This window comes from Parafrankia discariae (genome assembly GCF_000373365.1).
Lineage (GTDB): Bacteria > Actinomycetota > Actinomycetes > Frankiales > Frankiaceae > Parafrankia > Parafrankia discariae.
This window is the reverse complement of the sequence record NZ_KB891211.1, coordinates 1-94,794: the sequence shown is the minus strand read 5'-3', so window position 1 is coordinate 94,794 and position 94,794 is coordinate 1. Positions and strand designations below refer to the sequence as shown.

Here is a 94,794-nt window from a genome sequence, read left to right as displayed (position 1 = left end):
TGTGGATCACGTCGCGGACCCGGTCCTCGGACGTGAACGTCACCTCCGCGATCTTGCCTGGGGTCATGGCCTGCGCGGAGAGCAGGATCATCTGCGCCCGCCGCCACGTCACCACCGACCCCGACGAACGGCGCACGATCCGCAACAGCCGCTGCCCCTCGTCCGGATCGATCTCCCGGACCCGCACCCGTTCCGCCACACCACAGATCATCAGCCGGACAGCCAGGCCTCTGCGGGACCCGACCCGGCGCGCCCTCACAACGGGCAAACCTTCACGGATGCGGCACTAGCTGGCGTCCTTACCGATGTGGAGTTCCCGCCAGAGGACCTCGCCTCTCATGCGCCCGCCGTACCGGCCCCGTGGGGGCGAACACGGGACGGCCGGCGAGCGTGCGGCCTACTACCGTGCGCGTGCTGCTGAGGTGATGGCCCGTGCGCGTCGCTGTGTCGGGCGGCCGTGGACGTCCGATCCCGGGTTGCGGGTGCAGGTGGAGGCGATCCTCGCGCTGCCTCCCGAGGACAGGCTGCGGATGCTCGAATCCGAGGCCGGAGTGCTGTCCGATCTCTGTCCCGCGGCGCGGTAGCCGGCTGTGACCAGGTTCCATCTTCGCGATTTGCTGATCCGGATCGCGCAGTCAGGCCTGGTCCAGGCGAAGTGGACCAGTGAGATCCTCGACGAGATGCTCGCCGCGATCAGGCGAAACAGGCCGGAGATCTCGGCTGAGAAGTGTGACCGCCTCCGCAGCCTCATGAACGCTTCCGTTCGGGGACGTCCTGGTGTCCGGCTATGAGCCGCTGATCGACGGACTGAAGCTTCCCGACCCTGATGACCGGCACGTGCTGGCCGCCGCGATCAAGGCTGGCGCGCAGGTCGTCGTCACCCGGAACCTGAAGGATTTCCCGGCTGCCGATCTGGAACCGTGGGCCGTCGAGGCGCAGTCGCCCGATGCCTTCGTGCTGGACCAGCCGAGCATTCGAGGGCAGGCGGTGGTGGCGGCCGTCCAACAGATCGCGGATTCCCGCACGAAGCCGCCGGAGTCCGCCGACGACGTCCTGCGGCAGCTCGAACGTAGCGGACTCGTGGAGTCGATAGCGGCGCTTCGCGCTCTGTAGCCGCGCCAGGGCTGGTACCCGCGTGCTCCACCTGTGGATCGGCGCCGACGGGCAGGGGTCCGACTGTCCGCGGCGGCGCCGGGGAAGATCGACCACACCACGGTGAGCTGGGCCGGGGACGGCCACCGGATCACCGGTCGCGGACCAGCGGTCCCGTCCCGGCGTCCACGTAGAGCCAGCGGCCGTCGATCCGGGTGAACGTGCTGCGCTCGTGCTGCACGCGACGCTCGCCGCCCGCCGAGCGTGCGATCGCGCGGAATTCCACGACACCGGTGTCGTCGCCCGGGCCGCCGTTCACGGTGTCGACGATCTGCAGGGCACGCCAGGTCATACCGGCGTCCAGGTCCAGGCGCTTGGGGCGCGTCGAGGGATGCCAGGTGCGCAGCAGGTACGGCGTGAGGCCGCGGACGAAGGCGCTGTAGCGGGATCGCATGAGCGCCTCGGCGGTCGGCGCCGGGTTCCCGAGATGGAAAGGCTCGCAGCACTCCGCGTACTCCCGGTGGGAGCCGCATGGGCACTGGTCGACGACGCTCATGCGGTGCGGCGCGCCATCACGACAGAGCAGGTCAACTCCGCCTGCCGACCCTCAGGACCCATGCCGCTGACCGGTGGGCGGCCGAGAGCGGGTGACCGCGCGCATCCACCCGGGCGCCGTCATCTCGGTCATGGGGGACCTCCACGAGCGCACGGCGTGGGCTGAGCTGATGCCCGTCAGGGTATCGCGGCGGCGGTCTCGGCAGTCCACGACGCCCGGCGGGCGCGCGGCGAGACCTGCCGGCTGCTTCGGGGGGTTCACCCGGGCACGGAAGGTCTTTCTCGGCTACCGGCCAGCCCGGTACAGCTGGTCACCCGCCCGGGGTACCACCATCTTCCGTCCACCCGCGCCCGACGACTGCGCGGTGGCCCTGCGCGCGGATCGCTTCGACGGCCACCCGGGCGATGTCCGCCGAAACGGTGCGCACGCTGCCGAAGCCGGCGTACACCGGTGGTGTGCCGGCGTCGAGGAAGCCACCAGCCCGGGCGGGAGCGGGCGCTCGTCCGGTGGAATCCACTCAAGCGCGGCTACGACCCGGAGAACCGCTTCCGGCTCAACCCCAACATCCCGCCCGCGCAGAGCTGAGCCCGACGGGACGGCTGGGGACAGCCGACCTTCAAGTCGAGACTCGACCGGGCTGGTACCGCAGAGCGACCGCTCCCGACCGGAACTCCTGGCGCTCCACGAGCTTCAGCTCGAGCCGCTCGCTCAGGCCGGCGAACAAGGTCGGCCCGTGGCCCGCCAGGATGGGCTGCACGACAAACTCGTACTCATCGATCAATCCCAGATCCGCCAAGGCCAGCGGGAGGGTCATGCCTCCCACGAACAGGCCCCTTCCAGGCTCCTGCTTGAGCTGCTGAACGGCTTTCCCCAGGTCACCCCGCACGAGCTCCGCGTTCCAGTCGACCCGGTCCAGGGTGCCCGACACGACGTACTTCTTCGCCCCGTCGATCGTCCGGGCGAAGGGGACCATCCAGTCGGTCATCCAGCCAGGCCACGTTCCCGTCGCCGGCTGCCGCCATGCCGCCTCCATCATCTCGTAGGTCACCCGGCCGAAGAGCAGGGCATCGGCTCGTTCCAGACTGGCGGCCCAGTAGCGATGCGACTCGTCGTCCGCGATCATCACCCGGTGGTCGCAGCAGCCGTCGAGGGTGACGTTGATCGAGTATCGGAGCGGTCTCATGGTTGCTCTCCCTCACGGTGGTCGCAGGCACCCGGCTGACGGTGATCAGACCGGCGCCGCCGCCACTTCTCGTCGGTCCCCCGTTCGGCCCTGCCGGGAGGGCGCGAGGATCGCGCACCCGCGGCGTCGAACGACCGGCGCCCTGTCCCGCGAGTGCCGGTCGAGGGAAGCACCGGCGAGGCTGTCGCGTCCCCGGTGCCGGCACGCTACGTGACGAGATGGCCGGGGGCGGGCAGCGTCCGCCGGCCGCCGGTGGGCGGATCCCGACGGCCGCCCACAGCGGGCGCCCCGGTGGGCGGCCGCATCCGTCCAGCACCCGTCGGGCGACGAGCCGGGGTGAGCCGAGGGTGAGAACTGTCGACGGTCCAGGATGGGACGGGCGTGGACATCAGCCGGACGGCGAGCGGTGGCCGAGGAGGCCGAGGTGGCCGAGGAGGCGGTGGATCGGGCGGGCACGCCACTGGTCTGGTACGTCAGTTACGGGTCGAACCTGCGGTCGTCGCGGCTGGCCTACTACCTGGCCGGCGGGACGATGCCGGGCACGACCCACGTCTACCCGGGTTGCCGCGACCGTCGTCCGCCGCGTGCCACCGCGCCGCTCCTGCTGCCGGGATCGGTGTACTTCGCCCTGGAGTCGAAGGTCTGGGGCGGTGGGATGGCGTTCTACGACCCGGCGGTGCCCGGTCTGGCCGCGGCCCGCGCGTACCTGCTCAGCCGCCAGCAGTTCGTCGACGTCGCGGCGCAGGAGATGCACCGGGAACCCGGCGGTGACCTCGACCTGACCGCCCTGCTCGGCGCCGGCCGGGCCGTTCTCGGGCCCGGCCGGTACGAGACGGTGCTGCTCGTCGGTCACTGGGGCCCGGTGCCGTTGCTGACGTTCACCGCCCCGTGGGCGCTGGCCGACGTCGCTCTCACCGCTCCTTCCGGGGCCTACCTGGACACGCTGGCGGCCGGGTTGCGCGAGGCGAACGGCTGGCCGCCGGCGCGGATCGCCGCCTACCTGGCCGGGCTGCCCGGCGCCCACGGCGTCTGGCGGCCCGACGAGATCGCCGAACGTCTCACCGCCGCGGACGAGAGATCGACTACGTCCCAGTAGCCTGGCGCGGTCCCGTTCACGCCGAGTTCTGATCACCCCGCGGGCCCGTCCGCGCCGGTCTCGGGTGAGACGCCTGCTGGGCCACCGACCCTCCGAACGCAACACTGCCTTCGGAATCGGCTGTCATGGAGTGTGGGCGCCCTCGATCAGCATGCCGACCAGGAAGGTCGCGACCGCTTGTTCAAGTGTCTCGGCGAAGGGGACATGCATGAACGCCAGGCTCGGATCGGCGTCGTAGGCGGCGAGAACGGCGGGGGCGGGATGACTGCGGGTCCACAGGGCTCCCACGAGAATTATGATCATGCTGGCCGCGCGGGCGGAGTGTTCCTCCCTGAGTTCGGGGAGCAGGCGTTGGAGGAGCGCGGCGAGTCCGACCAGGCTGTCGCGTGCGCCCTGCTTGTACCGGGTCGCGACCTCGACGGAGACGTTGCGTTCCAGCACTCCGGCCTGTGCGCTGAGCAGTTCGCAGAGCATCGGGTGAGTCGCGAACGAGGTGGCGAGTGTGCTGGCCACGGACTGGGCGCGGCCGCGCGGCGGCGCGGACGGGTCGACGTCCGCCTGTAGCGCCTCGTCGATCTCCGCCAGGAACTCGGCGGCGGCGTGGTCGAGGAGGTCGAGGAGCACGGCCTCGCGCGACTCGAAGTAGCGCAGCACGTTGGACTTCGCCAGGCCGACGCGGCGGCTCAGCTCGTTCAGGCTCAGCGCCGCGACGGGCATCTCGTCGAGCATCGCGGCGGCGGTCTGGAGGATGCTCTGCCGCCGCGCGGTGCGCTGCTCCTCGCTCCTGGCGCGTTGGAAAGCTGTCACGCCGTCCATCCTAGAAGACCGCCGGTCTCTTGACTGGAGACCGCCGGTCTCTTATGGTAGAGACCGGCGGTCTGATAGATGCTGCCCGGTTGCCGGGGCGTCGGTCAGCACCTGTTCGGACAGCGCCCCGGCCTGGCCGGAGAGCGACACTGCGAAAGGAACTGACATGGCCAGGAAAGGAACTGACATGACCAAGAGGGTGGCTCTGGTCACCGGTGCCTCCTCCGGCATAGGCGAGGCCACCGCCCGGCAACTCCATGAGGCCGGCTTCATCGTTTACGGCGCCGCTCGCCGAGCCGACCGGATGACGGAGCTGGCGGCCTCGGGCGTACGTACGCTCTCGCTCGACGTCACCGATGAGACCTCGACCAGGAACGCGGTCGCCGAGATCCTCGCCGCCGAAGGCCGGATCGACGTCCTTGTCAACAACGCCGGGTACGGCTCGTACGGCGCGCTGGAGGACGTTCCGATGCGCGAGGCCCGCGCGCAGATCGAGGTCAACCTGTTCGGTCTGGCCCAGCTGACTCAGCTGGTGCTGCCGGCCATGCGTGCTCAGCGTAGTGGCACCATCATCAACATCAGCTCGATGGGTGGACGGTTCGCCACGCCCATGGGCGCGTGGTACCACGCCAGCAAGTACGCCGTCGAAGGGCTCAGCGACGCGTTGCGCCTGGAGCTCAAGCAGTTCGGCATCGCCGTCCTGCTCATCGAGCCGGGCTCGATCCGGACCGAGTGGGGCGCGATCGCCGCCGAGAAGCTGCGCACCACCTCCGGCCAGGGGGCGTACGCCGCGCAGGCGAACGCCATGGCCGCGTCGCTGGAGGCCAGCTCACGCCCTGACGCGCGGATGACCTCACCGGCCAGCGTCATCGCCGAAGCCGTCACCAGGGCAGCCACCGCCCGCCGGCCCCGCACCCGCTACCGCGTCGGCTTCGGCGCCCGCCCGCTCATCCTCCTCAGCAGGATCCTGCCCGACCGGACCTTCGACGCCCTGGTCAAGCGCTCCTCCGGCGTTCCGGCCTGAACCGCCACCGCGGCCACTCCCGACTGTCGAGCCCGGTTATCGCCCGGGGATGGACGGTGATCCTCATCGGGTTCGCCGCGCTGGCGTTCCCGGTCGCGGCCAGCTACGCCGACCGGGTGAGCTTCCTGGTGGACGGTTCGTTCGTCGAGGAACTGGTCGCGCCGACCACCGAGGGCGTCCTCGGCCAGATGAAGAAGCTGAATGCCTGATCATGCTGACCGTCGCCTGAAGGGCCTGCTCGCGCACAAGCTGCGACTGGCCCTGACCGCGCTGTCCAACGACAGGTACGCGTACTGGACGGCGAGGACTTCGCCGCGCTCGGCCGGAAAAGGAAAGACGCGTGGAACACTCTGAGCCGCCAGGAACAGCGGCACCTGACTGGGCGGCGCCGCAAGCTGGTTCAGCACGTCTCCAGCGGCGACGCGAAGGGCCAGGCATGACCCCCGGTGTCTCGGAGCTGGCCGACCGTGCCGAGATCACCGGTCTCGTCAGTCGTTACTTCGGCGCGATCGACGACAGGCGTCTCGACTGGGCGACCGCCGAGGCGGTGTTAACCGCCAGTGGCCGCCTGACGCGACCGACGGCGCGTCACTTGTAGGACCTGAGGCCATCGCCGCCGGGCAGAGCGAGAGCCTCGCCCGTTTCCGGGCGACCCACCATGTCAGCTCCGACCACGTCATCGACCTCGAGGGGGACAGTGCCCCGCTCCGGGCCAACCTGATCGCCATGCACCTGTGGGTCGACCAGGAACGAGATCCCAACACGCCGCAGACGCACTTCGTCGCCGGTGGGGTGCTCCGCGCTCTCGTGGTGCGCACCGGTCGGGTGCGGCGCCTCAGCGACCTGTCGCCGCGCAACACCTGGCGAACCGGGAGCGGGTACGCCGCGATGCTCGCGACCGGGAGACAGCGGGGCCGACGGTTGTCGCTATCGGCGCTCGTCGACGATGTAGGTGCGCATGGATGAGCGGTCAAGGAATTGGGCCTCGTCCTCGGCGATGAGCCGCCCGACCTCTTTTCCGGTGAGGGCGTCGACCATTTTGCGGTACATTTCCTCGCTCTCGTAGGTCAGCTCGGTCATGACGTCGAACAGCCGCTCCGTGACGCGACCCGCAGCCATGTGGCCGGTTCGGTGCTCGGCTCCCTCGACCGCGAAGTTGCGCCGGTAGTCGGAATGAAAGGGCAGGACCCCCTGCTCACCAGGGGAACATGTCTCTCCTCGTAGTAGGTGATGAATTCGTCCATCGTGAGGCCCGGCTTGCGGTTCATGAGACACACGATCTTGATCACACGCTCTCCCTGGAGATCGACGGTTCGAACGCGACCGCGGGCGCCCCTGTGGATCGCCCGGGAATCATATGGCGGGTGGTGCGCGGGTGGGCCACTAAGCCACCGTGTACGACACCGGACCCCCGTGTGGCACTTTCCCGAGAAATGACCCCCGAGGGCCCTGTAAGGAGTCGGAATTCGTGGCTGCCCGGTCACGGCCGGTCTCCGGCGGAGGGCCCGACCGGCGGTCCATCGGGCCGTCCGGCGGCCGGCTCGTGACCGGGCAGGAGATCGCCCCGGGCTGATCGCGCACCGCCGACGCCCGGGATGCCTGATCAGTACCACTGGCGATTCCGTGGCCTTCGGTTATCGGCCGGCCGGGGTCGTCGAAACGCGGATCTCCGGTCTGGCGGGTGCTCGCGATCCTGTCGGGCCCGCCGTCGATGACGGTCGGGGACATCTCGAACGCAACGGACTCCTGTTGTCCGTAGTGGAAATCCGTGCGGCCGCGGCTGCTTTCGGCGGGTGGAGCGTGCGATGAAGGGCCGGTTGTCCCTGGTCGTCGATGTCCTCCGGGCTGGCCGGTCGGGTAATCCGGAGTCTCTGGATGGTTGTCGATTCGTTGTGCGGTAGTATCGGGTGTTGGGGAAAGGTTTGGTCGGAAGTGTCAACCTGACTGCCTCAAGGTGGCTCTTAGAAGGTGGAAAACACTTGTGTGGCAGCTGAGCTGTCTCGGTGTATGGCGCCACCGCGGCCAGTGCCGACCAGAGCAGGAGGCGTTGATGACGGATTGTTCCGACGGCCCGCCCACCATTCTTTCCGGGCGGACGGCCCCCGCGGACGACGCGAGGCGACGGACCCGCCAGGGCGGATGTGACGGCACTCGGCGGCGGCCTGCCCGTCGGCTGCCCCGCGGCCTCAGCAGGCTGACGGCGCTGGCCCTGACCGGGCTCGTGACCGTGGCGGTCGCCGGCCCGGCGGCGGCCACCGGCCCGGGCGGGGGGCCGGGAGGCGGTGGCGACGGGAAGCCGGCTCCGAGCGTGGACGGGGTGAAGGTCGGCTGGCTGCCCGGCGGCATCAGCTTCACCGGCGCGGTGCCGAGCACCCGACTCTCCAGCAAGGTCATCATCGGCACGTTCGAGGGCGGTGACACCCACGTTCAGCTGACAGTCCAGCGGGATACCCCCGACGTGACGCTCGATGACGTCGCCGACGCCTACGCGCAGTACTACCCCGGCAGCCAGGCTGGACGGATCGCGCTGCGGGACACCGAGGCCGTGGCCCTGCGGACCGGCAACGCCGGCATCAGCGAGGTGACCTGGGTGGAGGGCGACCCGTCCGTCGTGCTGACCGTGGCCGGTCAGGTCGGAGGGAACGGCACCACCCCACCGGGCCGGCTGCCCGAGGCGGATCTGCTCCGGATCGCCGAGTCGCTCACCGTCGGCCCGGCACCGACGCCGACGGTCTGGCAGAAGCTGGCGGAGCCGCTGATCGGCTTCGCGTTCGCGGTCGGTCTCAACAGCTCCGAGGCACCGGCGCGGGTGCCGCTGGCAGCCGTGGAGAACGGCCAGCGCCTGGTCAGCCTGCTGGAGGAGTTCCGCGCCACCTACCCGGGTTTGACCGCCCGGGTCACCATGGGCCAGATCTACTTCTGGGCCCAGGACCATGCCTCGGTCTCGTTCACCATCGCCTACGCCTACCAGGGCCGCTCCGGTTCCATCGGCAGCACCGGCCAGGCGGTCTTCACCCACGGCGCGTGGAAGGTCTCGGAGCAGACCTACCGCAGTGCGCTGGGGCTGGCGTCGATGCTCGGCGGCGCTCCCGCGTAGTCCGTCGACCGGTGGCTCCCTGGAAGCCGCGCGGCCAGGGGCGCCGCGCCGCCGGAGCCAGTGCGTGCCAGCCGGCCGAAGGCGGCGCGAGGGGAACCAACGCGCCGCCGAGGCCGACAGTCGGCTCGGCGCGCCCAGCGGGGCGGCGGTTCGCGTCACGGCGAGCCGCCGCCTCATCCGCGTGTACGCAGCGGCGCTGGGCGGCGCGGGTCAATCGATGGGGGCATTCGATGGACGAGGCGTCCCACCAGTCGTTCGAGGATTTCGTCACCGCCTCGGCCGACCGTCTGATGAGGACGGCCTTTCTGCTGACCGGTAACCGCCACGCGGCCGAGGACCTGTTGCAGGGTGCCCTGGAACGCACCTACCAGCGCTGGAGCAGCGGACAGATACTCAGCCCGGAGGCCTATGTCCGCCGGGCGCTGGTGAACGCGGCCTCGAGCCGGTGGCGGTCGCGGCAGTTCCGGGAGGAGCCGCTGGACACCGTGGCCGAAAGGGCCGGTGTGGACGGCATGCCGGACCTGGCGACGCGGGACCAGGTGGTCAGGGCACTGCGGGAGCTGACGAAACGGCAACGCTGCGTGGTGGTGCTGCGTTACTTCGACGACCTGCCGGAAGCCGCGGTGGCCGAGATCCTCGGCTGCAGCGTCGGCTCGGTGAAAACCCACGCGTCACGGGGCCTGGCCCGGCTGCGTGTGAGCCAGCATCTGGGGGATGTCCGTGTCCGAAGTGAGAGGAGGCGTTGATGCCCGCCGACAACGCTTACCCCGGCCCCGGCCCCGGCCCCGGCTCGCGGTCCGGGTCCGGGCCTGATCCGGCCTTCGAGCAGACACTGCGCGAACTGTTCCACCAGGCCACCAGGTCCGTGACGGCACCGGCCGACCTGACCGCCAGGGTGTGCGCGCCGGGGCCGTCGCGCCAGGGTGGGCGGCGCAGGGCGCTCGTGCTCGCGGCGGCGGCGCTGGCCACGAGTTCGGTGATCCTCGGCGGCCTGGCCGTCGAACGGCACCTCCCCTCCGACCGCGAGCTGAACGTGATCATGCCGGCGGACGGGCGGCCACTGTCCAGACCGGGCACGGGCGCGGCCGCGCCGACGGGTGCTGCGTCCATGGACAGCGCCCCTGCGAGTAGCGCGCCGACCGGCGGGGTGGCCGTCCCGCCAACCGCCGCCCAGGTGCCGCCGGACCGGGCCACCGTCGAGGAGATCACGAGGGCGTTCACCGAGGCGTTCGACGCGGACGACAGCGTCGACGACGGGTTGGCCTACGTCCAGGACGGCGAGCGGTATCACGACATCACGCGGCGTTTCGCCGAGCGTTACCCGGGTGTCACCGGGAATCTCAGGGTGCGGCTCGAGAACATCACGCTGACCGCCGGCGATACGGCCAGCGCGACGATCGTCATCACCCACAGCGATCCCAAACTCGGCGCGCAATGGGGGTACAGGATCACCCGAGAGGTGCAGGCCGTCCGCGTCGACAGTCGCTGGCTGGTGAGTTCCAGCACGTACGCGTTCCTCGTCGGATCATCCTGATCCGCGTCGGAGGACGAGGCGGCTGGTGGGTGGCCGGCCAGGTGCCGCGAGCGGTGTCGGTGGTCTCAGCGGTGTCCTGCTCCGGGCGACCCCGTTTCCTGCCGGCTCGCCGTGTCGTCGCGCGGTGGGAGACCGCCTGATTCCCGCAGATCTCGGTCACAGCCGTCTGATAAACAGCCTCGAACTACTCGTTCTCCGTGACAACGCCGGGTCGACCTTCGGCGGTTGTCGTGCTTCCGGGGTGTCAGAACCCGACACGGAGCGGACCGGTGTCGGCATTCAATCGCCGGTATTTGGTTGTCGGTTGTGGTATGTCGGGGGAGGGGCGGATCGGGGTGCCGGGGCTGTGGATCGCCGACATGCGCCGATACGGGCCATGTCGACCCGGCGGTGGCGTCGGCGAGAACTAACGGTCTGACCTCGGAATTCACACTGGGAGCACGAGAAAACCGGCAAGATATGTGATCGGGAGTCGGGTCGCGTTGTAAGATTCGGCAACCAGTGGGGGCGATCTAATGCTGCTGTCGCGATACCGCGGCCGCCGCTGAGGGGGCGCGTATGTCGGCACGTAGTGCACTCATTTCCATTGGCGACCTGGATGCCGCTCCTCGCCCGCCCGCTCCTCGCCCGCCCGCTCCTCGTCCGCCCACGTCCGCTCCGTGCTTCGACCGGGAGATGCGCGGGTCGAAGCCGGTGCCGGCGGCGGGCGGGCTGTCCGCGAGTGGTCGTCCCGAGTATCGGCTCCGGCCGCCGCCGTGGTGACGGCCACGCGGGAACACGGATTCGTCAGGGTGCTGACGGCCCTTCGGCTGCCGCTCTGCGTCGCCGCCGGCTATGTGCCCGCCAGGCTCATCGGCTCCGGGGGGGTAGCCGACTCCGCCGGCTACGGGTACGCCACCGCCGCATTGTTGGGTGTGGGCCTCTACGGTGCCACGTCCGCGATTCCCCGGCAGGCACGCCGTGACGGGCGCACGATCGTTTCCGTCGTCACCGTTGGTGTCCTTCTCAAGATTCTGTTGATCGGCGGCTCGTTGTCGCTGGTTTTCTACGACCCGGTCTTCTTCGTTCTCGCCGCCGCCGTGGCCCAGATCGATCCGCTCTCCGTCGCCTCGCTGATGCGCGACTCGCCCATGTCGCGGCGGGCGAAGTCGTTGCTGATGGCCTGGTCCAGCTTCGACGACCCGATCACCGTCGTGGTCACCCTGCTCCTGCTGGCCACGTTGCCGGCCACGGTCGTCGGCGAGTCGAGTCACACCGGGCCGCTGATGGGCGGCGGTGGGTTCACCGCGGCGGCCACCGGCCTTTTCCTCAGCACCCTGCTCGCGGTCGCCGCCTGGCGGATCGCCCGCTTCGCCCGGAGTCGGCCGAACCCGGTCCATGACCGACTCGTCATCGGTGCGGTCGTGGTCGCCTACGTCCTGGCGGTCGCGCGCCTCCTGATGATCGGGCTGGCCACCGCGGGGCTTTTCCTCCGGCCCCGGTCACCCCGCTGGGCGGCCGGGGCCGAACAGGCCGTCCAGGTGGCGCTGCTGACCGCGGCGGCCATGCTCGGTGTTCTCCTGGCCTCGGCCCACGTCGACGTCCCCGCCGGTGTTGCGCTGGGCGTCGCGGCGTTCCTGGCGCAGATCGCCGTGAGCCTGCTCCTGACACGGCACTTCAACCCGGTCGACCGGGCCTACCTGGCCATCTCGCAGCAGAACGGAATCACCAGCATTGTGCTCGCGCTGGCACTCGAGCCCTTTGTGCCCGCCGTGGTCGGCGTGATCGGCGTCGCCGTCGCGACCATCAACCTCCTGCACCTGGCCTGCAACCATGCCGTTCGGCGATCTCCCCGCCTCCTGGGCGGTGTCGTGGCTCGGGTCGGCGGATCGGAAGAGCCGGAAGAGCCGGAAGAGCCGGAAGAGCTGTCGAAGGATCCCGCCAGCAGCCCGCCGCGGACCAGGCGGGAGCCGGCGGACCCGCCCAGCGCCATTCCGGGAGTGGCTGTTCAACGAGCGGCCCGGCCCCCTGGGTCGGCGAGCCAGGCCGCGAGCACATCCGGATCCGGCGCCTCGCCGGCGCGCGCCCGGACGGCCAGCCACAGCGCCCGGACGATCTCGGGCCGGTCCAGGTAGCCGCGCTCGGCCGGTCCGCCGGTCCCGCGCCGGCTCAGGGCCAGCCCCGCCCAGGCCATGAGGGTGTCGCCGCCGCGGCTCACCCGGGTCCGGTACTCGGCGGCGGCCTCCTCGGCCCGGCCGGTCAGCAGCAGGAAGTCGGCGCGTTCGGGTCCGACCCGGCCGGCCGCCCCGGCCCTGTCAGGCGCGTTTGTGGCATCGCCGGCGAGCAGGCGCCGGGTCAGGTCCACCCGGTCGGCTTCGGAGTCCGCGGCGGCTCCGGCCCGAACCTCGCTGGTGGGCAGACCGTGGACCGGCCGGTCCGCCCCGGTCAGCCAGGCACGCGCACAGGCCGCGATCAGCTCCGGGCGCGGCACCAGGTTCCGTAACCGCCAGCGAAGCCGGCAGTCGGTCGCCTGAAGCCGCCCGAGCCACGCGGCCGGCTCCGGGACGGCGACGTCCTGCCACTGCCGGAGCTGACGGACGATACCGGCGGCCAGCCGCCGGCCGGCGACGGTGAGCACGTCGCTGGCCTCCAGGGTGGTCACCGCCTGCCGGACGGACTCCCGGCACCACACGAACTCGTGCGCCGCCAGGAGCGCGCCACGGCCACTGCCGAGCTGGAACCGTTCGTACCAGTGCGCCGCGACCGCCACGAAGGCGTAGGCGCCGTGCAGGAGGCCCTCCAGCGGGCGTGGATCCAGCCGCCACGGCGAGTAGTGCACGGCCGGTGACCGCCGGGTGGTCAACGGTGTGATGTCGTCGAGGGCCGCCAGCTTCGAGTGCTGGACCTCGTGGATGAGCGAGACCAGCAGGCCGGCGCCGTCCGCCGGGGTGGACAGGAGCACCGAGCCGAACGCCTGGAGCGAGCTGGCGCTGACGGCGCCCCGCTCGGTCGAGCTCGCGAGTGGAACCAGCCCGCGCAGCACGGCCGCGACCGCGTGCACCCGGTGCGGGTGGTCGCGGGCGAGCCGGCCCCACGCCTCCTCGAACAGCACGCGCCACCGGCCGAACTCCGCCGCGGTCAGCCGCGGCGCCGGCTCCAGGGCTCCGGCGGTCCGGAACGGGTCGACGTCCTCGAGCAGTACGGGCGGCTGGCCGGCGGTCACGCCCGCCCGCAGCACCCGCACCGGCCGCCACCGGTCGTCGGGTCGATCTTCGGGCCAGGCCTGGTCCCGCGAGCCTTCCCGACTCGGGGAGGCGGGCGCCGGCGGCGGCCCCAGACGTAACTTCACATGATCGAACGCGGTGTCGACCGTCAGGGTGGCGGCCGGCCCCGAGCGGAGCCGGGCCCAGCCCCGCGGCGCGTCCAGGCGGACCTGGCCGTAGGTCGGAACCGTGACGAGGCCGGCGCGGACGCGGGTCGAGACGTCGACGACGGCCCCGGCACGCAGCCCCATCGCGGCCACGACCCCGCCCAGGTAACCGAGGTCGTCCTCGATCGGCCGCGTGCCGCCGGCAGGCCGCGGGCGCAGCCGGCGAAGGCAGTGGTGCAGCCAGATCCCCACTGGCGGATGGAGCAGGACCGCCTCGGTCTCCTCGGGATGCTCCCGCCGCAGCGCGACGACCGCGTCGAAACAGTTCTCGACGGATTTCCGGGCCGGTGCCGCCGATTCGTTCTCCCGGACCTCCGTGACAAGCGCCCACAGTAACAGAAGTCGTTTACTGGCCTGGGCTGTCCGCAGTGCCGAGAATGCCCGCTGGCTGCCGGTGCCGTTCGCGATCTCGTCGAAATCGGACCAGGCGATCTGATGTCGACGCGGCCCCGGCAGGCCCCGCGGTGCGTCGGTTCCGGCGCTGTTCCGCGGGATGGCCGGCGATGAAGGGCTCGACCCGTGGCCGGCCCGGCCCGGTGTCTCCGGTCGGCCGCCGGCCGGAGCCGGGACCGGGAATGTGGACATCACATGCTCCGGACACGAGCCCCGTGAAGATTCGGTCCGCCGCCACTCCTCTGCGCTGGACGAAAGGTCGGATGCCCAGCGAAGCTCGCCATGGATCCATCGCCTTCCCGCACGCCCCGCAGGGCGTGTTGGAGCGACCGCGCCAGCGAGTCGGCCGGGAGCCCGCCCAGATCGTTGAGATCGATCTCGGTCAGGTCCAACAGCGGAGACTCGATCAGCGGAGACTCGATGCAGCCGGTATCAACCCGCATCAAGCAACCTCCTCGAGACAACCGTGCCAGGACAATGTATCGCCTTGGTCTCGGACATACCACGGCGAGCGGCGACGGAGGTCGCTTTCATCGGCAGATCCCGTAGAACAGTGGATTTTCTCGCTCGGGACCGACCGGTGGTGAAACGTCGCCTGCCGGGCCCCGCCACACGCTCAATCGTGTGCCGACCGGCAGTGGTGAGGCGCCGGCCGGGCGGCGGTGGGGACACGTCCGGTCACGAGGTATCCAGAAACCGGTCGGCAAGATCCCGGAATCTCTTTTCCGTCACTCCGACCTGTTGCTGGTCGAGAGTGACCCCCAGCAGGTACTCGCCGTGGCCCGCGTCATGGACGCAGAGCGCGCCGGCCTCGACGTCGAGGACGAGCCGGACCGGCGCGGCCCCCATCGCGGCTCGGGCGGCGCGGGCGAAGCCCGCGGTCATCACCGGCAGGTCGCGGCAGAGAGCGGCGTAAAGGTCACGATGGCGACTGGTGCTCACCGTGAAGAAGAACGAATGCAGCTCGGGGGCGTCGAAGACATCCACGGCTATGTTCACGGCGCCCTCGTGGCAGCGGGCGACATAGTGCAGATCGTCGGGTCGGACGGCCTCCCGGGCCAGTTCTGCGAACCGGTGGTCCGCGGGGCTCACCGGCGCGGGGCGGTCGCTGACGTGCGATGCGACGCGGCTGGCCGGCCGAGGCCGGCTCGGCCGTTTCTCCGTCCCGCCGGGATTCTGGCTGGAGAGGCCGAGTAACGCCCTGCATCTGGTGGCCAGCGTGGACATGGCGACGTCGGCCTTGTCGAAGGCCCCGGCGTGGACGGTGGCACCGACCAGGTACTGGCGTGAGTTGATGCGGCCGTAAAGCAGGCCGCCGCGTCCCGAGTCGAAAACCACCCGGATGAGGGTTCCGGTGTCCAGCGGGTCCAGCACCCTGTTCAGCTCCACTATCGCGCGGTTGATCTGTCGGCCGAAGCTCTCAAGATCGCGGCGGCGCCGTTCGGGCCGCCCCGAGCGGCCCGGGCGGGTGAGTAGATCTGTCCGCTCGAGGACGTCGAAGGAAAGCCCGAGAATCCCGTCCATGTAATAGCTGACATGCTGCAGCCCCTCGACGTCCAGCACACCCAGGCAGAGCTCCTCGATGTTCGCGAATATCTCGGCGTCGACGTAGGGGGCGCGATAGACGTAGGGGTTGAGCGCCGACAGGACCTCGTTGGCCATGGTTGACTCGCTCTCGTGACCGTCAGCTGACCGTGATGTCGATGTCGACGCTCAGCCGCCGTGACAGCACACCCGGACCCGCGGCCAGGCCCAGCGTCGCGAGGTCGTCCGGCGCCTCGCCGTCATGGTGGAAGCGGCTGAGCCGGGTGTACGGATGGTCGGCGGTGAGCGAGGAGAGGCATTCCCGGTAGGTCTCCTCGTCGAGCTTCGCCGCGTCCTGCGGCTGGCCCGCGGCGAGCAGGCAGTTCGCGTGGTTGATCGCCGCCGCGAGCACGGCCGGGTGGTATTCGTACAGTTCCTGGCGCAGGAGGTCGTGGGCCTCCTGGCTCAGCCGGAGCGCCTCGTCCACCTGGCCGTTGCCGAGCAGGCAGACCGCGACGTCGGTCCGGCAGATGCCCATGATCGGGTGCCCGTCGTCGCCGTACACCCGCGCGTGCGCGGCGAGGCTGCGCTCCGCGAGCGCCGCGGCATCGCCGTGGCTGGCCACCGCGTGCAGATCGAGCGCCAGGTTCAGCTGGCAGGCGATCCGCCCGAGGTTGTCCTCCGGGTACCGGCGCTGGTAGTGGTCGAGCGTCTCGTTCGTCAGCACCCTGGCCGCTCGCGGATCGTCGCGCCGGCGCAACGTCACGGCCAGCTGTTTGCTCGCGAACAGGCTGCGCGTCGAGGTCGGACCCTCGATGTCGTGGAGCCGCTCGCGGGCCTCGCCTATCTGCCGCCAGGCCTCGTCGGGGTTCCCGAGATCCCGGAGGCAGATACCGAGCAGGAGCTGCGACCACCAGGTGTCGGCGTTGTCCGTGCCGAGCGAGTCGAGCCGGTCCTTGAGGACCCCTCGGGCGGTGCGCAGCGCGGCGGGGACGTCACCGTCGAGGTACTGGGCCAGTGCCAGGTTGTCGCCGGCGTCCAGCGCGGAGCGCTCGCTGGGGCCGAAGGCCTGGCAGTAGATGTCATAGGTGGTCTGGTCCTCGGCGCGCGCGTCGTTGTACCAGCCGAGTTTGCGTTTGTCCGCGCCGAATCCGCTCGCGGTCAGCAGGGTGCGGCGGTCGTCGAAGCCGAACAGCTGACGTTGCAGTGCGAGCGTCTGCTCATCGAGGTCGAACGCCTCGACGAATCGGCTGGCCGAGCGCAGAACGGTGGCGCGCCACGTGCACATCTGCAGGGTGATCGCGTCATGCGGGCCGAGCGGCTGCCAGTTCTTGAGGCACTCGTCCGCCAGGTCGAGCGCGTCGGTGAGCTCGCCGACCCGCCACCGTCGGTAGACCTCGTAGATCATCCAGCGCCGGACGGCCGCCTCGAACGACGCCGTCGCCCCGGAGGGCCGGATGTGCCTGCGCAGCTCGGCGAACATGTCCCGGCCGGTGGCATGGTCCAGCGCACCGACCGACGCGTGGGCGGTCAGCACCCGCCAGACATCCGCGCGGATCCGGGCCCGCTCCTGCTCCGAGAGCCGCTCGCGGACGTAGAGCTGAGAGCGGCCGTGGACGGTCAACCTGTCCCGGGCCGGGTTCATGGTGGCGAGGTTGAGGCGTTCGACCAGCTGGATGACGTAGTCCACATCCAGTCCCGCGGTGTCCGTGTTCTCCGACCGGGCGCCGCGCAGCCGCTCGGCCATGGCCTCGGAACGCAGCAACGAGAGCGCGATGCCGTCCTCCGCGAGGAAGGAACACATCTCCAGCAGCAGGGCGCTCGCCCGGAAGTGGGGATCGTCGCTGGCTCTGAGCTCGTTGTACTCCATCGCCCAGGCGTTGCCGTCGGCTCGGCTGCCGCGGTCGTGGAGCCGGGTGAGGTAGTCGCTGACCGCGTCCGCCGGCGCGGCCACACCGCGGTTGCGGTCCAGCGAGTTCGCCGCCTGGTTGACGTCGAACGGGAAGTCGTCGACCGCGTCCGCGATGCGGGCGAGATCCTCGTCGTCGGCGGCGGGCAACCCGAGCCGTAGCAGCGCGATGCTCTCGGCCCGTTCGAAGTCCTGCACCGGCAGTGCTGAACGGTCGGCCCACTCCGAGTGGTACGACGTGATCAGCACGTGCCCGAACGGCGTGCACTCCGGAGTCAGCGCGCCGACGACATCCGGGCGGCCCGCGTTGTCGTAGACCAGCAACCAGCGGCGGTGGGGCTCGCCTCTGCGCAGCGCCTCCAGAGTGAGGTTCGCGAGCTCGGGCAGATTCTCCGTGGCCACCTCGTCGCTCGGCTCACCCGCGCCGTCCAGGCGCAGCCGGGCCGCGAGGGCGGCGAGGCCACGCCGGATCGAGACGGCGTCCGCGGCGTTGATCCACCAGACGGCGTCGTAGTCGGCGCTGAACCGGTGGGCGTACTCGGCGGCGATCATGCTTTTCCCTGCGCCGCGCGGGCCCTCCAGGATTCTGGGCCCGGTGACCGTCACCCCCGGCGTCAGGTCGTCGCGCAGCCGCTGCAGGATCTCGTCCCGGCCGACGAACCACTTGTACCGCCGTGGCACCCGGCCCCAGGCCGTGGGCCTGAGCTCGGGGAACCGGGGGCCGTCCGCGTCGACCTCCGGTGCCGGGACGTCGACGAAGCCCAGATGGCCGAGCAGTCGCTCCCGGGCCGCCGCCGCGCTCAGGCCGCTGATGTTGACGCTTTCCACCTCGGCTTCCCGGTCGATCCAGTCGGTCGCCCCGCGCGCCACCTGGACCACGGTGATCCGGTGATCGGCGCTGGCGCTCTCCTCGATCAGCTCGACCAGCCGGCTCCTGAGCGCGCCCCCCTCGGCGGCCTCGACGGCCAGCGCGGGCGAGGCGATCAGGAGCAGGCCCTCGACGGCGGGCAGCTCGTCGAACGAGCAGATCGGACCGGCCGTCGGCATCCGGATGCCGAAGCGCCGCAGCTGGGCCACGACCCAGTCACCCCAGGCCCGGTCCGCGGGCAGCGCGAGGACGGCGGCCGAACGCAGTGCCGGGGTGTCCGCGAGCTCGAACTGACGCGCGACCCGCTGGCGCTGGGCGTACGGGATCGTCGCCGCCGCGGGCAGCGGCCTGCCGTGAATCGTCGCGGCCAGTGCCTCGTACGCGTGCAGCAGGCTTGTCGGGACGCCAGGAGTGTCGCCGAACGAGGCGAGCAGTTCCTCGTAGGCGTAGAACCGCTTGTACGGGATCTCCAGTTCGGCGAGCCGCCGGACCTGCTGATCCGAATCGGGGGCCAGCTCCGCGAGAACGTCGTTGAACCGGTAGGCGGCGAAGATGCGCCGCCTGTCCAGCCTGCGCTGCTCGCCGTCCTCCACCCGCATCGGGACGGGAATCACCCGGACCGACCGGAGGGCCTGGGACTGAATGAGGCGGGCCACCCAGGCCGCGCCGATTATCGACTGGTTGTTCATGGCGAATCCGACGACGACGACGTCGGGCAGCAGCATGGTGCAGATCCCGGACGCGTCCGACACGCCCGTGCGGCTGTCGATGAGCACGTAGTCGTAGCCCGCGGAGAGCATGTTCTCCCGCAGCCGGCTGATGAAAGCGGTCTCGTCCGGGCCGTCGAACAGCTGGCTCCACGGGAAGGTGGACACGCTGATCTCGTACAGAGACTGGTAGTCGGCCTGATTGTCGCGCGGCTCCTGCCGGCCCGGGCCGAGGAAGTCCAGCCGGCCGCCGCGTGGAAAATGCTGCCACCGGAGGGTCTCGACATGGTTGGTGAAGTCCGCGTGTCGGAACGGATCTGACGCGCGGGCGTCGTCGCCGACACGTTCCGTCACGAACTTGACGAGCATGTCGATGACGCCGTCGCTGTCGGTCAGATCCCGATCGGTGAGGAACGGCCGGAAATACCGGTGCAGGCCGGGGGACTCGAGATCCCAGTCGACGACGAGCACCTTCATGCCGGCATTCGCGAGAACGAAGGCGACGTTGGCCATCGCCATGGTACGCCCGGTGCCGCCCTTGTACGAGTAGAACGTGACGATCCGGGTTCTCGACGGCTGTCGGGATTCGGTCGCGCCCACGACGGACTCTTCGGTCATGCTGGTTCCACCCCCGCGCCGAGCGACCGATGGGACGCCTGCCGAGTGACATCGGCTGCATTCGACATCCACATGCGATGGTACGGCCTGGACCAGGACGATATGCCGCCGGCGGAGCGCCCGGGGCCGGAACTCGCGATCGGTTCTCCGGACATCAGGGCGACCCGCCGACTTTCCGCGAGCAGACCGTGGCGTGCCCGCACCACAAGTGGTCGCACCGAGGATGCGAGCAGGCCGGCGTCACTGATTGCCGGCAGCCAGGTCCGTGACCGGAACAAACCGCGGTCTTCTTTCAGTAAATGCCGCAGTCGGGTCGTCAGGCGCGGGGCGGCGGCCTGCGTTTCCGGGTCGTCCCGGCCGGTGATCAGGGACACGCCGACGGCCGTGCCGCGGCGCCGGCGCCATTCGGCGAGACCGCGCATGGCCTCGTCGGCCTGCCCGGTCGCCGCGATCCAGGGGTCCACCAGGACGATGACCACGCGATCCTCGCCGATCTCGGCGGCCAGGGTCGCGAACGGCTGGTCGGTGAGCCCGTGGCACACCGTGTCGTAGATGGCGAGGTCCTCCAGGGTCACCCGAACCACATCGGCGGCGGACACCGCGGCGTGTGGCAGGAACGGCCGCCAGCGCTGCGCCGTGCTCCCGTAGTACCGGCGGTCACCGCGCTCCGGCGGCAGCTCGTCGGCCGGTGGGACCGCCAGAATGATCGCCGCGCGCCCCCGGCCCGTGCCCGCGCCCGGCCGAACCGGACGGGCGGGAGGTCCGAGCGGCGCGGCCCCGTCGGACGGCTGCCCGCCGCCGAGGCGGTGCGCGGGGGGCGGGGAACCCAGGATGTAGTGGACGTCCTCCGGGCGCATCACCGGGACGGGGTCGAGCGCGGCCGCCCGCACCAGGCCGGCGATCCGGGCGACGAGGCGCTGGTACTCCGCGGAGGCGGGCGCGGTCCGCAGCAGCCGGAGCGCCCCGGCCGCGCCGTACGCCGGCCCGTAGTCCCCGTCGACGAGGGCGTCGGCGGGCGTCGGCTCCGGGCCGCCCGGGTCGGTGAGCCAGCGGACGCCCACATGCGCTGTCGAGATCCTGCCGGTGAACTGCTGGTGCCAGCGCAGGCGTTCCCGGAAGAGCAGACGTTCCCGCATTCGCCGCTGATCGGACAGGTAGTCGTCCGTATTAAGCGATATCAGGGCGACGCAGTCGAGGACCGCCGGATCGACCGACGTCTCATCGGCCGGCAGGACGTCGAAGAGGTGTGGTGTGGACCGGACGAGCCGGCCACGGATCGGGTCGGTGTGAGCGTCGTTCCCGTCGGCCGCCCGGTCGATCTCCGCCTGGATGTCATCCAGGAATCGCTCGGCATAGCGGGCCTCACCGGTCGCGCCGGTGTGATGCAGTACAAAGTGTTTGCTCACAGCCCGCTCCCCACTGCCCGGCCACCGGAAGCCCGCGAGGACGAAACCCGGCCTGACCGACACCCGCTACAGGCCACACCCTCGATATGCGCCGGCTCCGCCGATTTCGCCGATCCGCCTCTGGACTTCATATTCGCCCACACCACCGACCCATGATCCCGCATTTTTACACCGTCAGAAAGGGGATGGGATGGCAAGACACCGAGGGACACCCGGAACGGGCCAGTCCCCGCGCTGTTTCCGGACCTCTGCCCCGAGCCGGCGGTGCCATCCGACACGCCGTTCATCCGGACGGCTCCCCGAACAGTGGCGCTATCTGCCCGGTCTCGTCCCGGGGGAGCGGCGGCAGCGCCGATGCGGTGATTTTCATCATTCGTTCAACCAGCAGTCGCATGAGCCGCCGGACGAGTGCGTCGTCCTCCTGTATGAGATCCATAACCGGTAGATCTTCCGTGGTTATGGCGTGGAGAGGCATCATCTGCACGTCACGGACCGGCTTGGGACGCTCCCGGGTGAGGGGTAGCCAGGGGAGGGGTATTATGGCCGCCGGTGGCACGCCGCCGGATGGTGTGGCCCGGTTGATCCGCTCCTGGAACACCGCCCACTCCCGCCCGCACCAGTCGCTGGTGAAATAGTCGTCCGAGCAGAGCGCTATCATCACGGAGCTGCTGCGGGCGGCCTCACGCAGTTCCGCCCGCCAGTGCGCACCGCCCTCAAGGCTGAGCCGGTCGAGGAATCCACTGCTGTTGACCTCCCGGCTGATTCTTCTGCCGATCTCGACCTCAAGTCGTCGGTGGAAGAACTCCACCAGGTCGCGGTCGGGGCGCCGGGCATAACTGAGGAAGAAGTACGGCGGCCGCTCGTCCGGCCTGCCCACGCCCACCTCGGCGTTCTGCTCGACGAGAAACCTGCTGTCGATCCGCCCGCCGCCGGCCGACCGACCCCACCGTGGTCGCGCGTTCTCGACGTTCCAGCGGAACTGCCGGACCGACGGGTCGCCGGGGTCCTGCGCCTCCAGCGCCTGCAGCATGGTGTCCAACGTCCCCGGGCCCGGCTGGGCCAGGGCGTGCCGGACCAGCGCCATCACCCGTACCGCCAGCGGCTCGGCGGCGGGGAGCAGGACCGTGCGGCCGAGCCGCCGCGACACCTCGGCCACCCAGGCGTCGAAGGTGTCCGGCTGTTGCAGGTCCCAGACGTGACTGAGCGCCGCGTAGATCCTGAGCTGGTCCCGTTCCGGCAGGAGCAGGTCGGTCTCCGGCGCCGGAAACGTCAGCGGGACGTCGCGCTCTCCGAGGTACCCGACCGGGGCGCGGTCCGGCCAGCTGTCGGTCAGGTCGATACCCGCCGGCGAGGCGGGCGGCCCGCTGAACCCGGGTGGCTCACCGGACGCGGGCGGTGCGAGGGAGTCGGAGGATCCGGGAAGCTCCGGAGGATCGGCGGGTTCGGACCGCTCCGGGCGCGTGGCCTGGCCGTTGGCGGGAACACGGCTGTCCGGCAGGACCGTCGCGCTCGACGGCACCTCGCGACCCGCGGGTTTCCCGATGGACATGGTCAACAGTCGGAGGTACAGACTCAGCGGCAGCTCGTCGTGCCGCCGGGACGTCGTGAGCAGCGCGAGGCAGCTCGCCAGCGAGGCGTCGCGGCGGACGAGATACCCGGCGACCTCCGCGATGAGGCCCGGGCGGTCCCCCAGCAGTTCCGCGAGCTGGCTCGCCTCACTCGGGTTGACCATCGTCGTCTCGGTGAGGAGGAGGATCGACTCGGCCCGGCTCAGGCTTCTTATAGGTACGGTCCACCGATCCCAGGAGCCGGCCGTTCCGGCCACCACGACCACGTGAGTGTCATCGTCCGGCAGATGCTCCTTGACGTCGTCCGGATTCCCGGCCCCGACGAACACCAGAAGCCGCCGGGACCCGCGCCGATTCGACTCGGACCGCGGCGGCTCGGGTTGCGGCCGGGCGTCAAGATCACTCAACTGGCCGGGGATGTCGTCATCCGGCCGGCAGGAAATCCACCAGATCAGGTCGTATCGCATCCGGAACCGGTACGAGTACTCGACCGCGACCTCCGACTCACCCATGTCCGGCCGGGCACCTTCCGCGACGAGCACCGCGCGGCCGTCACGGTCGAGAAACTCGGCTATTCGGTCGAGATCGTCGTCCCGTCCGATGAAGAAATCATTTTCCACCGGGGCCTTGATGGCTGGTGGCAGTGAGTCCGGGCTGCGCGTGGGAAGTGAATGAGCATCGCCCGGCCGGCCGCCGCGTGGCGCACCGATCCGAGTGAGCAGTTCGGCCACCGCGGTGGCCGAACCAGCCCGGAGATCGACGAAGGGCATCGAACGCAGCGGTTCCGGCAACGGCTCCCGATCGATGACGACGCGCTGGATCCGGCTGCCGGACGGCGCCCCGTCGCCGAGCAGCTCCCACCGCTCCAGCTCGGTCACTTCCGCCCCCGGGTCGGACCGGGTGACGCAGTACTCCCGGGACAGCACACAGATCAGGTGCTCCGCGCCCGACCGCAGCGCCTTCTCCAGGGTCGCCGAGAGACGCTCGCCGCCCAGCGCGTTCCAGCGGATCAGATCGACACGATGGCCACGCGAGACGAGGATCTGCCTGATCCAGTCGGCCCAGGGCTGGTTGGCCCCGACGTAGCTCACCGCGACCCGACCGGCTGTGGCGACCCGACCGGCTGTGGCCGGCCCGGACCGCGCTGTCGGCGCTGTCGGCAGTGGCTGCCGCACGGGCGCCTCGTCGCGGTCCGGCGCGCACTGCCACTCGACCGGCGCGTCCACGCGGGCCGTCCGGCGCTGGGGCTGCTTCCAGACGGAGTTGTGTCGACGGGGAGACGCCGCCACCGCGGTCTCCCCGGGCTGCCCGAAGGCGGGTGGCACCGCGCTGGCCGCCTCGGTGGACAGGACCGGCGGCGGTGTCCCGCGGGCCCGTGACACCTGCCGGGCGATCGCGTGCACGACGGCGAAGTACCCGTCCTCGCCCTGCGGCTGGGTACGGAGCAACGTGTACAGATCGTGGGCCGCGTACGACTCGCCCAACTCCGCGGTGACCCGCGCCGCCGAACTGTCGGTCAGCGCGCTCAGTTTCGGCCAGCGGGCGACCTGGCCACGCCGCCACATGATGGGCAGCAGGCGCGGGACGTCGCCGGGGACACGGGCAGTGCCGGTAGTGCCGGCAGTGTCACCGGCCGCTTCGGCGGCGGAGGATCCGGATCGCAGCCGTTCGGTGAATACCGCCCACTCCTGGCCGCACCAGGGATCCTCGAAATAGTCATCGCAGCACAGAGCGACCATGACTGGGAGCTCGGCGACGGCGCCGATACCGCGGCCCGGCGAGTCGACGGGAGCGAGGCCCGGCCGGGCGCTGAGCACACCGGTCATCGAGGCGCCCTCGCGAACCCGTACCTCGCGCTCGAGGTCGTGGTGAAAGCGCTTGATCCAGCGGGTGTCATTACCAATTGCCGAGCTGAGTAAAAAGCAGTCCATCCCGCCGCCCCCGTTGGCCGCCGCTTCCCCCGGCTGTGAACCACGCGCTCGCGACCCGCCGGAAAACGCTGATCTTCATGCTAGACCACTGGTCGCCCAGCCGTACTGACTAATAAGGGACAGCTTCGGTCGCGGCTGGCGAACCATGTCGCCGTTGTTCATCCGGACGCGATCGGGCCGGAGAGCCGCGGAGCCGCCGCTGGCCGCTCCTTTAGGGCCCGCACCAGCCCCAATAGCGAGGCGGAATGTCGCCAAGCAAATGAATGACCCGCCGGACGGCGGTACGGCCTACGAGTCCGGACCGGGCCGGACGATCGGCGGGGGCCTGGCGCGATCCCGATCACATGGAGACGTTCGGCGGTATTCTTGTCGAGTCTGCCGCCTGTGTGTCGGGTAAACCGTCGGACGGGGCGCGTCGCGGTGGCCACCTCGGCGGTGTCCGGGCGCTGTCCGCCGCGCGGCGGACGTGGGAGTCCGGGCGTGGCAGGCCCAACCGGCGGGCGGGATCGCATCTGGGGAGCGGGATGGCGCACACGCGCGAACCGGTCGACCGCGACGGCGGGACGATCCTCATCCTGACCCTGGGCTATCTGATGCTGGCCGCGATGCTCGCCGTGGTCGTCACCGACGTGTCCGCCCTGTACCTGGCCCGTCGTTCCGTCGCGTCGGCCGCCGACGGCGCGGCCCTGGCCGCCGCGCAGCGGATCGACGAGAACGCGATCTACACCGCCACCGAGGATTTCGAGGCACTGCCGCTGTCGGACATCATCGACGCCGTCGACGAGTACGAGGCACAGGCGGACCCGTCCGGCCGGACCGCCCTGGACGCGTCCCTCGTCGACGCGACGACGGTCCGGGTCGAGGGCAGCCGGGTGGTCGAGCTGCCGGTGGTTGGCTTCCTCGGTGTCGGCCCGGTTACCGTGCGCGCGGGCGCTCAGGCCCAGTCGCTGGTCAGAGCGCCCGCCGAGCCCTGAGCCACCGCGGCGCCCAGGCGTCGCCGAAGCTCAGGCGCCGTTGAGGCTCAGAGCAGACGTCGCCGCGGCTCAGACGTCGCCGCGGCCCGACGTCATCTCCGCGCGTGGGGACGGCACGGCCGTCGGCCCGCCGGAGCGGGCCAGGGCCACGTCGCGGCCGGGGTCGTCGTCGGGGCGCGGCGACGCCGCCGGGAGCGCGATCCACCCGGCGGTGGCGGCCACGAGATCGTCGAAGCCGTGACCTGTCCGGATCTCGGCGAGGTCGGAGACGTCGCGCACCAGGCGGGCGACCCACTCCGCCGGCCGGCGTGCGGCCAGCGCGACCGCGTCGGAGGCGTGCTCGACCGCCTCGTCCCGGTCCGGGAACTCGCGGGCGATCGCGGCCCGCGACTGAGCCATCCGTACCGAGACGATCATGCCGGTCTGGCCGCTGCGGGCGATGAGCGAAGCGGCCCGGTCGAGGTAGGGGGCCGCCTCGTCGGCCGCGCCGACGGTGGTGAGCGCCTCGGCGCAGGCGAGGGCCAGGTCGGCCGGTGAATAGGTGTCGAGGCTGAACCCGGGGCGCCCGTGCACGTCCTCACCGAGTTCCGCCATGGTGGCCCAGGCACGTGCCACGGCGTCGCGCACCCCCGCGGCGTCACCGGCGGCGGCGCAGGCGCTGGTGGCGACCTTGCCCGAGATCAGTGCGCGGGTGGGGCTGCGGCCGGCGATCCGCGCGGCCGAGCCGGCGATCTGCAGGGCGACGGCCGGGCTGTGCGGGCGCACCACCCGGGCGCGCAGGGCCAGCGCGCGCGCGGCGAGCGGGCCGTCCCCGGCCGCGCGGGCCAGGGACGCGGCGCGGTCCGCGCGGGTCGCGGCCTCGCCGTGCCGGCCCCGGTCGTACGAGGCGGCGGCGGCGGTGGTGGTGACCGCCGCGTGCAGCCACATCCAGTCGATGGCGGCGCGGCCCCGCAGCCGGTACTGCTGCGGGATGGTCCGGCTGGTCTCCTCGAGCGGCTCGAGGGCGGCCGCGGTGATGGCGAGATCGACGGTCTCGTAGTTCGCGACGGCCGCGCGCAGTGCCCCGAGGCACGCGTCATGCAGGCTTGAGGCGGTCTCGTGGCCGGCGGCCGGCGGCCGGCTCTCCGGGCTCATCGGGACCACGCCCAGTACGCCGGTCGTGAGCAGGACCGCACGTCGATCGACGCCAATCGACACGAGGGGACCCTCCGTTCGCAATCCGGTCGCCCGTGTCCGCTCGGGTGTCTTCCGGGCATCGGCGGCCGGCTGTTGCGAGTGCGCATATCCGCTGACCTCACGTCTGTTGCCGTTGTGTCGTCTGCTGTCCCGTCGCCGATGACGGAGGCGCCGTGCCATGACGGGGCGCCGCCGGGCGATGCCGGCCGCCGATGCCGTAGGTCCGCTGTCGTCGACGCCGCCGCCTGTCGCCGGGCGACGCCGTCGTCAGTGCTGCCGATCTCGGGTACCGCTGTCGCCGGGTGCCGCTGTCCTCGGGTGCCGCCGTTCGGCAGACGCGGCGCGCCGTGCGGAACACCTGGCGCCCCACAATGTCGCGAGAACGAAGGGTCGGCGTCATCCTCGACGCATTGGTCGATTCGACGGCTTCGTCGCCGCCAGGGCCTCATCGCCCGTGCATGATGCCGTCGCCCACCGGAACGGTGCCCGCGGCGGTGCGGGCCTCAACCAGTGCGGGCTCCCCCCGGCACCATGTCGCCCGGCGGTTCCGTGGGCCCGCGGACCTCGTTGTCCGCCGGCCTGGGAACCGCCGCGCCGTGCGTCGCCCGGGCTTCTCACCGCGTCGCGATGCAATCGACGATATCGCTTCGCGCTGTCTCGGGAGCGGCTCGGGTGCGGGGCGTGATGTGGAACGCACCTTGCCTGTTGCCGTCCAGGAAACATCGTGCTCGATTTAGTGCGCTTGATGTGACCTCGGAGCCCCGATGTTAACCGAATATTTCGGCGTGCTGTTGCATGTTTCTTTCCCGTGACCTGCATCTCGGGGTGTTCGATGGTTCGAAAGGAGGTGCGGAGGGACCGTCCGTCCCGGACGCGTCGGGACCGCCGACGGGCGCCGGCCCGACCCCGTGCCGCACTGGGGCGGCGTGCCACGGCACGGTGCGGATCCGGCACCGTGGTGCGGATCCGGCCCGGTGGTGCCGCCGGCGCCGCTGGTCCCACGTCCGGAAGCCGCTCCAGGTGTCCCGCGGCGGGCCGTCCGTGGGACACCCTGAGGCCGTCCGCGGGGCTCGCGCGGACGGGGTCGGTGGGGGCCGGATCAACCGTTCGTCGGCTCCCGCGCGCACGCCGGTAGGCTGGGTCACATGGCCGTCGACCTCTCCGAGGAGATCAAGAATCTCGACGCGACGCTGACGGGCATCGAGACCGTGCTCGACATCGAAGGACTGCGTCGCCGCGCTCAGGGACTGGAGCAGGAGGCGGCTGACCCGGACCTGTGGAGCGACCAGGATCGTGCCCAGGCGGTGACGAGGCGGCTGTCCGCCGTGAAGGGCGACATCAGCCGGGTGGAGGGCCTGCGGCGCAGGCTCGACGACCTCATCGCCGCCCTCGACCTCGGTGACGAGGATCTGCTCACCGAGGCGGCCGCCGACCTCCCCGCGCTGGCCCGGGACATCTCCACCCTCGAGGTGCGCACCCTGCTGTCCGGCGAGTACGACGAGCGGGACGCGATCGTCCAGCTCTCCGCCGGCGCCGGCGGGGTGGACGCCGCCGACTGGACCGCCATGCTGCTGCGGATGTATCTGCGCTGGGCCGAGCGGCACGGGTACGCCACCGAGGTCTTCGACACCTCCGAGGCGGAGGAGGCCGGCCTGAAGTCGGCCACCTTCCAGGTCAAGTGCCCCTACGCCTACGGGACGCTGCGCAGCGAGCACGGTGTGCACCGGCTGGTGCGCATCTCGCCGTTCGACAACCAGAACCGGCGCCAGACGTCGTTCGCCGGTGTCGAGGTGACTCCCGCCGTCGAGGTCTCCGACCACGTGGACATCGACGAGAAGGAGCTCCGGATCGACATCTTCCGGTCCTCCGGGCCGGGCGGCCAGGGCGTCAACACCACGGACTCCGCCGTGCGGATCACGCACCTGCCCAGCAACATCGTCGTCACCTGCCAGAACGAGCGCAGCCAGCTGCAGAACAAGGCCGCCGCGATGATGGTCCTGCAGGCCAAGCTGCTCGAGCGGCGCCGCGCCGAGGAGGCCGCGGAGAAGCAGCGCCTCACCGGTGGCCCGCAGGACGTCTCCTTCGGCTCACAGATCCGGAACTACGTGCTCCACCCGTACCAGATGGTCAAGGATCTGCGGACCGAGGTCGAGACGTCGAACACGAGCGCTGTTCTCGACGGGGATATCGACGACTTCATCGACGGTGAGATCAGGTGGCGCCGGGCCACCGAGAAGCAGGGCTGAAAGGTCTTTCGCGCGGCTTCCGGCCAGGTTTCGGTAATTCCTTCGGCCGGTCTTGTTCGGAAAGTCGCTGATTTCGCCCGCCAATCCCGTTCACCGAAGTGAACAGATCGGTCACCGCACGAAATCCGGATCTTCGGTCGGTCGTGTTTGTGTACCGGGTCATTACCGTCCGCATGTCGAGGCGGACGTCGGAGGATTGGCTCTCCGGCCGTGCGCGTGTAGAGTTACGCTCCGTTTGGCATCATCGCTCGACGTGGTTCCCTCGGACCCGTCGGTAGGTGCGGGATGGGGGCATCACGTGGATTCGCGGTTCTGCCGCTCACGGCACACCCGGTCGAAGTACTGTCGTTCCACGTACTGCCGACTGAGCTTCTTCGACGATACGGCGGGTGGAATGTCCGAACTCACGGTAGTCGCTCCGGGGCGTGACAACCGATGACCGGGATGTCGACGACCATGGCGGCCTCGCCGGACGGAACGTGGCCCACGGGCTCCCCGGGTGACGGCTCGCAGTCGGCGCCGTGCCGGGCCGCACTCCCGGTGCTGATGTACCACAGCATCGGTGACTCGGCGAGCGCCGACTTCCGCAGGTGGGAGGTGCCCACGGGGGTCTTCGCCGAGCAGCTCGGCAGCCTGGCCGAGCATGGCTACACCGTCACCGGTCTGTCCGACGCGCTGGCGAACCCGCGGGAGCGTCAGGTCGCGGTGACCTTTGACGACGGCTTCGAGGATTTCGTCACCAGGGCGCTGCCCGTTCTCGCCGAATTCGGCGCGGCGGCGACCCTGTACGTGCCGACGGCCTACGTCGGCCAGCGGGCGCGCTGGCTGGAGACCTACGCCGAGCGTGAGCTGGCCCTGCTGGACTGGCCCGCGCTGGCCGCGCTGGCCGACCGGGGGATCGAGATCGGCGCCCACGGTCACCGGCACGTGGAACTCGACGTCGTTCCGCCCGCGATCGCGCGTTACGACGTCACGGCGAGCATGCGCACGATCGCCGACGAGACCGGTCACCGTCCGGACAGTTTCTGCTATCCGTTCGGTTACCACTCGCCCGGTGTCCGGCAGATCGTCGAAAGCGCCGGATTCGGCTCGGCGTGCGAGGTCGGATACCGAATCCACCGCCGCAGCCGTTCGCGTTTTCAGGTCAGTCGCCTGATCGTCGGCCGTTCGGTCGGCGCCGCCGACATTCTGCGGCTGGTGACGGAGGGGCATCGCGACGCGGCTCTCGCCGCGCGGCGCAGGCTTCGGGCGGGCTGGCGGGCCTACCGTTCGATCCGGTGGCGCCTGGGTGTGGAAACTGCGTGAGTGGGCCGCCCAGGACGGCGGTCATTGTCTGCTGCCATCTCGTCGAGCGATGGGACCTGCTGATCCGGGCGCTTGATTCGCTCGCGGCCCAGGAACACCGGGCCGATCAGATCGTGGTCGTCGTCGACGGCGATGACGAGCTGCACGACCGGATCATCGCGCGGGGCGGCCCGGAGACCGTGCTCGCCACCGGCTACCGGTCAGGCCTCTCCCACGCCCGCAACGTCGGCCTCGCCGCGGTCGACGCCGAGTTCGTGGCCTTCCTGGACGACGACGCGGTGGCCGACCCGAGCTGGCTGGCCCGGCTGCGCGCGGCGCTGCTGGCCGACCCCGACGTTCTCGGCGCGGGTGGTGTCGCCCGTCCCGACTGGGCCCCGCCGGCCGCGGGGAGCGCCCCGCGCTGGTTCCCACCCGAGCTGCTGTGGACGGTCGGCTGCACGCACCCGACGCATCCGACGGGCCGCATCCGCAACCTGTTCGGCGGCTGCGCGCTCTACCACCGCCGCGTGTTCGACACCGTCGGCGGTTTCGATGACCGGCTGGGCCGGCGGCACCGCGGCGGCGCCGGGTGCGAGGAGACCGAGCTGTGCATGCGCGCCCGGGCCGCGCTGCCCGGCGGGTACTTCGTGCTCGTCCCCGGCGCGCTCATCCGGCACCGGGTGCACGCCGACCGGCAGCGGCCGCGCTACCTGCTGCGCCGCTGCTGGGACGAGGGCCGGTCGAAGGCGACGCTGCGCTCGATCGTCCCGCCGATGCCGCGCAGCGCCACCACCGGACTGGCCCCCGAACTGGCCTTCCTCACCCACGCCGTTCCCCGCGGTGTGGCCGGCGGAGTGTCCGCCACCCTGCGGGGGGACGGGCACGGGCTGGTTCGCGCCGGGATGCTGATCGGTGGCTCGCTGACCACGGTGGTCAGCTTCGCGGCGGCCACGGCGCGTGACGCCCTGTCGTCGCTGGCACCGTCACCGGGGCGCCCGTCTTCGCGGCCCCGCCCGCTGCCCGTGCGGCGACCGGTCGCCGCCGAGGTCGGCCAGGACGCACACTGACCACACGGCCCGCGCGGCCGGGCACCGCGGCCGGGCCACGGCGCCCGGCCCGCGACGTGACGCGACCCCCGACGGGGCCACGCGGCGCGGGGCGACACCAGGTGGGGCGACGCGAGATGGGGAGTGGGCGTGGGTGCGCAGGCGGGATGGGTCGCGCTGGTCGGGGGCGGGCCGGGCCGGGGTGATCTGATCACGCTGCGCGGCCTGCGCCTGCTGCGGCGCGCGGACGTGGTCGTCGTCGACCGCCTCGCCCCCCGCGAGCTGCTGGACGAGCTGCGGGCGGACGTCGAGATCGTCGACGCGGGCAAGGCCCCGCACGGCCACAACCTCACCCAGGACGAGATCAACGCCCTCATCGTGGAACGGGCGTCGCGTGGCCTCGGCGTCGTCCGCCTCAAGGGCGGTGACCCGTTCGTGTTCGGCCGGGGCGGCGAGGAGGCGCTGGCCTGCGCCGCCGCCGGTGTGCCGTGCGAGGTGGTGCCCGGGGTGACCAGCGCGGTCGCCGTGCCGGCGCTGGCCGGGATCCCGGTCACCCACCGTGGCATCACCCAGGACGTGGCGATCGTCAGCGGTCACGTCGACCCGTCCCACCCCGGTTCGACGGCGGACTGGGACGCCCTCGCGACCGGCCCCGGCACCGTGGTCGTGCTCATGGGGGTCGCGGCGCTGTCCCGCATCAGCGCCGAACTGATCAAGCGCGGTCGGTCGCCGCGGACCCCGACCGCGGTGATCCACGCCGGTGGCACGGCCCACGAACGGCTGGTGACCGGCCCGCTGGGCGAGATCACCCGGCTGGCGCTGGCGGCGGACGTCTCCTCCCCGGCCGTGATCGTGATCGGTGAGGTCGTCGCCCTGCGCGACCAGCTGGCCGTGGGCCGCATCCCGGACGCCGTGGACGACGGTCCCGCCCAGGCGGGATGAGCACGACTCATTCGAAGCGGATCTCGGCCAGCCGGGCGGCCTCCTCGCGGCTGATCCCGCGCACGCAGGTCCAGCCCTCCCGGGCCAGCGACCCGTCCCGCAGGGCCGCGCGCATCCGGGCCCACGACCGTTCGTGCCGCCGGAACGACCGGTGGGGGACGACCCGTCCGCGCGCGTGCTGCCCGGCCAGCGCCGCGGCCGGTGAGGTCTCCAGGAAGACCAGGTGGGCCGGACGGCGGCGCAGCCGGGCAAGGGCGGCCACCGTGCGCCGGGCCCAGGTCCGGGTGCCGCACTCGTGGATCACCAGGTTGCGGCGCGGACCGGCGGTCCAGGCCGCGATCCGCCAGTAGTGGACGGTGTGCACGACCGGCCGGTAGAGCGCGTAGGGGAGACACCCGAGCCGCCGGGCCAGCACGGCCCGCACCTGCGCGGAGTCCAGCACGAGTGGGTCGTCCACCCGGCCGCCCGCCGGCCCGCCGTGGTACAGCCGCTGGATCAGCGTGCTCTTGCCCGCGCCCGGGATGCCCGCGACGACCAGGACACCGCCGGCGGGAACAACCATCGACCACCCGGTACCCGGGTCGTGGTCGGGTGCCGCGCCGGTGGCGCGCTCGCTCATCTCAGCGAGGGCGGAACGCGCATGATGCTCCTGACGGCGGTGTCGGCCTGGGGCGGTCCTGGCCCGGGGCTGTGGCGGCCCGGGACTGTGCCGGCACAGGGGCGAGTCGGCACAGGGGCGAGTCGGCCCCGGGGGGGCTCTACACCTGGAAACGCTCGTCAGCCGCCAAGCGTGCCCGCCCGGCCCCCGAGGCCACACCGGGTGACCGGACCACCGCTACGGACGGCGACGTCCAGGGAAGCCGACAGTTGGCGCCGAGCTGGCTCAGACGCGGTAGCCGGCGAGGAGCACCAGCGCGAGCAGCACCGTGAGCAGGGCGACCAGTAGCTGCGGCGAGACGGTGAACGACGAGTGGTGCAGTGACTCGCGGGCGGCACGGCACGCGGGGCAGCGCCCCTCCGCGACTGGGGCGGCGCACCTCGCGCAGACCAGGTCATCGCAGCACATGCCGTCCTCCTTCGGCCCGGTCCGGCGACCGACGGCCTCGAGCACGCTGGTCCGTCACCGGCTGGACGCGATACGACGTCTCCACGGTACGCCCGACCGATGCGCTACGCCGCCGTAAGCCGTCGGGGCGGGACGGGCCACGGCGGACGCGCGCGCCACGAGGTTGCGAGACCTGACCCATCCGACTACGTATCGTGATGGGTCTGCTGTGCTGAGTATGAGGAGGTCCTGATGATCCGGTTGGCCTCCGTGACCAAGCGCTACGCCGCCGGGAGCCGGCCCGCCCTCTCGGAGGTCACCCTCCAGATCGGCGCGGGAGAGTTCGTGTTCCTGGTGGGTCCCTCCGGCTCCGGCAAGTCGACCCTGCTGCGGCTGCTGCTGCGCGAGGAACGGGCGAGCGCGGGCCTGGTCGAGGTCGCCGGGCGGGACGTCGCGCGCATCCCCGACCGCAGAGTCCCCCAGCTGCGGCGGACGGTCGGCTGCGTCTTCCAGGACTTCCGGCTCCTGCCGGACCGGACGGTCGCCGGGAACGTCGCGTTCGCGCTCGACGTCGTCGGCCGGCCCCGCCATGTGGTCCGAACCGTTGTCCCCGAGGTGCTCGAACTGGTCGGCCTCGCCGGCAAGGAGAAACGCTTCCCGGACGAGCTGTCCGGCGGCGAGCAGCAGCGGGTGGCCATCGCCCGCGCGTTCGTCGGCCGGCCGCGGGTCCTGCTCGCCGACGAGCCGACCGGCAACCTCGACCCGGCCACCGGCTCCGAGATCATGGAACTGCTGGAGGACGTCAACCAGGCCGGCACCACCGTGCTCATGGCCACGCACAACGCCGGCCTGGTGGACGCGATGCGCCGCCGGGTCCTGGAACTCGACGCCGGCAGGCTCGTCCGCGACGAGCGCCGCGGTGGCTATGGCGCGGCGCCGGTCACCATCCCCGACCAGCGGACCGAGCCGGTCCGCCCGGCGGGCGGGGCGGTGGGCTGATGCGGCCCGGCCCGCTCCTGGCGGCACTGGCCACCAGCCTGCGCCGCAACCTCGCGATGACCTGCGCGGTGGTCGTCACCGTCACGATCTGCCTGGCCCTGCTCGGCGCCGGCCTGCTGCTGCGCGCCCAGGCCCGCACCGTCGACCGGTTCCTGCTCGACCAGATCGAGGTCGTCGTGGACCTGCAGGACGGGCTCACCGACACCGACCGCTCCGCGCTGCGCGCCGAGCTCGCCGCCGACCCGCTGGTCACCAAGGTCACCTACGAGAGCAAGAAGGACGTCTACGAGCGGTTCCGCCGTGACTTCCGGAGCTCGCCGGACGTCGTGGCCGGTATCGGCCCCGACGACCTCCCGGCCTCCTTCCGGCTGACCCTGGTCGATCCGCGCGACGCCGGGGAGATCGTCTACGCGTACACTGGCCGGGACGGGGTCGAGGCCGTTCGGGATCAGCGTGCCCTGCTCGGGCCGCTCTACCGCTTCCTCGACGCGTTCACCCTGGGAGCCTTCGCCCTGGCGGCGGCGCAGGCCGTGGCCTCGTTCGCGCTGATCTACACAATGATCCGGATCTCCGCCCACGCGCGCCGGAAGGAGACCGCGATCATGCGGCTCGTCGGCGCGACCAACGCCGCGATCAGAGCGCCGTTCGTGCTGGAGAGCGCGCTGGCCGGCCTGTTCGGCGGGCTGCTCGCGGCGGGCACCCTGGTGCTGGCCAAGATATATCTGGTGGACGGACGATTCGCCCATCAGACAATGTTCCCTCTGTTCGGATGGGACGCGGTGTGGACGGCGGTCGCGGTGGTGCTCGCCGCCGGGGTGGCCGCCGCGGCGGGGATGGCCTCCGTCGCGCTGCGCCGGCACCTGCGGGTGTGACAGCGTCCCACGCACGGCTGCCCCACGGTGGGGCGGAGACGGGAACGTCACGGACGGGAAGCAGGGCTGAGGAGCAGTGCCGAAGGAGACCGGGCGCAAGCTGATCGCGCAGAACAAGCGCGCCCGCCACGACTACGACATCCTCGACACCTACGAGGCCGGGCTGGTCCTCATGGGCACCGAGGTCAAGGCGCTGCGCGCCGGCCGCGCGTCACTGGTGGACGGGTTCGCGCAGATCGCCGACGGTGAGATCTGGCTGCACAACGTGCACATCCCGGAGTACACCGAGGGCACATGGACGAACCACGCCCCGCGGCGGCGGCGCAAGCTGCTGCTGCACCGGGCCGAGATCGAGAAGCTGATCGGCAAGACCCGCGAGGGTGGTCTCACCGTCGTCCCCCTCTCGCTCTACTTCAAGGACGGCCGGGCGAAGGTCGAGATCGCGCTGGCCCGGGGGCGCAAGAACTACGACAAGCGGCACGCCCTCGCCGAGCGGGACGCGGCGCGCGAGATGAGCCGGATCATGGGCCGGCAGGCGAAGGGCCGTGTCTGACCGGCCCGTGTCCGGCCAGCCCGCGGCGCCGGGCCAGGACGGCGAGCAGGCCGTCCGCCTGCTCGCCGCGTTCGACGCGTTGCTGACCCCCACGGGAGCGGACCTGCTGGCCGCCGCCGCCGCGGCCCACGCCGACGGCACGGAGCTGCGCGCCGGTTCCCGGCTGCGCGCCGCCGGGCATCCCCCCGAGCTCGTCGCCGCCGCGTTCGCCCAGGCCGAGCTGCGGGCCCGGGCCGCGGCGAAGTTCAGCCAGGCCGAGCGGATGTTCTTCACCCGGGCCGGGCTGGAGCAGGCCTCGTCCGAACGGGCGGCGACGCATCGGGCGGCGAGGTTCGCCGGCCTGGGCCGCCTCGCCGACCTGTGCACCGGCATCGGCGGTGACCTCCTGGCCCTGGCGGCCGAGCACCCGGTCCTCGCCGTCGACCGCGACCCGTTGCACCTGCGGATGGCCGTCCACAACGCGCACGTTCTCCGGGGCGGTGCGCGGGAGAACGGGTCCGGCGGGGTCGAGGCCCGGGCGGCGGACGTCCGGGACGTCGACCTGGCCGGCGTCGACGGTGTCTTCGTCGATCCGGCGCGGCGCGGCGGCGAGCGGCGGATGTCCGCCGGAGCCGGTGAACCTCCACTGGCCTGGTGCTTCGGGCTGACCGAGCGGGTCGAGGCGGTCGCGGTCAAGGCGGCTCCGGGGCTCCCGGTGGAGCTCGTCCCGCCGGGCTGGGAGATCGAGTTCGTCGCGGACCGACGTGGTCTCAAGGAGTCCGTGCTGTTCTCGCCCGCGCTCGCGACGGCGTCCCGGCGGGCCACGGTGCTGCTCGGCCCGGGCGACCGTTCGGTGCTCGACACCACCGGACCGCGGGTGGCGACGCTGACCGGCGATCCGGACCCCGCCGGTGCCGAAAGGGACGACGATTCCGGCGCCGGTACTGGCACCGGCACCGGTGGTGGCGGCGGTCCCAGTAGTGGCGGTCCCGGTGGCGGGCCCGTCCCGCTTCCGGTCCGGCCACCGGGTGAGTACCTCTTCGACCCGAATCCCGCCGTGACCCGGGCCGGGCTGGTCGGCACGCTGGGCCGCCTGGTGGGCGGGTGGCAGATCGACCCGAGGATCGCGTTCCTCGGCGCCGACCGGCCGCTGGCGACCCCGTTCGCGCGGACGCTGCGGGTCGAGGCCGAGATGCCCTTCGACGTGCGCCGGGTCGCCGCGGCGGTACGCGCGGCCGGCATCGGCGCGCTCGACGTGCGCCGGCGCGGACTCGCCGGGGACGTGGACGCCATCCGGCGGCGGCTGCTGCCGGCCCGGCGCCACCTCGTCCCGGGAGGCCGCACCATGACGGTGGTGATGACCCGGATGCGGGACGAACCGTGGGCTCTCCTGTGTACCGACGTCACCCAGGCTGATCAGGCGTATCAGTCTGATCAGACGGATCGGACAGGTCGGGCGGATCGGGTGGCCGGGACACGGGGCGGTCCGGCCGGGGACTGAACACGGAGCCGGCGATGGTGAGCCCGAGGTTCAGCGCGACCAGCGTCAGTCCGGCGTACAGCGGCAGCAGCGGTGTCACCCGCAGAAAGCCCAGCGCGCCGGCGCCGGCACTCGCGAACATCACCGCGGGCCCGACCAGCTGCCGGGGCCCGCCCGACCCCCGGCCCCCGCCCAGCCGGGTCCGGACGGCGAAAGTGGTGATCGTGGTGGTGAGCACGTTCGTCGGGATCTCCGGCCTGGCCAGGTGCTGCGCGGTCGCGTGCTGCAGCCCCATCGCCACGGCCAGCGTCGAGACGATCGCGTACTCGGCTCCCCCGGGATGATCCCGGTCCGAGCGGCCGCCCGCGGTGACCGCCAGCTCCAGGACGTCACCGAGCCAGCGGGCCGCCACCGCCAGTGCCACGGCCACCAGGACGGCCTGCGCGGCGGTCACCGCCGCCAGCCAGAGCCGGGGGCGCCGGCCGAGCCGGGCGCCGACCCGCCCGCCGGCCAGCGCCCCGAGCACGAAGCAGCCGAGCGCGTTCAACGACAGGATGCCGGAGATCCCGGTGGCCCCGGCGAGGGAGAAGCCGAGGACCACCACGTTGCCCGTCATGTTGGCCACGAAGACCTCGCCGAGCCCCAGGAAGGTCAGCGAGTCCACCAGGCCGGTCAGTGCGGCCATCACGAGGAGCAGGGCGACCGTCCGCCGCTCGGAGCCCGTCGCGCGTTCGCTCGCGGAGGGCACCCGGCCAGTGTCCCGGACCCGTGCTGGTCACCGGTCGTGACGCGCGGTGGTCGCGGCGCGCGGTGGTCGTGGTGCCGCGGTGGTCGTGGTGGCCGCCGGTATGGCCGCCGTGGCCCGGCCGCTCAGAGGCGGAGCGGACGGATGGGCGCCGCGACCAGGGCGGGGTTGGTACGCCAGTCGACCCCGGGCACGTCGATGTACAGCTCGATCTCGTTGCCGTCCGGGTCGTAGATGTAGAGGCTGTGGGTGACCGTGTGGTCCGACGCGCCCGCGATCCGCACACCGGCCCGCTTGACGCGCTCCAGCGCGGCCCGCAGCTCGTCGTCGCTGTCACCGACCTTCAACCCGAAGTGGTAGAGCCCGACGCGCCGACCGGGCGGCAGCGCCGCCGCGTCCGCCCCGACCTCGATCAACAGCAGCTCGTGGTGCGTGCGGCCGGAGGAGAACGCCGCCGCGGGCACGCCCAGACCGGACGACTCGCTGATCTCCGGGAAGACCTGCCGCCAGCCGAGGATGTCCCGGTAGAAGGCGACGGAACGCTCGAGTTCACGCACGTACAGCACGATGTGTCCCAGTTCCTTGATCTCCATCGCGTTCCCCCTGCTCGGATCGTCTGTGTCTTGAACGTTCAACTATATAGACGGTCGACCTGTTCCAGCCTCCTGTGGTCTGTTCCGCCCGGCTGGCGGGGCGGTGCCGCTCGCCCGCCCGGCCCGCGGGCGATGTCGGTGCCGCCGGCGGTCGCCGCGCCGGGCCGGGCCGTAACCGAGTGGTCGAGTCGCGGCGCCGTGTGGGAACATGCGGTGGGCAGTCGGCGTTGGATCGGCTGTACACACGCACCGGACAGCACACGCCAGGGGGTGACCGGCTTCGACTCCGGACGTCGAGGCAGGGGAAGCGGGCCGAGGATGAGCGGTTATCTCGTTAACGATCCGTTCAGAACAACAGCTGCCACTAAGACGCAGCCTGCTAGCTCCACTTACGCCCTCGCGGCCTGAGTAGAGACCAACTAGCCGTCAGCCTGGGAGTTCCTCCGGCCCAGGATCTGGCGTCGACAGGAGGATCACCGTCCCACCCGGTCGCGGGGTGAGTCGGGAAATCTAACAGCGACTGAGCCTGCGCCGGCTTGCCTGCGGGACCGGCGGGGCTGAGAAAAAACAAGCAGGCTGCGCCCGGAGAAGCCCTGTGTCGGGGCCGGAGGACGCGGGTTCGATTCCCGCCACCTCCACCGACGCCGAGAGGGGCCGTCCACCTAGGACGGCCCCTCTACCAGTAGAAACGCCAGACGCCTCCGCGATCCCGCCACCGTCACCGGTGCTGGTGAGGACATGGTGCGGACGAACCGTTTTACGGGGGATCGCCGCGGCGACTGTCTCCGCCGCCGCCTGCCCGGTCGACCGCAGCAGATGCGCGTACGTGTTCCCCGTCATCGACGTCGAAGAGTGACCGAGGATCTTCGAGACGGTCGTGATGTCGATGCCCTCACCAAGCATGATCGACGCCGACCCGTGCCGAAGATCGTGCAAACGCTTGGGGGAGAGTAGGCGTTCCCCGATCTCGTCTCCCGCCGCCAGGTCGACGGGCAGAGGTTCGGACAGGTGCAGCACCGACCGCGAGCCCTGGACGGCGACACCGAGCACGGTCACCTCCCCGACCGGCAGCCGGTCCCGGTACAGCGTCCACGTGCCCGCCGCCGGCCGGTACCGGGTACCGATGACAACCGTGACCGCCCCGGCCTCCGCCTCGACCTTCACTGTGCCGAGCAGGCCGACCCGCCGGGCGATCCGTTGCATCTGCCGGGTGAGGTATTCCGGGGCCAGATGCCGCCCTGACGGATGCGTGAAGATCAGGTCCCGGAGCTGGACCGGCCTGCCGTGCTCGTCGGGCAACGTGCCGTTGTCCCATGCCGGCCCGACGGCCTCGCGTTCGTCGTCCTGGCGGAGACGGTGCACACCGAGAGACCCAACCGTGACCTTTGCAAGGTCGACCTTCCGGCGGCCGGACTTCGTCTTCGGTGCCCACACGCCGAGCGACGCACCGGACCGGGTGATCTGCTGGCGGACCACGAGTACCCCGGCGTCCTCGTCGAGTCCGGGCCAGGTCGCCCCGCACACCTCACCGCGGCGTAGGCCGTGCAGCGCGATCAGTTCGTACGCCGCGGCGAGTCGGTCGCCGGCGGCCTCGTCGAGGAACCGGCCGACCTCCTCGGCCTCCCACGGCTCCACCTCGGGTGTCGAGTAGGACGCCAGCTCAACACCGTTCGCGGGGTTGAAGTCGAGCTTCCGCTGTCGCACCGCGTCGTTCAACGCGGTCCGCAGCATCTCCAACACGTCCTTCACGGTCGCCGGCCCAACCGGCCGCCCCCGGCGTTCCCGGGAGGCCTTCACCGCCAGCTTCAGCGCCGCGTCGATGTGCTCGGCCCGCAGACCCGACAGCGGCATCGTTCCGATGAACGGCACCAGGTGCAGCCGGATGAACTGCTCGTACCGGGCCCGGGTGGTCGGCCGGAGCGCGTTCTTCCTGCCCAACCAGTCGTCGAGGTAGGCGCCCACGGTGAGCTTGCCGATGTGCTGCTGACCGGCGCGGATCGCTGCCCACTTCCGGTCGCCGTCGTCTTCGGCTTCCTTGCGGGTGTCTCCGCGGAACCGGACCCGGTCCGTGCCGGCCAGCGCGACGAGCTCGGCCGGGACGCGGAACTCGCCGGAGTAGAACCCGTGCCCGCGCTTGGTGCGGTCGGGGCAGGTCCCGGCCGGGTACTTGCTCTTGGTCTCCGGGTCCCGGCACCCACACCGGTGCTTAGCCGTGATCTTCACTCGGTGTCCTCTGTGGTCGGGGTGACGTCGTCCGCGCGGGGTGCATGCTCTTCGCCGAGTGGCTCGCTGGCTGCGGCCAGCTCTGCCAACGCGGTCACGTCCGCGTCTAGGTCCGGGAAGTCTTCCGGCAGCGCCAGGCCGAGATCGCGAAACTGATCGCGGATGTCGACCAGGTTGGGTTCGATTTCCTCGAGCGCCTGGCGGCTCTTGTGGACAAGCCATGCGTCAACCGCCTCCGGGCGGTCGGTGTCCCGGCGGTACTGGTTGAGCTCGGGGGTGGACGTGGCCTTCACGAGGTGGATTCGCCGCTGGTGCCACTCCCATTCGGCGACCAGCCGGGAGCACTCGGCGTACAGATCGCCGTGTTCCTCCTGCCTGCGGTCGGTGGGCAGCGCGAGCAGTCCGCGCGCTTTCGCCTCCCTGATCCACCGGTGCACCGTTGTCGGCTTGACGCCGTTGGCCTCCGCCAGATCCTGGGCCGGCCGGGTGTTCAGCGCCCCGGCCTGTAGGAACCGTTCAGCGACGTCGGCGTAGAAGCTGTCCGGCTTGCGGTAGCCCTCTGGAACGTCGAGGTGGAGATCGGGCGCAGGGTGCGGTTCGCGTGGCCGGTGCGCCGACCAGACTCCGGGGTACTTGGGGTCGGGGGGGCGGTGGTGGAACGGCGAGACGAGTTCGGTCAGGGCTCGACGGCGGGACGGCTGGTTGACCGCCGCTTCGATCCGCTCCCATGGAATCAGCCGCAGCAGGCTGCTACCGGGCATGCTCGTGGGCCGGTCGGCGATCAACCGCAGCTCCCGGATCGCGAACGGCGCGCCCGGCTCCTGGTCGCACGGGGAGACGCGAAGCAGCACCGCCCCTTGGCCGAACCCGATCTCGTCGGTGAGGTAGGCGGCCCACCCTGACCGCCGGCCCTCCTCGGGCAGGGGCGTTTCGAAGCTGAGGATCTCGTGGGCGTCCAGGGACAGGGGGATCACGTAGGGCGCGCGGAAGCGTCGTGGGTTGCCCTCGTGGTCGGTGTAGGTCTGCACCCGCGGCAGGTCGGAGCGCACGGGGGGGCGCCCTGGGTTGGCGGGGAGTCGCACTCGCGGTTGGTCGTCCTGGTCGTCCACGCTCCGACGGTAACGACCCCGTCCCGAATAGGCAACGTCCGCAGAAACACCGTGTGTGTCCGCTTTGACATACCGAACGTGTGTACGTAACGTTCGGCGCCATGGAAGCGTATGCAGCCGCAGAGGCACACAATGTCTCGCTTGCGGACCGGGTGCGTGACGCACAACTGCCGCCGCCGGCCGAACGGGGACGCATTCGACGTGAGTCCCGCGCTGCGCTGCGCGACATCGCTGCCGAGCTGGGTGTCAGCGCCATGACCGTCAGCCGGTGGGAGCGGGGGGAGTCTGAGCCCCGCTTCGAGCACGCGGCCCGGTACGGGCGCCTGCTCGATCAGCTCCGTGCGGCGACGAGCTCGGCTCAGGTGTCGGCATGACAGCCCGCGTCCAGCCGAAGCGGGGCCAGTGGACCGCCCGTCAGCTCCAAGCCCTGCCCGTCACGGTCGATGTTGAGACCGCCGGCAGTGCGCTCGGTATGGGGCTGTGGAAGGCCCGCGCGCTGATCCGGGACGGCCAGTTCCCCGTGCCGGTGATCCGCCACGGCTGCCGGTACATCGTCCCGACCAGTCCGATCCTGGCCCTGCTGGGAGTCGAACCCGCCGACGTGGACGGGCCGGTGAGCGCCGGGTGAGCCCTCACCGCCACCCGCGATCGCGCCGACGACTCCGAGGACAGATCGAATGAACTCCCAGAACGAAAGAGGCCACCTCCGGCGGGAAGGTGGCTCTCTCGCAGATCAGCAGGCAGGCGGCCGAGCGGATCCCGTACAGCGTACGACGGGTCGTGCCCGTGTCGAGGTCGAGGTTGCTCACCTCCGTGTCCAGCTCCGCCGGATGGCCGCGGGCTGTGGCAGGCCGTTGCGGACGGCTGCTGATGAGCGGCGCCGTGAGGGCCGTCGCTGGACTGACGAGCTCGTTCGGATGGGGCGGGTCGGTGCCTGACGTGGGGATCAAGCTCATCGTCGAGATCCTCGACCACCACCAGGACGTCAAGGACTCCGACGGGCGGACTGTCGGCCTGACGGTCGGCGAGCTCCGCGATCTCCTCGTGCTCGCCGAGAACGCGAACGACAAGACCCGCGAGACGTTCGGGCCGGTCCACGAGGTGTGGATCATCCGTCGCGCCAACAAGACTTCGCGGACCTGGAAGAACGCGATCAACGCCCTGATGCGGAAGCGCGTGCTGGAGTACGCCCGGCGCGGCGATCGGGAGATGCGCGGCCACACCGGCCAGTACGCGGTGTACCGCATCCCGGGACTGTGCCCCGACCCGCCGCACGACGGCCGGCAAGGGTGCTGCACCTTCCCAGGGGACTGGGTCACCTCTCAGGTGACCCAGTCGAGGGAAGAGGGTCACCCGGCGGGTGACCCATCTACCGGAGTGGGTCACCTAGCAGATGCGAGTGGGTCACCTGCTGGGTGCGAGTGGGTCACCCAGCAGATGACCCCTTCTCCTCTTTCTCCTCAGACCCCTCTTCTCTCTCTCGCGGATGCCGTCGCCGAGCGCGCGCTTCGCGCGGTGGGCCTCGAGGACGAGAGAGAGATCAAAGACTGCATCGACTGGATCACTGAGGACTGCCGGCCGCGCACGCCCGCCTGGTGGCGCACCGTCGCTGAGAACGGCGACCTGCCCGCTCACATCGACCGGTGGCGTGCACAGCGTGCGTCCGCAGCGCCGTCGCTGCCCGCCTGGTGCGGCAAGTGCGGCGACGACAACCCGGCCGCCCGCACCAACCCACGCTGGCGAGTCCTCGACGGCCAGCCGTGCCCCACATGCCATCCGGACGCGATCGGGAGACCAGCGTGAGCGACAGCCTGACCACCACCCCGCCGCACGACCTCCACGCCGAACAGGCCACGCTCGGCGGCACGCTGGTATCGACCGCCGCCATCGGCGATGTCGTCGAGATCCTGCGCGCAGGCGACTTCTACCGCCCAGCGCACCGCCTCATCTTTGAGGTCGTCGGCGACCTCTACAGCCGCGGCGAACCAGCCGACGTCATCAGCGTCGCGGCCGAGCTCGGCCACCGCGGCGAGCTGGACCGGATCGGCGGACCCGCCTACCTGCACACGCTGATCTCCGCCGTCCCGACCGCGGCGAACGCCGGCTACTACGCCCGGATCGTGGCCGGGATGGCGGTCAAGCGGCGTGTCGCCGAGGCCGGGCACGCCATCGTGCGGGCCGGGATGAGTCCGACCGTCCCGGCGGACGCCGCGGCAGAGCAGGCCGAAGCTGCCCTCCACGCCGCCCTGAGCCACGCGGACGACGGCGAGGGGCCGACCCCGCTGTCGGCGTCCGTGTCGGCCACGCTCGACCGGCTGGAGGCCAGGGAGCGCGGGGAAGACCTGTCCGGCGTGCCGACCGGGTTCGCCGACCTCGACGAGCTCACCCACGGGTTCCAGCCCGGACAGTTGATCGTTGTCGCGGCCCGGCCCGCGGTCGGCAAGTCCACGTTGGCGCTGGACTTCGCCCGCGCCGCAGCGATCAGGCACGGCCGGCCGGTGCTGTTCGCGTCACTGGAGATGTCGCGCGCCGAGCTCGACGAGCGCGTCCTGTCCGCCGAGGCCCGGGTGTCGTTGCAGAACATCCGTACCGGCCGGATCGGTGACGACTGGGAGCGGATCTCCCGGAGGATCGGCGAGCTCGCCGCGGCGCCGCTGCACATCGACGCATCCCCCGGGCTCGGCGTGGCCGCGATCCGCACCCGTGCTCGGCGGATGCAACGGCGCGCCGGGCTGGACCTGCTCGTCGTGGACTACTTGCAGCTCCTGGTGACCGCAGGGAAGAGCGAGAACCGGCAGCAGGAGATCTCCGCGATCTCCCGGTCACTCAAGCTGCTCGCCGGTGAGCTGGGCATCCCGGTCGTCGCGCTCTCCCAGCTCAACCGTGCCGTTGAGCAGCGCGCGGACAAGCGGCCCCAGCTCTCCGACCTCCGCGACTCCGGGGCCATCGAGCAGGACGCCGACATGGTGATCCTCATCCACCGCGAGGACGCCGTGAACCCGAACTCGGCGCGGGCTGGCGAGGCAGACCTCGTCATCGCCAAGAACCGCAACGGTCCGCAGGGGTGCGTGACGGTGGCGTTCCAAGGCCACTTCTCCCGCTTCGTGGACATGGCGAACTGATGGACGCCGCCGACCTCCGCACCGAGACCACGGCCCGCGTCGCCGCCCAGATCGCGACCGCGCGCCGCCGTGCCGCCGCCCGCCGAGATGCCGACCGGGCCAAGCGGGCCCGCCGTGCCGCCGGGGTCGACACCCGCAACCGCCGCAAGCTCGCCCGACTGGAGAACCAGTGACCACCACCAGCCCGACCCGGATCACGGTCTACCCGCGCCGGCAGAAGCACCCCGCCGGCACCCTCGACGTCACCCGCGCCGGCCGGTACGGCAACCCCTTCCTCGTCGACGAGCACGGCCAGGCCGAAGCCGTCCGGCTCCATGCTGCGTGGCTCGCCGGCGCCGGGCCGGACAGCTACCCCAACGGCCGCCGGAAGTTCCGCCTGTCCCGGTCGTGGGTGCTGGCCAACCTGGCCGCTGTCGTCGCCGCGACGTACGTCGGGTGCGTGTGCGGACCCGACGAGCAGTGCCACGCCGACACGTTGATCCGCCTTGCGTTCGACGCCCGGGAGTCCGCGTGATCGCCATGCCCGCTCCCGACACCGCGGTGTGCCGCCGGTGCGGCCGGCTCCTCACCGACCCCCGATCCCGCGCCCTCGGACTCGGGAGCGGATGCGCCACCCACCTACGCCCGGCCGCCCTCGAGAACCTCGCGGACGCCGCGGCAGCAGCGACGGCGCAGCTCCACCTCGAGTTCGCCAGCGACGAGTGACAACGGCCAGGGCCTCGGCACGCGGACCGCCGTCCGGGCCCGCGACCGGACACCGACCACCGACGGAAGGAAGACCATGCACCTCGTAGACGGTCAGGTTCCCGCTACCCCGGAGCCTCTCCTCGTGTTCGACCACACTGCCGACGAGACCGCCCGCACCTGCGCTGACTGCCGCAGCGTGTTCCGGGCCCGTGTCACGGCTGCCCGGTACGTCACGGCCGGCCTGGTCCCCGGGGACCGGCTACCCGCCCCGGACCACATCTGCCCGACCTGCCTGCCCGCCCCGGTGGCGCAGGTCGTCACCGCGCTGGACACCATCGCCGCGGCCGGCGTCAACGAACACGTGCTCGGCCTGGTGCAGCACGCGCTCTCCCAGATCCGCGCCCACGCCCACCAGGAAAACCACCGCGCCGTCCTCACACAGCTGTACGGGGCGCGGCGCACCGAACCCGCCGTCATCGACCTCGGCCACCAGGAGCTCTGCGACGACACCGGCCTGTACGTCTCCGCCGAGCTGTACGGCGGGCAGCCCCGCGTGAAGATCGTCGACAGCGGCGGCTACCCGTTCGCTGACCTCGACGTCGACGCCGCCCGGGAGATGGCCCAGGTCATCTCCGACCTGATCGCCACCGCGGAGACCGCGGCCCGTTTCTGACCGCCCCGCCCGCCGCGGCCGTCACCGCGGCGGGCCCCATCCCCCGGGAAACCTGATGATCCACACAGCCACACTCACCCCTACCCCCACCGCCCTACGGCCCTCCACGCCCGCACCTGGCACCGGCAACGGCCAGACAGCCGGATGCGCAGGCTGCACCGTCCGCTGGCCGGTCGGCACCAACGCCGCCCACTGCCCGACCTGCCACCTGAGCTTCGCCAGCGTCGGCGGATTCGACGCCCACCGCACCGGCCCCATCGACCGGCGGCGCTGCCTCGACTCCACCGAACTCCACAACCTCGGCTACGCCCCGAACGACCGCGGACGCTGGCGGATCCCCCTCGACCCCGACGCCGCCGCCCGCCTCACCGGCACCTGGACCCCATGAGTCCCCGGCCGGACGGCTCGACCCCATGAGTCCCCCGCGCCAAACCAGCCCCGCACCGGCCCGACCCATCCACGGAGAGGAATCCGATGACCCTTCCATCACCGGCGCAGTGCACCGCGACCTGCTCCGGCAGGCAGCGGCCCGACCTGGCGGGCAAGCCCTGCCGGAACCCGCCCGTCCGCGGTGGCACCGTCTGCCGCATGCACGGGGGCAGTGCACCGGCGGCGCGGGCCAGGGCGGCCGAGCGGACCGCGGATGCCGGGCTACGGGCGCTGGTCGCCGGATATGAGATCGCCCCGGTCGAGGACCCGTTCACCGCGCTGATCACTCTCGCCGGTGAGGTCCTCGGACTGAAGGACGCCGCCCGGGGCCTGGTCGCCGATCTGGACAGCGCCGGTGAGGAAACCAGCCTCGCCGTGTACGAACGGGCCCTCGACCGGTCCGCGAAAGTCCTCGGAGACGTCGCCCGGCTGAAGATCGACGACAGGTTGGCGCGGATCTCCGAGCAGCAGGCGAACACCCTGGTTCAGGTCATCGCCGCGGTGGTGCGCCGGTTGGGGCTGGACATCGACGACCCGCAGGTTCGGGCCGCTGTCCGTACCGAGCTGGCGGCGGTGCAGCCGTGACGAGTCCGTGGTCGATCGCCGCGGCGGCGTTGCGCCCGTCGGAGTGGGGCCGCCGGCTGTGGGGGTCGACGATCGAGGGGGCGTTCATCCGCACCGACCGGGAGCGGGGCGGGCGGCCGGTGCTGGTGTTGACCGTCGCCGGGCCGGGTGGGCTGGTCGTATACGAGCTGGTCGGCATCGCCGAGAACGCCCTGTGCTGAGCCTGCCGGCCGGAACGGGTCGCGGTCCGTGTGACCCATGGATGAAGCGTTTCGGGTCAGACCCATGGATGAACCCCGCGAGTCGGCGTCAATCCCATAGACGCGGACCCATGGAGGGTCTCGAATCCCGCAGACCCATGGAGGGTCTCAACCGGTCGCGTGGGCCGCCTGGGGCCGGCCATCCCCGGGCCCGTAGACCACCATCGAAAGGATCACGACATGGCACAGCACGAACTTCTGACCGGACGCCCGGAGTGGCAGGCCGTCCAGGCCCGGCGCGACGAGCACGAAACGGCCAAGAAAAAGGCCCGGGTGAAGTGGGAGGCCGTCCAGGCCAACCACCGTGCCGCGGTCGAGACGGCGATCGCGAACGCGGACCCGGTACCGCCGGCGCCGCCTGTCGCACCGTGGTCGGAGACGGAGGGCTACTACCTGGCGAAGCAGCACGAGCTCACCAGCGCGTTCCGGGTGGCCGCGGCGGATGTCGCCGGGCCGGTCGCCGAGCAGTTGCAGGCCCGGGAGCGGGAGTTGCTCGACCAGGTCCGTGCTCTGCTGCCCGACTTCGGGCCTGTGGTGGACGAGCTGCACGCGCTGGTGGGCACGTGGCGGGAGCTGGCGACCGCGGCGACGAACGTCGCGTACAGCACCGCCAAGGTCGGAACGCAGCTCACCCCGGCGGACGGCGTCGGGGGCCTGGCGGACGTGATCGAGAAGGCGCGGAGCGGGGGCACGTTCCTCGGTGAGATTCAGGGGCAGGGCCGCGGCCGGCGCCGGGCCTAGCCTGATCACAGGGCCACCCGGGGCCCGAATGCCGGGATCCGCACCCGCGCGGCAGGCGGGATGTCAGAGGCCAGCAACGCCCCACCCATCCCGGGATTGGGGCCCGATGACCAGGAGAACGCCACGATGGCCACGCCACGTATCGCCCGGCCCGGCCCGCGTCGCCGCGGCCCGCTCGCCCAGGGCGACGCCACCCACATGCCCACCCAGCCATCCCAGTCGGCCCGGCGGGTCGCCAACGGCTCACACGAGACGTCCCCGGCCCGCCGTGGCCGCGGGCAGCTTGCCCAGGGCGACGGGGTGACCGCGCTCGTCGGCACCCGGCAGTCGATGCCGAACGGTGAGAAGGCCGCGGTCAGTGACCTGCGGTACCGGCTCGGCAGGTAGGACCCCGGCGGGGCGGGTGGCTCTGCTGCCCGCCCCGGCAGACCAGGTAGCTAGAGCAGGCGACGACACGGACCCCGGCACTTCGGGGCCTCACAGCAAGGAGGAAGCAGGCCATGGCCTACGAGTACAACGTCGGCGGTAGCGGATCGGCGTACGGCGGGCACGGGACGCTCGACGAGCGTGCCACGGCCAGGCAGGAACGGGCAGAGCGTGAGGCCCGCGGGTGGATGGGCCGGACCCACCTGTCCGGGCTCGACGTCGGCCGGGTCAAGCAGATCCTGAAGACCCACGGCCCGGCGATGACGGCCGGCACCCGCGGTGCGCTCGAGCAGCTGGTCAAGGACAACGTGGGCCCGGTGGAACTGGCCCGGGAAGAACGGCAGGCAGCCGCACGTCGGGCGTCGACCGGCTGACCAACCCTCAATCCGAGGTTGAACGTTCGAACGGCCCGCGCCCCCCGATGGACGCGGGCCGTTCGTGGTGTCCGGCGTCAGCCCGCGGCCGGGGCCGACGGGTCTTCCTCCCAGACGAGAACGTGGTCCAGGCCGTCACCCTCGTACGTCTGCGCCCACGTCAGCGTTGCGTCTGCCGGTACCCGCTCGAGAATCGCCGCCAGCAGCGCATCCCGGCCGGTGCCCGCCGGCACGGGCAGTTCTACGACCCGGACAGGCCCGGTCACCGCCGGACGGCGGGGCGCCCCGCGCGGGGTCGGATCGTGGGTACGTGGGCTGCGAGCACGAGCGCGCGGCGGGCCTCGCGCACCAGGCCGCCGAGCTCGTCGGCCAGACCCGCGGGCAGCTTGGATGCGGTCGCGGCCAGGAACGCCCGGAAGTACGGCACGAGCAGCAGGAAAGCCCGGCGGGTCGACCAGTAGGCGCGGATGTCCGGCGCCCGCCGGGCGCCGGCGAGCACGTACGACAGGCTGATCACCTTGTCGGCGGCGAGGACGGCCGCGATGTCCGGGCGGAGCTGGGCCAGGCGGCGGGTCGCGCCGTCCGGGTCGTGCCGGTACTGCTCCATGGCGATGTGCTCGCCGTGGATCAGCCACAGGCCGACCAGAGTCTCGGTGCCGCAGCGGTCGCCGACCTCGGCGCCGAACTCCTCGGGCCCGGTGTAGTCGGGCACGTCGTGCAGCAGGACGGCGGCGACGAGCGCGGGTGGTGCGTCGGGTAGGTGCCGGCCGAGCAGGGTCGCGACGCGGACCGCGTGTGCGAGTGCGGGTGCCCCGTCGATGACGTGCCCGGTGCACCAGCGGCGCGCGATGGCGAGCGCCTCGGCGACGACGGGCGGCCGTGGGGGTGCGAGGACGGACCGCCGGGCCGGTCCCCCGACCGGGTTGGTTGCTGGCGATGATGGGCCGGTGACGTCCGGCGAGCACGACATGGTTCGTCCCTGGGATGAGGATGATCTGTGCGTGGTGTGCCCCGGGCAGGTGCATGACCGGGGCCGGTTCGATATCGCGGACGGGCCGGGCCCTGCCAGCCGGTATGACACCAGCCGCGGCTACCGGTGCGATCTGGTGAGCGGGGTGCCGGTCTGCGTCCACCCGCACAAGATCGGGCACCCGCCGGGCCGGTATGCCTCCGCGGGACAACGCTGGCCCGCGGAGGCCGATCTGGGGCCGCCCCCGGGTCCGCTGCCGGACGATCCTGGTGCGCTTGCCGCGTGGATGACGGCGCTCGTCCGGCATGCGGGTGGGGGTGAGCTGGACGCGGTGCTCGCCGAGGCGGAGCGGGCCGCGGCGGAACTGTTCCCGCCGGATGCGGTGCTGGACGCCCTGCGGGTCGCGCTGTCTTCTACCGGAAGGTGAAGAAGTGCGAACGGCCGCCGTGGCTGATGCCGATCGACTCGTAGTGCTCGAAGAGGATCCGCAGCCGCCGGCGGGTCTCGGCCTGGCCGATCCAGTAGCGGCGCGGGATCTCACCCCAGCCCGCGGCCCGGTACACCTGGTCGGTGTAGCCGTCCTCGTCGTAGGTGAACCGCTCGTTGTCGGTGCTGTGGATGAAGGAGACCGTGAGGTCGGCCTGGATGCGGCTCAGGATGGTGAACTGCGCGGTCAGCGCGTGGACCATCTCGTCGACCGGCGCGGACACCTCGAGCTCGGCGGCCCGCTCGTCGCCGGTGGCCGCGAACACCGCCGCTTTCATGGCCATCGCGCGGAGCGCCTCGACGAACAGCCGGGGCCCGTCCTCGTCGAGGTCCCACTCCGAGATGATCGGGTAGCCGGTGAACGTCGCCCAGCACTCCGGGTACTTCAAGGTGCTGGTGCGGAGCCGGGGGAACAGCGGGTGCATCTCGATCGCGTCCAGCAACGCGGCGGCCTGCGGGCCGATGGCGTACGGAATCGGCCGGTCGACGGCGGCCGGCTGCGGGCCGGGCTGGTGCTTGGTCATGGTCGCGGTGGCGTTCCTGGCGGTGTCGTGGTTCACGGGAGCCTCCCGGCGCTGTGATGGGGGACGGCGGGGCGGGGACGGCTCAGTGGTTCCGTTCCCGCCCCGCCTCGGGCCGCGGACCGTCCTAGCGGCGAGCGGGGACGATCGGCGTGCCCGTGTGCGGCGGGTCCGGCCTACAGACCCGAGCGACGGACGCGCCGTCGCTCTCCTCCGGGTCTGCGAGGGTGGCCGGTCTGTGCCCCGCCGCGCACGACCCATGACACACTCCGCATCAGAGACGCAACAGGCCGCAACTGTTGTTACGGCCGTAACGGCTGCGCTTACGGGGGCAGACGGGAGTTCCGATGCACTCTGACGAGGACGCGGCACGCCGCCGGCTCGCTCGCCGGCTCGAGGAACTGATGAGCCGGCACGGGTACAGCCGTCAGAGCCTCGCCGATGCGACCGGGTTCAAACGGCCGCAGGTCAGCGGGGCCATCGCCGGCAGAATCGTCCCGTCCCCGAACCTGATCAAAGCGTTGGATCGGGAGTTGCGTGCTGGCGGCGAGCTCATCAGCCTGTGGAAGGACGCCAAGCTCGAGGAGCTCCGGAAGGAGCTCGACACGGAGCTGCCCGGCCCGCGGGCGCGGAAAGGGGTCGAGACGGACCGGCGAGAGGTAGTGGAGCTCGGCGCCCTGGCGGTCGCCGCGGGCCTGGCGGGTGAGGTGTCCCGGCGGATCGCCGGCGGCGACCCGGACCCGCTCACCCTCGACGAGCTCGACGAGCGGCTCGACCAGATCGGTGCGGCGTACACCACCACGCCGCACGCGGTACTCACCCCGCTGATCGTGGGTGGCTGGCGGGATGTGGAACGGCTCCTCGACGGCCGGCTGTCCAGCCGGATCCGGGGCCGGCTCACCCTGGTCGCCGGCCTGTACGCGTTCTACGGCGGCCGGCTCGCGTTCAACGTTGGAGACGACGCCGCCGCGCGCCGGTTCGCGTCGCTCGCCGAGCTGTACGCCCGCGACGTCGGTGACCCGCTACTGACCGGCTCCGTAGCGACCCTGCAAACGTCAATCGCCTACTACACCGGCCGGCACACCGCGGCGGCCGACATCGCCGCACAGGCCCGGATCGGCGCCCACCCGTACCTGCGGGCCCGGCTCGCCGCCTACGAGGCCCGTGCACGCGCGGCGGCCGGCCAGCACGACCAGGCCCGGCAGGCACTCCGCGATATGCAGGACGCGGTGTGGCTCGGCGAACCGCAGCCCGCAACGGAACCGTTCGGCGAAGAACTGACACACACCTTCGTCGCGGTCGTGTCCGGGCGGCTCGGTGACGGCGAGACCGCGGAGCCGCATGCCCGTCGGGCGTTGACGATTCTGGAGTCGACCGGCGGCGGCTACGAGGACATCGGCGGAACGTACAACGCGCTGGCACAGGCGCTGCTACGCCGGGCCCGGCCGGACCCGGAGCAGGCCGCGGACGCCGCATCGCGAGCACTGGCCGCCCTCGAGGGCCAGCCAACCCGGACAGTTATCCAACGTTCGGGGCAGATCTGGCAGGAGCTGGGCGCACGCTGGGAAGGTCAACGGGCCGTCGTCGAGCTCGGCGAGCGGCTACAGGTTCACCGGCGGGCACTACCGGTTGGGAGCAGCGGATGACCCTCGAGTTCGGCCAGCCAGACGCCCAAGGCGTTCCGACCGTCCTCACCCCGCGGCTGGTGCTGCGCGGGTGGCGGCCGGCGGACGTCGGCCCGTATTTGGAGATCGTGACCGGGGAGGGGATGGCCGACCACACCCCCCAGCCAAAGACCGAGGCTGCGGCGTGGTCGCAGACCGCATTCCAGATTGGCCACTGGGCGCTGCGCGGGTACGGCATGTGGGCGGTCGAGGACCGGGTGAGCGGGCAGCTTCTGGGCCGGGCGGGCCTGTATGAGGCGTTGGGCTGGCCGGGCCTCGAGGTGGCGTGGACGATCCGCCGGGAGCGGTGGGGGCAGGGCCTGGCCACCGAGGCGGGGGCGGCGGCGGTTGAGTTCGCGTTCGATGTCGTGGGACGTGACGACGTCATTTCGATCATGACTGCGGGGAACGTCGGGTCGGTCCGGGTGGCCACCAAGCTCGGCCTGTGGCGGGACCGAGCGGAGACGCTCCAGGGCGCCGAGTACGACATCTACGCCATCGACCGGAAGACCTGGGAGTCCACTCGCGCAGCATGACGCCGCGGTCTGACGACCCGCTACGCCGGACCCGCTGAACCCGCTACATGCCAGCTCGGAGCTGCTGCGCGGCCCGCTGTCGCGCTCGGCCACCCGCTACGCCGTAGCGGCCTCACAGCGGGTTCGTAGCGGGTTCCGCCCCGGGGTGCGACGGTGCGACATGCCAGGCGCCGCAGCAGGTTCGGGTGCGACGCCGGGTGCGACGCGTCGCGGGTCTGTCGCACCCCCGTCGCGCCCGGGTGCGACGCCCGGCCGTCGAGGGTGTGACGCCGTGACAACGCCTGCGGTGCAGCCGGTCCGGGCGTGACAGCGGGTGTGACATCCCCGTGTCGCGTCACGGCCCCCGCCACGGGGGAGTCGGCGGGGAGGCGGGGAGATCTCCCCCGTCGCCTCCCCCGGCCGCGATGCCCTGCGGCACAGCCGGTGCCAGCCCGTGGGGGAGGCGGGGAGGCAGGGTGTCAACTTCCGTTACACCCCCCGAAACGGCTCTGTAGCGACCATCTGACGGCCTCCCTCCCCGGGCGCGTGGCCGCGAGAGCCCATGCAGCACAGGGTGTGGATCACACGCGGCAGGGGCGAGGCCAGGCCAGGCCGCGAGGAAGGGCGCAAGGCCGTCTCCGTGCCCGTCAGCCGCCCCGAATCGGGTCGTGGCGGGAGTTCGTCACCAGCCGCGGCGACCACGTCCAGGGCGGGTAGCGCAGGTGGTGCGGGTCCGTCGGTGGTCGGGCACCCACCGGCCGTACAGGTCGGCCATCGAGCAGACGACCACCTCGACCACGTCATCCCGCGCGGGGGGCGGACCCTCCGTCACCTGGCCCCGCCAAGCGCTGCCTTCCCAGCTGTCCTGCTGTCCTGTCCTGTCCCCGTCCCTGCCCTACAGGCCCCCTGGCAGCGCATATGACCCCCCGGGACAGGCAGACGACAGAGGACAGGACAGCCCGCAGGACAGCCCCGGGACAGATTGGGGGACAGCAAAGAACCTGTCGCTGTCGCCCCGGGTGTCGCGTGTCGTGTCGCCTGTCGTGTCGCGTCCAGATGGGGGGGTGTGGGGCTGTCGTGTGGCGTCGGCCCCGCCTCTGACCTGGGAGGCGACAGATGACACGACACGCGACACGACACGACAGGCGACAGCCCGGACGACAGCGAAGCGGCCCGTCTCCGACGAGGGAGACGGGCCGCTCGGTGGTGCTCAGGACGCCAGCCGTACCGGCCTGTCCTTGACGCTGCCCGTGGCCGCGATGTCGGCCAGCCACTCGGCGAGCGTGCGGTTGGCCTTGGCCTGCCCGCACGGCGAGCAGGACGGGAGCCGGTTCTCGCCGCGGTGCGGGCCGCCCTGGGCGCGCGGGATGACGTGGTCGAGGTGGTCAGCCTGCCCGCCGCAGTAGGCGCAGCGGCCCGCCCAGACGGTCAGGATCGTCTCCCGCACGCTGGCCGCCGGACCGTTCCTACTCACGCCGCCGGCCGCCCGGCCGCGCGCTCCCGCTCGGCGCGCTGCTCGGCACTGCGCCGCCGAAACGCGCCGGTGAACATCCGCTCCGCCACCTCGACGATCAGCTCGGCGTCCGCCACGCTGATGTCCGGGCACCGGTCCGGTGCCTGCTCCGGTGTGCCCTGCGCCGCCCACACCGCCCGGTCGTCCCGGTCACCGCAGGCGTCGAGGACGCCCATCAACACCGACGTCAGCCGCGACAGCAGCTCCACCGTCTCGTCGCTGAGTTCCTCGTACTCCGTCGGTCCGAGCAACGCCCGGGTGATGTCCGCGAGCATCCACGCCGCGTCCAGCCGGCGCTGGGTCGGAGTCGGCTGCCAGGTACTCATCGGGTTCCCTCCACGCGGATCTCCCGGCCGGTCAGTACGTAGGCGGTGCGCTGGATGCCTTCCGCGCGGCCCGCGGCCCGCGCCCGGTCCACCGGGGTGCGCTCCGGGTCGGCAGCGATCGCCGCCTGCCGCGTGACGACCTCGTCCAGGCCGCCCAACGCCGGGTCGGGCTCGCCTGCGGGGGGCTGCTCGGCGAGCCGGTCGCGGAGCTCGCAGGCCGCCAGGTCGGCCGCGGCCAGCTGGCGAAGGATCGCCGCGGTGGCCTCGAGGTCGCCCTGACGCAGGGCCCGGATCGCGTCCCCGGCCTGCCCGGACGCCACCGCACCGAACGCGCCAAAGGTGGCCGCGTAGCCGCCGCCGGCGAGCCGGTCGATCTGGGCCCGCGCCGCGTCCAGCTCGAGGGCGGTCGGGGTGAGCATGGCGGCCGGAACCGCCGTCCGGGGGATCACAGGGCACCGCCCGCGCGGGCCGTGTGCCAGGCCGCGGCCTGCTCGGCGACCGCAGCCAGCTGGCGGTACCAGTCGGCCGCCGCCGGGTCGTCCGCGGCGAACGACGCGGACACCCGGAGCTCGCCCGGCAGGATCAGGCATGGGGGCAGATCCGGCAGGCTGGCCAGCTCGAACCGCGGCGCCCGGTCGTCCGGGTCGACGTAGAGGGACGACACCAGTCGGGTGCTCATCGGGTCGCCGCCAAGGCCTCGAGGCTCGCCCGGGTGACGCCGGATCCGACCCTGATCAGCCTGCCCGACGAGGGTGCGCAGTACCGGCGGATGGTGGCCACGGACACGCCGAGCCGGGTGGCCGCCGCGGTGATGCTGACGGCGTCGTCGGGGGCCTGGCCTGGGGTGATCGGGGTCGGTTCGGGGGTGATCCGGGTCGACCCCGGGTCGACCTGACTGGTCGGGGCCGGGTCGGGGTCGACCTGCGGGGCCGGGTCGAGTCGGGTCGAGGTCGACCCGCCGTCCGGGGCCGGGGTCGGGTCGACCGGGGTCGAGGTGATCCGACCCCGATCCGGGGTGACCGGGTCGGATCCGACGAGGGTGGCCAGCACGTCAGCGCGGGTGATCGGCGCGCCGCTGCCGGCAAGGAAGGCGTGCCTGATGACCAGGCGGGCCCGCTCGGTTGGGGTGATCACGCGGCCACCGCCAGGCCCTCGACGCCGTCCACCTCGACGGCAGGGATGGGGGTGAGGGTGACGCGCAGCGTCGGTGCGACCGGCTTCATCGGGACCTCACCGAGACCGGCACGGGCGTAGGCCGCGCGGATCGCGTCGAGGTCGGGGGTCGTCTTGGCCGACGGGATCCGCTCGACGAGCGCCCGGCCGTACGTGCCGGCGGGGATGTGGTCGAGGAGCTTGCGGGCACGCCGCTTGCCGCGCTCGGCGGCGCGGGCCTGCTCGGCGGCCTCGTCGTACTCGGCGGCGGCGGCCTCGATGGTCGCGACCGGCGGCATGTCGGCGGCGGCGAGCAGGGCCGGGCCGGCGGGGGTGGCCTCGACGGCCGGGGCGGGGGTGAGGCAGTCGCAGCGGGCGGCGGGCATGCCGGGGAAGCCGACGCGGGCGGTGCAGCCGAGTGCGTCGTGGTCGGCGGGGCCGTGGGTGCAGCAGGCCGCCAGCGCCGGGGCCGCCACGGGGACGACCGCGGCCGGCGTCGGGGTGGTGGTGTCGCCGGCGACGGCCTCGAGGCGGTCGAGGACACGGACGGCGGCGACGAGGGCCAGGCGGCGGGCCGTGTGGGCGATACGCGCCCGGATCGGGCGACGTGTGGGAACGTAGAACACAGCGGGTCTCCTGTTATGGCAGGTGGTCCGTAGGCCCCGGCCGGGAGTGGAGTCCCGGTTCGGGGCCGCTGTCGTTTGCAACGGTTCCAACCTAGCGGACAAGTTGCAACGGTTGCAAGTACGATTCCCACATGACGTCACCGGACCCGGTCGAGCTGTGGACAACGGCCGACATCGCCCGCCGGCTCGCCCTGACGCAGGAACGCGCGCGGCAACTCGCCAACTCGGAAGGCTTCCCGGTACCGAGCTTCCGGCACGGCCGGTCGCGGTTCTGGACCATCGGCGACATTGAGGCCTGGATAGCCGAGCACCGGCCCGTGAAGACGGGCCAGGAGGACCAGAGAACCGACAGGCGGGACTGACCGCCCGCTCATGAAGCGGGCCGGCCGGGTGCTGGTAACACCCGAACCGGCCCTTGATCGCGAACCCTTGGCTAGAAGGGCCCACAACCCGTGTCACATCATGCCCGCAGCAGCCTGCCCGACGACGGCCACCGCGGCACCCGCGCGCCCGATCAGGACGTCCGGCGCGCACTGCTGAGATCCGACCTGCCTGGACCCGCCCGCGCCCTGGTGCACACGCTGCTCACCGTTGCCGACTACCGCACCCTGACGACACCGCCGGAGTTCACGCCGTCGCTGGCCACGCTCGCCACGATCAGCGGGTACAGCGAAGCGACCGTCAAGCGGGAGCTGAACCGCCTCGAGGTGGCCGGGTGGGTGATCCGGATCCGGCCGGCGGTGGCGGACGCACGTGCCAGGAAGACCCGCACCCGGTACCGGATGGCCGTTCCGGCTGGGCTCACGGTGAGCCCAGAGGAGTCGGGGGGTGGGCTCAGGGTGAGCCCAGAGCTGGGCTCAGGAAGAGCCACGGGCTGGGCTCAAGATGAGCCACAAGCCCTCCCTTCCCCTCACAGCCCTTACAGCAGCAGCGGCGACACCCTCGACGAGTACGACCACGGCACCGGGCAGACCGGCCACGGCCCGGCCCCGGCCGTCGAGGTCGACCCGCACGGCGACGTGGTCCAGGCCCTCACCGCCGGCGGCATCCCCGCGTCCTGGCAGGCCGACATCCGGGCCGCGCTCGACCGCGGCTGCACCGTCGGGCAGATCGCAGACGCCTACCGGGCCCCGATCACCGGCGCGGTGCGGAACCTTGCCGCGGTCCGCCGGACCCGTATCCGTGACCTGGCACCCGAACCCGCCCGGCCGTCCGGGCCGACCGTGGCGGTGCCGCCGAACGTGCGTTCGATGTGCCGCCAGCACGGCCTGCCCGGTCCGTGTCCTGTCTGCGCCGACCTCGAGGCGACCCGCGCGGCGGACGACGTCGACGAGGGCCAGGCCCCCGCCGTCGCGGGCGGCCTCGAGGTGCCGGCCGGCGGCGTCCTGTCCGCGGCCACCGTGGACACCCTCACCGCCGTCCGTACACGGCTACCGAAGCAGGTCGGCCCCGGGCGGCGGCGCTTGTGACCGCCATCCGCGGGCCCCGTACTCGATCGCCCTGCCGTCCGATCCGCCATACCGTGTGCCGATGTCACCCCACCGCGTGGTCGTCGACGCCAACATCCCCGATTTCATGTACCAGCACCCGGCCGCCCGCGAAGCGATGAGATCCGCCGTCACGGGCGGCAGCGTCGAACTGCTGGTCGATGCGGTCGTCATCGACCAGGTGTCCAAAATCGGGACGGGTATCTCCGGGACGGCCGATAAACGACAGACCTGCGTGGAGATCGTCGACGAGCTCTGCACGACGGTGCCGATGAGTGCCAGCGTGTTCGGCTTCGGCCCGTTCGGTGAAGGGCCGTTCGGAGGCTCGCCTCCCGAGCAGCAGCCGATCGTCCGCGCGGTGGTTGGTAACACAACCTCCCTGCGGGGCGGCACCCATCGTGACGCGATCATCGCGGCAACAGCTCATCGACAGCAGGCGGCCCTTGCCACCAGCGATCCGAGACTCATTAAGATCGCCCGGCGGATGGGCATCGAGGTTCTCACCCCGTATGAGTTGTTCCATCTGGTCGGCTTCGACCTCGCCGCAGCCGAGGCAGCGGGTACGTCCGACTCCACAAGTTGACGCTCGGACGGCACGAACTTTCCGTCCGCCTGGGTTCACGGTCCGGTACCGCGACGGCGCTCCGCTAGCCTGGCCCCCTCATACCGGGGGGACACATGAGGACACACGGCGTCTTTGGCGTGCTCGTCGCGCTCACGCTCACCGCAGGCTGCGGCAGCAGAACCGACCAGCCGGACCAGCCAAGCCGGCCAGCCGAGCAAGCACCCGACCCTGACCAGTTCATCCGCGACACCCGTCGGTTCGGCTACACCGGCACCAACCTCGAGGCACTCGCCATGGGCCGAACCCTCTGCGACCTACTAGGCGACCTGCTCGACGGATCCACTTTCGACTGGCGGACCACGGCCGAAATGCTTGCCGACGAGACCGGTGACCCACCCTCACACCACATGGCGCTGTTCACCACCGCTACGGAGAACCTCTGCCCCGCCGCCGACGAAACGCGGCCCTGACCAGTGATGCCGTCAACGACTGGCCGTAGGTAACGGACTGTCACACCGTCATGGGATCGCCCGGTGCGGGCACTGGTGCGGACATGGTGAGGACACCCGGCCCACTTTCAGCCCCTCGACCACCATCGTCCGCACCCGTCCGCGACCCGAAAACCCTTGCATTGCAGGCACTTCCGCCTACTCGCACTCTCGGCCACGCGGCCGGTCGAAGGGTTCGATTCCCGCCACCTCCACCGATGCCGAGAGGGGCCGTCCATACTGGACGGCCCCTCTACCAGTAGAAACGCCAGTCGTTTCCGCAGTCCCGCCACCGTCACCGGCGCTGGTGCCCACAGGGTGCCCGCATCGGACCGCGCGGGGGATCGCCGCAGCGATCGTCTCCGCCGCCTGCTGTCCGGTCGACCGCAGCAGATGTGCATAGGTGTTCCCGGTCATCGACGTCGAAGAGTGACCGAGGATCTTCGAGACGGTCGTGATGTCGATGCCCTCGCCGAGCATGATCGACGCTGAGCCGTGGCGAAGGTCGTGCAGCCGCTGGCGCGACAGCAGGCGCTCGCCGATCTCGTCGTCGACCGCCAGCGCCACAGCAATCGGCTCGCTCAGGCGCAGCACAGTCCGTGCGCCCGCCTGGGCAACGTCGAGAACGCGCACCTGTCCGATCGGCTCCCGGTCCCGGTACAGCGTCCAGGTGGCCGCCGGCGGCCGGTAGCGGGTGCCGATCGTCACGGTGCTGCGGCGAGCGCGGCCCGGGCAGCGGCAGCGGCGCTCTCGGGTTCGGGTTCGGGTCGGCGAAGGTAGCTACGGGCGAGCGCGTTGTACGAGCCGCCGAGCATCCCGGCCTGCTTGGTCTGGGTGTAGACCGCGATGGCGCTGCGGGCGTGTTCCTCGGCGGCGGGGTCGGCGAGGGTGGAAAGGATCGCCGCGGTCTGCGCGCGGGCCAGGCCCTCGCTGACGGGCACGGTGCCCGGGAGGGGCTGGCCGGTCCACAGGTGTGCCCATACGTCATCCAGGGCCCGGCGGGCGGCGGCGGGTTCGCCGGCGCGGGCTGCGGCGCGGGACTCGCAGACCGCGAGCATGGGCCGGGCGTAGGGATGGGCATCCGGTCGGCGCTCAGCGGCCACCGACTGCGCGCGGTGGGGCTGGTTGCGGAAGAACGCGAACGAGCTGTCGAGGATCGCGACGCAGTCCGCGAGTAGTCGGTCGCCGGCTTCGTCGGCGTGCTGGCCAGCCAGGTCGAGGTAGGTGTCTGCGGCGCTGTGGTGGCCCAGGTCGTTTGTTCGTGAAGGCCGTCCGTGGGATCAGCCGGCCCATGCGCTTTCTGCGGAACGAGATCACGGCCGGGGCGCTCGCTGACGGCATCGCCCCGGCCGTGATCTTCTCCGAAGAAGTGGACGCCGGCGATCTGTGGTTGATCGTCGGGTTCGAGTACATCCCCGGGCGGCCCGCTGATGGGGGTTTCCCGGAGCGGCTGCCGGATGGGTTGACACGGCCTTCATGACGATCCGCCTGGTCGACGCGGGGCACTCCCCACGAGAGGCGGAGGCGTGGGCGGCGCAACGAACGGGCTTGACGGTGGGCGACGACGCGCTGACCGCGTTCGCTGCATTCGTGGCCGGTCTGTGGACGTACCGGGCGGCCACGGGCGGTCCTAGCGGACAGTGGGTCCGGGCCGCCCGTGACTACGCCGCGTGGAGAACCGGGGTTGCGGTCGGCTGAGGCCGGGCGTCGCGTCGCACGACCGCATCGTGGTCCGCGGACTGCGTGCACTCCGCAGGTGGCTATGCGGGGGAGCGGGCAGCCAGCGGCGGGTCCGGCGTCGACCGCACCGCCTTCTACGGCACCCGGCTCTACGCCGATCTCCGCGCCGAGTTCGAACGGCGCCTACGGACTCTCCAGCAGGCTGGCGATCAGCTCGACCCGCGCGACGCGCAGATCACCCGCCTCAAGCCGAGATCACCGGGCTGAAGAACCGTGTGGTCGAGTCAACCAGCACGATCAACGAACTCACCGAGTCCCAGACCCAGGCCCTCGCGCGACTCGCCGCGCAACACGACGAGATCATCCGTCTGCGGGCCGCCGCCACCTCCGCCAGCCGAGTCAGCCGACTTCCGCAACGGCCAGCGACCATCGGCTCATGCAACTGACCGAGCGACCAGGCCGACAGCGAAGCGGCGTCGGTGTTCGGACAGGGGAGGGGGTCGGCCAAGATACGACGGAAACCGGCAACCAGTGCTCTTGAGCTGAACTTGCCACAGGTGAGGTGCTGGGGCGGATCGGCGTCGGCTGCCCGACCGGGGACAGCGATGCGCAAACGCAGCCGGAGGTCCGATCTTGTGTCACCGTTCGCAGTGGACTTCTTCGCGTACCCGCTCAGATCGGTCAACGGCGCACCCGATAGCGCAGGTGAAGCACCCGGTTGCCCTGAATCACCACGTCAGGATCCTCCAACAGGTGCTGCGCGTGGACCGACCCGAAGTAGCGCTTGCCGGACCCGAACACGACGGGTACGACGTCCATGCGCACCTCGTCGACCAGGCCCGCGGCAAGCACCTGGCCACCGGCATCGCCAGCGGCGACCTCGACCATGCGGTCACCCGCAAGCTCCTGCGCCTTGGCCACGGCTGCCTCGACGCCGTCGACGAAGTGAAACGGCGCCTCGGGGTCCCAGCCCTCGGGCTCCGGCCGGTGCGTCACGACGACCACGTGGTCGATCCCGCCCGGAGGCTTCCCGTCCCAGCCGTCCGTAATGTCGAAGACGTGGCGGCCGACGAGTGTCACCCCGATCTGGTCCCAGTACGGCCGGGTGTAGTCGTAGGACGTCTGCGACACCTTCACCTCGCCGCTCTCGTCCAACGGGACGTCACCGCTGGACAACCAGTCGAACAGCGGTCCGGGCTGGTCATTCTCGTCCGCGACGAAGCCGTCCACCGACACCGAGCTGTACATGACCACCTTGCCCACGGGGCTCTCCTCTGCTTTGGGGTTCCCCCAAAGTAGCGTGTCGTGAGCTGTCGCTCTTGTAAGAAATCAGTCGGCCGGCAGCGGCCAGCCGTCCAGCGCGTGGCCGGGATGTTCGCGCAGGAACCGCCGCCGGACTTCGATGTACCGGGTCGGCGTGAAGTTGGCCCGATCCTGTTCAAGCCTGGGCTCTTTGGGATAAAGACCCCGGGGAGGAGTGCAGCTGCCGAGATCAAAACCGCCGTACAACGAGGAGTTTCGTCGACAGATGGTGGATCTTGTCCGGGCTGGACGGATGCCCGAGGAACTCGCGAAGGAATACGGAGCGTCGGGGCAGTCGATCCGTATCGGAAGCGACTTCGCCGCTCAGGCGCCGAACCAGGTTTCGACCAGGGAACTCAATACTTGTCTCGCGAGTTCGCCCGGATCCGAGCCGAACATGATGTCCGCCGTTCGGTCGGGTCCGCTGGTAATTGGAACGAAACCGGGGCAGCTTCAGGCTGAGACTGGTTCGCCGATGGTGGTTCCGGCCCGAGGCACCGGGTGTGGGCTGAATCGATCAGGTCGAGTCAGGTTGGGGACCCCGTCCGTAGGGCACCGACTGCACGTCGGCCGTGTCTGCACGAGGCCGCCCCAGATCCCGAATCGCTCGTCGTTCTCCAGTGCGTACTCCAGGCACTCGGCCCTGACCTCGCAGCCGGAGCAGATGCGCTTCGCCTCCCGGGGTCGACCCACCCTTCTCAGGGAAGAAGGCCGGCGAGGAAGTCCACCAGTGCGCTGCTCGCGCGGGGCGCGGGCAGCTCGCCGGGACGGACCAGCTCCCCGGGCGCGGTAGGTGGCGCGGTGCGCGGTCGACAGGGTGTGGGGGTTCCCTCGGGCGGCGGCGAGGGTGGTGCATCAGCCCCCTGACGAATCTAGGATTGAGATCGTGAACGGCAGCGCCGACCAGAACGTCGGCAATCCTGGGGTGCGCACCGCGCCGTGAGCACCGTCAACGCCGAACTTGTCGACCAGGTGCGGGCGGTGCTCGCCGCGCACCGTCCGTGGCCCGTAACCCAGGTGGGCGACCCCGTCCTCCGGCAGACAGCGGCCCGCTATGACGGGCAACTCCCGGACGGGCTGCTCCACGAGTTGCTCGACGCGATGCGCGGGCATCTTCCCGGCGTCGGTGTCGGACTCGCCGCACCTCAGCTCGGTATCCCGCTCGCGCTGGCGGTCATCGAGGACCCGGCCCAGGTCACGCCCGAGATCGCCACCGCTCGCGAACGTCCGCCACAACCGCCGCTTGACCTCGTCAACCCCGTGATCACGCCACTGGGCCCCCAGCGACGCGTGTTCTACGAGGGCTGCCTCAGCGTTGCGGGGCTGACGGCGGTCGTCTCGCGCCATCATCAGGTGCGGCTGTCCGCGCAGGACAGGGACGGTCGTGCCTACAGCCTCGAGCTGTCCGGCTGGCCGGCCCGCATCGCCCAACACGAGACAGACCACCTCAACGGCGTGATCTACCTGGATCGAGCCGAGCTTCGGTCGGTGTCGACCGCTGCCGCCTACGAGCAACGTTGGGCCCAGCCAACACCGTCCCTCGCCGCTGCGGCGCTCGGCTTCCCGCTCTGACCGCACCCCGCAGACAGATCGCGGGCCGGATGACGGGTCGAGTAGCGTGCCGCCTCAGCTCACCAGCACGATCTTTCCGCGGGCGTGACGGGTTTCGCTCAACTCGTGCGCGGCCGCCGCCTCGGCGAGCGGGAACGCCGCCGTGACCGGCACTCGCAGTCGGCCCTCGCTGGCGAGCGTTACCGCGATCGTGAGGCCGTGCAACGCCAGCGGATCGGCGGGGGATCCGAGGGCCGTTCCCGTCTCGTCGACCGGCACGCCGTAGGACAGGTGCACGCCGTGCGCCGGGGCGGTGAAGTCGCAGATCGTCACGACCCGAGCTGCGTCGCCGGCGATGGCGACGAGGTCTGGCAGTGCCCCGCCGGCGCAGTCGAACACCGCGTCCACTCCGGCCGGCGCCAGCGCGTGGACCCGTTCGACGAGCCCCGTCCCGTACGTCGTCGGCTCCGCGCCGAGGGAGCGCAGGAAATCGTGATTACGCTCGCTCGCCGTGCCGATGACGGTGGCGCCGCGGGCGGCCGCGAGCTGGACGGCGACGGTGCCCACCCCACCGGCCGCGCCCTGCACGAGCACGGTGTGCCCGGCGCCGACCGCGAGCCGGTCGAGGACGCGGGTGGCCGTCTCGACGGAGCCTGCGGCGCCACCCGCTTCCTCCCAGCTCCACGAGCTGGGCTTGGGTGCCCAGGCGGCTAGGACGGCGAACTCGGCATTGGCGCCACGCGTGGCCGCGTCGGCCCAGCCGAACACCTCGTCGCCGACACCCACGTCCGTGACACCGTCGCCAACCTCGTCCACCACACCAGCGGCGTCGAATCCGGTCCGGTACGGGAACGTCATGGGCACCACGTCACGCATCCCGCCGGAGCGGAGCAGCATCTCCCCGGCCGAGACTCCGGAGGCCCGTACGGCGACGCGGATCTCGCCCGGACCGGCGTGCGGCGCCGCCACCTCGGCGACGTGCACGACGCTCGGCGGCCCGTACTCGGTGAACTGAACTGATCTCATGCGGCGACCGTAACGGAGCACCCCGTCCGTTTGGCTAAAGTGAGAGACGTGCCGGCTCAAGTGGTAGCAAAGCTCCGCTCGGACGCCCGCGACAACCGTGAGCGCATCCTCGCGGTCGCTCGCGCGGCCTTCGCCGCCGACGGCCTCGACGTGCCGATCCGGGAGATCGCCCGGCGTGCCGACGTCGGTGTCGCGACCGTCTACCGGCACTTCCAGACCAAGGACGTTCTGCTGGCCGAGGCCTTCGCCGAGCAGATGGCCTCGTGCTCGGCGGTCGTGGAGGAGGGCCTGGCTGCGGGCGACCCGTGGCGCGGGTTCTGCCTCGTGCTCGACAGGCTGATGGAGATGCATGCCCTCGACCGAGGCTTCGCCCGCGCGTTCACGTCACAGATTCCCGAAGCGGTCGACCTCGCCGCCGACCGCGATCACACGCTGCGACTGCTGCTCGAACTGGTGCGGCGCGCGAAGGAAGCCGGCGGCTTGCGGAGGGATTTCGTGCTGGAGGACATCAGTCTGGCGCTGATGGCGAACGAAGGCATCCGCGTCGAGTCACCTGAGATGAGGGTGGCGGCGTCGCGGCGCTTCGCCGCCCTGATGATCCAGTCGTTCCAGGCGAACCCTGTCCTGGCGCCGCTTCCGCCTGCCGTCCGGCTGCCTCTCTCCAGACGCTAGTGTTTCGAATCTGTGGTTCGGGTGAGGGTCACGGCGCTGGCGAAGATGAGGAGGCGTCGTGCCGCGCGGATGACGTCGGCGGGTCCGCCGTGTCGATTCGGCGGGTGAGGTTGTCGGCTGGGTGCTTACTGGGCATCGCCCCTGGCCAGGAGCCTCGCCGAGACCGGACGGACCCTGATCTCAGGGCCCTGAACCAAGATCAAACGGTTCTTGTTGTGATGCGTTAGGTCCACTCGACTTTGACGCCCCCAGGCCTTCGTACGAAGGCCTGGGGGCGTCTTCGTTATGTCTGCCCGGGGCCGAGCCCCCGGACCCCGACGTGCGCGACTGCCTGTGGGCCGGAGGTGATCGGGCGAGGTCAGAGGTTCGAGTCTCTTCGGCTCCACGCGGCCGGAAGGGGTCCGTCCGCTGGGGTTGGGCCCTTGACCAGGCGAAACGCCGTAGGCCTTGCACGATTCCGCCAGCTCGCCGGTGACCGCGAGCGGCTGTGACGAGCACCGCCATCGCGTCGCGCAACAGATCCGCCCGTCGTTGGCCGCAGACGGGGGAGTACAGCGACAGCGCCTTCACCGGCGCTGGTGTGGACGGTGTCGAGTCCCCTATCTGCCAGCATGAGGTGAGACAGTTTCCAGTCATCATCTTGTGACGGGGCGGGTAGGGAGGAAGGTGATTTCAGGACCTTGAACCAAGATCGAGCGCCTGCCGGCATCAGCCTGCCCACGATGACAGCCGGACCCACCCAGGGTGGGTCCGGCTGCGGTCCGCGGCGGCCTGGACTCCGGCCTCGGTGGATGACGTTGCGTCGCTGGATGATGACGTTTCTGTCGGTCAGCGTGTGGGGGGAGCGAGGCGGTAGACGGCGCCGGCGGTGTCGTCGGTGATGTAGACCGCCCCGTCCGGTCCGGTGACGGCGGTCACGGGGCGGCCCCAGCGGGATCCGTCCGCGGACTGGAATCCGCCGACCAGGGTCTGCTGTGCGCCCAGGTTGCCGTCGCGCCAGGGGAAGAAGGACACCTCGGGGGCGCGTGGGGGTGAGGCGTTCCACGAGCCGTGCACACCCACCAGGGCGCCGGAGGCGTACTCACCCGGAAGGTCGCCGTCGACGAAGGACAGGCCCAGCGGGGCGGAATGCCCGGGCAGTGACTGTTCCACGGGGGGAAGCGTCGCGCAGTCGAGCATCCGCCCGTCCGGGTTCATCTCCACGTCACGGATGAACGGGACGTCGGAGAAGTCCTGCGCGGAGCCGCGGACACCGGGGTCCACGTCGGCCTCCGGGTTGCAGTAGGGCCAGCCGAGATTGCGTCCGGGGGTGAGTTTCACGAAGGGCTCGACGGGATGGTCACGCACATAGTCGTCGATCACCCGTCCCTGCGCCGACCCTGAGCCGTCGCCGTAGGGACGGTCGTACGGGAACTGGATGTTGTCCCGGTTGTTCACCGCTGACCAGATCGCGCCGTCGGGGGCGACGCCGAGGGCGGTGCCGTTGCGGACGCCGACGGCGAACGGTTCCGGTGCGCCGCCGCCGGGCGGCACGCGCAGGATCGAGGCCCGTGGTGGGTTTGCGGTGAGGTCGTCGGCGCTGATGTTGCCGGTCGAGCCGACGGTGATGTAGACCGATCCGTCCTGGCCCACCGCGAGGCTCTTCAGCTCGTGGCCGTATCTGCCCCGCAGGTCGGGGCTGCGGGCACTGGGCAGGTCGGTGACGAGCGGGCGCGGGTTCGTGGCCTGCCCGTCGGCGTAGGTGTAGGCGTCCACCCGGTCGCTCTGCGCGACGTACAGGGTCGTGTCGGCGAAGGCGAGGCCATGGGGCCGGGTGAGCCCGTTCAGCAGGGTGGACACCGTCGCGGTGCCGCGCCCGTCCGGCTGCAACCGGACGACGGTGCCGTTCTCCGGCACCGAGACGAGCAGGGTGCCGTCGGGGGCCCAGGCGGCGTGCCGGGCGGACGGGACCCGGGCGAAGACGGACAGGGTCCAGCCGGGGGGTACGAGTGCCCGCCGCGGTGTGTTCAGCGGCGCGTCGTCCAGCCCCTCTCCGACGGTAAGGGTGACCGGGGTCAGCCCCGCCGTGGTGGCGGAGGAGGGGGCCACGCCCACCCCACTTCGGGAGGCGGAGGTGGGGGCGGGATCGGCCGCGTCCGACCCGCAGGCGGCCACGAGGAAGACGAGGGCCATCCCCAGCAGGGGGAGGCGCCGGATCGTCACAGGGCTTCTTCCCGCTGGCCGAGGCTCTCGCCGAAGAAGGACTCGATCTTGGTGAAGGGGATCAGATCGGTTCTGTCATACAGGTCGACGTGGCCCGCCTCGGGCACGATGTAGAGCTCCTTCGCCTCACCCGCCGCCTTGTAGGCGTCCCCGGCATCCACCGCCTGCCAGAAGCTGACCTTTAGCTGCACGTAGTGCTGCTGGACCGCGATGTTTTCGGCCTCGAGGGCAAGCCGCTTCTGCTGTGCCAGCAGCAGCTCCACCTGATCCGCGGCCGCGGCCGGACCGATCTCACCGTTCCGGATGTATCGCCGCATGTCGCTGACGGACATACCTGTGGCACTCAGGCAGGCCACCCACGTCGGTGTATCCATGTCTTCGTCGCTGTAGACGCGGTGCTTGCTGCTCTCGCCGCGGCGAACCGGTGCGATTATTCCAATCGCCTCGTAGTAGCGAAGCGTGCTCGCGGGAAGACCGGTCAGGGCTGCTGCTTCTCTGATCGTGTAGGTGCGGTGGGCGGTCCCTGTGCTCACTTGATCGACTCTAAAAACTTCAAGTACTCGAAGTCAACGGCTCTCGGGGCGTTCGACGGACAACAGCCCGGGCAGTGTCGGGCGGTGAGCGGGGCGACCGGGCCATCCGGCCATCCGGCCAACCGGGAAGGCGGCTGGTCGCGAGGCTCAGGTCGCCGTGGTTCGTCGGGCGCCGCGGAGGAACTGCTCGACCGCGAGCTCCACCAGTTCGTCGAGCTCCTGCGCCGAGGCGAGACCTCCGTTGACGAGCGTGACGATGCCCTGCACGGTGGTGAAGAAGATGGTGCCGGCCCGGTGCGGGCCGTCGAGGTCCAGCTCGCCGCTCGCCGCGCCGTGGGCGATGAACTCGACCACGCCCGCCAGCGCACCCTCGGCAGCGGTGATCGCCACCCCGTTGCGCTGGCTCCACCGGCGCCAACAGCGGGATCGGGCGGGTAGCCGCGAGCGCCTTCGCCGCCAGGGGCGCACGGCCGACGGCTTCGAGCTGCGGTTCGGTACCAACCACCTGGGGCACTTCGCGCTCACGAACCTGCTCCTGCCGCAGATCACCGGCCGGGTCGCGACAATCTACGCGACCGTCAAGGACATCCCCGGCGACAGCTACGTCGGCCCCGGCGGTTTCATGAACGCGCGCGGCATGCCGACCCTCGTGAAGCGTCCGGACCTCGCGAAGGACGTCGACATGGCCCGCGAGCTGTGGGTGGCCTCCGAGAAGCTGACCGGCGCGACCTTCCCGTCGCTGCTGGCGCATTCCGCGACGGTTGATCCGGCGTGACGGACTGACACGCCTCGCGATGCCTGACCGCTGGGCGGGGCAGGGGGCACGGCCTTGGGTCGCACCCCCCGTTCGTTCTGGTGGTCTGTCTGGGGGGCCAGGGCCTGACGAGGACTTCGAGGCTTTTGCGGTCGGCCAGGTCCTGGTAGGCGATCGGGCCGGATCAGACCCGCGCGGTGACGTCGAGCGGGCGCCACGGCCAGCTCGCGTCGATGACGGCGTCCGGCCGGCCGCCGCGGCGGCGCAGGTACGACTGGTAGTCCAGGGCCCAGCGGCGGTGCGCGTCGGCCTGCCAGCCCTGGAGCGCGGCCAGGCCCAGCGCGGCCCAGTCGGGATGCAGCCGGGGGAGCCGCCAGGCGATCCTGGCCGTGGTCAGGCAGTCCGCGAGCGCGTCGTGGGCGCCGTCCTGGCGGACACGGTAGTGGGCGGCGAGCGCGGTAAGCGTTCGCTTGCCGGACCGGCGCGGATCGAGCTCCCGGTCGATCACCATCGGGTCGAGGACGAGCGCGTCGTCCCGGGTGAGGCCGCGGCCGTGGTGGCGGCGCAGCTCGCGGTCGAGAAGCGTCAGGTCGAACGAGGCGTTCATGACGACGACCGGGACGCCGTCACGCCACATGGTCTCCAGCGCCTGCCCGACCCGCCCGATCACCTCGGCGGGATCGCGACCCTCGCGGCGGGCCCGTTCCGTCGTGATGCCGTGTATGCGCGCCGCGTCGTCCGGGATGTCGACGCCCGGATCGATGATCTGGCAGAGCTGGTTCAGCACCCCGGTCGGGCCGACCTTCAGGAGCGCGACCTGGACGGCCCGGTCGGTCTCCACGTCGGTTCCGGTCGTCTCGAAATCGAGCACGGCCATCGGGAGCTGCCACCACGCCATCGTGCGGTCGCCTCCTCGGAACGGCCCGGGAGACGCCGTCACGCCGGGAACAGGGAGTGGACGCCACTATTCCACCGGACGGCGCGGGCGGGTAGCGGTGGATTGACGGCCCGCTGGGTCCTCGCGGTCGCGATGTTGTCGCCACCCCGCCGGATCCTCACGGCGTCGACGCCGATGCTGGTGTCGGCACCGAGGTCGATATCGCTGTCGGCGCGGGCGCGGGTGCCAGGGCGGTCGCGAGGGCCGCCGCGGCGGCGGCCTCGTCCGCCCCGAGGGAGGACCAGAAGTCCGCCCCCGGCGTCGCCTCGACTTGTGTCCTGCGGCCGTTGTCCCAGGCCGCGTCGAAGGACAGCCGCCAGGAGTGCAGGAACGTCCGGGTCACCGGCGCGCGGTCGAACAGCGGGTCACCCTCGATGGGATGTCCGATCCAGGCCAGGTGGACCCGGATCTGGTGGCGCCGTCCACTGATCGGGTACGCGGCGAGGAGGGTGTGCTCCGCGCCCTCCCACACCCGGGCGACGCGGGTGACGGACGGGTAGGTCCGGACGTTCGGGAACGTCCGGGCGGCCGGCACCGTCCAGCTCGCGGGGCTGGCCGCGGGGCTGGCGGAGTCCAGCGTGCCGGCGGGGCCGTCCGGGGCGTAGGTTCCGGCGGAGCCGGGCCGGGCGACGATGTCGGCCCGGTTGGCGGCGATCCGCACCCGGTTCTTGCGCCCGACGCTCAGCGGGAGGTCGATCGTGGCCAGCTCGGGCAGCCCGCGGGTGCGCGTCAGCGCCAGGTAGGTCTTCGCCACCGTGCGCCGGTTGAACTGGCGGGTCAGATCGCCGTGGAAACGCAGCTCCTTCGCGAACAGGATGACGCCGGAGGTGACCTTGTCGATGCGGTGAGCGGGGAACAGCTCCTCACCGGAGTCCCGGGCCATGGACACCAGGTCGGTGTCGTGGCGCTCACCCATCACCGAGATGCCCACCGGCTTGTCGAGTGCCAGTACCGCCTCGTCCTCGTAGATCCGCCGGCTCTCCCGGATCGTTGTCCACTCCGTCACGAGACCGCCCGCCCCCACAGTGCCGATGCTCACAATTCAAGTATTCGCCACACGGAGAGCCGGCGGACGGGATCCTCCCGAGGTAGGAGGTCCGCTCTGCCCGACGTGGGCGTCCTGCCGATGTTTCCAGGCTGCCCTGGGAACCCGGCTCCGGTGCCGATCGCCGGGCCGGGTCGGCGCCGCGGCCGGCTTCCCGGCCGACCGTGCGCAACCTGACGTCGGAAATTTTCCCAGATTCGTGTAATAAGCCCAGTACAAGCTACTTCGTCCGTAGCAGAAGGGACCACCATGACTGCCGGCCCCCGTCAGCCTGACCGCACGTCATCCGCAGCCGGCTCGACGTTCATGCCCGGGAAGAGCGCCTCGGTGCCCCGCCAACCGTCGGCCGTTTCCGGGGGAGGGGAGGCCCGCGCCCGAACCGGTGCTCCCGGCGAGGCGGGGACGCCCGCGGGGAGCGTCGTGAACGCGCGTGGCGTCGTGAACGCGGGTGGTGCGGTGAACGCGGGTGGTGCGGTGAACGCGCGCGGCGTCGGGACCACGGGTACCGGTGGGACCGCGCGCGGGGCGGAGGGCGGTCCGGGCGGCCGGCCCGCGGCGCTGGATGCCCTGCCCGGCGAGACCACGGACAGCGCCCACGCGCCGGTCGCCGCTGGCGGGCTCCCGGGCGGGCCGCCGCCGATGGCGCGGCCCCGGGCCGCCGCCGGGGCGCTCTTCTTCGACGAGGAGGGCCGGGTCCTGCTGGTCGAGCCGTCCTACAAGCCAGGGTGGGACATCCCGGGCGGCTTCATCGAGCCCGGCGAGTCGCCCTACGCGGCGTGTGTCCGTGAGGTCGAGGAGGAGATCGGCATCGTCCCGCCGATCGGGCCGCTGCTGGCGGTCGACTGGGCCTCCGACGAGATCGCCGGAGACATGCTGCTGTTCGTCTTCGACGGCGGGCTGCTGCCGGAGCCGTGGCGGGCTCGGATCCAGGTCGACATGGACGAGATCATCAACTGCGCCTTCACGCCGATCTCGGAGGTCGATGACGTGCTGCCCGTCATGCACGCCCGGCGGGTCCGGGCCGCCGCCGAGCTGCGCGGCCAGGGCGACGGCGCCGGCTATCTGGAGCGCGGGTACCTGGTGCCGTCCGATCCGGCGCTCGCCGCGGACGGCACGGGGGAGTAGCCGCCTCCAGGCCAGGCCGGGCCAGGCCGGGCCGGGCCGGGCCGGCCCGGGATCAGGCCAGGCCAGGCCAGGGCGCGGGTCGGTCTCGCGGGTCGCGCGGCGGGGTGGTCTCCGCGGGCGAAGGAGGGTCCCTCCGCGCGTCAAGATGCCGTCCGGGCCGCGGGGGGGCGACGATGCCCGCACGGGACGGCGTCCGTCACGCAGGGCGGACGGTTGTCGAGCCAGGCTCCCCGGCACCGGGGCCGGCTCGCGGACGGCCGGCAGGCGGCCGCTCGCACCCGGCCAGCGCGGCTGACAGGGGCGACGCATGTCCAGGACGATCCGAGCGGCGCTTGTCCAGGCCCGGTGGACGGGCGACCAGGAAACGATGATCAAAGCCCACGAGGAGCACGCGCGGTCAGCCGCCGCGCTCGGCGCGCAGGTCATCTGTTTCCAGGAGCTCTTCTACGGGCCCTATTTCTGCCAGGTTCAGGACGCTGCCTTCTACTCCTACGCGGAATCGGTCCCGGGGCCGGTGGTCGACCGCTTCGCCGCCCTCGCCGCGGAACTCGGGATAGTGATGATTCTGCCGGTCTACGAGCAGGAGCAACCCGGAATCCTTTACAACACGGCGGCGGTCGTCGACGCCGACGGCACCTTTCTCGGCAAGTACCGCAAGACCCACATCCCGCACGTGACCGGATTCTGGGAGAAATTCTACTTCCGGCCCGGGAACCTCGGATACCCGGTCTTCGACACGGCGGTCGGCCGGATCGGCGTGTACATCTGTTACGACCGCCATTTCCCGGAGGGCTGGCGCGCCCTCGGCCTGAACGGGGCCGAGCTGGTGTTCAATCCGTCCGCCACGTCACGCGGCCTGTCGAACTACCTGTGGAAGCTCGAGCAGCCCGCGGCCGCGGTCGCCAACGAGTACTACGTCGGCGCGGTCAACCGGGTGGGTGTCGAGGACCTGGGTGACGACGACTTCTACGGAACCTCCTACTTCGTCGACCCCGAGGGGACGTTCGTCGACGGCACCGCGGACGCGCACGAACCGGAGCTGCTGGTCCGCGACCTGGACATGAGCCTGCTGACCACGGTGCGCGACCGGTGGGCGTTCTACCGCGACCGGCGGCCGGACACCTACGGCGACCTCACCGCGCCGTGAACGGCCGCGCGCCGTCCCGTCCTGGGCCGCCGGTCAGGCGGGTGGCAGACCCGGCGTGGGGACGGACCGGCGCGGCGACAGCCGAAGGGAGGAACGACGTGAGGACGACGACGTGCGAACGCTGATCACCGGCGGGACGCTGGTCGACCCGCTGGGTGCGACGCGCACCGAGGTCCTGGTCGACGGCGAGACCGTCGCGGCCCTGTTCACGCCCGGCAGCCTGCCCGACGGCCTGCGTGACGGCCCCGGCAGCGCGGTCGACCGGGTCATCGACGCCACCGGGAAGTACGTGATCCCCGGCGGGGTCGACGTCCACACCCACATGGAGCTGCCCTTCGGCGGCACCTCGGCGTCCGACACCTTCGCCACCGGGACGGCCGCCGCCGCCTGGGGCGGCACCACGACGATCATCGACTTCGCGGTGCAGCGCACCGGCGAGGTCGTCGAGGAGTCGCTGGCCGCCTGGCACGCGAAGGCCGAAGGCCGGTGCGCCGTCGACTACGGCTTCCACATGATTGTCGGCGGTGTCGACGACCAGGCGCTCAAAGCGATGGACCACCTGGTCGCCAACGAGGGCGTTTCCAGCTTCAAACTGTTCATGGCGTACCCCGGAGTGTTCTACAGCGACGACGGCCAGATCCTGCGGGCGATGCAACGGGCGGCCGAATCCGGGGCACTGGTCATGATGCACGCGGAGAACGGCCTCGCCATCGACGTCCTCGCCGCCCAGGCACTCGCCCGCGGCGAGACCGGCCCCGTCCACCATGGCCACACCCGGCCGCCCGAGCTGGAAGGCGAGGCGACTAACCGGGCGGCGGTGCTGGCCCGGGTGGCCGGAAACTGCCCGCTCTACTTCGTGCACATGTCGGCGTCCGAGGCGCTGGCGGTCGTTTCGGCGGCCCGCGGCGCCGGCCACAACGTGTTCGCCGAGACCTGCCCGCAGTACCTGTATCTCAGCCTCGAGGAACACCTCGGCGCGCCCGGCTTCGAAGGCGCGAAATACGTCGCCTCACCGCCCCTGCGGACGAACACGGCCAGCCATCACGACGACCTGTGGCGCGGCCTGCGCACCGACGACCTCGCCGTCGTCTCCACCGACCACTGTCCGTTCTGCTTCCGGGACCAGAAGGAGCTCGGCCGCGGCGACTTCACCCGGATCCCGAACGGGATCGGCACCGTCGAACACCGCATCGACCTCGTCTACCAGGGCGTCGTCAACGGCCGGCTCTCCCTGCCCCGCTGGGTGGAGACCTGCGCGACCACCCCGGCGCGGATGTTCGGCCTCTACCCCCGCAAGGGGATCGTCGCGCCCGGCTCGGACGCCGACATCGTCCTCTACGATCCGGCGGCCCGTACGACCATCTCCGCGGCGACACACCACATGAACCTCGACTACTCCGCCTGGGAGGGCTTCCGGATCGCGGGCAAGGTCGACACCGTCCTCTCCCGCGGCACGGTCGTCGTCGCCGGCGGGGAGTTCCACGGGCGGGCCGGGCACGGGCGCTACCTGCGCCGCGGCCTGTCCCAGTACCTGCGATGAGCGTGACGGTGGAGAACGTACGGGTGGCCGGGACCCCGGTGACGAGCCGGAAGGCAGGTGGCTGATGGACGTCGGAGTGGTGCTGCAGACCAACCCGCCCGCGTCCCGGGTGGTCGAGCTCGCCCGGCAGGCCGAGACGCTCGGCTTCAGTCACGTGTGGACCTTCGACTCCCACCTGCTGTGGGAGGAGCCGTTCGTCATCTACAGCCAGATCCTCGCGGCCACCCGCAAGATCAAGGTCGGCCCGATGGTCACCAATCCGGCGACCCGCGACTGGACGGTCACCGCCTCCCTGTTCGCCACGCTCAACGAGATGTTCGGCAACCGCACGATCTGCGGGATCGGCCGTGGCGACAGCGCTGTCCGGGTCCTCAACGGCCGGCCGACGACCCTGGCCACCCTGCGGGAGTGCGTCGCCGTCGTGCGTGCCCTCGCCAACGGGCGGGAGGCCGAGGTCAACGGGGCGAAACTGCGCTTCCCGTGGGGCACCGCCAGCCGGCTGGACGTCTGGATCGCCGCCTACGGCCCGAAGGCCCTCGCGCTGGCCGGCGAGATCGGCGACGGCTTCATCCTTCAGCTCGCCGACCCCGACATCGCCGCCTGGACCATCCGCGTGGTGCGCGCGGCGGCGGCGAAGGCCGGCCGCGACCCGGCGTCGGTGAAGTTCTGCGTCGCCGCGCCCGCCTACGTCGGCGACGCCGACCCGCTGTCCCTCGCCCACCAGCGCGACCAGTGCCGCTGGTTCGGCGGGATGGTCGGCAACCACGTCGCCGACCTCGTCGCCCGCTACGGCACTCCCAGCAGCCAGGCTCCCGACGTCGCGGGGTCGGCCGTTCCGGGTTCGGGTGTTCTGGGTCCGGGCGGGGAGACGGCGGTGCCGGCGGCGCTCACCGCCTACATCGCGAGCCGCGCCGGGTACGACTACAACGAGCACGGCCGCGCCGGGAACATCCACGCCGACTTCGTCCCCGACGAGATCGTCGACCGGTTCTGCCTGCTCGGGCCGCCCGAGGCGCACATCGAGCGCCTGCGCGAACTCGCGGGCCTCGGCGTCGACCAGTTCGCCGTCTACCTCCAGCACGACGCGAAGCACGCCACCTTGGAGGCCTACGGCGAGACCGTGATCCCGGCGATCAGCGAGGCCGTCCGGGCCAGGGGACGGTGACTCCCGACGTCACGCCGCCGGCGGCGTGACGTCGGGAGTCACCGTCCTCGACGGTCGGTCACGTCAGCGCGCCGGAGCGCCGCAGCAGCCGTGACACCTGCGTCCGCTGATGCGCGGCGAGTGCGGGCTCCGTGGCGTCGAGGGAACGCCGGAGCAGGTCGTCCGCACCGGGCTCGTCTCCCGCGGCGCGGATGACCTCCGCCACCCGCCACAACACCGGACCGCTGTCCGGCGCGTCCCGCAGCGCCGTCGTCGACTCGCCCGACGCCTCGGCGACCCGGCCGAGACGGGCCAGCGCCAGCGCCCGCACCGCCCGCAGCTCCACCCCGTCGCCCGCCCCACTCGCCGCCGCGGCGGCCGCGCGGGCGAGCCGGTCGAAGTCCTCGACCGCCCCGGCGTCGTCGCCCAGGTCGACCCGCAGCTGGGCCCGCCCGGCCAGCGCCGCCACCGCGTCGGGGGCGATCGTGAGCACGGCCGAGAAGATGGCCGCGGCCGCCCACGGCTGGCCGGCGCGCCAGAGCGCGTGCGCGAGGTCGGACTGGACGTCCGCGTCACCCGAGAGCCGTTCGCTGGCGGCCTGCAGGTCCTCGACAGCCCGTCCGACCTGGCCGGCGTCCAGCAGTAGCCGGCCGAGTGAAGCCAGCACCCGCCCGGACGCCTCGGTGTCCGACAGCGACTCGTAGATCTCGGCGGCCTCGCGCAGGCAGGCCTCGGCTTGGTCCAGCCGCCCCTTGGCCTGGTACAGCTGGGCCCGTAGAGCCTGGGTCCCGGCCCGGGTGAGTGAGGGCGCCGGGTCGCGCCGCAGCGCCTCCTCGGCGTGCGCGCACGCGGTGGCCAGGTCGCCGTCGGCGAAACTCACCTGCGCCGCCCGCAGGTAGTCCGCCGCCCCGACCTCGGTGGCCGCTCCGCCGGTGCCCGGCCACGGGCCGGACGTCCGCTGCAGGGGTTCGAGCAGCCGGTCGTCGAAGAGCTCGAAGCGGCGGGAACCGGACCGGTGCTCACAGCGCAGGACGTACCGCTCGGCCAAGGCGTCGAGCACCGGCGTGGGCATGCCGGCGGTCATGGTCAGGCCCTCGTCTACCATGCCGCGCCGCCCGCGCTCGGTCACGAACGTCCGGGTGAGCCAGGCCCGCAGCTCGTCCTCGTCGAGATCGTGCTCGTGGGCGGTCGTGACCAGGGCCCGGGTCAGGTACTCGCCCAGCACCGCGGTGACGTTCCCGACCGGGCCGAGCCACGAGGCGGTGACGGGGACGTCCGCCACCGGCCGGGACCGCCACAGCGCGGTCGCGACGAGCTGCAGGAACGCCGGTTGGACGGTCTGCGCCACCAGCAGCGACTCGGCGCCGGTCGCGTCGACGGTCCGGCTCGTCGTGAGATCGTCGACGCAGGCCGCGGCGGCGCCCGGGGCGAACCGGATCCCGGCGGCGCGCAGCGGCTCGACGAGGGCGGTCACCGCGCAGTCCGGCACCAGCGGCGTGACGGCGACCTCGGTGACCGGCACCGCCGACCCGTGACCGGGCCCGTCCGCCCCGGCCGTACCGGCCGCCAGCAGCAGCCGCCGGTACGGCAGCAGCGCCTCCCGATGGTCGGTGCGTAGCACAAGCAGGATGCGCAGGTTCGGCAGCGCTGCGGCCGCCACGGCGAGTGCCTCGACGAACTGGGACCGCAACGGGGTCAGCCGGGCCGAGCGGGGCGCGAGGAACTCCTCGAACTGGTCGATGGCCAGCAGGATCGGCCGGGACGCGCCGCGCGGGTGGTGCCGGTCGGTGAGGTCCCGCAGCGCGTCCAGCAGGGACGACGACTCGTCCTCGTGGGACCAGCACCGCAGCAGTGCCCGGGTGAACGGGTTCCCGGGCCCGACCACCGGTTCGAGGGCGTCGGGACTCGCCGCTGTCAGACCAGGGCCGTCGACCCGCCCGACCGGCAGGATGTCGGCGTCTGCGGCGGCCAGATCCGGCAGGACGCCCGCCCGCAGCAGGGAGGTCTTGCCGGCACCGGCGGGACCGTGCGCGATCACGAGGCGGCTGCGCAGCCACGCGGCGGACAGCGACCGGGCCTCGGCGTCCCGGCCGAAGAACGACCCGGCCTCGTTCTCCTCGAACGGGCGCAGTCCGACATACGGAAGGGTGGCCCGCAGCTGAGTCACCATCCGCCGACCTGCCGCCAGGGCCGCCGGGTCGACCCGGCGGCACGCCCGCGCCCCGGGAGCCGTCTGTTCCGGGTGGGTGTGCGTACGCCACCGGCGCCGGCTCCGTCCCCGGTGGGGGCCGTCGGCAGCCGGTCTGCGGGCGATATCGGTTGGTCCGGAAAGATTGGCGGTCTTTCTGTACTTTTCGGCGGAAACTTGACGGTGGGGGATGGGTGGTAGGTACTCAACAGTACTGGAGGCCTTTCGGCGTTGACGCGACCGTGTTGACGCGACCGTGCCCGCGAATGGTATCCACCTGGGCCGGCCCGGCTCTGCCGCCTCGCGGTCCTGGACCGTCCGCGTCATTCTCCGACATTTGGCGGCCACCGTGGGCCCACCGCCGCCACATGGGAAGATTTTCTCCATACGGAGCGCCTCGCCATCGCGGTCGGGTTGCGGTTGGCGGCTTGACGGGACACCGCGATCCCACACTCCGGCAGCTTCCGGCCAGTCCGGAATGTGCCCACCGGGCGCCCACCGGGCCGGGGAAGTGGATGGAGGGGTGCACTCACCCCCGATCGGCCCACTGCGACCAGCCGTCGGTCGGCCTGCCGCATCGGTTCGCGGTGGCCGGCCGCCGGTCCGGGGTACACGGCCCAGAGGTGAAGACGGCTGCGGCGGCCCTCGGGCCGGCTGGCCTCGCGGGTGCCCACCGTCAACGCGGCGCTCCTAGGCTTGCTTTCGGCACCGCTTCTGACCTGCACTTCTCTGCAGCTCAGAAGCGGTTATGGAACCGTTAGGCCGTCGTGGGCGGACGTGCGCGGAGCTTCCCGCCAGGAGGCGGCGACGGGACCCTGGGCGCCTCGACCGCGCGGCTTTGTGGGCGGACGTGTCGCGCTCCGGACATTCGGGCCGCGCTTTGGTAGGTTGACCTGGGTCAGAAGGTCGCGTGTGCCCCGCCGGTCGACGCGCGATCGACGCGCGGTCGTGCCCGTGAATGGCGCTGGAGTCACCGCCTGATGTTATCATCAGGGGCGCCCGCGAGGATTTCACGGCGCGTCGGCGAGGGGTGTGCGGGGCGAGTGCGTTCGGCTCGTATGCTCGTCGGTTGTTCTCTATCGGCAGGCGGGCGGGGGCGGGCGAACGTGGCTTCGGTGTTGGAGTTCGACTCGGCGAGTGGGCCGAGCCGAGGTGTTCCGATGATTTGGGGCGGTGTACCCCAACGGAACAAGAACTTCACCGGGCGAGAAAGTCAGTTGGCCGAGCTCCGCCGCCGGGTCTCCTCCGAGCAGACCGACGTCACCGCGGTCCTCCCGCACGCCCTCCAGGGGATGGGCGGTGTCGGGAAGACCCACCTCGCCATCGAGTACGCGTACCGGTACCAGTCGCACTACGACCTGATCTGGTGGATCCCCGCAGACCAGCCGGCGCTCGTCCGCTCCAACCTGGCCGCGCTGGCGCCACGGCTCGGCCTGTCCGAGGGCGGCCTGCTGCGGGTCGAGGACTCGGTCGCCGCCGTGCTCGACGCCCTGCGTCGGGGCGAGCCGTACCACCGATGGTTGTTGATCTTCGACAACGCCGACCAGCCCGAGCTGATCCGCAGCCTGATGCCCCACGGTCCCGGCCACGTACTCGTCACGTCGCGTAACCGGCGGTGGCAGAGCATCGTCGACACGATCGAGGTCGACGTGTTCGCCCGCCGGGAGAGCATGGAGTTCCTCGAACGCCGGGTTCCCGGCATCGCGGAGAAGGAGGCCAACCGGCTGGCCGAGGCGCTCGGAGACCTGCCGCTGGCCCTGGAACAGGCCGGGGCGCTGCAGTTCGAGACCGGGATGGGCGTCAAGGAGTACCTGGACCTGCTGGGCGAGGCGTCAAGCCGGCTGCTGGCGGAGAACCCGCCGTCGGACTACTCGAAGCCGGTGGCGGCCGCGTGGAGCCTGTCGGTGACCCGGCTGCGCGATCAGGCGCCCTTCGCGCTCGAACTGCTGCGCCGCTGTGCCTTCTTCGGCCCGGAGCCGATCTCGCTGGAGATGCTCGACCGCGGCAAGTACACCCTGAGCTCCGAGTTCGGCCGGTCGATGCAGGACCGGCTGATGGTGAGCCGCGCCATGCGCGAACTCGGCCGCTACGCGCTGGCGAAGATCGACACCAGCCGCAAGACGGTGCAGGTACACCGCCTGGTCCAGATGCTCATCCGCGAGGAGCTCCCGGCCGAGGAGCAGGCCCGTATGCGGGACGAGGTCCACGCACTGCTCGTCGCCGCCGACCCGGGGAACTCCGAGACCCAGAACCGGGTCGAGTTCGAGAACCTGCTCCCGCATATCGTGCCCTCCGGCGTCTTCGAATCCACCGAGGTCCCGGCCCGTCAGCTCATCGAGCACATCATCGGGTATCTGTACAACGTCGGTGACTTCACCACGGGCCTGAACGAGGCGGACCGCGCGCTGCAGCGGTGGGAGAAGGACTCCGGCGAGCGCGACCCGGACGTGCTCGTACTGAAGGGGATCAAGGCAAACATCCTATGGGCGCTGGGTAAATCTCAGGAGGCCTATGATCTGCGCCGGCCCACCCTGGAAGCGATCACCGAGGTCCTCGGTCCGGACCACGAGGAAACCCTCATCATTCTGAACGGCCATGGCGCTGACCTGCGCGCCCGCGGCGAGTTCCGGGCCGCACTCGAGCTGGACGAGGATGCCCTACCCCGGCACGAGCGGGTCTTCGGTACCTATGCCCACGAAACCCTTCTTTGTGTCAACAACCTAGCGTTGGACTACAGCCTCAACAGTTCCTACGAGCTTGCGTTGCGGCGGGATCAGGAAAATCTCGCGAACCGGAGGGACCTGTCAGGCGGCGACACGGACCCCTGGGTTGCCCTCTCATTGACTGCCGTCGCCCGTGACATGCGGCAGGCGGGACACTACCTGAAAGCCCGGGATGCGGCGGAACACGCCTATCGGGTTTATGAAGACCTGGTCAACCGTGGGCGACTTACCGCCGACCATCCGTACGTTCTCGTGCAGGCGAAGGATCTCTCGGTCGCCCGACGGAAGGCCGGGCTGTTTCCTGAGGCCCTGGTGCTCGCCGAGCAGGTCTACGGCCGCTATACGGAGAGTCGGCAGTTCGATAAAGAACATCCCGAAGCCCTTGCCGCCGCGATCAACCTGGGAAACGCGCAGCGGGTCGCCGGTGATCCGAACGACGCGGCGGAGCGTATCGAGAAAACCGTCAATCGGTATCGCGACGCCCTCGGCGCCGACCATCCATATACCTACGGTTGTTATCTGAACCTGGCGCTGGTCCAGCGTCAGCTCGGCCGGGTCGACGAGGCAGAGCGCCTGCTCAAGGACGCGCTCGCGGGCCTGGAAAGCAGGCTCGGCCCGGACCACCACTTCACACTGACCTGCCGGGCGAACCTGGCCACCGCCCGGTCCGCGCAGGGCGCGGTCGGCGAGGCTCTGGAGATCGGGGAACAGACCCTGAACTCGTTCCGTGACCTCCTCGGACCTGATCACCCGCACACTCTGGTCTGCGCGACCAATGTCGCGTTGGACCTGGCTCAGCTCAGCCGGAACGACGAGGCGCAGAAGCTCTCCACCGACACCGTCGGGCGTTACCGCCGGGTCCTGGGCCCCGAGCATCCCGACGTACTGGCCGGCGAGCGCGGTGAGCGGCTCGACTTCGACTTCGAGCCGCCGTCGCTGTAAGGCCGCTGGAGACTCGTCCGCTGGCCGCGGCGGGTCCGCGGCCCGGTCAGGGCACCGGTTCGGGCAGCCAGGAGGCGACGGCGTCTGGATCGGCGCGGAGGCCGGACAGCTCCTCGATCCGCCGGTGCAACCGCTGGACGACTTCCGGCCGGGCGATCAGGACGCGCGATCCGGGTGCGGAATGCTGGCGCCGGCACAGCGCCAGACCCGCCCAGGCGTCGAGCAGGTCGGGCTCGCGGCCTATTTCGTCCTTGTACCGCTGTGCCGCGGTCTGGGGATCCCCGAACGCGAGGGCCCGATCGGCCGCTGAGACGGTGGTATCGAGAACGTGGGGAACGCCCTGTCGGGCGGCCTCGAATCGTTTCGGGTCCAACAGGCGAAGCTGGGCGAGCGCAAGCCGCGAGCCGGTCACCAGGCCATGGTTTCCTGGGACGATCCGCGTCGGTATCCGCGAGGCCGGCGGTGGTTGTCCACCCTCGATCCAGGCCTTCGCCAACAGCGTGATCTGAGCCGGCGAGGGCTCGGCGTTACGGAGCTGCCAGGTAAGTCTCGTGTCGTCAGCAGCCCTACGCGCGAGTTCGCCCGGACCGTCGGGAACCGGTTTCTGGCGACTGACCCGGATGGTGGACTGCATGCCGTTCAGAAAACGCAGACCGAGGGGGGTCATCGCGCCGGAGAAGCGGAGCGTGCTCAGGACCCGCCAGACCTCGTCCCGCCACCGCGCGAACTCGAAGTGCGCGTACTCGTCGCCGTTTTCCGCATGGCGGCGATAGTCCCAGAATCCGGTCAGCCCGAGATAGGCGTAGGCACCCTGCAGCAGACCTGGAAGGGGGCGCGGGTCACGTCGCCAGGGCGCGTAGAACAGTCGTTCGTCGACCGGCTTGACCAGGGCCACCAGATCCAGCAACGCGGAGAGCTTCGTGTGCTGGAACTCGTGGACCAGCGCAGCGGCGAAGGAGAGTCCGTCCCTGGGAAGGGTGAGAGCCACCGCGCCGAAGGCCTCGCCGGAGGAGGCACTGAGCTCCTCGGCCCACGACGAGGAGGCCAGCGGATAGATGGTCGCCAGCCCGGCCGCGACGGCCTCCGCTGTCCGCGGGTCGTAGTCGCCGAGGATGCGCCAGCCATCGTCGAGGCGTTGCTGCCAGACGTCGACGTCCTCGGTTGCCGCGTCGGGCGCCATCGGCAGCTCGAGCAGGTCGCGGGCCGGGTCGACATCGTCGAGCAGGAGGGCGACGCGCCGGCCGTTCGCGACGCTCACCAGCTCCGGCACCATGCGCCACTGGCCGCGCTGCGACTGAGCCGGGAAGTCAGGCATCGCGGCCGGATCGCTCGGGATCTGCAGCGCCAGTGACTGGCTCGGCAGGTTGTCGGCCTGGCCGGCGGTCAGGTGCAGGACCGTTCCTTCGATCCGGACCGTGGCCCAGCCGGCCAGGCCGGCCTGGACCCGCCCGACCGCCGGGATGAGCAGGTGGCCGCCCCGGAGCGGGACGGCCACCGTCGCGCACAGGCCAGCCCGCAGGGCTGCGGCGACGGCATAGTTGCCGAGGATCCCGAGGTCCTCCTCCAAGGGCGTGGCCGGGCTGGCGTTCCCGTGGAGCCGGCGCAGGCAGTGCATAGCCCACAGGCCGAGGCCCGGTGCGAGCAGGACTGCCTCGGTCGCCTCCGGTGCCTGCCGCTGGGCCGCGGCGAGCACGCCGTAGGCGTTCGCCAGGCCTGCGGTAGCGGCGGCCGCCTGCGCCCGCTCGTCGGCGTCGGTCATCACCGCGTGGAGGGCGAGTAGGCGCTTGCTCAGCTGCGTTCTGCGCAGGCCGAGCACGAGCCCCGCGCGCCCGCCGCCGGCCGCGAGGTCGTCGAAGTCGGCCAGCGCGAGCCGATGGAATTCAATGTTCACCCTGCGGCTTTGCCTTTTTCGATATCTGCCCGGATCTGTCTGCCGATTCGTGTGATCAGTGCGAACAGATCGGGGCAGTAGACGGATCTGTTTCGAAAGCCGCTGCCGGCCTGATACCGGTGGGGATAATATCCACCTCCGCACACCCGGTGCACCGGGCATCGCGCGCACTCGGGGCCGAGCGCGGCGGAGCCGAGCTGTCGGGCAATGATACCCGGATGGCGCAGCGCCTCGTCGAGGTCGTTGCGCGTTACGGTGAGCCCGGTGGATGCCGCGCCGTGATAGGCGGACTTGAGTGCGTCGACTTGTTCGATCGAGCCGTCGGTCTCGACGACGACGACGGACGAGGGCGAGAGTCCTACTGTCTCGATGCGGCTGTGGCCACCGAGGATCAACGAGATGATCTCCAGGAACAGGCGGATGTCCGTCTCGTGGCTGGGGGCCGGGTACCAACGGTCGAACACCCGACCGAGCCAGTCGGCGTAGGGCGTCGACGTCTCGTCGCTGTCCCGGGCGGGTGGGCGGGCCGTCCAGTTCCCGTGCGGAAGGAGGAGGTCGAGACTCGGCGGTCGCCACGCCAGCAGGCTTTCGTAGACATCCACCGGATCGCTCGCGGGGTCGATGACGCAGAGCAGCCCGGCAAAAACCGACCGGAATCGATCCGACGTGAGCAGGTGCAGGCCTCGCGCGACCGCGGCGTGGCTGCCACTGCCGTTGCGACGCGTCCGGCGTCGGTCGTTGACCGCCAGATCGCCGTCGACGCTGACCCCGACCCGGATGCCGAACTCCTGGCAGAGCTCGAGGAACATCTCGTCGATCAGCGTGCCGTTGGTCTGCAGGGCGAACTCCACGGCGGTGACGTCGTCGACCGCGGCGAGAAATCGAGTAACTACGCTCCGGAGATGATCATGGCCGGCCAGGAGCGGTTCGCCGCCGTGCAGGATGATCTGCATCCGAGAGAGTTCGTGTGTTTTCGCGTGTGCCGAGAGCCTGTGCGCCGTGGCCTCCACCACCGCCGGGCTCATTGTGACGGGCTGCTGCCGCCAGTTCTGGTCCGCCTGATGGTAGACATAGCAGTACGTACAGGACAGATTGCACCTGCTGTTGACCTTGAGAACGATCTGCCGGAAGGGCGTGGGTCGCCATCCCGCGGCGGTCAGCCGGTGGAAGTCGAGCTCGTTGGCGGGCCATTCGTCCGGCGGATCTCCATAGGCCGCACCGAGGAGGCCGATCACACGAGCTCGCTGTTCCGGCGTCAGAAGGTCGGGGCGATAGATGAGGTGAACCCCGCCGACCACGGCTGCAATTCTGCGGATTCCTCTGCTGGCTGAGGAGTCGCCGGCGGGATCCGACTCCCTGGTGTGCCTGCCTCATCAAATGACGCGTTGCTGGAGGAGAAGCTGGCTAGGCTCGCTAGGGTGGCGTCTCTGGCCACGCGGCGGGCGACCCGGCGCAGAGTCGAATTTGCCGCCTTGGCCACCTCGTCGAGCTGGAACCCGCTCAGGTTGGGCAGATACGTCTCGATGTCGGAAGACGAGTCGTCCATCAGGTGTGTCCTCCTCGGCCGTCCCCGGTCCTCTAATCTAGCCGGTGCCGCGCGCAGGTGCTTCGCTCCTGTTGAAGTCCGCCGTTTCCGCGGTCGCTTCCCCGGGCCTGTGGATGACGGAAGCGATCCCGTCCTTTGCTGGTTTCGTAACCTGTCGATGCTGTGCTTCGGGGAAGGCTCGCTCCCGGTCATGGTGGGCTGCGTCTTCCGTAACGGTGTCGATCAGCAATCCGCGGCCGGTGCGTACCCGCGAGACGACGTAGAATCTGTTCTCGCCCGTCGGGAGGATGGATCCGGCCGAGTGCACCCTACTTGAGCCGGCCTACGCGGCGCGGCCACGCCGGGCCGCGGGAGAGGGGCCACTCGGTGTCGGGGGAAGGTGTCGGGCTCAGGCTCGCCCACGGGCAGACTCATGCGGAAGACGACCGCGCGGCGTTTTGCCGGGGCACCCGAGCGCAGGTGCCTGCATCGGCAGACGCCGGCCGGCATGCCTGAAACCTGGAGCGTGCGGCCGCTGTACTTTTTTTTCAGCTATGCCCGGGCGGACAGCCGTGACGACCCGCTGCTCGAGCGGTTTTTCCATGATCTGAGGGCCGAGGTGCGCCGCCGGGTGGGGCATCCGGACCCGGGCACCGTCGGCTTCCTCGACCAGCGCAGCATCCAGCCGGGGGAGGCCTGGTCGACGGAACTCGGCGCGGCACTGTGCCGGTGCAGGACCTTCGTCGCGATGTGCTCACCCTCGTTCTTCGCGAGCGAGTACTGCCGCCGGGAATGGGGGATGTTCGAGGGGCGATTGCACTCCGCCGCCGCGTCGGGCCAGGCCTGTCCGGCGGCGCTGCTTCCTGTGATCTGGACGCCGTTACGCGATCCGCCGGAGCCGCTTGCCCGGTTGCAGTACGATCACAACGAGTTGGGGGAGACCTATACGCACTTCGGGTTGCGGTACCTCATGCAGCTCAAGCGCAATCATGACGAGTACCAGGAGTTCGTGCTGACTTTAGCGGTTCGGATCGTCCAACTCGCTGAGGACTCGCCGTTGGCCCCGGAGTCCGAGATCCCGCTGCTGCACGAGGTTCCCGACCCATTCCGCATACTCGCCCGACCACCGTCGATGCCGGATCAGGACGATGGGCCGCCCGGCATGCCGCCTCGGGTCGTTCCCGACCCTCCGCAGTCCGTCTCCCCCGGGGACGTCTCCGGGGGAGACGAGGAGCCTGGTGGGCCGGTGTTACCGGACCCGCCGGCGTCACCGGAACCGCCCCGCCCGCTCCCGGATCGGCCTCGGGCCGCTGTAGGTGGGCCTGGCCGTGTGACCTTCGTGTTCGCCTCGACCTCGGCCGAGGAGATCGCGGCGTTGCGCCGTCACCTCGACTGCTACGGCGAGACCTTCGAGGAGTGGACGCCGTACAAGCCACGTGCCCACGACCGGGTGTGTGTGATCGCCCAGATGGTTGCCGCCAGGCAGGGACTTGTCTCGAACATCGTTCCGCTGGACCACGGCGTCTCCGACCTGCTGGAGCGGTCAAGTGTCCGCAACGAGATCGTGATCCTCATCGTGGACATGTGGGCGGCGAAACTGGAGTACGTGCGCCGCGCGCTGACCACCTACGACGTTCGCAACGAGCCGACCTCGGGCGTCCTGGTGCCGGCGAACCCGCACGACCTGGAGACCCATGCCAACTCCGAGCATCTCACCGAGGTGCTGGCGACCGCGCTGCGGAACAACTTCGTCCGCCGGGACAAGCTGTTCCGCATGGATGTCCACTCCTGCGAGGAGTTCGACCTGGCCCTGGTCCAGATAATCGTCGAGTCGCAGGCTCGGATCTTCGAGTATCGGCGGGCCCTGCGGCGGACCGGGGACAATCCCCGCCAATTTCCCCGACTCAACGGCCCTTAGGCGATGTCGGTGTCTCGTGCGGAGTTCGGAACCGTCGTCACCTTCTACTCCTACAAGGGTGGCACCGGCCGGTCCATGGCGCTCGCCAACACAGCCTGGCTACTGGCGAGCAGCGGCTGTCGGGTGCTGGTGGTGGACTGGGACCTGGAGGCTCCCGGCCTCCATCGTTACTTCCACCCCTTCCTCCACGATCCCGATCTTCGGTCGACCCCCGGGATCATGGATATGATCTGGGAGTTCACGGTGACGGTCATGTCGCCGCAGGGTCCTGACGACGACGGCTGGTTCAGCCGGTCGACCGCGATCACGCCGTACGCGGCGTCGCTGAACTGGCCTTTTCCCGATGGCGGAACTGTGGACTTCGTCTGTTCCGGTCGGCATGACGCCGCCTACGCCCAGCGGGTCGGCACGTTCGACTGGAACGCCTTCTACGCGGACAAGGGCGGCGGGGACTTCGTCGACGCGCTTCGCCACGACATGCGTTCCTCCTACGAGTGGATCCTGATCGACAGCCGCACCGGGCTGAGTGACACGGCCGGGATCTGCACCGTCCAGTTGCCCGACATCGTGGTCAACTGCTTCACCCTCAGTACGCAGAGCATTGAGGGGGCGGTCGCCGTCTCCCGCTCCATCGCGGCCCACAAGGAGGGGCGCGAGATTCTGCAGCTGCCGGTCCCGATGCGGGTCGAGGATGGCGAGCAGCGGAAACTCGAGCTCGGCCGTGATGTCGCCCGGGTGGCATTCGATCCGTACCTGCGTGGCTTCGACGAGCGGAGAAAGGAGCGTTACTGGGGTGACGTCGAGATCCCCTACAAGCCCTATTACGCGTACGAGGAGATCCTCGCCGTCTTCGGGGACCGGCCGCTCCAGGAGGGCACCCTGCTGGCCGCGTACGAGCGACTGGCGTCCTACCTGACGGACGGCGTGGTCGCCGCGCTTCCCCCGCAGGACGAGTCCCGGCGCCGGAGCACTCTCGCGGTTTTCGAGCGCTCCAGAGTGTCGATCCCGACCGACATGGTCGTCAGCCATGCGTCGACCGACCGCCCCTGGGCGGAATGGGTCGCCGCCGAGCTCGAGACGGCCGGGTTCCAGGTGATCCTCGAACAGGTCGGTCAGCCCGGGGCCGCGTGGTCCGACCACGCGGAGCTGGAGCTGGAGCCGGTCCGGCGCCTGGTGGCGATCGTGTCGGCCGCCTACCTCCGTTCGACCGAGGCGATGGAACGGTGGCGGCGGACCCTGAGCTTCGATCCGGACGGGGCCCAGCGCCTCCTCGTCCCGGTCCGGGTCGAGGAGGTCCGCCTCCCGCCGGAGGGCGCCACGCGTGACCATGCGGACCTCGTCGGGCTTGCCGAGGCGTCGGCCCGGCGAGCCCTGGTGGCCGCGGCCGGCCGGCCGTCCCGCCTGGCGGTCAGCACCCGCACGTGGCCGGCGGACGCCGCCGGTGTCCGCTATCCCGGCTCCCCTCCCGGGATCTGGGAGGGGGTGCCCGCGCGGAACCCGATGTTCGTCGGCCGGGACGCGCTGCTGATGGACCTGCGGGACCGGTTCATGGGTGGCGACAGGCCAGCGGCCCACACTCTGGTCCTGCAGGGGCTCGCCGGCGTGGGCAAGACGCAGGTCGCCGCCGAGTACGTCTTCCGCTTCGGCGCGACCTACGACCTCGTCTGCTGGATCGGCTGCGATCAGGCGGCGCTGGCGCGCAGTGACATGACCCGCCTCGCCCACACCCTCGGCCTGCCCGTCCGGCAGGGGCGGGACCCGGTGGACAGCCTGGTCGACGCCCTGCGCAAGGGGGTGCCGTACCGGCGCTGGCTCCTCGTGTTCGACAACGCGGACACCCCGGACGAGATCGTCCCGCTGATTCCGAACGGCTCCGGACATGTGCTCGTCACGTCCCGTAACCAGCGCTGGCGCGGTCGACAGTCCCCGGTGGAGATCGACGTCTTCCACCGGGACGAGAGCGTCGAGCTGCTGCAGCGGAGCTCCCCGGCGTTGACGACCGAGGTCGCGACCCGGCTCGCCGAGGCGCTGGGGGACCTCCCGCTCGCGCTCGAGCACGCCGGTGCCTGGCATGCGGAGACCGGGATGCCGGCGGAGCGTTACCTGCAGCTGCTCGAGAGCAGCCCGGGCCCGCTGCTCCTGGAGGGCGAGGTCCCGACCTACCCGCGGCCGGTCGCCATGACCTGGCTGCTGTCGATGGAGCGGCTGCGTTCCCGGGCTCCCATGTCAGCCCGGCTCGCGCAGCTCTGCGCCTTCTTCGGGCCGGAACCGATCAGCCTCGAGCTGTTCGCCGGGGACGGCCTGGCCGTTCTCGCCGACGTCACGGACCAGACGCTGCGGGACGACCTCACGCTGGCCGAGGCCGTACGGCAGATCAGCGAGCACGCGCTCGCCCGGGTGAACTCCACCGACCGAAGCCTGATGATGCACCGCCTCGTGCAGACCGCGATCCGCGACGAGCTGACCCCCACGGAACGAGCCGGCATCCGGGCCCGGGTGTACGCGATCCTCGCGGCCGCTGATCCGGGGAACCCGGACGATCCCGACAACTGGCGGCGCTACGCGCTGATCCGCCCGCACCTGGAACCCACCCGGGCGCCCACCGCCCGCGGCGAGGATGTCTCCCGCCTCATCCGTAACCAGGTGCGATGTCTGTACATGCAACGAGACCACAGTGGTTGCCGAGACCTCGCCGGCAGGACGCTCATCCTGTGGCGGGAGCGTTTCGGGGACGACGACGAGCGCACGCTGGAGCTCGCCTTGGACCTGGCGGACAGTCACCGGGCACTCGGCGACGCCGAACAGGCCCGGGAGCTTGATCTTCGCGCGCGTGAGCGCCTGGTCCCCCTACTCGGTCCCAACCATCCGCTCAGCCTGCGGGCCGCGATGGCACTGGGCGGTGACTACCGTGGTGTCGGTGATTACGAGGCGGCCTGGCTGCTCGACGAGGCCACCTACGCCGGTTACCGGGAGACAGCCGGGCTCGACAACGCGGAGACGCTCGACGCCGCGAACAACCTTGCCGTCTCGCTGCGCTTCCTGGGTGATTTCAAGCTGGCGCTCGAGATGAGCGAGGAGGTCTACGAGCGCCATCGCAGGCTCATGGGGGACTACGACGTCCCGGCGCTCCTGTACCTGGAGGGCTATGCCCGGGACCTTCGGGAGAACGGGAGGTACCCGGCCTCACTGGCCCTCCTCGAAAGCGCGCTCGAATGGTCTCGCCAGGCGCTGGGCGACGACCACCTGGACCGGCTGCGGACAATGACGAACTACGCCGTCTCGCTCCGCTGGGCCGGGCATCCGGGCCGTGCTCGGGAGGTCGCGCAGGATGCCCACGAGAGGTTCCGCGCCCACGCCGATCCCGGGCAGCCCGAGGCGCTCGCCGTCGCGACCTGTCTGGTCGGTGTTCTTCTGCAGGTGGGCGAGATCGCCGCCGCGCGAAGGCTCGCGAACGAGACCCACCGGCGGGCCCGGTCCCGACTGGGCGACCGGAACATCTACACGCTGGCCGCCGCCAACAGCCTGGTCATAGCCACGCGCCAGGGCGGCGACCACATCGCCGCCGAGGCGCTGGGCCAGCAGACGCTGGACGGCCTGCGATCGTCGCTCTCCGCCACCCACCCCTACACGATCTTCTGTTCGATGAACGTGGCGAACTGCCACGCTGATGCCGGGCGGATAGCCGCTGCCCGCGCACTCGACCAGGAGGCGTGGAACGTCCTGCAGGCCAAGTTGGGGGAGGACCATCCGGTGGCGATGATCGCCGCCGTGAACCTGGCGACGGACGAGCAGCAAAGCGGGGATGCGGAGAACGCGCGGGCCCAGCGGTCTGGACTGCTCCGTCAGCTCGGGGAGAGCCTGGGCGCGGAGCATCCCATCGTCGAGGCGTTGCGGCGGGGCCGACGGGTCGACCTGGACATCGATCCTCCACCGTCGTGAGCATCCGCCCCGCATCGTGGAGTACCGGGACGGGCGGTCGCGACCCCCGCGGCGGGCCGGGCCGTCACCGGCGCGCACCGGCCCTCGTCGCGCGAGACTACTGGGCGCTCGAGGAGAACCCGGCCAAGGACTTGTCCGGACCGGCCGCCTCCTTCCGGAGTCGTTCGGTGGCGCGGGTGAGGGCTGGGATCTCGAGGCTGTCGAGAGCGTCTAGATCAAGATCGTGGAGGTCGGGCAGTGCCGACTCGATCTCGATCGGTCCGTCGCCCATGTCTTGCTCGCTTCCGTCCGTTCCGGCTCGAATCACGTAGATACCGCCACGTGGATACCGCGCCTGGTCCGGGGGTCCCCTGCGCCAGAACGAAGCCTACGGCCGCCGGATGGCCGCTCTTGCCACGCCATCCGAGTTACGCCGAGCGAGAAGAAGACCCGCTTCCTCCAGCCAGTGGACGGGTTGCGCCAGCGCCGTGGCCCTCCCGCCGGCGAGGTCGGTGAGGGCGAGGGTGTGCCCGCCTGCCGGCGGGTCGGCGGCGATCTGGCCGGCGACCACCACCAGGGGCAGCCCGGCCCCGGCTGCCAGCGCCGCCACCGCGCCGACCACCTTCCCTGCCAGGGACGTCTGGTCGAAGCGGCCTTCGCCGGTGATCAGCAGGTCCGCGCCGGCGAGGGCCGCCCGCAGCCCGGCATGCTCGGCGATGGTGATCGCGCCGGGCACCAGCGTGGCGCCCAGGGCCGCCGCGAGCCCGTAGGCGGTGCCGCCCGCCGCCCCGGCGCCGGGCGATGCGGCGAGGCCCGCGGCTGCGCCCGCCTGCTCCATGCACTCGACCAGCCGGGCCAGGCCCGCGTCGAGGAGAGTGATCTCCGCACGCCCGGCGCCTTTCTGCGGACCGAACACCGCCGCGGCTCCGGTCGGCCCCAGTAGGGGCGCGTCGACGTCCACCAGGCAGTGCACGCCGTCGGGTGGGGCGGCGCGCAGGCCGGTCAGATCCACGGTGGCCAGCGAGCGGAGGCTGCCGCCGCCAGGAGGCAACGGTCGGCCGGCGGAGTCGAGGAAGCGGGCGCCGAGGGCGGTCAGCAGTCCGGTCCCGCCGTCCGTGGACGCGGAGCCGCCGAGTGCCACGAGGATGCGGCGGCTGCCCGCGTCGAGGGCGGCGGCGATGGTCTCGCCGAGCCCGACGGTCTGGGCCTTCAGTGGGTCCAGCTCCGCCATGAGGGGAAGGCCGCTCGCCTGGGCCAGCTCGACCACGGCTGTCCCGCCGGGCAGCGCGAGCCATCCGGCGGTCGCCGGCCGGCCGTCGGGGCCGGTGACGTCCAGTGTGTTCCGGACGGCTTCCGGGACGGCCGAGCTGAACACGTCGAGTGTGCCCTCGCCGCCGTCGGCGATCGGGATCGTGAGTATGACGTCGTCCGGCCGGACCGCGCGCCAGCCTCGGGCCAGCGCAGCCGCGGCCTCCGTTGCTGAGAGCGAGCCCTTGAAGGAGTCGGGCGCGATGACGACCCGCAGCGGGCCGCCGGATGCCGTGGTGGTCGGGCTGGGTACCGCGTCAGGTTCGGGGATCATGACACTCCGGTAGAGGGAACCGCGCTCGCCCGCCGCGAGCGGTCCAGACGGGCAGGGGCAGGCAGGGCGGCGCGGGGACGCTGGGTAGGGCCGGGCTGGTGGCGGGAGATCGGACTGGTGGCGGGAAATACTGCGTGACAGCTGGCACGGGGGACGGCCGCCGCGAGCCGGGTCGGTCCGCAGACAGGGAGACGATGATGACGCAGGTGAGCGCGGCCCACGCGGAGAACCGCGAGCACGTGTTCTACTCCTGGGCGGCGCAGGAGACGACGCGCCCGCTCGTGGTGGCCGGGGCCGAGGGGAGCTGGTTCTGGGACGAGAACGGCAAGCGCTACCTCGACTTCTCCTCGCAGCTGGTGAACGCCAACATCGGCCATCAGCATCCCGCGGTGGTCGAGGCTGTCGTGGCGCAGGCCCGCGAGCTGACCACCGTCGGGCCGCAGCACGCCCACGCCGTGCGCTCGGAGGCGGCGCGGCTGATCGCCGAGCGCGCCCCGGGCGACCTGGACCAGGTGTTCTTCACCACCGGCGGCGCGGAGGCGACGGAGAACGCCGTCCGGCTGGCCCGGCTCGCCACCGGGCGGAACAAGATCCTCGCCGCCTACCGGTCGTATCACGGTTCGACCGGCGGCTCGATCACGCTGACCGGGGAGCCGCGGCGCTGGGCGAGCGAGCCGGGCATCCCCGGGGTGGTGCACTTCTTCGGGCCCTATCTCTACCGGTCGTCGTTCCACGCCGCCGACGCGGTGCAGGAGGGGGAGCGGGCGCTCGCGCATCTCGCCGAGGTGATCGAGCTGGAGGGGCCGTCGTCGATCGCCGCGGTGATCCTCGAACCGGTCGTCGGGACGAACGGGATCCTGGTGCCGCCGGACGGATATCTCGCGGGTGTCCGGGAGCTGTGTGACGCGCACGGGATTCTGCTGATCGCCGACGAGGTGATGTCGGGTTTCGGACGCTGCGGGGAATGGTTCGCGATCGACCACTGGAATGTGGTACCTGATCTGATCTGCTTCGCGAAGGGCGTCAACTCGGGTTATGTGCCGCTCGGCGGGGTGGTCATCTCCCAGCGGATCGCGGACCTGTTCGCGCGGCGGCCCTATCCCGGCGGGTTGACCTACTCCGGGCATCTTCTTGCCTGCGCGGCGGCGGTGGCGTCCATAAAAGCCTTCGAATCCGAAAACGTCCTCGCTCGGGCCCGTGCGCTTGGGGCCGACGTTGTCGGGCCGCAGCTGGCGAAAATCGCCGAGCGGCATCCCAGTGTGGGTGAGGTGCGTGGGCTCGGGGTTTTCTGGGCGGTCGAGCTGGTTCGTGACCGGGCCACCCGGGAGCCGCTGGTGCCGTTCAACGCGGCGGGTGCGGCGGCCGCGCCGATGGCGGCTGTGACGGCGGCCTGCCGGGAAAGCGGCCTGTGGCCGTTCACCCATTTCAACCGGGTGCACGTGGTGCCGCCGTGTACGACCAGTCCCGAGGACGTCTCGCTCGGCCTGTCGATCCTGGACGAGGCCCTGACCGTCGCGGACGGCTACTACACCGGGTGACCCGCGACCCGTAACCCGGAACGGCGGATGCCCGGCCCGGTTCGCCCCTGTCGGAGGGGTGAACCAGACCGGGCATCGGCTGGCCGCTCGGGGCCGACGAGTCCGTTCGGCGCCTAGTACTGCAACGGCACTTGGTGGTCGTGGTGGATGATCTGCGTTGTGGTGGTGGAGGCGTGGGCTGGCGAGCTGGACGGGCTGTGTGGGCGGATCGGGGGCCGGTTCGGTCGGGCGGAGCCACGCCGGCGGGCCAGTGAGTATGTGTCCGGGCTGGTCGCCGGTTTGGACCGCAAGAACGGGTGGACGCTGGCGGAACGGGCCGGTGAACGGTCCCCGG

93 protein-coding genes, 1 other RNA gene and 6 pseudogenes are annotated in these 94,794 nt (G+C 71.2%); 57 read left to right on the top strand and 43 right to left on the bottom strand.

Annotation, left to right across the window (positions count from 1 at the left end):
• A pseudogene (locus tag B056_RS0114540) lies at nucleotides 1-199 on the bottom strand (IS630 family transposase); the annotation flags it as partial.
• 578 nt (nucleotides 200-777) lie between these two features.
• Between B056_RS0114540 and B056_RS36515 the strand changes: the two are divergent.
• The gene (locus B056_RS36515; protein ID WP_230202994.1) at nucleotides 778-1,113 is read left to right on the top strand and encodes a PIN domain-containing protein; all 336 of its coding nucleotides are present in this window, start codon (nucleotides 778-780) and stop codon (nucleotides 1,111-1,113) included.
• A gap of 130 nt (nucleotides 1,114-1,243) precedes the next feature.
• Here B056_RS36515 and B056_RS0114525 read toward each other — a convergent pair whose 3' ends face one another.
• On the bottom strand, nucleotides 1,244-1,648 hold the full coding sequence (locus B056_RS0114525; RefSeq protein WP_018502593.1) for a YchJ family protein: 405 nt from the start codon (nucleotides 1,646-1,648) through the stop codon (nucleotides 1,244-1,246).
• A 453-nt stretch (nucleotides 1,649-2,101) separates the two neighbouring features.
• Between B056_RS0114525 and B056_RS45385 the strand changes: the two genes are divergently transcribed.
• Entirely contained in the window at nucleotides 2,102-2,233 is a 132-nt protein-coding gene (locus tag B056_RS45385) for a hypothetical protein (RefSeq protein ID WP_268258370.1), read from the top strand.
• A gap of 31 nt (nucleotides 2,234-2,264) precedes the next feature.
• Here B056_RS45385 and B056_RS0114515 read toward each other — a convergent pair whose 3' ends face one another.
• The gene (locus B056_RS0114515) at nucleotides 2,265-2,831 is read right to left on the bottom strand and encodes a dihydrofolate reductase family protein (RefSeq protein ID WP_018502591.1); all 567 of its coding nucleotides are present in this window, start codon (nucleotides 2,829-2,831) and stop codon (nucleotides 2,265-2,267) included.
• Between the two features lie 370 nt (nucleotides 2,832-3,201).
• Between B056_RS0114515 and B056_RS0114510 the strand changes: the two genes are divergently transcribed.
• Entirely contained in the window at nucleotides 3,202-3,927 is a 726-nt protein-coding gene (locus B056_RS0114510; protein ID WP_407672368.1) for a histone deacetylase, read from the top strand.
• Nucleotides 3,928-4,050: 123 nt separating this feature from the next.
• Here the strand turns inward: B056_RS0114510 and B056_RS0114505 are convergent, their stop codons facing one another.
• On the bottom strand, nucleotides 4,051-4,743 hold the full coding sequence (locus B056_RS0114505) for a TetR/AcrR family transcriptional regulator (protein WP_018502589.1): 693 nt from the start codon (nucleotides 4,741-4,743) through the stop codon (nucleotides 4,051-4,053).
• A 178-nt stretch (nucleotides 4,744-4,921) separates the two neighbouring features.
• On the opposite strand from B056_RS0114505, the gene B056_RS0114500 reads away from it, so the two are divergent.
• From B056_RS0114500 to B056_RS46045, 5 genes are all read left to right on the top strand, one after another.
• Nucleotides 4,922-5,758 (top strand): oxidoreductase, encoded by an 837-nt coding sequence (locus B056_RS0114500; protein ID WP_026239707.1) that lies wholly within the window; start codon nucleotides 4,922-4,924, stop codon nucleotides 5,756-5,758.
• Nucleotides 5,759-5,814: 56 nt separating this feature from the next.
• Entirely contained in the window at nucleotides 5,815-5,967 is a 153-nt protein-coding gene (locus B056_RS42750; RefSeq protein ID WP_018502587.1) for a hypothetical protein, read from the top strand.
• Nucleotides 5,960-6,112, top strand: coding sequence for a hypothetical protein (locus B056_RS42745; protein ID WP_154677029.1), 153 nt, complete (start codon nucleotides 5,960-5,962; stop codon nucleotides 6,110-6,112). The genes B056_RS42750 and B056_RS42745 overlap by 8 nt, the downstream gene beginning before the upstream one ends.
• 82 nt (nucleotides 6,113-6,194) lie before the next feature.
• Nucleotides 6,195-6,356 carry a hypothetical protein gene (locus B056_RS44390; protein ID WP_018502586.1) on the top strand — a complete coding sequence of 54 codons (162 nt, stop codon included), beginning with the start codon at nucleotides 6,195-6,197 and terminating at the stop codon, nucleotides 6,354-6,356.
• Complete coding sequence (locus B056_RS46045) at nucleotides 6,287-6,724, top strand: nuclear transport factor 2 family protein (protein ID WP_407672369.1); 438 nt, start codon at nucleotides 6,287-6,289, stop codon at nucleotides 6,722-6,724. Before B056_RS44390 ends, B056_RS46045 begins: the two co-directional genes overlap by 70 nt.
• Here B056_RS46045 and B056_RS0114480 read toward each other — a convergent pair.
• Entirely contained in the window at nucleotides 6,686-6,877 is a 192-nt protein-coding gene (locus B056_RS0114480; RefSeq protein WP_018502584.1) for an EthD domain-containing protein, read from the bottom strand. The two genes, B056_RS46045 and B056_RS0114480, sit on opposite strands and share 39 nt — an antisense overlap.
• A 931-nt stretch (nucleotides 6,878-7,808) precedes the next feature.
• Between B056_RS0114480 and B056_RS0114470 the strand changes: the two genes are divergently transcribed.
• From B056_RS0114470 to B056_RS45760, 4 genes are all read left to right on the top strand, one after another.
• Complete coding sequence (locus B056_RS0114470; protein WP_026239706.1) at nucleotides 7,809-8,855, top strand: hypothetical protein; 1,047 nt, start codon at nucleotides 7,809-7,811, stop codon at nucleotides 8,853-8,855.
• A gap of 230 nt (nucleotides 8,856-9,085) precedes the next feature.
• Nucleotides 9,086-9,601 carry a SigE family RNA polymerase sigma factor gene (locus B056_RS0114465; protein WP_018502582.1) on the top strand — a complete coding sequence of 172 codons (516 nt, stop codon included), beginning with the start codon at nucleotides 9,086-9,088 and terminating at the stop codon, nucleotides 9,599-9,601.
• The gene (locus B056_RS0114460; RefSeq protein ID WP_018502581.1) at nucleotides 9,601-10,389 is read left to right on the top strand and encodes a hypothetical protein; all 789 of its coding nucleotides are present in this window, start codon (nucleotides 9,601-9,603) and stop codon (nucleotides 10,387-10,389) included. Before B056_RS0114465 ends, B056_RS0114460 begins: the two co-directional genes overlap by 1 nt.
• Before the next feature lie 791 nt (nucleotides 10,390-11,180).
• Nucleotides 11,181-12,503 carry a cation:proton antiporter domain-containing protein gene (locus tag B056_RS45760; RefSeq protein WP_407672365.1) on the top strand — a complete coding sequence of 441 codons (1,323 nt, stop codon included), beginning with the start codon at nucleotides 11,181-11,183 and terminating at the stop codon, nucleotides 12,501-12,503.
• A 479-nt stretch (nucleotides 12,504-12,982) separates the two neighbouring features.
• Here B056_RS45760 and B056_RS46040 read toward each other — a convergent pair.
• The 5 genes and pseudogenes from B056_RS46040 to B056_RS0114425 form a co-directional block, all read right to left on the bottom strand.
• Nucleotides 12,983-13,882: pseudogene (locus tag B056_RS46040) on the bottom strand (aKG-HExxH-type peptide beta-hydroxylase); the annotation flags it as partial.
• A 987-nt stretch (nucleotides 13,883-14,869) separates the two neighbouring features.
• Nucleotides 14,870-15,853, bottom strand: coding sequence for a hypothetical protein (locus B056_RS0114440; RefSeq protein WP_018502578.1), 984 nt, complete (start codon nucleotides 15,851-15,853; stop codon nucleotides 14,870-14,872).
• Between the two features lie 22 nt (nucleotides 15,854-15,875).
• Entirely contained in the window at nucleotides 15,876-19,817 is a 3,942-nt protein-coding gene (gene fxsT, locus B056_RS0114435; RefSeq protein WP_018502577.1) for an FxSxx-COOH system tetratricopeptide repeat protein, read from the bottom strand.
• Nucleotides 19,814-21,223 carry an FxsC protein gene (gene fsxC / locus B056_RS0114430; RefSeq protein ID WP_018502576.1) on the bottom strand — a complete coding sequence of 470 codons (1,410 nt, stop codon included), beginning with the start codon at nucleotides 21,221-21,223 and terminating at the stop codon, nucleotides 19,814-19,816. The genes fxsT (B056_RS0114435) and fsxC overlap by 4 nt, the downstream gene beginning before the upstream one ends.
• 283 nt (nucleotides 21,224-21,506) lie before the next feature.
• Nucleotides 21,507-24,722 (bottom strand): TIR domain-containing protein, encoded by a 3,216-nt coding sequence (locus B056_RS0114425; protein WP_154677028.1) that lies wholly within the window; start codon nucleotides 24,720-24,722, stop codon nucleotides 21,507-21,509.
• A gap of 524 nt (nucleotides 24,723-25,246) precedes the next feature.
• Between B056_RS0114425 and B056_RS0114420 the strand changes: the two genes are divergently transcribed.
• Nucleotides 25,247-25,696, top strand: coding sequence for a pilus assembly protein TadG-related protein (locus tag B056_RS0114420; RefSeq protein WP_018502575.1), 450 nt, complete (start codon nucleotides 25,247-25,249; stop codon nucleotides 25,694-25,696).
• Between the two features lie 69 nt (nucleotides 25,697-25,765).
• On the opposite strand, the gene B056_RS36500 is transcribed toward B056_RS0114420, so the two are convergent.
• On the bottom strand, nucleotides 25,766-26,893 hold the full coding sequence (locus B056_RS36500; RefSeq protein ID WP_018502574.1) for a hypothetical protein: 1,128 nt from the start codon (nucleotides 26,891-26,893) through the stop codon (nucleotides 25,766-25,768).
• 1,124 nt (nucleotides 26,894-28,017) lie between these two features.
• On the opposite strand from B056_RS36500, the gene prfB reads away from it, so the two are divergent.
• The 4 genes from prfB to cobA all read left to right on the top strand — a co-directional run bounded on the left by prfB (nucleotide 28,018) and on the right by cobA (nucleotide 32,390).
• Nucleotides 28,018-29,118 (top strand): peptide chain release factor 2, encoded by a 1,101-nt coding sequence (gene prfB / locus B056_RS0114410; RefSeq protein WP_018502573.1) that lies wholly within the window; start codon nucleotides 28,018-28,020, stop codon nucleotides 29,116-29,118.
• Between the two features lie 435 nt (nucleotides 29,119-29,553).
• Nucleotides 29,554-30,423, top strand: a complete 870-nt coding sequence (locus tag B056_RS0114405; RefSeq protein ID WP_018502572.1) for a polysaccharide deacetylase family protein — start codon at nucleotides 29,554-29,556, stop codon at nucleotides 30,421-30,423.
• Nucleotides 30,420-31,469 (top strand): glycosyltransferase family 2 protein, encoded by a 1,050-nt coding sequence (locus tag B056_RS0114400; RefSeq protein WP_018502571.1) that lies wholly within the window; start codon nucleotides 30,420-30,422, stop codon nucleotides 31,467-31,469. Before B056_RS0114405 ends, B056_RS0114400 begins: the two co-directional genes overlap by 4 nt.
• A gap of 123 nt (nucleotides 31,470-31,592) precedes the next feature.
• Nucleotides 31,593-32,390, top strand: a complete 798-nt coding sequence (gene cobA, locus B056_RS0114395) for a uroporphyrinogen-III C-methyltransferase (protein ID WP_018502570.1) — start codon at nucleotides 31,593-31,595, stop codon at nucleotides 32,388-32,390.
• A gap of 7 nt (nucleotides 32,391-32,397) precedes the next feature.
• Here cobA and B056_RS0114390 read toward each other — a convergent pair whose 3' ends face one another.
• Together B056_RS0114390 and B056_RS0114385 are read right to left on the bottom strand one after the other, a co-directional pair.
• Complete coding sequence (locus tag B056_RS0114390; RefSeq protein ID WP_018502569.1) at nucleotides 32,398-33,009, bottom strand: AAA family ATPase; 612 nt, start codon at nucleotides 33,007-33,009, stop codon at nucleotides 32,398-32,400.
• Between the two features lie 264 nt (nucleotides 33,010-33,273).
• Nucleotides 33,274-33,456, bottom strand: a complete 183-nt coding sequence (locus B056_RS0114385) for a hypothetical protein (RefSeq protein ID WP_026239702.1) — start codon at nucleotides 33,454-33,456, stop codon at nucleotides 33,274-33,276.
• Between the two features lie 231 nt (nucleotides 33,457-33,687).
• Between B056_RS0114385 and ftsE the strand changes: the two genes are divergently transcribed.
• The 4 genes from ftsE to B056_RS0114365 all read left to right on the top strand — a co-directional run bounded on the left by ftsE (nucleotide 33,688) and on the right by B056_RS0114365 (nucleotide 37,339).
• Nucleotides 33,688-34,434, top strand: a complete 747-nt coding sequence (ftsE, locus tag B056_RS0114380) for a cell division ATP-binding protein FtsE (RefSeq protein ID WP_018502567.1) — start codon at nucleotides 33,688-33,690, stop codon at nucleotides 34,432-34,434.
• The gene (gene ftsX, locus B056_RS0114375; RefSeq protein WP_018502566.1) at nucleotides 34,434-35,306 is read left to right on the top strand and encodes a permease-like cell division protein FtsX; all 873 of its coding nucleotides are present in this window, start codon (nucleotides 34,434-34,436) and stop codon (nucleotides 35,304-35,306) included. The genes ftsE and ftsX overlap by 1 nt, the downstream gene beginning before the upstream one ends.
• 76 nt (nucleotides 35,307-35,382) lie before the next feature.
• Nucleotides 35,383-35,859 (top strand): SsrA-binding protein SmpB, encoded by a 477-nt coding sequence (gene smpB / locus B056_RS0114370; protein ID WP_018502565.1) that lies wholly within the window; start codon nucleotides 35,383-35,385, stop codon nucleotides 35,857-35,859.
• Entirely contained in the window at nucleotides 35,852-37,339 is a 1,488-nt protein-coding gene (locus B056_RS0114365) for a class I SAM-dependent methyltransferase (protein ID WP_020572493.1), read from the top strand. Before smpB ends, B056_RS0114365 begins: the two co-directional genes overlap by 8 nt.
• On the opposite strand, the gene B056_RS0114360 is transcribed toward B056_RS0114365, so the two are convergent.
• Nucleotides 37,242-38,066, bottom strand: a complete 825-nt coding sequence (locus B056_RS0114360) for a YoaK family protein (RefSeq protein WP_018502563.1) — start codon at nucleotides 38,064-38,066, stop codon at nucleotides 37,242-37,244. The two genes, B056_RS0114365 and B056_RS0114360, sit on opposite strands and share 98 nt — an antisense overlap.
• Nucleotides 38,067-38,188: 122 nt before the next feature.
• Entirely contained in the window at nucleotides 38,189-38,656 is a 468-nt protein-coding gene (locus tag B056_RS0114355) for a VOC family protein (RefSeq protein WP_018502562.1), read from the bottom strand.
• A 266-nt stretch (nucleotides 38,657-38,922) separates the two neighbouring features.
• Between B056_RS0114355 and ssrA the strand changes: the two genes are divergently transcribed.
• Nucleotides 38,923-39,297, top strand: a transfer-messenger RNA (tmRNA) gene (gene ssrA / locus B056_RS40010).
• 232 nt (nucleotides 39,298-39,529) lie between these two features.
• Here ssrA and B056_RS44385 read toward each other — a convergent pair.
• Together B056_RS44385 and B056_RS44380 are read right to left on the bottom strand one after the other, a co-directional pair.
• Nucleotides 39,530-40,618: pseudogene (locus B056_RS44385) on the bottom strand (site-specific integrase); the annotation flags it as partial.
• A gap of 257 nt (nucleotides 40,619-40,875) precedes the next feature.
• Entirely contained in the window at nucleotides 40,876-41,928 is a 1,053-nt protein-coding gene (locus B056_RS44380; RefSeq protein WP_018502560.1) for a hypothetical protein, read from the bottom strand.
• A gap of 161 nt (nucleotides 41,929-42,089) precedes the next feature.
• Here B056_RS44380 and B056_RS46035 point away from each other — a divergent pair, with 161 nt between their 5' ends.
• From B056_RS46035 to B056_RS0114275, 14 genes are all read left to right on the top strand, one after another.
• Entirely contained in the window at nucleotides 42,090-42,362 is a 273-nt protein-coding gene (locus B056_RS46035; RefSeq protein WP_154677027.1) for a helix-turn-helix domain-containing protein, read from the top strand.
• A complete protein-coding gene (locus B056_RS0114335) occupies nucleotides 42,359-42,616 on the top strand; it encodes a hypothetical protein (protein ID WP_018502558.1) in 258 nt (85 codons plus the stop codon). Before B056_RS46035 ends, B056_RS0114335 begins: the two co-directional genes overlap by 4 nt.
• A gap of 242 nt (nucleotides 42,617-42,858) precedes the next feature.
• A complete protein-coding gene (locus B056_RS0114330) occupies nucleotides 42,859-43,791 on the top strand; it encodes a hypothetical protein (protein ID WP_154677026.1) in 933 nt (310 codons plus the stop codon).
• Nucleotides 43,758-45,110 carry a replicative DNA helicase gene (dnaB, locus tag B056_RS0114325; protein ID WP_051105628.1) on the top strand — a complete coding sequence of 451 codons (1,353 nt, stop codon included), beginning with the start codon at nucleotides 43,758-43,760 and terminating at the stop codon, nucleotides 45,108-45,110. The genes B056_RS0114330 and dnaB overlap by 34 nt, the downstream gene beginning before the upstream one ends.
• Nucleotides 45,110-45,283, top strand: a complete 174-nt coding sequence (locus B056_RS43610) for a hypothetical protein (RefSeq protein ID WP_018502555.1) — start codon at nucleotides 45,110-45,112, stop codon at nucleotides 45,281-45,283. Before dnaB ends, B056_RS43610 begins: the two co-directional genes overlap by 1 nt.
• Nucleotides 45,280-45,624, top strand: coding sequence for a DUF4326 domain-containing protein (locus tag B056_RS0114315; protein WP_018502554.1), 345 nt, complete (start codon nucleotides 45,280-45,282; stop codon nucleotides 45,622-45,624). Before B056_RS43610 ends, B056_RS0114315 begins: the two co-directional genes overlap by 4 nt.
• A 5-nt stretch (nucleotides 45,625-45,629) precedes the next feature.
• Nucleotides 45,630-45,815 (top strand): DUF6011 domain-containing protein, encoded by a 186-nt coding sequence (locus tag B056_RS0114310; RefSeq protein ID WP_154677033.1) that lies wholly within the window; start codon nucleotides 45,630-45,632, stop codon nucleotides 45,813-45,815.
• Nucleotides 45,816-45,891: 76 nt separating this feature from the next.
• On the top strand, nucleotides 45,892-46,470 hold the full coding sequence (locus B056_RS0114305) for a hypothetical protein (RefSeq protein ID WP_154677025.1): 579 nt from the start codon (nucleotides 45,892-45,894) through the stop codon (nucleotides 46,468-46,470).
• Nucleotides 46,471-46,525: 55 nt separating this feature from the next.
• Nucleotides 46,526-46,858 carry an FDXHR family putative zinc-binding protein gene (locus B056_RS36490; protein WP_018502551.1) on the top strand — a complete coding sequence of 111 codons (333 nt, stop codon included), beginning with the start codon at nucleotides 46,526-46,528 and terminating at the stop codon, nucleotides 46,856-46,858.
• A gap of 86 nt (nucleotides 46,859-46,944) precedes the next feature.
• Nucleotides 46,945-47,484 carry a hypothetical protein gene (locus B056_RS0114295; protein WP_018502550.1) on the top strand — a complete coding sequence of 180 codons (540 nt, stop codon included), beginning with the start codon at nucleotides 46,945-46,947 and terminating at the stop codon, nucleotides 47,482-47,484.
• The gene (locus B056_RS0114290; RefSeq protein WP_018502549.1) at nucleotides 47,481-47,684 is read left to right on the top strand and encodes a hypothetical protein; all 204 of its coding nucleotides are present in this window, start codon (nucleotides 47,481-47,483) and stop codon (nucleotides 47,682-47,684) included. The genes B056_RS0114295 and B056_RS0114290 overlap by 4 nt, the downstream gene beginning before the upstream one ends.
• Nucleotides 47,685-47,903: 219 nt before the next feature.
• The gene (locus tag B056_RS0114285) at nucleotides 47,904-48,464 is read left to right on the top strand and encodes a hypothetical protein (RefSeq protein WP_018502548.1); all 561 of its coding nucleotides are present in this window, start codon (nucleotides 47,904-47,906) and stop codon (nucleotides 48,462-48,464) included.
• A 126-nt stretch (nucleotides 48,465-48,590) separates the two neighbouring features.
• Nucleotides 48,591-48,851, top strand: coding sequence for a hypothetical protein (locus tag B056_RS0114280; protein ID WP_018502547.1), 261 nt, complete (start codon nucleotides 48,591-48,593; stop codon nucleotides 48,849-48,851).
• Nucleotides 48,852-48,964: 113 nt separating this feature from the next.
• On the top strand, nucleotides 48,965-49,264 hold the full coding sequence (locus B056_RS0114275) for a hypothetical protein (RefSeq protein WP_018502546.1): 300 nt from the start codon (nucleotides 48,965-48,967) through the stop codon (nucleotides 49,262-49,264).
• Between the two features lie 77 nt (nucleotides 49,265-49,341).
• Here B056_RS0114275 and B056_RS42740 read toward each other — a convergent pair whose 3' ends face one another.
• Both B056_RS42740 and B056_RS0114265 read right to left on the bottom strand, forming a co-directional pair.
• Complete coding sequence (locus tag B056_RS42740; RefSeq protein ID WP_026239700.1) at nucleotides 49,342-49,530, bottom strand: hypothetical protein; 189 nt, start codon at nucleotides 49,528-49,530, stop codon at nucleotides 49,342-49,344.
• Complete coding sequence (locus B056_RS0114265; RefSeq protein WP_018502544.1) at nucleotides 49,527-50,234, bottom strand: HD domain-containing protein; 708 nt, start codon at nucleotides 50,232-50,234, stop codon at nucleotides 49,527-49,529. The genes B056_RS42740 and B056_RS0114265 overlap by 4 nt, the downstream gene beginning before the upstream one ends.
• Between B056_RS0114265 and B056_RS0114260 the strand changes: the two genes are divergently transcribed.
• Complete coding sequence (locus tag B056_RS0114260; protein WP_018502543.1) at nucleotides 50,212-50,661, top strand: hypothetical protein; 450 nt, start codon at nucleotides 50,212-50,214, stop codon at nucleotides 50,659-50,661. The genes B056_RS0114265 and B056_RS0114260 overlap by 23 nt on opposite strands.
• Here the strand turns inward: B056_RS0114260 and B056_RS0114255 are convergent.
• The gene (locus tag B056_RS0114255) at nucleotides 50,648-51,280 is read right to left on the bottom strand and encodes a hypothetical protein (RefSeq protein WP_018502542.1); all 633 of its coding nucleotides are present in this window, start codon (nucleotides 51,278-51,280) and stop codon (nucleotides 50,648-50,650) included. The two genes, B056_RS0114260 and B056_RS0114255, sit on opposite strands and share 14 nt — an antisense overlap.
• Nucleotides 51,281-51,588: 308 nt before the next feature.
• On the opposite strand from B056_RS0114255, the gene B056_RS0114250 reads away from it, so the two are divergent.
• Nucleotides 51,589-52,887, top strand: a complete 1,299-nt coding sequence (locus B056_RS0114250; protein ID WP_018502541.1) for a helix-turn-helix domain-containing protein — start codon at nucleotides 51,589-51,591, stop codon at nucleotides 52,885-52,887.
• Nucleotides 52,884-53,441, top strand: coding sequence for a GNAT family N-acetyltransferase (locus tag B056_RS0114245; protein ID WP_018502540.1), 558 nt, complete (start codon nucleotides 52,884-52,886; stop codon nucleotides 53,439-53,441). Before B056_RS0114250 ends, B056_RS0114245 begins: the two co-directional genes overlap by 4 nt.
• Before the next feature lie 1,189 nt (nucleotides 53,442-54,630).
• Here B056_RS0114245 and B056_RS36485 read toward each other — a convergent pair.
• From B056_RS36485 to B056_RS39450, 6 genes are read right to left on the bottom strand one after another with little or no spacing between them, the layout of a single operon-like run.
• Nucleotides 54,631-54,894 (bottom strand): HNH endonuclease, encoded by a 264-nt coding sequence (locus B056_RS36485; RefSeq protein WP_084647157.1) that lies wholly within the window; start codon nucleotides 54,892-54,894, stop codon nucleotides 54,631-54,633.
• Nucleotides 54,891-55,259: a hypothetical protein gene (locus tag B056_RS0114235; RefSeq protein WP_018502538.1), complete on the bottom strand. Its 369-nt coding sequence runs from the start codon at nucleotides 55,257-55,259 to the stop codon at nucleotides 54,891-54,893. The genes B056_RS36485 and B056_RS0114235 overlap by 4 nt, the downstream gene beginning before the upstream one ends.
• Nucleotides 55,256-55,708 (bottom strand): hypothetical protein, encoded by a 453-nt coding sequence (locus B056_RS42735; protein WP_018502537.1) that lies wholly within the window; start codon nucleotides 55,706-55,708, stop codon nucleotides 55,256-55,258. Before B056_RS42735 ends, B056_RS0114235 begins: the two co-directional genes overlap by 4 nt.
• The gene (locus B056_RS0114225) at nucleotides 55,705-55,938 is read right to left on the bottom strand and encodes a hypothetical protein (RefSeq protein ID WP_035751482.1); all 234 of its coding nucleotides are present in this window, start codon (nucleotides 55,936-55,938) and stop codon (nucleotides 55,705-55,707) included. The genes B056_RS42735 and B056_RS0114225 overlap by 4 nt, the downstream gene beginning before the upstream one ends.
• Nucleotides 55,935-56,393 (bottom strand): helix-turn-helix domain-containing protein, encoded by a 459-nt coding sequence (locus tag B056_RS36480; protein ID WP_026239699.1) that lies wholly within the window; start codon nucleotides 56,391-56,393, stop codon nucleotides 55,935-55,937. Before B056_RS36480 ends, B056_RS0114225 begins: the two co-directional genes overlap by 4 nt.
• Nucleotides 56,390-57,037: a hypothetical protein gene (locus B056_RS39450; RefSeq protein ID WP_051105627.1), complete on the bottom strand. Its 648-nt coding sequence runs from the start codon at nucleotides 57,035-57,037 to the stop codon at nucleotides 56,390-56,392. Before B056_RS39450 ends, B056_RS36480 begins: the two co-directional genes overlap by 4 nt.
• Before the next feature lie 131 nt (nucleotides 57,038-57,168).
• Between B056_RS39450 and B056_RS0114210 the strand changes: the two genes are divergently transcribed.
• The 4 genes from B056_RS0114210 (at nucleotide 57,169) to B056_RS0114195 (ending at nucleotide 59,559) form a co-directional block, all read left to right on the top strand.
• On the top strand, nucleotides 57,169-57,399 hold the full coding sequence (locus B056_RS0114210; protein WP_018502535.1) for a helix-turn-helix transcriptional regulator: 231 nt from the start codon (nucleotides 57,169-57,171) through the stop codon (nucleotides 57,397-57,399).
• 90 nt (nucleotides 57,400-57,489) lie between these two features.
• Nucleotides 57,490-58,506 (top strand): helix-turn-helix domain-containing protein, encoded by a 1,017-nt coding sequence (locus tag B056_RS0114205; RefSeq protein ID WP_018502534.1) that lies wholly within the window; start codon nucleotides 57,490-57,492, stop codon nucleotides 58,504-58,506.
• Nucleotides 58,507-58,567: 61 nt separating this feature from the next.
• Nucleotides 58,568-59,107 (top strand): PIN domain-containing protein, encoded by a 540-nt coding sequence (locus B056_RS0114200; protein WP_018502533.1) that lies wholly within the window; start codon nucleotides 58,568-58,570, stop codon nucleotides 59,105-59,107.
• A 119-nt stretch (nucleotides 59,108-59,226) separates the two neighbouring features.
• Nucleotides 59,227-59,559 (top strand): hypothetical protein, encoded by a 333-nt coding sequence (locus B056_RS0114195; protein ID WP_018502532.1) that lies wholly within the window; start codon nucleotides 59,227-59,229, stop codon nucleotides 59,557-59,559.
• A gap of 177 nt (nucleotides 59,560-59,736) precedes the next feature.
• On the opposite strand, the gene B056_RS36470 is transcribed toward B056_RS0114195, so the two are convergent.
• Entirely contained in the window at nucleotides 59,737-60,285 is a 549-nt protein-coding gene (locus B056_RS36470; protein WP_018502531.1) for a tyrosine-type recombinase/integrase, read from the bottom strand.
• On the bottom strand, nucleotides 60,282-60,635 hold the full coding sequence (locus B056_RS44375) for a hypothetical protein (protein WP_018502530.1): 354 nt from the start codon (nucleotides 60,633-60,635) through the stop codon (nucleotides 60,282-60,284). The genes B056_RS36470 and B056_RS44375 overlap by 4 nt, the downstream gene beginning before the upstream one ends.
• Nucleotides 60,636-60,868: 233 nt before the next feature.
• Between B056_RS44375 and B056_RS0114180 the strand changes: the two genes are divergently transcribed.
• Both B056_RS0114180 and B056_RS39445 read left to right on the top strand, forming a co-directional pair.
• Nucleotides 60,869-61,057 carry a hypothetical protein gene (locus B056_RS0114180; RefSeq protein WP_018502529.1) on the top strand — a complete coding sequence of 63 codons (189 nt, stop codon included), beginning with the start codon at nucleotides 60,869-60,871 and terminating at the stop codon, nucleotides 61,055-61,057.
• A 263-nt stretch (nucleotides 61,058-61,320) separates the two neighbouring features.
• Entirely contained in the window at nucleotides 61,321-61,524 is a 204-nt protein-coding gene (locus B056_RS39445) for a hypothetical protein (protein WP_051105626.1), read from the top strand.
• Between the two features lie 414 nt (nucleotides 61,525-61,938).
• Here B056_RS39445 and B056_RS0114165 read toward each other — a convergent pair whose 3' ends face one another.
• The 3 genes and pseudogenes from B056_RS0114165 to B056_RS46025 all read right to left on the bottom strand — a co-directional run bounded on the left by B056_RS0114165 (nucleotide 61,939) and on the right by B056_RS46025 (nucleotide 63,252).
• Nucleotides 61,939-62,520: a dihydrofolate reductase family protein gene (locus B056_RS0114165; protein WP_020572489.1), complete on the bottom strand. Its 582-nt coding sequence runs from the start codon at nucleotides 62,518-62,520 to the stop codon at nucleotides 61,939-61,941.
• A 66-nt stretch (nucleotides 62,521-62,586) separates the two neighbouring features.
• A pseudogene (locus B056_RS46030) lies at nucleotides 62,587-62,676 on the bottom strand (AraC family transcriptional regulator); the annotation flags it as partial.
• 336 nt (nucleotides 62,677-63,012) lie between these two features.
• Nucleotides 63,013-63,252, bottom strand: coding sequence for a WhiB family transcriptional regulator (locus B056_RS46025; RefSeq protein ID WP_407672362.1), 240 nt, complete (start codon nucleotides 63,250-63,252; stop codon nucleotides 63,013-63,015).
• Nucleotides 63,253-63,498: 246 nt separating this feature from the next.
• Here B056_RS46025 and B056_RS0114155 point away from each other — a divergent pair, with 246 nt between their 5' ends.
• Complete coding sequence (locus B056_RS0114155) at nucleotides 63,499-64,131, top strand: peptide deformylase (protein ID WP_018502526.1); 633 nt, start codon at nucleotides 63,499-63,501, stop codon at nucleotides 64,129-64,131.
• A gap of 54 nt (nucleotides 64,132-64,185) precedes the next feature.
• On the opposite strand, the gene B056_RS0114150 is transcribed toward B056_RS0114155, so the two are convergent.
• Nucleotides 64,186-65,136 (bottom strand): NADP-dependent oxidoreductase, encoded by a 951-nt coding sequence (locus B056_RS0114150; protein WP_026239697.1) that lies wholly within the window; start codon nucleotides 65,134-65,136, stop codon nucleotides 64,186-64,188.
• 48 nt (nucleotides 65,137-65,184) lie between these two features.
• On the opposite strand from B056_RS0114150, the gene B056_RS0114145 reads away from it, so the two are divergent.
• Nucleotides 65,185-65,808 carry a TetR/AcrR family transcriptional regulator gene (locus B056_RS0114145; RefSeq protein ID WP_035751480.1) on the top strand — a complete coding sequence of 208 codons (624 nt, stop codon included), beginning with the start codon at nucleotides 65,185-65,187 and terminating at the stop codon, nucleotides 65,806-65,808.
• Nucleotides 65,809-66,636: 828 nt separating this feature from the next.
• On the opposite strand, the gene B056_RS45380 is transcribed toward B056_RS0114145, so the two are convergent.
• From B056_RS45380 to B056_RS0114125, 3 genes are all read right to left on the bottom strand, one after another.
• Nucleotides 66,637-67,980: a PQQ-dependent sugar dehydrogenase gene (locus B056_RS45380; RefSeq protein ID WP_035751495.1), complete on the bottom strand. Its 1,344-nt coding sequence runs from the start codon at nucleotides 67,978-67,980 to the stop codon at nucleotides 66,637-66,639.
• A gap of 26 nt (nucleotides 67,981-68,006) precedes the next feature.
• On the bottom strand, nucleotides 68,007-68,543 hold the full coding sequence (locus B056_RS40615; RefSeq protein ID WP_076784695.1) for a MerR family transcriptional regulator: 537 nt from the start codon (nucleotides 68,541-68,543) through the stop codon (nucleotides 68,007-68,009).
• A gap of 147 nt (nucleotides 68,544-68,690) precedes the next feature.
• Nucleotides 68,691-68,933 carry a hypothetical protein gene (locus B056_RS0114125; protein ID WP_018502520.1) on the bottom strand — a complete coding sequence of 81 codons (243 nt, stop codon included), beginning with the start codon at nucleotides 68,931-68,933 and terminating at the stop codon, nucleotides 68,691-68,693.
• Nucleotides 68,934-69,000: 67 nt separating this feature from the next.
• On the opposite strand from B056_RS0114125, the pseudogene B056_RS0114120 reads away from it, so the two are divergent.
• A pseudogene (locus tag B056_RS0114120) lies at nucleotides 69,001-69,318 on the top strand (hypothetical protein); the annotation flags it as partial.
• 163 nt (nucleotides 69,319-69,481) lie between these two features.
• On the opposite strand, the gene B056_RS0114115 reads toward B056_RS0114120, so the two are convergent.
• Both B056_RS0114115 and B056_RS36445 read right to left on the bottom strand, forming a co-directional pair.
• The gene (locus tag B056_RS0114115) at nucleotides 69,482-70,195 is read right to left on the bottom strand and encodes a 3'-5' exonuclease (protein ID WP_026239696.1); all 714 of its coding nucleotides are present in this window, start codon (nucleotides 70,193-70,195) and stop codon (nucleotides 69,482-69,484) included.
• A gap of 157 nt (nucleotides 70,196-70,352) precedes the next feature.
• The gene (locus tag B056_RS36445) at nucleotides 70,353-71,240 is read right to left on the bottom strand and encodes an RluA family pseudouridine synthase (protein WP_020572488.1); all 888 of its coding nucleotides are present in this window, start codon (nucleotides 71,238-71,240) and stop codon (nucleotides 70,353-70,355) included.
• Between the two features lie 459 nt (nucleotides 71,241-71,699).
• On the opposite strand from B056_RS36445, the gene B056_RS0114105 reads away from it, so the two are divergent.
• The 4 genes from B056_RS0114105 to B056_RS0114090 all read left to right on the top strand — a co-directional run bounded on the left by B056_RS0114105 (nucleotide 71,700) and on the right by B056_RS0114090 (nucleotide 76,256).
• Nucleotides 71,700-72,404 carry an NUDIX domain-containing protein gene (locus tag B056_RS0114105; protein ID WP_018502516.1) on the top strand — a complete coding sequence of 235 codons (705 nt, stop codon included), beginning with the start codon at nucleotides 71,700-71,702 and terminating at the stop codon, nucleotides 72,402-72,404.
• 307 nt (nucleotides 72,405-72,711) lie between these two features.
• Nucleotides 72,712-73,551: a nitrilase-related carbon-nitrogen hydrolase gene (locus B056_RS0114100; RefSeq protein ID WP_026239695.1), complete on the top strand. Its 840-nt coding sequence runs from the start codon at nucleotides 72,712-72,714 to the stop codon at nucleotides 73,549-73,551.
• A 112-nt stretch (nucleotides 73,552-73,663) separates the two neighbouring features.
• Complete coding sequence (gene hydA, locus B056_RS0114095) at nucleotides 73,664-75,091, top strand: dihydropyrimidinase (protein WP_026239694.1); 1,428 nt, start codon at nucleotides 73,664-73,666, stop codon at nucleotides 75,089-75,091.
• Between the two features lie 64 nt (nucleotides 75,092-75,155).
• Nucleotides 75,156-76,256, top strand: a complete 1,101-nt coding sequence (locus B056_RS0114090; RefSeq protein WP_018502513.1) for a TIGR03842 family LLM class F420-dependent oxidoreductase — start codon at nucleotides 75,156-75,158, stop codon at nucleotides 76,254-76,256.
• 58 nt (nucleotides 76,257-76,314) lie between these two features.
• Here the strand turns inward: B056_RS0114090 and B056_RS0114085 are convergent, their stop codons facing one another.
• Nucleotides 76,315-78,405 carry a tetratricopeptide repeat protein gene (locus B056_RS0114085; RefSeq protein ID WP_018502512.1) on the bottom strand — a complete coding sequence of 697 codons (2,091 nt, stop codon included), beginning with the start codon at nucleotides 78,403-78,405 and terminating at the stop codon, nucleotides 76,315-76,317.
• Between the two features lie 1,061 nt (nucleotides 78,406-79,466).
• Here B056_RS0114085 and fxsT (B056_RS0114080) point away from each other — a divergent pair.
• The gene (gene fxsT, locus B056_RS0114080) at nucleotides 79,467-82,088 is read left to right on the top strand and encodes an FxSxx-COOH system tetratricopeptide repeat protein (protein WP_230202993.1); all 2,622 of its coding nucleotides are present in this window, start codon (nucleotides 79,467-79,469) and stop codon (nucleotides 82,086-82,088) included.
• Between the two features lie 46 nt (nucleotides 82,089-82,134).
• On the opposite strand, the gene B056_RS0114075 is transcribed toward fxsT (B056_RS0114080), so the two are convergent.
• From B056_RS0114075 to B056_RS42720, 3 genes are read right to left on the bottom strand one after another with little or no spacing between them, the layout of a single operon-like run.
• Entirely contained in the window at nucleotides 82,135-83,979 is a 1,845-nt protein-coding gene (locus B056_RS0114075) for an HEXXH motif domain-containing protein (protein WP_018502510.1), read from the bottom strand.
• Complete coding sequence (locus tag B056_RS0114070; RefSeq protein ID WP_230202992.1) at nucleotides 83,976-85,277, bottom strand: FxsB family cyclophane-forming radical SAM/SPASM peptide maturase; 1,302 nt, start codon at nucleotides 85,275-85,277, stop codon at nucleotides 83,976-83,978. Before B056_RS0114070 ends, B056_RS0114075 begins: the two co-directional genes overlap by 4 nt.
• On the bottom strand, nucleotides 85,235-85,525 hold the full coding sequence (locus B056_RS42720) for a hypothetical protein (RefSeq protein WP_154677021.1): 291 nt from the start codon (nucleotides 85,523-85,525) through the stop codon (nucleotides 85,235-85,237). Before B056_RS42720 ends, B056_RS0114070 begins: the two co-directional genes overlap by 43 nt.
• 487 nt (nucleotides 85,526-86,012) lie before the next feature.
• On the opposite strand from B056_RS42720, the gene B056_RS0114065 reads away from it, so the two are divergent.
• On the top strand, nucleotides 86,013-87,422 hold the full coding sequence (locus B056_RS0114065) for a TIR-like protein FxsC (RefSeq protein WP_230202991.1): 1,410 nt from the start codon (nucleotides 86,013-86,015) through the stop codon (nucleotides 87,420-87,422).
• A gap of 3 nt (nucleotides 87,423-87,425) precedes the next feature.
• Entirely contained in the window at nucleotides 87,426-91,361 is a 3,936-nt protein-coding gene (fxsT, locus tag B056_RS0114060) for an FxSxx-COOH system tetratricopeptide repeat protein (RefSeq protein ID WP_035751477.1), read from the top strand.
• 97 nt (nucleotides 91,362-91,458) lie between these two features.
• Here fxsT (B056_RS0114060) and fxsA read toward each other — a convergent pair whose 3' ends face one another.
• Nucleotides 91,459-91,632: an FxSxx-COOH cyclophane-containing RiPP peptide gene (gene fxsA / locus B056_RS39985; RefSeq protein WP_018502506.1), complete on the bottom strand. Its 174-nt coding sequence runs from the start codon at nucleotides 91,630-91,632 to the stop codon at nucleotides 91,459-91,461.
• Nucleotides 91,633-91,728: 96 nt separating this feature from the next.
• Nucleotides 91,729-92,922 carry a glycerate kinase gene (locus B056_RS0114050; RefSeq protein WP_018502505.1) on the bottom strand — a complete coding sequence of 398 codons (1,194 nt, stop codon included), beginning with the start codon at nucleotides 92,920-92,922 and terminating at the stop codon, nucleotides 91,729-91,731.
• 197 nt (nucleotides 92,923-93,119) lie between these two features.
• On the opposite strand from B056_RS0114050, the gene B056_RS0114045 reads away from it, so the two are divergent.
• Both B056_RS0114045 and B056_RS44365 read left to right on the top strand, forming a co-directional pair.
• Nucleotides 93,120-94,460: an aspartate aminotransferase family protein gene (locus tag B056_RS0114045; protein ID WP_018502504.1), complete on the top strand. Its 1,341-nt coding sequence runs from the start codon at nucleotides 93,120-93,122 to the stop codon at nucleotides 94,458-94,460.
• Between the two features lie 159 nt (nucleotides 94,461-94,619).
• A pseudogene (locus B056_RS44365) lies at nucleotides 94,620-94,794 on the top strand (IS701 family transposase); the annotation flags it as partial.

Coding starts and splice junctions, on each gene's coding strand:
- B056_RS0114065 (WP_230202991.1), top strand. CDS start 86,013: ATGCCTGAAACCTGGAGCGTGCGGCCGCTGTACTTTTTTTTCAGCTAT.
- fxsT (WP_035751477.1), top strand. CDS start 87,426: ATGTCGGTGTCTCGTGCGGAGTTCGGAACCGTCGTCACCTTCTACTCC.
- B056_RS0114200 (WP_018502533.1), top strand. CDS start 58,568: ATGTCACCCCACCGCGTGGTCGTCGACGCCAACATCCCCGATTTCATG.
- B056_RS0114280 (WP_018502547.1), top strand. CDS start 48,591: ATGGCCACGCCACGTATCGCCCGGCCCGGCCCGCGTCGCCGCGGCCCG.
- B056_RS43610 (WP_018502555.1), top strand. CDS start 45,110: ATGGACGCCGCCGACCTCCGCACCGAGACCACGGCCCGCGTCGCCGCC.
- B056_RS46035 (WP_154677027.1), top strand. CDS start 42,090: ATGGAAGCGTATGCAGCCGCAGAGGCACACAATGTCTCGCTTGCGGAC.
- B056_RS0114385 (WP_026239702.1), bottom strand. CDS start 33,456: ATGTGCTGCGATGACCTGGTCTGCGCGAGGTGCGCCGCCCCAGTCGCG.
- B056_RS0114440 (WP_018502578.1), bottom strand. CDS start 15,853: ATGGCCAACGAGGTCCTGTCGGCGCTCAACCCCTACGTCTATCGCGCC.
- B056_RS0114390 (WP_018502569.1), bottom strand. CDS start 33,009: ATGAGCGAGCGCGCCACCGGCGCGGCACCCGACCACGACCCGGGTACC.
- B056_RS0114510 (WP_407672368.1), top strand. CDS start 3,202: ATGGGACGGGCGTGGACATCAGCCGGACGGCGAGCGGTGGCCGAGGAG.
- B056_RS0114085 (WP_018502512.1), bottom strand. CDS start 78,405: ATGGTGACTCAGCTGCGGGCCACCCTTCCGTATGTCGGACTGCGCCCG.
- ftsX (WP_018502566.1), top strand. CDS start 34,434: ATGCGGCCCGGCCCGCTCCTGGCGGCACTGGCCACCAGCCTGCGCCGC.
- B056_RS0114245 (WP_018502540.1), top strand. CDS start 52,884: ATGACCCTCGAGTTCGGCCAGCCAGACGCCCAAGGCGTTCCGACCGTC.
- B056_RS0114460 (WP_018502581.1), top strand. CDS start 9,601: ATGCCCGCCGACAACGCTTACCCCGGCCCCGGCCCCGGCCCCGGCTCG.
- B056_RS0114285 (WP_018502548.1), top strand. CDS start 47,904: ATGGCACAGCACGAACTTCTGACCGGACGCCCGGAGTGGCAGGCCGTC.
- B056_RS0114505 (WP_018502589.1), bottom strand. CDS start 4,743: ATGGACGGCGTGACAGCTTTCCAACGCGCCAGGAGCGAGGAGCAGCGC.
- B056_RS36490 (WP_018502551.1), top strand. CDS start 46,526: ATGATCCACACAGCCACACTCACCCCTACCCCCACCGCCCTACGGCCC.
- B056_RS0114355 (WP_018502562.1), bottom strand. CDS start 38,656: ATGGAGATCAAGGAACTGGGACACATCGTGCTGTACGTGCGTGAACTC.
- B056_RS0114235 (WP_018502538.1), bottom strand. CDS start 55,259: ATGAGTACCTGGCAGCCGACTCCGACCCAGCGCCGGCTGGACGCGGCG.
- B056_RS0114425 (WP_154677028.1), bottom strand. CDS start 24,722: ATGGACTGCTTTTTACTCAGCTCGGCAATTGGTAATGACACCCGCTGG.
- B056_RS0114115 (WP_026239696.1), bottom strand. CDS start 70,195: ATGGCGTGGTGGCAGCTCCCGATGGCCGTGCTCGATTTCGAGACGACC.
- prfB (WP_018502573.1), top strand. CDS start 28,018: ATGGCCGTCGACCTCTCCGAGGAGATCAAGAATCTCGACGCGACGCTG.
- B056_RS0114050 (WP_018502505.1), bottom strand. CDS start 92,922: ATGATCCCCGAACCTGACGCGGTACCCAGCCCGACCACCACGGCATCC.
- B056_RS0114090 (WP_018502513.1), top strand. CDS start 75,156: ATGGACGTCGGAGTGGTGCTGCAGACCAACCCGCCCGCGTCCCGGGTG.
- B056_RS0114465 (WP_018502582.1), top strand. CDS start 9,086: ATGGACGAGGCGTCCCACCAGTCGTTCGAGGATTTCGTCACCGCCTCG.
- B056_RS0114405 (WP_018502572.1), top strand. CDS start 29,554: ATGACCGGGATGTCGACGACCATGGCGGCCTCGCCGGACGGAACGTGG.
- B056_RS0114305 (WP_154677025.1), top strand. CDS start 45,892: ATGCACCTCGTAGACGGTCAGGTTCCCGCTACCCCGGAGCCTCTCCTC.
- B056_RS0114500 (WP_026239707.1), top strand. CDS start 4,922: ATGACCAAGAGGGTGGCTCTGGTCACCGGTGCCTCCTCCGGCATAGGC.
- B056_RS0114420 (WP_018502575.1), top strand. CDS start 25,247: ATGGCGCACACGCGCGAACCGGTCGACCGCGACGGCGGGACGATCCTC.
- B056_RS0114100 (WP_026239695.1), top strand. CDS start 72,712: ATGTCCAGGACGATCCGAGCGGCGCTTGTCCAGGCCCGGTGGACGGGC.
- B056_RS0114150 (WP_026239697.1), bottom strand. CDS start 65,136: ATGAGATCAGTTCAGTTCACCGAGTACGGGCCGCCGAGCGTCGTGCAC.
- B056_RS0114180 (WP_018502529.1), top strand. CDS start 60,869: ATGCGCTTTCTGCGGAACGAGATCACGGCCGGGGCGCTCGCTGACGGC.
- B056_RS44390 (WP_018502586.1), top strand. CDS start 6,195: ATGACCCCCGGTGTCTCGGAGCTGGCCGACCGTGCCGAGATCACCGGT.
- B056_RS0114515 (WP_018502591.1), bottom strand. CDS start 2,831: ATGAGACCGCTCCGATACTCGATCAACGTCACCCTCGACGGCTGCTGC.
- B056_RS0114335 (WP_018502558.1), top strand. CDS start 42,359: ATGACAGCCCGCGTCCAGCCGAAGCGGGGCCAGTGGACCGCCCGTCAG.
- B056_RS0114250 (WP_018502541.1), top strand. CDS start 51,589: ATGCACTCTGACGAGGACGCGGCACGCCGCCGGCTCGCTCGCCGGCTC.
- B056_RS0114275 (WP_018502546.1), top strand. CDS start 48,965: ATGGCCTACGAGTACAACGTCGGCGGTAGCGGATCGGCGTACGGCGGG.
- B056_RS0114225 (WP_035751482.1), bottom strand. CDS start 55,938: ATGAGCACCCGACTGGTGTCGTCCCTCTACGTCGACCCGGACGACCGG.
- B056_RS0114525 (WP_018502593.1), bottom strand. CDS start 1,648: ATGAGCGTCGTCGACCAGTGCCCATGCGGCTCCCACCGGGAGTACGCG.
- B056_RS0114470 (WP_026239706.1), top strand. CDS start 7,809: ATGACGGATTGTTCCGACGGCCCGCCCACCATTCTTTCCGGGCGGACG.
- B056_RS0114310 (WP_154677033.1), top strand. CDS start 45,630: ATGCCCGCTCCCGACACCGCGGTGTGCCGCCGGTGCGGCCGGCTCCTC.
- B056_RS0114265 (WP_018502544.1), bottom strand. CDS start 50,234: ATGTCGTGCTCGCCGGACGTCACCGGCCCATCATCGCCAGCAACCAAC.
- B056_RS0114295 (WP_018502550.1), top strand. CDS start 46,945: ATGACCCTTCCATCACCGGCGCAGTGCACCGCGACCTGCTCCGGCAGG.
- B056_RS0114210 (WP_018502535.1), top strand. CDS start 57,169: ATGACGTCACCGGACCCGGTCGAGCTGTGGACAACGGCCGACATCGCC.
- dnaB (WP_051105628.1), top strand. CDS start 43,758: ATGCCATCCGGACGCGATCGGGAGACCAGCGTGAGCGACAGCCTGACC.
- B056_RS0114045 (WP_018502504.1), top strand. CDS start 93,120: ATGACGCAGGTGAGCGCGGCCCACGCGGAGAACCGCGAGCACGTGTTC.
- B056_RS42745 (WP_154677029.1), top strand. CDS start 5,960: ATGCCTGATCATGCTGACCGTCGCCTGAAGGGCCTGCTCGCGCACAAG.
- B056_RS0114480 (WP_018502584.1), bottom strand. CDS start 6,877: ATGGCTGCGGGTCGCGTCACGGAGCGGCTGTTCGACGTCATGACCGAG.
- B056_RS0114330 (WP_154677026.1), top strand. CDS start 42,859: ATGAGCGGCGCCGTGAGGGCCGTCGCTGGACTGACGAGCTCGTTCGGA.
- fxsA (WP_018502506.1), bottom strand. CDS start 91,632: ATGGGCGACGGACCGATCGAGATCGAGTCGGCACTGCCCGACCTCCAC.
- ftsE (WP_018502567.1), top strand. CDS start 33,688: ATGATCCGGTTGGCCTCCGTGACCAAGCGCTACGCCGCCGGGAGCCGG.
- B056_RS45380 (WP_035751495.1), bottom strand. CDS start 67,980: ATGGCCCTCGTCTTCCTCGTGGCCGCCTGCGGGTCGGACGCGGCCGAT.
- fxsT (WP_018502577.1), bottom strand. CDS start 19,817: ATGACCGAAGAGTCCGTCGTGGGCGCGACCGAATCCCGACAGCCGTCG.
- B056_RS44375 (WP_018502530.1), bottom strand. CDS start 60,635: ATGCTCGCGGTCTGCGAGTCCCGCGCCGCAGCCCGCGCCGGCGAACCC.
- B056_RS42720 (WP_154677021.1), bottom strand. CDS start 85,525: ATGGACGACTCGTCTTCCGACATCGAGACGTATCTGCCCAACCTGAGC.